Annotated in this window: 105 protein-coding genes, 3 tRNA genes and 2 pseudogenes (1 of these 110 cut by a window edge); 54 read left to right on the top strand and 56 right to left on the bottom strand. The window is 67.4% G+C overall.

Annotated features, from left to right (window positions below):
• From ACP2AH_RS08290 to ACP2AH_RS08280, 3 genes are all read left to right on the top strand, one after another.
• Positions 1-452: the 3' portion of an ABC transporter ATP-binding protein gene (locus ACP2AH_RS08290; RefSeq protein ID WP_425105351.1), read on the top strand. Its footprint begins 325 nt before the window's first position; only the last 452 of its 777 coding nucleotides appear in the window; its start codon lies beyond the left edge, outside the window; it ends in the stop codon at positions 450-452.
• A complete protein-coding gene (locus tag ACP2AH_RS08285) occupies positions 449-1,135 on the top strand; it encodes an ABC transporter ATP-binding protein (RefSeq protein WP_425105350.1) in 687 nt (228 codons plus the stop codon). Before ACP2AH_RS08290 ends, ACP2AH_RS08285 begins: the two co-directional genes overlap by 4 nt.
• Before the next feature lie 103 nt (positions 1,136-1,238).
• A complete protein-coding gene (locus tag ACP2AH_RS08280; RefSeq protein WP_425105349.1) occupies positions 1,239-1,700 on the top strand; it encodes a MarR family winged helix-turn-helix transcriptional regulator in 462 nt (153 codons plus the stop codon).
• Between the two features lie 15 nt (positions 1,701-1,715).
• On the opposite strand, the gene ACP2AH_RS08275 is transcribed toward ACP2AH_RS08280, so the two are convergent.
• From ACP2AH_RS08275 to ACP2AH_RS08255, 5 genes are all read right to left on the bottom strand, one after another.
• On the bottom strand, positions 1,716-2,432 hold the full coding sequence (locus ACP2AH_RS08275; RefSeq protein ID WP_425105348.1) for a glutathione S-transferase: 717 nt from the start codon (positions 2,430-2,432) through the stop codon (positions 1,716-1,718).
• A 174-nt stretch (positions 2,433-2,606) separates the two neighbouring features.
• A complete protein-coding gene (locus ACP2AH_RS08270) occupies positions 2,607-3,134 on the bottom strand; it encodes a Dps family protein (protein ID WP_425105347.1) in 528 nt (175 codons plus the stop codon).
• A 116-nt stretch (positions 3,135-3,250) separates the two neighbouring features.
• A complete protein-coding gene (locus ACP2AH_RS08265) occupies positions 3,251-3,634 on the bottom strand; it encodes a response regulator transcription factor (RefSeq protein ID WP_425105346.1) in 384 nt (127 codons plus the stop codon).
• A 98-nt stretch (positions 3,635-3,732) separates the two neighbouring features.
• Entirely contained in the window at positions 3,733-4,392 is a 660-nt protein-coding gene (locus ACP2AH_RS08260; protein WP_425105345.1) for a response regulator transcription factor, read from the bottom strand.
• Positions 4,389-5,816, bottom strand: coding sequence for a two-component system sensor histidine kinase NtrB (locus tag ACP2AH_RS08255; protein WP_425105344.1), 1,428 nt, complete (start codon positions 5,814-5,816; stop codon positions 4,389-4,391). The genes ACP2AH_RS08260 and ACP2AH_RS08255 overlap by 4 nt, the downstream gene beginning before the upstream one ends.
• A gap of 353 nt (positions 5,817-6,169) precedes the next feature.
• Here ACP2AH_RS08255 and ACP2AH_RS08250 point away from each other — a divergent pair, with 353 nt between their 5' ends.
• The 5 genes from ACP2AH_RS08250 (at position 6,170) to ACP2AH_RS08230 (ending at position 11,198) form a co-directional block, all read left to right on the top strand.
• Entirely contained in the window at positions 6,170-6,745 is a 576-nt protein-coding gene (locus ACP2AH_RS08250; protein ID WP_425105343.1) for a helix-turn-helix domain-containing protein, read from the top strand.
• 270 nt (positions 6,746-7,015) lie between these two features.
• Complete coding sequence (locus ACP2AH_RS08245; RefSeq protein ID WP_425105342.1) at positions 7,016-7,852, top strand: alpha/beta fold hydrolase; 837 nt, start codon at positions 7,016-7,018, stop codon at positions 7,850-7,852.
• Between the two features lie 183 nt (positions 7,853-8,035).
• Positions 8,036-10,072 carry an FUSC family protein gene (locus ACP2AH_RS08240; protein ID WP_425105341.1) on the top strand — a complete coding sequence of 679 codons (2,037 nt, stop codon included), beginning with the start codon at positions 8,036-8,038 and terminating at the stop codon, positions 10,070-10,072.
• Positions 10,073-10,086: 14 nt separating this feature from the next.
• Entirely contained in the window at positions 10,087-10,293 is a 207-nt protein-coding gene (locus tag ACP2AH_RS08235; RefSeq protein ID WP_421700006.1) for a DUF1656 domain-containing protein, read from the top strand.
• Positions 10,290-11,198: an efflux RND transporter periplasmic adaptor subunit gene (locus tag ACP2AH_RS08230; protein WP_425105340.1), complete on the top strand. Its 909-nt coding sequence runs from the start codon at positions 10,290-10,292 to the stop codon at positions 11,196-11,198. Before ACP2AH_RS08235 ends, ACP2AH_RS08230 begins: the two co-directional genes overlap by 4 nt.
• Before the next feature lie 18 nt (positions 11,199-11,216).
• On the opposite strand, the gene ACP2AH_RS08225 is transcribed toward ACP2AH_RS08230, so the two are convergent.
• The 5 genes from ACP2AH_RS08225 to ACP2AH_RS08205 all read right to left on the bottom strand — a co-directional run bounded on the left by ACP2AH_RS08225 (position 11,217) and on the right by ACP2AH_RS08205 (position 14,780).
• Positions 11,217-12,212, bottom strand: coding sequence for a nucleotidyltransferase family protein (locus ACP2AH_RS08225; protein ID WP_425105339.1), 996 nt, complete (start codon positions 12,210-12,212; stop codon positions 11,217-11,219).
• Positions 12,209-13,192 carry a hypothetical protein gene (locus ACP2AH_RS08220; protein ID WP_425105338.1) on the bottom strand — a complete coding sequence of 328 codons (984 nt, stop codon included), beginning with the start codon at positions 13,190-13,192 and terminating at the stop codon, positions 12,209-12,211. The genes ACP2AH_RS08225 and ACP2AH_RS08220 overlap by 4 nt, the downstream gene beginning before the upstream one ends.
• The gene (locus tag ACP2AH_RS08215) at positions 13,192-13,602 is read right to left on the bottom strand and encodes a lasso peptide biosynthesis B2 protein (protein WP_425105337.1); all 411 of its coding nucleotides are present in this window, start codon (positions 13,600-13,602) and stop codon (positions 13,192-13,194) included. Before ACP2AH_RS08215 ends, ACP2AH_RS08220 begins: the two co-directional genes overlap by 1 nt.
• Positions 13,599-13,883: a PqqD family protein gene (locus ACP2AH_RS08210; RefSeq protein WP_425105336.1), complete on the bottom strand. Its 285-nt coding sequence runs from the start codon at positions 13,881-13,883 to the stop codon at positions 13,599-13,601. Before ACP2AH_RS08210 ends, ACP2AH_RS08215 begins: the two co-directional genes overlap by 4 nt.
• A 624-nt stretch (positions 13,884-14,507) precedes the next feature.
• Positions 14,508-14,780 carry a hypothetical protein gene (locus tag ACP2AH_RS08205; RefSeq protein ID WP_425105335.1) on the bottom strand — a complete coding sequence of 91 codons (273 nt, stop codon included), beginning with the start codon at positions 14,778-14,780 and terminating at the stop codon, positions 14,508-14,510.
• A gap of 549 nt (positions 14,781-15,329) precedes the next feature.
• Here ACP2AH_RS08205 and ACP2AH_RS08200 point away from each other — a divergent pair.
• Complete coding sequence (locus ACP2AH_RS08200) at positions 15,330-16,397, top strand: DUF6065 family protein (RefSeq protein WP_425105334.1); 1,068 nt, start codon at positions 15,330-15,332, stop codon at positions 16,395-16,397.
• 244 nt (positions 16,398-16,641) lie between these two features.
• Positions 16,642-18,441: an ABC transporter ATP-binding protein gene (locus ACP2AH_RS08195; protein WP_425105333.1), complete on the top strand. Its 1,800-nt coding sequence runs from the start codon at positions 16,642-16,644 to the stop codon at positions 18,439-18,441.
• A 448-nt stretch (positions 18,442-18,889) separates the two neighbouring features.
• On the opposite strand, the gene ACP2AH_RS08190 is transcribed toward ACP2AH_RS08195, so the two are convergent.
• Both ACP2AH_RS08190 and ACP2AH_RS08185 read right to left on the bottom strand, forming a co-directional pair.
• A complete protein-coding gene (locus ACP2AH_RS08190) occupies positions 18,890-19,759 on the bottom strand; it encodes a prohibitin family protein (protein WP_425105332.1) in 870 nt (289 codons plus the stop codon).
• Positions 19,760-20,004: 245 nt separating this feature from the next.
• Positions 20,005-20,079, bottom strand: a tRNA-Gln gene (locus ACP2AH_RS08185).
• A 175-nt stretch (positions 20,080-20,254) separates the two neighbouring features.
• Between ACP2AH_RS08185 and ACP2AH_RS08180 the strand changes: the two genes are divergently transcribed.
• Positions 20,255-20,331, top strand: a tRNA-Pro gene (locus ACP2AH_RS08180).
• A 91-nt stretch (positions 20,332-20,422) separates the two neighbouring features.
• Here ACP2AH_RS08180 and ACP2AH_RS08175 read toward each other — a convergent pair.
• The 3 genes from ACP2AH_RS08175 to ACP2AH_RS08165 all read right to left on the bottom strand — a co-directional run bounded on the left by ACP2AH_RS08175 (position 20,423) and on the right by ACP2AH_RS08165 (position 22,581).
• Complete coding sequence (locus tag ACP2AH_RS08175; RefSeq protein WP_425105331.1) at positions 20,423-20,659, bottom strand: hypothetical protein; 237 nt, start codon at positions 20,657-20,659, stop codon at positions 20,423-20,425.
• 246 nt (positions 20,660-20,905) lie between these two features.
• A complete protein-coding gene (locus ACP2AH_RS08170; RefSeq protein WP_425105330.1) occupies positions 20,906-22,405 on the bottom strand; it encodes a methyl-accepting chemotaxis protein in 1,500 nt (499 codons plus the stop codon).
• Complete coding sequence (locus ACP2AH_RS08165; protein ID WP_425105329.1) at positions 22,369-22,581, bottom strand: CHASE3 domain-containing protein; 213 nt, start codon at positions 22,579-22,581, stop codon at positions 22,369-22,371. Before ACP2AH_RS08165 ends, ACP2AH_RS08170 begins: the two co-directional genes overlap by 37 nt.
• Positions 22,582-22,870: 289 nt before the next feature.
• On the opposite strand from ACP2AH_RS08165, the gene ACP2AH_RS08160 reads away from it, so the two are divergent.
• Entirely contained in the window at positions 22,871-23,767 is an 897-nt protein-coding gene (locus ACP2AH_RS08160; protein ID WP_425105328.1) for an amidoligase family protein, read from the top strand.
• Positions 23,768-23,786: 19 nt separating this feature from the next.
• On the opposite strand, the gene ACP2AH_RS08155 is transcribed toward ACP2AH_RS08160, so the two are convergent.
• The gene (locus ACP2AH_RS08155; protein ID WP_425105327.1) at positions 23,787-24,332 is read right to left on the bottom strand and encodes a ferritin-like domain-containing protein; all 546 of its coding nucleotides are present in this window, start codon (positions 24,330-24,332) and stop codon (positions 23,787-23,789) included.
• Between the two features lie 98 nt (positions 24,333-24,430).
• Positions 24,431-25,045, bottom strand: a complete 615-nt coding sequence (locus ACP2AH_RS08150) for a carbonic anhydrase (RefSeq protein WP_425105326.1) — start codon at positions 25,043-25,045, stop codon at positions 24,431-24,433.
• Between the two features lie 107 nt (positions 25,046-25,152).
• On the opposite strand from ACP2AH_RS08150, the gene ACP2AH_RS08145 reads away from it, so the two are divergent.
• Positions 25,153-26,064, top strand: coding sequence for an MBL fold metallo-hydrolase (locus ACP2AH_RS08145; protein ID WP_425105325.1), 912 nt, complete (start codon positions 25,153-25,155; stop codon positions 26,062-26,064).
• A gap of 12 nt (positions 26,065-26,076) precedes the next feature.
• Here ACP2AH_RS08145 and ACP2AH_RS08140 read toward each other — a convergent pair whose 3' ends face one another.
• Together ACP2AH_RS08140 and ACP2AH_RS08135 are read right to left on the bottom strand one after the other, a co-directional pair.
• The gene (locus tag ACP2AH_RS08140; protein WP_425105324.1) at positions 26,077-26,862 is read right to left on the bottom strand and encodes a DUF1499 domain-containing protein; all 786 of its coding nucleotides are present in this window, start codon (positions 26,860-26,862) and stop codon (positions 26,077-26,079) included.
• Positions 26,863-26,885: 23 nt separating this feature from the next.
• Positions 26,886-27,614, bottom strand: a complete 729-nt coding sequence (locus ACP2AH_RS08135; RefSeq protein ID WP_425105323.1) for an HAD family hydrolase — start codon at positions 27,612-27,614, stop codon at positions 26,886-26,888.
• Between the two features lie 731 nt (positions 27,615-28,345).
• Here ACP2AH_RS08135 and ACP2AH_RS08130 point away from each other — a divergent pair.
• On the top strand, positions 28,346-29,008 hold the full coding sequence (locus ACP2AH_RS08130) for an extensin family protein (RefSeq protein WP_425105322.1): 663 nt from the start codon (positions 28,346-28,348) through the stop codon (positions 29,006-29,008).
• A gap of 90 nt (positions 29,009-29,098) precedes the next feature.
• Entirely contained in the window at positions 29,099-30,481 is a 1,383-nt protein-coding gene (locus ACP2AH_RS08125; RefSeq protein ID WP_425105321.1) for an aminotransferase, read from the top strand.
• Positions 30,482-30,622: 141 nt separating this feature from the next.
• Here the strand turns inward: ACP2AH_RS08125 and ACP2AH_RS08120 are convergent, their stop codons facing one another.
• Positions 30,623-31,225, bottom strand: coding sequence for a L,D-transpeptidase (locus ACP2AH_RS08120; RefSeq protein WP_425105320.1), 603 nt, complete (start codon positions 31,223-31,225; stop codon positions 30,623-30,625).
• A 294-nt stretch (positions 31,226-31,519) separates the two neighbouring features.
• On the opposite strand from ACP2AH_RS08120, the gene ACP2AH_RS08115 reads away from it, so the two are divergent.
• Both ACP2AH_RS08115 and ACP2AH_RS08110 read left to right on the top strand, forming a co-directional pair.
• Complete coding sequence (locus ACP2AH_RS08115) at positions 31,520-31,768, top strand: hypothetical protein (protein ID WP_425105319.1); 249 nt, start codon at positions 31,520-31,522, stop codon at positions 31,766-31,768.
• 207 nt (positions 31,769-31,975) lie between these two features.
• Entirely contained in the window at positions 31,976-32,953 is a 978-nt protein-coding gene (locus tag ACP2AH_RS08110; protein WP_425105318.1) for a magnesium transporter CorA family protein, read from the top strand.
• A gap of 56 nt (positions 32,954-33,009) precedes the next feature.
• Here ACP2AH_RS08110 and ACP2AH_RS08105 read toward each other — a convergent pair whose 3' ends face one another.
• The gene (locus ACP2AH_RS08105; RefSeq protein WP_244375222.1) at positions 33,010-33,750 is read right to left on the bottom strand and encodes an SDR family NAD(P)-dependent oxidoreductase; all 741 of its coding nucleotides are present in this window, start codon (positions 33,748-33,750) and stop codon (positions 33,010-33,012) included.
• Between the two features lie 62 nt (positions 33,751-33,812).
• Positions 33,813-34,439 (bottom strand): pyridoxamine 5'-phosphate oxidase, encoded by a 627-nt coding sequence (gene pdxH / locus ACP2AH_RS08100; RefSeq protein ID WP_425105317.1) that lies wholly within the window; start codon positions 34,437-34,439, stop codon positions 33,813-33,815.
• Between the two features lie 132 nt (positions 34,440-34,571).
• Here pdxH and ACP2AH_RS08095 point away from each other — a divergent pair, with 132 nt between their 5' ends.
• From ACP2AH_RS08095 to ACP2AH_RS08060, 8 genes are all read left to right on the top strand, one after another.
• Complete coding sequence (locus ACP2AH_RS08095; RefSeq protein WP_425105316.1) at positions 34,572-34,964, top strand: RT0821/Lpp0805 family surface protein; 393 nt, start codon at positions 34,572-34,574, stop codon at positions 34,962-34,964.
• 109 nt (positions 34,965-35,073) lie between these two features.
• Positions 35,074-36,024 carry a DnaJ C-terminal domain-containing protein gene (locus ACP2AH_RS08090; protein WP_425105315.1) on the top strand — a complete coding sequence of 317 codons (951 nt, stop codon included), beginning with the start codon at positions 35,074-35,076 and terminating at the stop codon, positions 36,022-36,024.
• A 118-nt stretch (positions 36,025-36,142) separates the two neighbouring features.
• Entirely contained in the window at positions 36,143-36,958 is an 816-nt protein-coding gene (gene fabI, locus ACP2AH_RS08085) for an enoyl-ACP reductase FabI (RefSeq protein ID WP_425105376.1), read from the top strand.
• A 26-nt stretch (positions 36,959-36,984) separates the two neighbouring features.
• Positions 36,985-37,605: a hypothetical protein gene (locus ACP2AH_RS08080; protein WP_425105314.1), complete on the top strand. Its 621-nt coding sequence runs from the start codon at positions 36,985-36,987 to the stop codon at positions 37,603-37,605.
• On the top strand, positions 37,602-38,189 hold the full coding sequence (locus ACP2AH_RS08075) for a histidine phosphatase family protein (RefSeq protein ID WP_307021175.1): 588 nt from the start codon (positions 37,602-37,604) through the stop codon (positions 38,187-38,189). The genes ACP2AH_RS08080 and ACP2AH_RS08075 overlap by 4 nt, the downstream gene beginning before the upstream one ends.
• Before the next feature lie 23 nt (positions 38,190-38,212).
• On the top strand, positions 38,213-39,589 hold the full coding sequence (locus tag ACP2AH_RS08070) for a leucyl aminopeptidase family protein (RefSeq protein WP_425105313.1): 1,377 nt from the start codon (positions 38,213-38,215) through the stop codon (positions 39,587-39,589).
• A gap of 116 nt (positions 39,590-39,705) precedes the next feature.
• Positions 39,706-40,056 (top strand): MarR family transcriptional regulator, encoded by a 351-nt coding sequence (locus ACP2AH_RS08065; RefSeq protein ID WP_425105312.1) that lies wholly within the window; start codon positions 39,706-39,708, stop codon positions 40,054-40,056.
• Positions 40,057-40,086: 30 nt separating this feature from the next.
• Positions 40,087-40,935, top strand: a complete 849-nt coding sequence (locus ACP2AH_RS08060; RefSeq protein ID WP_425105311.1) for a C40 family peptidase — start codon at positions 40,087-40,089, stop codon at positions 40,933-40,935.
• Here ACP2AH_RS08060 and ACP2AH_RS08055 read toward each other — a convergent pair.
• From ACP2AH_RS08055 to ACP2AH_RS08025, 7 genes are all read right to left on the bottom strand, one after another.
• The gene (locus tag ACP2AH_RS08055) at positions 40,932-41,582 is read right to left on the bottom strand and encodes an NUDIX domain-containing protein (RefSeq protein ID WP_425105310.1); all 651 of its coding nucleotides are present in this window, start codon (positions 41,580-41,582) and stop codon (positions 40,932-40,934) included. The genes ACP2AH_RS08060 and ACP2AH_RS08055 overlap by 4 nt on opposite strands.
• Positions 41,579-43,210, bottom strand: a complete 1,632-nt coding sequence (locus ACP2AH_RS08050) for an ABC transporter ATP-binding protein (protein ID WP_425105309.1) — start codon at positions 43,208-43,210, stop codon at positions 41,579-41,581. The genes ACP2AH_RS08055 and ACP2AH_RS08050 overlap by 4 nt, the downstream gene beginning before the upstream one ends.
• On the bottom strand, positions 43,207-44,364 hold the full coding sequence (locus ACP2AH_RS08045) for an ABC transporter permease (RefSeq protein WP_425105308.1): 1,158 nt from the start codon (positions 44,362-44,364) through the stop codon (positions 43,207-43,209). The genes ACP2AH_RS08050 and ACP2AH_RS08045 overlap by 4 nt, the downstream gene beginning before the upstream one ends.
• A gap of 2 nt (positions 44,365-44,366) precedes the next feature.
• Complete coding sequence (locus tag ACP2AH_RS08040) at positions 44,367-45,473, bottom strand: microcin C ABC transporter permease YejB (protein ID WP_421699973.1); 1,107 nt, start codon at positions 45,471-45,473, stop codon at positions 44,367-44,369.
• Between the two features lie 97 nt (positions 45,474-45,570).
• Positions 45,571-47,484: an extracellular solute-binding protein gene (locus tag ACP2AH_RS08035; protein WP_425105307.1), complete on the bottom strand. Its 1,914-nt coding sequence runs from the start codon at positions 47,482-47,484 to the stop codon at positions 45,571-45,573.
• Entirely contained in the window at positions 47,481-49,421 is a 1,941-nt protein-coding gene (locus ACP2AH_RS08030; protein WP_425105306.1) for an extracellular solute-binding protein, read from the bottom strand. Before ACP2AH_RS08030 ends, ACP2AH_RS08035 begins: the two co-directional genes overlap by 4 nt.
• 173 nt (positions 49,422-49,594) lie before the next feature.
• Positions 49,595-50,392 (bottom strand): c-type cytochrome, encoded by a 798-nt coding sequence (locus tag ACP2AH_RS08025; protein ID WP_425105305.1) that lies wholly within the window; start codon positions 50,390-50,392, stop codon positions 49,595-49,597.
• Between the two features lie 217 nt (positions 50,393-50,609).
• Between ACP2AH_RS08025 and ACP2AH_RS08020 the strand changes: the two genes are divergently transcribed.
• The gene (locus tag ACP2AH_RS08020) at positions 50,610-51,356 is read left to right on the top strand and encodes a 3-deoxy-manno-octulosonate cytidylyltransferase (RefSeq protein WP_425105304.1); all 747 of its coding nucleotides are present in this window, start codon (positions 50,610-50,612) and stop codon (positions 51,354-51,356) included.
• Between the two features lie 11 nt (positions 51,357-51,367).
• Positions 51,368-52,219: a prephenate dehydratase gene (locus ACP2AH_RS08015; protein ID WP_425105303.1), complete on the top strand. Its 852-nt coding sequence runs from the start codon at positions 51,368-51,370 to the stop codon at positions 52,217-52,219.
• Positions 52,220-52,276: 57 nt separating this feature from the next.
• Here the strand turns inward: ACP2AH_RS08015 and fabI (ACP2AH_RS08010) are convergent, their stop codons facing one another.
• The 3 genes from fabI (ACP2AH_RS08010) to fabA all read right to left on the bottom strand — a co-directional run bounded on the left by fabI (ACP2AH_RS08010) (position 52,277) and on the right by fabA (position 54,982).
• Entirely contained in the window at positions 52,277-53,140 is an 864-nt protein-coding gene (gene fabI, locus ACP2AH_RS08010; protein WP_421699968.1) for an enoyl-ACP reductase FabI, read from the bottom strand.
• Positions 53,141-53,171: 31 nt separating this feature from the next.
• Positions 53,172-54,392: a beta-ketoacyl-ACP synthase I gene (gene fabB / locus ACP2AH_RS08005; RefSeq protein WP_425105302.1), complete on the bottom strand. Its 1,221-nt coding sequence runs from the start codon at positions 54,390-54,392 to the stop codon at positions 53,172-53,174.
• Positions 54,393-54,475: 83 nt separating this feature from the next.
• Positions 54,476-54,982, bottom strand: coding sequence for a 3-hydroxyacyl-[acyl-carrier-protein] dehydratase FabA (fabA, locus tag ACP2AH_RS08000; RefSeq protein WP_244450849.1), 507 nt, complete (start codon positions 54,980-54,982; stop codon positions 54,476-54,478).
• 459 nt (positions 54,983-55,441) lie between these two features.
• Between fabA and irrA the strand changes: the two genes are divergently transcribed.
• Entirely contained in the window at positions 55,442-55,966 is a 525-nt protein-coding gene (irrA, locus tag ACP2AH_RS07995) for an iron response transcriptional regulator IrrA (protein WP_279613732.1), read from the top strand.
• 73 nt (positions 55,967-56,039) lie between these two features.
• On the opposite strand, the gene ACP2AH_RS07990 is transcribed toward irrA, so the two are convergent.
• Positions 56,040-56,882 carry a LysR family transcriptional regulator gene (locus ACP2AH_RS07990; RefSeq protein ID WP_425105301.1) on the bottom strand — a complete coding sequence of 281 codons (843 nt, stop codon included), beginning with the start codon at positions 56,880-56,882 and terminating at the stop codon, positions 56,040-56,042.
• 95 nt (positions 56,883-56,977) lie between these two features.
• Here ACP2AH_RS07990 and ACP2AH_RS07985 point away from each other — a divergent pair, with 95 nt between their 5' ends.
• The gene (locus tag ACP2AH_RS07985; RefSeq protein ID WP_425105300.1) at positions 56,978-57,379 is read left to right on the top strand and encodes a tautomerase family protein; all 402 of its coding nucleotides are present in this window, start codon (positions 56,978-56,980) and stop codon (positions 57,377-57,379) included.
• A 61-nt stretch (positions 57,380-57,440) separates the two neighbouring features.
• Here the strand turns inward: ACP2AH_RS07985 and ACP2AH_RS07980 are convergent, their stop codons facing one another.
• Positions 57,441-58,466, bottom strand: coding sequence for an MBL fold metallo-hydrolase (locus tag ACP2AH_RS07980; protein ID WP_425105299.1), 1,026 nt, complete (start codon positions 58,464-58,466; stop codon positions 57,441-57,443).
• Between the two features lie 84 nt (positions 58,467-58,550).
• Here ACP2AH_RS07980 and ACP2AH_RS07975 point away from each other — a divergent pair, with 84 nt between their 5' ends.
• Positions 58,551-59,405 (top strand): helix-turn-helix domain-containing protein, encoded by an 855-nt coding sequence (locus ACP2AH_RS07975; RefSeq protein ID WP_425105298.1) that lies wholly within the window; start codon positions 58,551-58,553, stop codon positions 59,403-59,405.
• A 126-nt stretch (positions 59,406-59,531) separates the two neighbouring features.
• Here the strand turns inward: ACP2AH_RS07975 and ACP2AH_RS07970 are convergent, their stop codons facing one another.
• Positions 59,532-61,376, bottom strand: coding sequence for a M3 family oligoendopeptidase (locus tag ACP2AH_RS07970; protein ID WP_425105297.1), 1,845 nt, complete (start codon positions 61,374-61,376; stop codon positions 59,532-59,534).
• Between the two features lie 133 nt (positions 61,377-61,509).
• Here ACP2AH_RS07970 and ACP2AH_RS07965 point away from each other — a divergent pair, with 133 nt between their 5' ends.
• The gene (locus tag ACP2AH_RS07965) at positions 61,510-62,235 is read left to right on the top strand and encodes a histidine phosphatase family protein (protein ID WP_425105296.1); all 726 of its coding nucleotides are present in this window, start codon (positions 61,510-61,512) and stop codon (positions 62,233-62,235) included.
• 55 nt (positions 62,236-62,290) lie between these two features.
• Here the strand turns inward: ACP2AH_RS07965 and ACP2AH_RS07960 are convergent, their stop codons facing one another.
• Complete coding sequence (locus ACP2AH_RS07960; RefSeq protein WP_425105295.1) at positions 62,291-62,566, bottom strand: hypothetical protein; 276 nt, start codon at positions 62,564-62,566, stop codon at positions 62,291-62,293.
• Between the two features lie 172 nt (positions 62,567-62,738).
• Between ACP2AH_RS07960 and ACP2AH_RS07955 the strand changes: the two genes are divergently transcribed.
• Positions 62,739-62,993 carry a hypothetical protein gene (locus ACP2AH_RS07955; protein WP_425105294.1) on the top strand — a complete coding sequence of 85 codons (255 nt, stop codon included), beginning with the start codon at positions 62,739-62,741 and terminating at the stop codon, positions 62,991-62,993.
• A 97-nt stretch (positions 62,994-63,090) separates the two neighbouring features.
• On the opposite strand, the gene ACP2AH_RS07950 is transcribed toward ACP2AH_RS07955, so the two are convergent.
• The 3 genes from ACP2AH_RS07950 to cpdR form a co-directional block, all read right to left on the bottom strand.
• Positions 63,091-64,551, bottom strand: coding sequence for a hypothetical protein (locus tag ACP2AH_RS07950; protein ID WP_425105293.1), 1,461 nt, complete (start codon positions 64,549-64,551; stop codon positions 63,091-63,093).
• 435 nt (positions 64,552-64,986) lie between these two features.
• Positions 64,987-65,061 (bottom strand) — tRNA-Val (locus ACP2AH_RS07945).
• Between the two features lie 112 nt (positions 65,062-65,173).
• Positions 65,174-65,533, bottom strand: coding sequence for a cell cycle two-component system response regulator CpdR (cpdR, locus tag ACP2AH_RS07940; RefSeq protein ID WP_244450848.1), 360 nt, complete (start codon positions 65,531-65,533; stop codon positions 65,174-65,176).
• A gap of 254 nt (positions 65,534-65,787) precedes the next feature.
• On the opposite strand from cpdR, the gene ACP2AH_RS07935 reads away from it, so the two are divergent.
• Positions 65,788-66,669, top strand: coding sequence for an N-formylglutamate amidohydrolase (locus tag ACP2AH_RS07935; protein WP_425105292.1), 882 nt, complete (start codon positions 65,788-65,790; stop codon positions 66,667-66,669).
• Between the two features lie 1,685 nt (positions 66,670-68,354).
• Positions 68,355-69,140 carry a histidinol-phosphatase gene (gene hisN, locus ACP2AH_RS07930; protein WP_425105375.1) on the top strand — a complete coding sequence of 262 codons (786 nt, stop codon included), beginning with the start codon at positions 68,355-68,357 and terminating at the stop codon, positions 69,138-69,140.
• A gap of 17 nt (positions 69,141-69,157) precedes the next feature.
• On the opposite strand, the gene ACP2AH_RS07925 is transcribed toward hisN, so the two are convergent.
• Together ACP2AH_RS07925 and ACP2AH_RS07920 are read right to left on the bottom strand one after the other, a co-directional pair.
• Entirely contained in the window at positions 69,158-70,117 is a 960-nt protein-coding gene (locus tag ACP2AH_RS07925) for an alpha/beta fold hydrolase (protein ID WP_425105291.1), read from the bottom strand.
• Positions 70,118-70,231: 114 nt separating this feature from the next.
• Positions 70,232-70,615: a hypothetical protein gene (locus ACP2AH_RS07920; RefSeq protein ID WP_425105290.1), complete on the bottom strand. Its 384-nt coding sequence runs from the start codon at positions 70,613-70,615 to the stop codon at positions 70,232-70,234.
• 267 nt (positions 70,616-70,882) lie between these two features.
• Between ACP2AH_RS07920 and ACP2AH_RS07915 the strand changes: the two genes are divergently transcribed.
• Entirely contained in the window at positions 70,883-71,374 is a 492-nt protein-coding gene (locus tag ACP2AH_RS07915) for an Hsp20 family protein (protein ID WP_244375189.1), read from the top strand.
• Positions 71,375-71,526: 152 nt separating this feature from the next.
• On the opposite strand, the gene ACP2AH_RS07910 is transcribed toward ACP2AH_RS07915, so the two are convergent.
• Complete coding sequence (locus tag ACP2AH_RS07910; protein ID WP_425105289.1) at positions 71,527-72,453, bottom strand: hypothetical protein; 927 nt, start codon at positions 72,451-72,453, stop codon at positions 71,527-71,529.
• On the opposite strand from ACP2AH_RS07910, the gene ACP2AH_RS07905 reads away from it, so the two are divergent.
• The 3 genes and pseudogenes from ACP2AH_RS07905 (at position 72,452) to ACP2AH_RS07895 (ending at position 79,229) form a co-directional block, all read left to right on the top strand.
• Positions 72,452-72,799 (top strand): hypothetical protein, encoded by a 348-nt coding sequence (locus tag ACP2AH_RS07905; RefSeq protein WP_425105288.1) that lies wholly within the window; start codon positions 72,452-72,454, stop codon positions 72,797-72,799. The genes ACP2AH_RS07910 and ACP2AH_RS07905 overlap by 2 nt on opposite strands.
• Before the next feature lie 85 nt (positions 72,800-72,884).
• Positions 72,885-77,621, top strand: coding sequence for a glutamate synthase large subunit (gltB, locus tag ACP2AH_RS07900; RefSeq protein ID WP_425105287.1), 4,737 nt, complete (start codon positions 72,885-72,887; stop codon positions 77,619-77,621).
• A 172-nt stretch (positions 77,622-77,793) separates the two neighbouring features.
• A pseudogene (locus tag ACP2AH_RS07895) lies at positions 77,794-79,229 on the top strand (glutamate synthase subunit beta).
• 113 nt (positions 79,230-79,342) lie between these two features.
• Here ACP2AH_RS07895 and ACP2AH_RS07890 read toward each other — a convergent pair.
• Complete coding sequence (locus tag ACP2AH_RS07890; protein ID WP_425105286.1) at positions 79,343-80,704, bottom strand: GDSL-type esterase/lipase family protein; 1,362 nt, start codon at positions 80,702-80,704, stop codon at positions 79,343-79,345.
• A gap of 82 nt (positions 80,705-80,786) precedes the next feature.
• On the bottom strand, positions 80,787-82,169 hold the full coding sequence (locus ACP2AH_RS07885; protein WP_425105285.1) for a lytic murein transglycosylase: 1,383 nt from the start codon (positions 82,167-82,169) through the stop codon (positions 80,787-80,789).
• A gap of 245 nt (positions 82,170-82,414) precedes the next feature.
• Here ACP2AH_RS07885 and ACP2AH_RS07880 point away from each other — a divergent pair, with 245 nt between their 5' ends.
• Positions 82,415-83,305 carry a UTP--glucose-1-phosphate uridylyltransferase gene (locus tag ACP2AH_RS07880; protein ID WP_425105284.1) on the top strand — a complete coding sequence of 297 codons (891 nt, stop codon included), beginning with the start codon at positions 82,415-82,417 and terminating at the stop codon, positions 83,303-83,305.
• A gap of 90 nt (positions 83,306-83,395) precedes the next feature.
• Here the strand turns inward: ACP2AH_RS07880 and ACP2AH_RS07875 are convergent, their stop codons facing one another.
• From ACP2AH_RS07875 to ACP2AH_RS07865, 3 genes are all read right to left on the bottom strand, one after another.
• Positions 83,396-83,815: a DUF2267 domain-containing protein gene (locus tag ACP2AH_RS07875; RefSeq protein WP_425105283.1), complete on the bottom strand. Its 420-nt coding sequence runs from the start codon at positions 83,813-83,815 to the stop codon at positions 83,396-83,398.
• 83 nt (positions 83,816-83,898) lie between these two features.
• Positions 83,899-86,517, bottom strand: coding sequence for an ATP-dependent chaperone ClpB (clpB, locus tag ACP2AH_RS07870; RefSeq protein ID WP_425105282.1), 2,619 nt, complete (start codon positions 86,515-86,517; stop codon positions 83,899-83,901).
• A gap of 175 nt (positions 86,518-86,692) precedes the next feature.
• On the bottom strand, positions 86,693-87,955 hold the full coding sequence (locus ACP2AH_RS07865; protein WP_425105281.1) for an MFS transporter: 1,263 nt from the start codon (positions 87,953-87,955) through the stop codon (positions 86,693-86,695).
• A 167-nt stretch (positions 87,956-88,122) separates the two neighbouring features.
• Between ACP2AH_RS07865 and ACP2AH_RS07860 the strand changes: the two are divergent.
• Positions 88,123-88,811: pseudogene (locus tag ACP2AH_RS07860) on the top strand (IS5 family transposase); the annotation flags it as partial.
• Positions 88,812-88,888: 77 nt separating this feature from the next.
• Here the strand turns inward: ACP2AH_RS07860 and ubiG are convergent.
• Positions 88,889-89,638 carry a bifunctional 2-polyprenyl-6-hydroxyphenol methylase/3-demethylubiquinol 3-O-methyltransferase UbiG gene (gene ubiG, locus ACP2AH_RS07855; protein WP_425105280.1) on the bottom strand — a complete coding sequence of 250 codons (750 nt, stop codon included), beginning with the start codon at positions 89,636-89,638 and terminating at the stop codon, positions 88,889-88,891.
• Positions 89,639-89,797: 159 nt separating this feature from the next.
• Here ubiG and ACP2AH_RS07850 point away from each other — a divergent pair, with 159 nt between their 5' ends.
• The 5 genes from ACP2AH_RS07850 (at position 89,798) to ACP2AH_RS07830 (ending at position 97,063) form a co-directional block, all read left to right on the top strand.
• The gene (locus ACP2AH_RS07850) at positions 89,798-91,048 is read left to right on the top strand and encodes an aspartate kinase (protein WP_244375178.1); all 1,251 of its coding nucleotides are present in this window, start codon (positions 89,798-89,800) and stop codon (positions 91,046-91,048) included.
• A gap of 81 nt (positions 91,049-91,129) precedes the next feature.
• A complete protein-coding gene (gene ptsP / locus ACP2AH_RS07845; protein WP_425105279.1) occupies positions 91,130-93,397 on the top strand; it encodes a phosphoenolpyruvate--protein phosphotransferase in 2,268 nt (755 codons plus the stop codon).
• A 10-nt stretch (positions 93,398-93,407) separates the two neighbouring features.
• The gene (prfA, locus tag ACP2AH_RS07840) at positions 93,408-94,505 is read left to right on the top strand and encodes a peptide chain release factor 1 (protein ID WP_425105278.1); all 1,098 of its coding nucleotides are present in this window, start codon (positions 93,408-93,410) and stop codon (positions 94,503-94,505) included.
• The gene (gene prmC / locus ACP2AH_RS07835; RefSeq protein WP_425105277.1) at positions 94,502-95,353 is read left to right on the top strand and encodes a peptide chain release factor N(5)-glutamine methyltransferase; all 852 of its coding nucleotides are present in this window, start codon (positions 94,502-94,504) and stop codon (positions 95,351-95,353) included. Before prfA ends, prmC begins: the two co-directional genes overlap by 4 nt.
• A gap of 588 nt (positions 95,354-95,941) precedes the next feature.
• Positions 95,942-97,063 carry a DUF4167 domain-containing protein gene (locus tag ACP2AH_RS07830; RefSeq protein WP_425105276.1) on the top strand — a complete coding sequence of 374 codons (1,122 nt, stop codon included), beginning with the start codon at positions 95,942-95,944 and terminating at the stop codon, positions 97,061-97,063.
• A 79-nt stretch (positions 97,064-97,142) separates the two neighbouring features.
• On the opposite strand, the gene ACP2AH_RS07825 is transcribed toward ACP2AH_RS07830, so the two are convergent.
• Positions 97,143-97,976, bottom strand: a complete 834-nt coding sequence (locus ACP2AH_RS07825) for an MOSC domain-containing protein (RefSeq protein ID WP_425105275.1) — start codon at positions 97,974-97,976, stop codon at positions 97,143-97,145.
• A 152-nt stretch (positions 97,977-98,128) separates the two neighbouring features.
• Here ACP2AH_RS07825 and thpR point away from each other — a divergent pair, with 152 nt between their 5' ends.
• From thpR to ACP2AH_RS07800, 5 genes are all read left to right on the top strand, one after another.
• Complete coding sequence (gene thpR / locus ACP2AH_RS07820; protein WP_244375172.1) at positions 98,129-98,662, top strand: RNA 2',3'-cyclic phosphodiesterase; 534 nt, start codon at positions 98,129-98,131, stop codon at positions 98,660-98,662.
• Positions 98,663-98,741: 79 nt separating this feature from the next.
• On the top strand, positions 98,742-99,155 hold the full coding sequence (locus ACP2AH_RS07815; protein WP_425105274.1) for a YkvA family protein: 414 nt from the start codon (positions 98,742-98,744) through the stop codon (positions 99,153-99,155).
• A 215-nt stretch (positions 99,156-99,370) separates the two neighbouring features.
• Positions 99,371-99,889: an invasion associated locus B family protein gene (locus ACP2AH_RS07810; RefSeq protein ID WP_421699934.1), complete on the top strand. Its 519-nt coding sequence runs from the start codon at positions 99,371-99,373 to the stop codon at positions 99,887-99,889.
• Positions 99,890-99,968: 79 nt separating this feature from the next.
• Entirely contained in the window at positions 99,969-100,742 is a 774-nt protein-coding gene (gene gloB / locus ACP2AH_RS07805; RefSeq protein ID WP_425105273.1) for a hydroxyacylglutathione hydrolase, read from the top strand.
• Positions 100,743-100,745: 3 nt separating this feature from the next.
• Positions 100,746-101,186, top strand: coding sequence for a cupin domain-containing protein (locus ACP2AH_RS07800; protein ID WP_425105272.1), 441 nt, complete (start codon positions 100,746-100,748; stop codon positions 101,184-101,186).
• Positions 101,187-101,193: 7 nt separating this feature from the next.
• Here the strand turns inward: ACP2AH_RS07800 and ACP2AH_RS07795 are convergent, their stop codons facing one another.
• A complete protein-coding gene (locus tag ACP2AH_RS07795) occupies positions 101,194-102,096 on the bottom strand; it encodes a DMT family transporter (RefSeq protein WP_425105271.1) in 903 nt (300 codons plus the stop codon).
• Between ACP2AH_RS07795 and ACP2AH_RS07790 the strand changes: the two genes are divergently transcribed.
• Complete coding sequence (locus ACP2AH_RS07790; protein WP_425105270.1) at positions 102,095-102,514, top strand: PepSY domain-containing protein; 420 nt, start codon at positions 102,095-102,097, stop codon at positions 102,512-102,514. The two genes, ACP2AH_RS07795 and ACP2AH_RS07790, sit on opposite strands and share 2 nt — an antisense overlap.
• A 42-nt stretch (positions 102,515-102,556) precedes the next feature.
• Here ACP2AH_RS07790 and phbB read toward each other — a convergent pair whose 3' ends face one another.
• Together phbB and ACP2AH_RS07780 are read right to left on the bottom strand one after the other, a co-directional pair.
• Complete coding sequence (phbB, locus tag ACP2AH_RS07785; RefSeq protein WP_425105269.1) at positions 102,557-103,279, bottom strand: acetoacetyl-CoA reductase; 723 nt, start codon at positions 103,277-103,279, stop codon at positions 102,557-102,559.
• A 137-nt stretch (positions 103,280-103,416) separates the two neighbouring features.
• Positions 103,417-104,595, bottom strand: coding sequence for an acetyl-CoA C-acetyltransferase (locus ACP2AH_RS07780; protein ID WP_425105268.1), 1,179 nt, complete (start codon positions 104,593-104,595; stop codon positions 103,417-103,419).
• Between the two features lie 258 nt (positions 104,596-104,853).
• On the opposite strand from ACP2AH_RS07780, the gene phaR reads away from it, so the two are divergent.
• Entirely contained in the window at positions 104,854-105,450 is a 597-nt protein-coding gene (gene phaR, locus ACP2AH_RS07775; protein ID WP_425105374.1) for a polyhydroxyalkanoate synthesis repressor PhaR, read from the top strand.
• Positions 105,451-105,582: 132 nt separating this feature from the next.
• On the opposite strand, the gene ACP2AH_RS07770 is transcribed toward phaR, so the two are convergent.
• The 3 genes from ACP2AH_RS07770 to ACP2AH_RS07760 all read right to left on the bottom strand — a co-directional run bounded on the left by ACP2AH_RS07770 (position 105,583) and on the right by ACP2AH_RS07760 (position 108,005).
• Complete coding sequence (locus tag ACP2AH_RS07770; protein WP_425105267.1) at positions 105,583-106,809, bottom strand: alpha/beta hydrolase; 1,227 nt, start codon at positions 106,807-106,809, stop codon at positions 105,583-105,585.
• A gap of 194 nt (positions 106,810-107,003) precedes the next feature.
• Positions 107,004-107,189: a 50S ribosomal protein L32 gene (gene rpmF / locus ACP2AH_RS07765; RefSeq protein ID WP_018387408.1), complete on the bottom strand. Its 186-nt coding sequence runs from the start codon at positions 107,187-107,189 to the stop codon at positions 107,004-107,006.
• A gap of 147 nt (positions 107,190-107,336) precedes the next feature.
• Entirely contained in the window at positions 107,337-108,005 is a 669-nt protein-coding gene (locus ACP2AH_RS07760; RefSeq protein WP_425105266.1) for a biosynthetic peptidoglycan transglycosylase, read from the bottom strand.
• A gap of 140 nt (positions 108,006-108,145) precedes the next feature.
• Between ACP2AH_RS07760 and ACP2AH_RS07755 the strand changes: the two genes are divergently transcribed.
• Positions 108,146-109,084, top strand: a complete 939-nt coding sequence (locus tag ACP2AH_RS07755) for a polyprenyl synthetase family protein (RefSeq protein WP_425105265.1) — start codon at positions 108,146-108,148, stop codon at positions 109,082-109,084.
• A gap of 97 nt (positions 109,085-109,181) precedes the next feature.
• On the top strand, positions 109,182-109,457 hold the full coding sequence (locus ACP2AH_RS07750; RefSeq protein ID WP_244375160.1) for a hypothetical protein: 276 nt from the start codon (positions 109,182-109,184) through the stop codon (positions 109,455-109,457).
• 152 nt (positions 109,458-109,609) lie between these two features.
• Here the strand turns inward: ACP2AH_RS07750 and leuB are convergent, their stop codons facing one another.
• A complete protein-coding gene (leuB, locus tag ACP2AH_RS07745; RefSeq protein WP_425105264.1) occupies positions 109,610-110,719 on the bottom strand; it encodes a 3-isopropylmalate dehydrogenase in 1,110 nt (369 codons plus the stop codon).
• Between the last annotated feature and the right edge of the window lie 127 nt (positions 110,720-110,846).

The following is a 110,846-nucleotide window of genomic DNA, read 5'->3' as shown; positions in this document are numbered from 1 at the left end:
CCGCCCGCGGGCAGGTTTTTCGCCTGTGGGCGCCGGCGCATCGCATGGCACGCGAGGAAGCTCTGGCGCTGCTGGAACAGACCGGCATGGCCGCGCAGGCCGAACGCCCCGCCGCCACCCTCGCCTATGGCGATGTGAAGCGGCTCGAACTCGCCATGGCGCTGGCCGGGGCACCCGCCCTCTTGCTGATGGACGAGCCCACCGCCGGCATGTCGGGCGAGGAGCGGCAGGCGATGATCGCGCTGGTGCGCGACCTCACCCGAGCGCGGGACCTCGCCGTGCTGTTCACCGAGCACGCGATGGATGTGGTTTTCGGCCATGCCGACCGCGTGGTGGTGCTGGCGCGCGGGCGGATGATCGCCAATGGCGGGGTCGAAGAGGTGCGGAACGACCCGGCGGTGCGCGCCGCCTATCTCGGCGGTGTCACGCCCGCTTCAAGCGAGGCGCCATGAGCACGGCCGCGCCGCTTCTGGAGATCGAGGGCCTCGACGCCTGGTATGGCGAGGCGCAGATCCTGTTCGGCCTGTCCTTCCAGCTGGCTCCCGGCGAAGCCGTCGCGCTGGTCGGACGCAACGGCGCCGGCAAGTCGACCACGCTCAAGGCGATCATGGGCTTCGTGCGGCGGCGGGCACGGCGGCTGAGCTTCGGCGGCGCTGACCTTTCCGCACGGCCCACTCATGCCATCGCCCGCCTCGGCATCGGCTATGTGCCGGAGGATCGCCGCATCTTCACCGAGCTCACGGTGCGCGAGAATCTCGACCTCGGCCGCCGCCCGCCTCTGCCCGGCAGCCACAGCGCGGAGTGGACGCTGGAGGCCGTGTTCGAGCTGTTCCCTCAGCTCGGCGACATGCGCGAGCGGCGCGGCGGGCAGATGTCTGGCGGCGAACAGCAGATGCTGGCCGTGGCCCGCGCGCTGATCGGCAACCCGGCTCTGCTGCTGCTCGACGAGCCCTCGGAAGGCGTGGCGCCAATCGTGGTCGAGCAAATGGGGAAGGCGCTGGCACGGCTGAAGGCGGCGGGTCTGGCCCTGCTGCTTTGCGAGGAGAATTCGGACCTGTGCGCCGGACTCTGCGACCGGGTTCTGCGGATCGAGCAGGGCGAACTGCGCGGACTGCCGCCGGCGCCACCGCTCTAGGCCGCCCCACCGCCGCGCGAGTGCTTCTATACGCACAATTTTCTCTTGCACGATGGCCGGGCTGTGCTCTGATGCGATGACGGTATCAGAGGGGGGCATCGTCATGAATAGCGAGGGCGCGGACCAGTCGGACGGCGCCAGCGTCGGACCCGGCGCCGCCTATCAGGTCGACACACAGGTCGGCTTTCTTATCCGCGTCGCGAGCCAGCGCCACACCGCCCTGTTCGCGGCGCGCATGGTCGAAGGACTGACGCCGCCGCAATTCGCCGCCCTCGCCAAGCTGCGCGAGATCGGCCCGTGCTCGCAGAACCAGCTGGGGCGGCTGATTCATCTCGATGCCGCCACCATCAAGGGCGTTGTCGACCGGCTGCAGGCGCGTGCGCTGCTCGCCATAACCGACGATCCGCGCGACCGCCGCCGCCGCACTCTCGACCTCTCCGGGCGTGGCCGCGAGATCGCCGATGCCGCGATCCAGGTGGCTGAGGAAATCAGCGCCGCCACGCTTGAGCCGCTGACACCGAGCGAACGCGTGGAAGCACTGCGGCTGCTGCGCAAGCTCGGCTGATCCGCGCCCCCGCGGTCAGGAACCGCCAATGGGGATGCTCAGCACCTGCCGCAGCGATTTTTCGATCTCTCCGCCGCAATAGGCGTCGCCATAGAGCTGGCGCGAGCGCTCCCGCAGCGCGGCAAGGGCCGGAGTCGCCGCGACGCGCCGCGTCAGGCCAGCGAGTTGTGGCGCGTTCTCTTCCAGCAGCGCATCAATGGCTGGAAAGCGCTCGCCCATCGTGCACCACAGCGTGCTGGTGACGATGTCGGCGACGCCCGGCTCCGGGGTGCCGAGCAGCGTGCCGCGATCCGCCCTCAAGCCATGGCGCTGGCCTATCGTCTCGGCAATCCGCATCCAATGGACGAGCCGGGGAACGAACGCATCCCAGCGGGCTCGCGTCCACATCTGCCGACCGCCATCCAGCGTCACCTCGTCCAGCACGTCATTGGCATCGTTGACCACTTTCGCTGTGAGCGCCCGCCGGGCAGGATCGTCGGCGATCAGGCCGAGGCTCTCGCCGAGATAGATCGAGATGGCGGGCATCTGCGACAAAGCAAGGCCAGTGGCGCGCTCGATGAGCACTGGCGGCCCCATGAAGGCGATGGGCTGGTCGGTCGGATCACGCTGCATCAGCGCTTCGATCTCGCCCGCCCCGTGCTCGTCCCAGCTCTTCCCGGCATGGGCCAGAAGCGCCCGGATGAACTGGCCGCGAAACGGCAGCGGCCAGTAGTAGAAATCATAATCGCTCACGCCAACGCCTCCTTCTGCCGGCAATCTCCCGGCGGAAAACGGCTGCCGGCGATGTTGGTTCGATCCGGCCGGCGCCAGCACTGTTTGGCCCGGTGCCGACAAGAAGCGGCCGCCGCTGCGACACAGCGACGGCCAGGTGGGTCTTCGGGGAGGAAGCAGGTGGAGCGCGGCGGCTCAGCCCCGCGCCTCGTCGTGGCGGCCGGATTCGTAGAGGAACCAGGTTCGGCGCTCGGTCTCGTCGATCCAGTTCTCGATCAGGCTGGCGCTGGCGACATCGCCATGCTCGTCGCACAGCGTGTGGGTGGCGCGCAGGAAGCCGGCGAGCGCGATGTTGTCGCTGCACAGTTCGGCCAGCATGTCCTGGGCGGTGACGAAATCGGCGTCATTGTCGTCGAGCCGCGACAGCCGGGCGATGTGGCCGACCGAACGCAGCGTCACGCCGCCGAGCTTGCGCGCGCGCTCGGCGATGTCGTCGGTCATGGCGAAGAGCTGGTCGCCCTGCTCGTCGAGCATGAGATGGTAATCGCGGAAATGCGGGCCCGAGAGGTGCCAGTGGAAGTTCTTGGTCTTGATGTAGAGCGTGAACACGTCGGCCAGCAGCGTGGTCAGCGCGGCGGCGATGTCGGCGACAGCGTTGGACGGCAGCGCGGTGGGGGTCCCCAGCGGGGCGAGGCGGCGCTTCTTGGTAGCTTCGATATCCATAACAGGCTCCTGAGGCTCGGTGCGGGGGCACATGGGGTCGAAAACAGGACAAGCGTCAGCATGCGCCCCGAGGCGGCGCTCGTCTTGTCGGCTTGAACGGTGACGGTGGACCGGCTCTAGCGCGGGAGAGGCTGGCCCTTGAGGGCTTCGAACACGCAGCCCATGATGGTGTCGGCGTCAAAGGGCTTGGCGAGGAAGCCGGCGGCACCCGCCTCCTCCGCACGCCGCTTCACCCGCTCCTCCGGGAAGCTGGTGATGAAGATCACGGGAAGGCCGACCCCCCGCGCCCGCAAGGCCTCAAACAGTTCGATGCCGCTCATGGTCGGCATCTGCACATCGGTAACGAGGCAGGCGGTGCGCGGTATCGTCGGCGAGGCGAGAAAATCTTCCGCCGACGCGAACACCGTCGTCTTGAAGCCGAAGGACCGGACAAGGCTGGAGGTGGCCACGCGAACCGACTCATCATCATCGACGATGGCGATCATCGGAACTTCAGACACGGGGGCATTCCTTTCGCGGTCAAAGCGGCACGCCTTGGCGCGTTCCCTGAAGGATGGCGCGAAAGGTCCGGGATGCAAATCATACGGAGGTTTGCAATTTAAGCCTTTGTGATGCCCAGGCCGAGCGTTTCGGCCATCCGCACCAGATCCGCCAAAGACTTAGCGTTCATTTTGCGCATCACATGGCCGCGGTGGATCTTCACGGTGATCTCGGACAAATTGATCTGCGCCGCCACCTGCTTGTTCATCAGCCCGGAGGTGACGAGCGCCATCACCTCCTTCTCGCGGGCGGTGAGCGACTGGTAAAGGGCACGGATGTCGGTAGCCGCCTTGTCGGCCTCGCTCTGCCGGCGGTCATGCTCCAGCGCCGTCGCGACCGCGTCGAGCATGTCCTGGTCGCGGAACGGCTTGGTGAGAAAGTCCACCGCGCCCGCCTTCATCGCCCGAACGGTCATCGGGATATCGCCGTGACCGGTCATGAAGATGATCGGCATGTTCATAGGCGAAGCGGCGATCTGGGCCTGGAAGTCCAACCCGCTCACCCCTGGCAGGCGGATGTCGAGCACCAGGCAGCGCGGCGCGGCGGGCGGCTTGGCGGCGAGCAGTTCCGCCGCCGAACCATAGAGCTCGACCCGCAGCCCCACCGAGCGGAACAGGCTGCTCAGCGCCTCGCGCAACGCCTCGTCGTCATCGACGACGATCACGGTGGGCGCGGGCGCGGCGGCCGGAGTGCGACTGGACGAGGTATGGGAAATCACGGCGCCGGCTCCTTCAGTGCGGGCAGCTTGACGGTGAAATTCATCCCGTGATCGGGATTGGCGGCGAAGGCGATGCGCCCGCCATGAGCCTCGATGATCGAACGGCAGATCGACAGGCCCATGCCGAGCCCTTCCTTCTTCGTGCTGTAGAAGGCGGTGAAGAGGTGCTCCGCCCCCTGCGCATCGACGCCGACGCCAGTGTCGCGTACTTCCACCGTCACGCAGCCCGCCCCGCCGGTACCCCCCTCCTGTCGGGTGGTGACCGCGAGCCGCCGCGACCGGGCGGAGACGCCGGCCATGGCCTGTATGGCGTTCATCATCAGGTTGATGACCACTTGCTGCAACTGCACACGGTCGCCGGAGATATCCGGCAGCGCGCGCTGGAGGTCGAGCTGGACGGCGACATGGTGCGAATCCGCCTCCCGCTCCACCAGCGTCAGCGCGTCCTCGACGATGTCGTTGAGGTTGAGAGCGACATGATCGGGATCGTCGCGCCGGGCCAGCGCCCGCAGCCGGGCAATCACATTGCTGGCGCGCCGTCCGTTGCTGATCATGCGCTCCACCGAGGCACGCGCCTCACCAAGGTCCGGCACCTCGCGCCCCAGCCAGCGCAGGCACGCCTCGCCATTGGTGACGACGGCGGCAAGCGGCTGGTTCACCTCATGGGCAATGGAGGCGGTAAGTTCGCCCATGGTCGCCACGCGCGCGGCATGGGCAAGCTCGGTCTGGGCCTTTTGCAGCATGGCTTCGGAGCGTTTGCGTTCGGTGATGTCGTTATTGGTCTCCATAACAGCAACCGGGCGGCCGGATTTGTCGCGTTGCAACGACCATCGGCTGAGCACGGTGACCTGCGCACCATCGCGCTTGAAATGGGTCAGCTCGCCCGCCCATTGCGAGTCCGCCAGCAGCGCCGCGTGGATGCGCGCCGGCGTGTCGGGAAAGCGGGTGCGCAGCAGGCTGGCGGCCGTCTGGCCCAGCGCCTCCGCCCGGCTCCAGCCATAGAGCTCCTCCGCGCCATGGTTCCAGTAGGTGATCCTGTCGGCGAGATCGCGCACGAAAATGGCGTCGTGGGTGAGATTGAGGAGGTTGGCCTGCTCCCGCAGCGCCGAGGTCACCTGCTGGTTGCGCAAGGTGAGCAGGCTGGTGATGAGGATGGCGGACAGGCTGACGATCAGCCGCACCAGCGCCGAGCCCTCCCAATCGTCCTGGTGCACGATGACGAAACTGGTGAGCGTCAGCGCGATGCAGGTGCCCGAAACCGCGAGAACGCCGCGACGGCCGAGGAAATGCGCCGACGGCATGATGACGGCGACGTAGAGAACGGCGATGGCGGTATCGAGCGGCGTTAGCGTGTCGACGGCGAAGATCGGCGCCGCCATCACGGCGGCCAGAGCCGGAAAGAAATACGGTGATTTTCCCGTCATGCCGCCTCGTCCCTCCCGCCGCCCTGACGCTCCGTCAGACGGCGCATGACGGTTGAAGGTACTGATTAAAGCTATCCTGTTCGCACGGTCCAGCGCAGATGCGGCGCGTCCTCCCGCATCTTCGCGCGCGCAGCTCCCTGGTTCAGAGGTATTTTTATAGTCTATCCCTCACCGGCGCTGTTCCGTCTGGCCGATGCGCCCTTCGGTATATCCGGGTGGCTCGCCGTACATACCAAGGTATGAGAGCGGACACCCAAGAGCATACCGAACGAAACGCTGGTACGATTTTGTCTGGCGTCCAGCCGTCTACTCTCAACTCACCGAATTGCCTGCTGATGTTGAGAGGATTTCAGATGCATTCCCCCGCAGCGAACACCACCGACAGCGGCGTGTATTGCGAGAGCGCAGAACGCCTTCAGGAAGCAGACGGCGCGATCACCGCCATTGACCGAAATGCGCGGGTCAAATCGGCACTGCCGAAATGGCGCCTCAAGCGCGTCGTCGACTATGTGAAGATGAACATTGGCGAGCGCATCACCCTCGCCGACATGGCCGGCGCCGCCGGGCTGAGCCGGATGCATTTCGCCGCCCAGTTCCGTCTCGCCACCGGACTGCGCCCGCATGACTATCTGCTGCGCTGCCGGATCGAAGCCGCACAGGAGCTGCTGGCGGGCACCAACCAGCGGGTGATCGACATCGCCCTGGCAGTCGGCTTCCAGACGCAGGCGCATTTCACCACGGTGTTCAAACGTGTTGCGGGTGACACGCCGCGCCACTGGCGGGTGGCCGAAGCCCGACGGTTCAAGGCGCACAAGGCCGAAACCGCGACGCGCCGCGACCACGGGGCGAGCGCACCGCTCACGCTCATGGCAGCCGGCTGGCCGGGCCGCGCGGCGGCAACCGAGACGCGCGCCGCCATCGGCTTCTGACATACGCCGCGCGCACCCCCCTGCCGGTGCCCCTGACCGGCCGGCGGTTTCGCGAAAGCGCCCAGCATATCTGCCATGCACGACTGCACACAGGAAAAGGCGCCTGCGCCCGCATTTCGTGCTTTCACGAAAAAATATATCGCGCTATATATTATCGCGAAAGATGCAACGGCACGTCACGAATGCCGGCCGCGCATCACGGGTTTCCCGCGCCTTCCCCGGAAGCGCAGGAAGAGACTGGTTCCACCCCTCCATCAAAGGAATAGCGCTATGGGTTACGTCACGACCAAGGACGGCGTTGAGATCTTCTTCAAGGATTGGGGTCCGAAGGACGCCCAGCCCATCGTGTTTCATCATGGCTGGCCGCTGTCCTCCGACGATTGGGACGCGCAGATGCTGTATTTCCTCGGCAAGGGCTTCCGCGTCGTCGCCAGCGATCGCCGCGGCCATGGCCGCTCGGCCCAGGTCAGCGAAGGCCATGACATGGACCACTACGCCGCCGATGTCTCGGCCGTGGTGGAGCATCTCGACCTGAAGAACGCGGTGCATATCGGCCATTCCACCGGCGGCGGCCAGGTGGCGCGCTATGTCGCCAAGTTCGGCGAGCCGCAGGGCCGGGTGGCCAAGGCAGTGCTGGTCTCCGCCGTTCCCCCGATCATGGCCAAGACCGAAGCCTATCCCGGCGGCCTGCCGATCGAGGTGTTCGACGGCTTCCGCTCCGCGCTCGCCGCCAACCGCGCGCAGTTCTTCCTCGATGTCGCCTCCGGCCCCTTCTACGGCTTCAACCGCGAGGGTGCGCAGGTCTCGCAGGGCGCGATCAACAATTGGTGGCGCCAGGGCATGATGGGCAGCGCCAAGGCGCATTATGAAGGCATCAAGGCCTTTTCCGAGACCGACCAGACGGAAGATCTCAAGGCCATCAGCGTGCCGGTGCTGGTGATGCATGGCGAGGACGACCAGATCGTACCGATCGAAAACTCCGCCCATCTCGCGGTGAAGCTGGTGCAGAACGGCACGCTGAAGACCTATCCGGGCTTCCCGCACGGCATGCTCACCACCCATGCCGATGTCATCAATCCGGACCTGCTCGCCTTCATTCAGGCCTGAGCGGGCGGCGAACGAACCCTTCCAGACGGCGGCGATGCCCTTGCGGGCATCGCCGCTTTCGCGCGTTTGGTCAGCCGGAACTCCGGGCCATACCAAAGCGCTAGAGGCGGGAACGGGCGTATAATTTCCGCCGTCGACACACCGCCTATGCTGGGCTCATCCACTTTCCCGGCAGGCGACACGATGAGCGACGTTCAAAATGCACCGGCGCTGAATCTTGGCAGCCCGCAGCTCGCTCTGGCGGCGGCACTGTCGTTCTTCGCCCCGCTTCGGCCGCGCCTTCTCTTCGGGCTGCGCCTCGCCGCCTCGGTCAGCCTCGCGCTGTACATCACCTATTATCTCGAACTGCAGAATTCGTTCTGGGCGGCGACCACGGCGGCCATCGTCTGCCAGCCCAATCTCGGCGCCTCGCTGCAGAAGGGCCGCTTCCGCGCCATCGGCACCATTGTCGGCGGGCTGATGATGGTGGCGATGCTCGCCGTATTTCCACAGCAGCGCGACGCGCTGCTGTTCTGCCTCGCCCTCTGGTGCGGCCTGTGCGGAGTCGCGGTGGTGCTGCTACGCAATTTCGCCTCCTATGCGGCGGCGCTGTCCGGCATCACCGCGGTGATCATCTTCGCCGACACGCTGGCGAATCCGGACACGGCGTTCTTTCTCGCCGTCATCCGCGTCGGCGAGATTTGCATCGGCATCGCCTCGGCCGGCTTCGTGATGGTGCTGACCGATTTCGGCGCGGCGCGCCGGCAGCTGGCCGGCACACTGCGCGGCACGGCGGAGCAGCTCAGGGACGGTTTCCTCGCGACACTTCGGCAAGGCGGCGAGACCCCCGACCTCGTGGCCGCGCGCCGCGCGCTCACGCGCAGCCTCGGCGTGCTGCACACGCAGATCGACGCCGCCATCGGCGAATCCTCCTATCTGCGCTCGCGCACCGGCAATCTGCAGCGGATGATGGACGGGCTGGTTGGCGCGCTCGTCGGCTGGCGCAATGCCGGCGCGCATCTCACCCTTCACGGCGAGAGCCGCGCGCCGCTGCGCGACCATCTGGTCCCACTGCTGGAACGCCTCGCCACGGCACAGCTCGACCACGCCCCCCGGCAGCTGCGGCAGGCGGCCGAGGAGGTCGCGGCAGAGCTTGAAACGCTTCCGGCGCGCGACGGCGCCGGCCGCATCGCGCTCGATGCCACGCGCGAGGTCGTCGACGGCCTCGCCGGTCTCGCCGATGCCATCCTCCTGCTGGGGGAACGCAACAGCCCGCGCCTCCCGCCGCCACGCCGACCCTTCGTAATCGCCGACCCGCTGCCGGCGCTGCTGAACGGGCTGCGCGTCTTCCTCGCCGTGCTGCTCACCTCCGCCTTCTGGGTGGTGTCGGCCTGGCCGAACGGCGCCTTCGCCATCGTCTTCGCCGCCATCGGCACGCTGGTTTTCGGCTCCTTCGGCGACCAGGCGCGCGCCTTCGCCAAGGATTACGCAGTGGGAGCGGCAACGATGGTGGGGCTGGGTGGCGTGCTCTATTTCGCCGTGCTGCCCGGCCTCTCGACTTTCCCCGCCCTGCTCGCCCTGCTGTTCCTACTCTACGTTCCGCTCGGCGTGCTGCAGGCGGGCAGCTGGCACAACGTCGCCTTTCTCGGCATGTCCATCGCTGCGCTGCCGCTGCTCGGGGTGGGCAATCCGACAAGCTACGACGCCGCCGCCTATTTCAATCTCGCCCTGTCGATCGTCACCGGCACGGTCATCGGTACGCTGTTCTTCGCCCTCCTGCCGATGGTCCCGCCTGAGCTCCGCGCCCGCAGGCTCATCGACCTTTCGCTGCGCGACTTCCGCCGCCTCCCCCGCTCGCCCGGCGCGACCATCGCCCTGCGTTGGACCGCCCGGCTAACCCGGCGGACTGAGGCGCTGCCGGTGCAGGCAACGCCGGAGCAGGCCGGAAACCTTATGGCGCTGCTCGCCCTCGGGCAGGCCGTCCTGCATCTCCGGGCGCTGGCGACCGACATGCCCGCGGGCCACGCCCTGCAGGACGCCCTCGACGCGCTCGCTATTGGGCAGGTGGCCACCGCGCGCGACGCGCTGTCGAAGGCCGCTTTCGCGAGCACACTCACGGTCGACGCCCCCGCGCCGCAGCAACTGAAGGCGCGTGCCGCGATCGACGTGATCCTCGACACGCTCGACCTGCACGCCGAGCTGCTCAGCGCCGGGGCCGTTGCCCGGTTCCCGCTTCTTTGAAAGGGCCGAACGACATGTTCAGAGAGATCGACATTCTCGGGGTCTATGTCGCCCCCTTCGCCGTGATGATGCTGGCAGCCTGGGTGGCGACCTTTCCGCTCAGCCGGATCGCCAATCATTTCAGCCTGCCGCGCCGCGTCTGGCATCCCGGCCTGTTCAACCTCTGCATCTACATCATCCTGCTTTCGCTGATCGTCCTTTCTGTGGGGCCACGGCCATGACCATGCTCACCCCGGCCGCAGAGCGGCCGTCGACCTTTCGCGCCCTCTTGTCTGTGGGGCTCACTCTCTGCGCCCTCGCCGCCGCCGGCCTGCTCGGCTGGTGGACCTGGCGGAGCTATATGGATACCCCGTGGACGCGCGACGGCACGGTGCGCGCCTATGTGGTGACGGTGACCCCGCAGGTCTCCGGCCGCATCGTCGAGCTGCCGGTCAAGGACGACCAGTTCGTGCACAAGGGCGATGTTCTCATGGTCATCGAGCCCGACGACTACCAGATCGCGCTGGCCAATGCCGACGCGGCCGTGACCCGGGCCAAGGCCGATCTCGACAACAAGCAGGTGCAGGCGCAGCGGCGCGCCGATCTCGATGCCCTCGCGGTGTCCAAGGAGGAGCAGCAGACCTTCGCCGCCGCTGCCGAGATGGCGCAGGGTGCCTATCAGCAGGCGCTGGCCAATCGCGACCAGGCGCGGCTCAATCTCAGCCGCACGCGGATCGTCTCGCCGGTCAATGGCTACGTCACCAACCTCCTCGCCCAGCCCGGCGATTATGCCACCAGCGGCCAGCGCGCGCTGTCGGTGGTGGACAGCGACAGCTTCTGGGTCGACGCCTATTTCGAGGAATCGGTGCTCAGCGGCGTGCATGTCGGGGATACGGCGCGGGTGGCGCTGATGGCCTATCCCGGCACGTTGAGCGGCAAGGTCACGGGTGTCGGTCGCGGCATCGCGGTACCCAACGCGCAGCCCGACGGTTCCGGTCTCGCCACGGTGAATCCGGTCTTCACCTGGGTCCGCCTGGCCCAGCGCGTGCCTGTGCGCGTGGTGCTCGATCCTGTGCCGCCCGGCATCACCCTCGTCGCCGGGCTGACAGCGACCGTCTCCATCACCGGCGACGGGTCGGGCGACTGACCGGCCGAGCGCCCGCCGTCATCGCCGGCGCGCCGGCCGCACATGTTGCAGCCCGCGGACCAGGGTGCGGCGGAGACGGGAGGCGATGCCGTGCTGCGGGGCGTCGAGGATCGCGGTCTCCGACAGGAGACGGGCGGCAAGCACGCGCGCAGGCGTCGACGGCAGGAGGGCTGCGATAGAGGCGGCCCGCTCATCGCCATAAAGCCGCGCGGCAAGATCGAGCGCGATGCCGGCCTCGAGCGCCCAGCCCCGTCGCACGGCCGTTTCGGCAAAGGCCTGCGCCGTCTGCGCCTCCATCGCCCGCGCGGCCTGCAGCACGTCGACGATGAGCCGCAGCGCGTGAAATTTGTGGCCGGCGGCCGCATGAGCCACGGCGACAATGAGCCGGCCAGCTGGCGCCTCGGCACCGCCGAACGCATAAAGGTCATCCAGCGACAGGGACACGGTGCGGCGCAGCAGCGGATAATGCACGAGGTTCAGGTGAACCTCGACCAGCACATTCGGGGCCTGACGGGCGGTCCATTTGAATTCGCCATAGGCGGCCGAATGGTCGATGGTCTTACGCGGAGCCGGCACGAAATCCAGCGCTTCGAGCGTCGCCTCGACCATCGCCCGGTCCTCGGGCTGCACCAGCATATCGATGTCGGTGAAAGGTCGGTCGGAGGCATGCGGGTAGAGCGCCGCGAAGGCGCGGCCCTTGACGATGGCGAAGCGCACCTGCGCGGGCGCCAAGCCTGCGGCGATGCGGCCGGCATAATGGGTCAGCAGCAAGCCGTGGGCGGTGAGCAGTTCCAATTCCCGATGCGCCTTATCGAGCGCCACCGCAGTTTCCGCCGTCCGCATCTCGCGAAGGCGGCGCCACAGGACGGGCAGCACGAGGTGCGCCCGCGCTGCCGCCAGCAGTTCCGGAACGGCGGCGGGAGAAAGGTTCGACAGATCCGGCCCCGGCCCCTCGGGATCGGATAGGGCGAGCAGCCAGCGGGCGTGGGCGGGGGAGAGCGGAGTTCGGCTCATGCCTGTGCGAGCCCCTGCCGAAGCGCCTCGCCGACATCGGCGAGCTCGTCGCCGACCTGCAGCTCATAGGTGGGCGCGTGGCCGACCGCCCGGCTCATGGCCACGAATCGCCTCAGATGGTGCTGGGGAACGCCTGTCGTCCCGCGATTGAGATTGTCGGCCGCAAAGCCGGAGAGAAAAACGTCGCGCGCCATCGGCTCGCAGCGCGTGCCCCCCGCCCGGCGCCCACCCAGCCAGACAAGCGCTTCCAGCGGCAGCACGAGGCCGGGCGGCGCCACGCCGAGCCCGCTGATGCGCGCGAGGTCAAGCGGCTGCTCGCCGGCGGCGTCCCAGTCGCCGCCAAGGCCTGATGCGAGCGCGGGCAAAAGTGCGGCCGTCGCCCGGTGGACTTTGGGACGGCGGGGAAGGCCCCATATGCCCACGCCCCCGGCACCGGGACAAAGCACCGCGCCATCATCCGACATCAGGCCGAAGCCCTGCTGGGCGAGAGCGAGCGCCGTCGTGGTCTTGCCCGCCCCGCTCGGCGCCGCCAGCAGAATGGCCCCGGTCCCGCCGGGCCGTACCAGAGCGGCGGCATGGACGAGTTGCTGCCCCACGCTGTCGAGCGCAGCCGCCATCATGAAGACGCCAGCCTGGCCCATCAGCAGTCTCTCACTGCCAGGGGCGACGATCGCCCGCCCAGTGCCACCCGCGCGATCGGCCTCGATACGCAACTCGCTCCCGCAAAGCAGGACGAGCGCGTCGGCCGACTCAAACAGGCGAAAAAGGGAGCCGGTTTCCGTCTGCCCCTCGTGCAGCACGAGCCCCTGCGTTCCAGCGATGTCGGGCAGACCGTGTTCGAGGCGCCATGTCGGCGGCCCGGCCACGGCAGGGTCGCGTTCGAGCCCGCTTAGGAGGGCGCGCAGGGGTGGAAGCAGGCAGGCATCGGAACCTTCCACCACCCAGCTCTCCACGCCAAGGGCAAAGCAGAGGCTGTGCATCAACCCACGTCCGGCAAGGAATGAATGAAGACCGTCGTCATTCCCGGGTTGGGAGGGTTGAGAACGACCTCATCCCCGATCACGATCCAGCAATGCACCACGCCATCCGGGGCCTTCAGGCCTGCCGCATCGACGCCGAAATGCAGGGCAGGCCGGTAGCCGGCACTGCGAAGGGCGCGAAAGGCCAGAAGCCCCTGCCGCAGGCAACGCCGGTCGCGCATCATCCACGGCCGCCGGGTCGCCGCGACCACGGCGGCGACGATCTCCGTCACCGGCAGGCCCTGCGCATCAACGTTGCGGAGCGGACGGTTCGCGAGCGCCAGCAGACCGGCAAAGTCCCGCCCCAGGACCCGAAGCGGCAGAAAGCGCGCCTCCCACCACAGCCGCCGACGCAACCCCGCCTGCTTCATGACGCGGAGGGCACCTGCTCTACGATGCCGTCGTCCAGAAGCTGCCGGCTCAGGGCAAGCAGATCCCGCTCCAGAACATCGCGATCAACGTGGAAGTCGTCCAAGAGCAGGGACGTGATCTCCGCCAGGGTTCGCTCCCCATCCATGGCGGAGAGCAGTGCCTGCGCCGTGGTATTCGCCGAGTAGAGCTGGCCACTGTCGATTCGCAGCACCACGGCGCTGTCACCGAGGGGCTGGAAGCTGGCGAGCGGGGAAACGCGAAGCACACAGTCCAATTCCAATTCGTCCTCCCCGCCAGCGTGTGGCGACACGTTGAGCGGTCTCACATGCCACGCGCGGGCCACACGCACCAGAGGCTGCGTGGTGTCGACATGCAAATGCGAACGGGCCGCCGTGCCGGCCTCTCTGGAGCCGATTGACACCCTACCTGAGTAGTGATGTGAATCAACGTTGCGATTTAAGTCGAAACAGGGGGTTGGGAATGAAGAAGCCTTACGTGCCGCCAATGGTCACGCCGACGGTTCGGTTGACCGCCGCGTCGTATGCCGATCCGGTTGTCCCGGTGTCGGGCGCGCCAGTCTTACCGCCAGGCTGAGGATCCGAGCGCAGGCGCGCCGCGCCGCGCGTTTGCCGTTTCCGCCATCACGTACTCATCCCCGGCGCGTCAGGCGTCGGGGATTTTTCTTTCCCGAATGGCACGCAGCGCCGACCGCAGAACCAGCGCGGCGTTCGCAAGCGAATGCGTTGCTGCCGCCGCGCGCGATCCAGGGCACCGCCCTATCTCACACCGGCGGGTCGTATGGCTGTGTCGACAATGTGACGCGCGGTACCAAATTCGCGCCGCCCGCAGCTTCCTCTTTGGCCAGCGTTGACACCCCAATTGGGCGATGACATGTAAACGAATGTTACGATTTTACGTCGAAATATGGGGTTTGGGGAATGAAGAAGACATATGTGTCGCCGACGGTCACGAAGACGGTTCGTTTGACCTCCGCGTCGGAACCCGTACCGGTAGTGCCGGTGTCCGGGGCGCCGCTCGTGCCGCCGACCTGAGGGGTGTAGCGCGTGCGCTTCTGCGCCGCGCCTTGTCGTCCTGCTATCACATGGGCATCTCCGGCACGATAGTCGCCTGAGATGCCTTTTTTCTGATGAATTATTCGACCTCTGCGCCACAGCATGGGCGGGGTTTGCAAGGCGCGCAGTTGCGCGCCAGGGCACCGGCCCGAAGGCGCATGGCCTCCCTTTTTCGCACAGCAACGCGCACGGCTGTGTCAGCGAAACCACACCGAAGTACTGCTTAGCGTGCCATGCTGCATGCTTCCCCTTGGAGAGCGTTGACACCGCAATTGGGCAATGTGATGTGAATCAATGTTGCGATTTAAGTCGGAACATGGGGGAGTGAATGAAGAAACCATACGTGCCGCCAGCGGTCATGCAGACCGTTCGGCTGAGTTCAGCATCGGCGCCTGCGCCGGTTATCGCGGTGTCCGGAGTGCCGTTTGTGCCGCCCGCTCCGCCCCCGCCGCCTCCTCCCCCGCCGCCACCGCCTCCTCCGCCGCCACCGCCTCCTCCGCCGCCGTGAGGCTTGGCGCGTGGACGTGAGCGCCGCGCGACGTGGTATTTCAAACCTTGTAGGCCCATCCTTGTCGGGATGGGCCTTGTGTATGTGCGCATCATCTCACGGCGGCATGTACGTCTCGCGCGCCGGCTGACATGGGAACGCGGACATGGCTGGGCTGCGCCTCGACTGCTATCCCCTGTTCGCGGACCCGCCGCTCATCGTTCCCGGCGCCTCCGAGCGCGACTGGATGGACGGCACGCCGGACCGCTTCGCCTATCGCTGCACGCCGCTCTCCATCGCCAATGCCTCAGGGTGGGAGCTCATCAATCCCGTCGACCTGACCGCGAGTTGGAATGGCGGCGCCGGCCTGGAGGATATCGTCGTCCGTGCCGACGATGGCAGCGTGCCCGCCTATGCGTCGTCGCATTTCGGCTCCGGCATACTCACCTTCCAGACCGGCTATCTCTTCCGCACCGACCCGGACTGGGTGATCTGGTGCCGCGGATCGCCCAACCGCATGAAGGCCGGTATTGCGCCGCTCGACGGCATCGTCGAGACCAACTGGGCACCGTTCACCTTCACCATGAACTGGCGCTTCCTCCAGCCCGGCAGCGTGCGCTTCGCGGCCGGAGAGCCGTTCTGCTTCTTAAGCCTCTGGCCCAGCGTGGCGCTTGAGGATGTGACGCCGCGCCTGCGCCCGCTGGCGTCCGACCCCGATCTGGAACGGGAATATGCCAGCTGGCGGGACTCCCGCCTGACCTTCAACCGGAAACTGGCGCAGCAGGACCCGGAGGCGCAGGCGCAGAAATGGCAGCGCTTCTACCTGCAGGGCCAATCCCCCACCGGCCGACTGCGAGCGACGGACGACCACCGCATCAAGCGTCGTCTCGCAGCCCCCGAACGGGACGCCCGCTTCGGCGATCTGGCGCCGCAGGGCGTGAGCTATGTGCATGGGCAGGCGGGCGACCACGGCACGGCGCAGGCGGACGGCGTCGGCCTCGATGAGACCGCCGTGTTCAAAGCCGTTGCGGCGCAGACCGCCGGCGACGAGGCTACAGAGATGAACGAGACGGCGCAAAGCGCGGTCGCGCTGATGGACGGCACCCGTTCCATGGGCGACATCATCGACACGCTGCTCGACGAGTTCGACGTGGAGCGGGCGACTCTGGCGGCGGATCTGCTCCAGCTGGCGGCGGATCTGCTCGCCCGCCACGCTATTACCCGAGTCGGCTGAGAGCCCCCCTCCCCACGCGATTGTCCGCGCCGGCGGATCATGGTATCGGTGGGGACAGTGATATTGCGAACCAGGGAGGGGCGCGCATGACTATTCTGTTTCGTCGGCCCACCCCGGCTGTGATCCGGCACGGCTAGTTCGGCAGGCTGCGGAGCCGCGCTCCCCGGCCGCACCATCATCTATTTCCCGCTCTGAGCTGATTTTTGTTCGCAGGAGAGGCGCGCCTGTCGCGCCTGCGTTCCCCATGTCCTTCCCGTCCCAACGCGGCAGCGACGCGCTGCGCAATGTGCTCGCCTTCACCTTCCGCCACTGGGCGCGCCGCTGGCCTGTGGCGGCCGGCATTGGTGCGGCCATCGTGCTGGCAACGCTGACCGAGATTTTCGTGCCGCTCTATGCCGGCCGGCTGATCGACGCCCTCACCGCCGGCAAGAGCGAGGCGCCCGCCGCGCTGCATGCCTTTGTCATGATGGCGGGGCTCGGCCTCGTCATGGTGCTGCTGCGCCATCTCGCCTGGTGGGGCGTGGTGCCGCTGACGCTGGGCATCATGTCGGATGTGGTGCGCGAGGCCTTCCACCGCGTGCAGCGCTTTTCCAGCGACTGGCACGCCAACAGCTTCGCCGGCTCCACCGTGCGCAAGATCACTCGCGGCATGTGGGCGCTCGACGTCATGAACGATGTGCTGCTGCTCTCGCTGCTGCCCTCGCTGGTGGTGCTGGCCGGCACGGTTCTGCTTTTGATGCTGCACTGGCCGGTGATGGGGCTGGTGATGGCGGTCGGCGCGCTTGCCTATGGCGCACTCACCGTCACGCTCGCCACCCGCGTCGTCGCGCCGGCGGCCCGGCTCTCCAATGCGTGGGACACCCGCATCGGCGGCATCCTCTCCGACACGCTCGGCGCCAACCAGGTGGTGAAGGCCTTCGGCGCCGAGGCGCGGGAAGATGCCCGTCTCGAGGCGGTGGTGGTACGCTGGAGGCGTCGTGTCCAGCGGACCTGGATGCTTCACACCTGGAGCGCCAGTGGCGAGTTCGCCTTGCTCTGGGTGGTGCGTACCACCGTCACCGCCACCGCGTTGTGGCTGTGGTGGCAGGGCCGCGCCACGCCGGGAGATGTCACCTATGTGCTGACCACCTATTTCGTGCTGCATGGCTATCTCCGCGAGATCGGCCAGCATGTGCACAATCTTCAGCGGGCGGTGAACGACATGGAGGAGATGGTCGAGCTGCACGGCCTCACCGCCGGGGTCGCCGACCGCGATGCGGCGCAGCCTCTGGCGGTGCGCGGCGGCGAAGTGCGCTTCGAGCACGTCACCTTCCATTACGGCCAGCACGCCGCGCCGCTGTTCGAGCGCCTCGACGTGCGGATCCCGGCCGGGCAGCGCGTGGGCCTTGTCGGGCCGTCCGGCTCGGGCAAGACCACCTTCGTCAAGCTGCTGCAGCGGCTCTATGACGTCAGCGGCGGCCGGGTGCTGATCGATGGGCATGATGTGCGCGAGGTGGCCCAGGCCTCGCTACGCCAGCAGATCGCCATCGTGCAGCAGGAGCCGATCCTGTTCCACCGCACCTTGGCGGAAAACATCGCCTATGCTCGGCCCGACGCCAGCGCGGCCGACATCGAGCGCGCGGCACGGCTCGCCAATGCGCATCAGTTCATCGAGCGGCTGCCGAAGGGCTACCGCACGCTGGTCGGCGAGCGGGGCGTGAAGCTCTCCGGCGGGGAGCGCCAGCGCGTGGCCATCGCCCGGGCCTTCCTCGCCGATGCGCCGATCCTCATTCTGGACGAGGCGACCTCCAGCCTCGATTCGGAATCGGAGGCCGCGATCCAGCAGGCGATGGAACGGCTGATGCAGGGGCGCACGGCCATCGTCATCGCGCACCGGCTTTCCACGGTGCGGGCGATGGACCGCATCCTCGTTTTCGAGCATGGCCGCATTCTTGAGGATGGACGGCATGACGATCTGCTCGCGCGTCGAGGCGGTCGCTACCGGCGCCTTTTCGAACGGCAATCGGACGGAATGGCGCAGATCTCGCAAACGCAGGTGGGATGAGCGGCGGTTAGCGGAACAACCATGCCCCCCGCCGGCTCCGACTGGCGCCATTTCGCAGGCGAACAGGAGGGCCGGCGGGGACACGGGTGGCAGGCCTCCTGCTGTCCAGCCGGAGCCTGTTCCGGTTTCGCGGAGTAGCCTTTAGGGTCACCGCCGCTATGCGCCGTCTGAGTTCCGCGAGCCAGCGTCGGCCTGGCGGGACAACCAACGTCGAGCGGAGAGATGCCCTCGGCGCCGGCGGCCCAAGGCGAGCGCCCTCAACCGTGCGCCCTCGGCGACAGCGTCGGTGCGGAAGACTTCGGGGCGGGCGAGGCAGAGGTGCTTTTCACGGCTCGCAGTCGTCGAAAGGAACTTCGTCAATCGACGGCAGTCGAACCTCCGGGTTCGCCGGATCTGCCTGTGGCCCCGGCGGCCTGATACAGCGGGTTGTTGCGCTTGCGCGTCTCGATCATGGCTGCGCCTGAAGAGACAGGAAGGGCACAGTTGAGCCGGGCGGCATGGTGGCCGGCAGCTTTCCGTCCCACTTCTCCGCTGTGGTGAGCGGCACAAGGTGGGGGTTGTCGCGCACGGCCTCGCCCTTGGCACGGATGGCGAGCGCTTCGGCCTCGCCGCGAAGGCGTATGGCGTCAGCCTCCGCCTGGGCGGCGGCGCGAACGGCGTCGGCGGACGCGTGAGCCTGCGTCACGACGATCTCGGCCTGCACCTTCTCGCGCTCGGCATTCTGGCGGAGTTTCTGAACCTCGACTTCGGCGAGCATGCGTTGCTCGATCGACTTCTCGTAAGCGTCGCTGAAATCGATGTTTTCGATCTGGACCGCCTCGATGGTCACGGGCGCGTCGAGCGAGCGGATGCCTTCGTGCACGGCCGCCGCTATGTCGGCATTCAGACGGGTTCGCTCCTGAATGGCGGTCACGGCGTTGTAGCGGCCGAAGACGTTCTTGACCTGCTCTTTTACCTTGGGGGTGATGATGCGATCCGCGACACGCTGGGTGTCGCCGAAGCGGCTGTAGAGATCCGCCACCTCGGTCGATGGCACCCGATAGATGACCGACAGATCTATTTCGGCGGGCTGTTGATCCCGGGAATAGGCGGGCAACTGTTCGTATTTGATGACCTGCGTTTCGAGCGGCACCGTGACCACGCTGTCTATCAGCGGCAGTTTGAAATGCAGGCCGGGCTCGGCCTCGCCGATAAATGCGCCGTGGCGCAGGATGACGCCGCGCTCGCGCTGATCGATCGTGTACCAACCGCCCACCAATAGTGTGAGGCCGAGCAAGAGCGCGATGCCGCCTGTGAGGAGGGAGACGACGCGGGTCATTCGGTTTCTCCTTTACGCGTGGGGTCGAACCATGACGTAAGGCCACGGGCGGTCAGCAGGGCTACCACGATGGCGCCAATGAAGGTAAGGGCCGCCATCGTTAGACCCTCATTGGCATGAGCACGCAGAGGGCATCGGCGGCTTGAGCGCGGCAGGAGATGGTGGGAGAGCCGGGATCGGCGAGCTTTCTGATCGCGAATTTCGGTCGAGCCGAGAATACCGCGCCTTGATTTTAAGAAGATTTTTGGCTGGGGCGGGAGGATTCGAACCTCCGCATGGGGGAATCAAAATCCCCTGCCTTACCGCTTGGCGACGCCCCAATGGTCGCGCCGCAATCGGCGCGTTCCGTCGGGGCGGACATAGCCACAGCTTGACGCCGCTTTCAACCTCGACGCATTCGCCGGCCACAACAGGCTTATCCACTGCTCACTGCGCAAGTGGTGGTGGGGCCCTTGCCGGGCGGCTCATTGCCATGTTACAGGCTGCGCGCCGCGGCGGAGTGTAGCGCAGCCTGGTAGCGCACCTCGTTCGGGACGAGGGGGTCGCAGGTTCAAATCCTGCCACTCCGACCACGCGGACCCAAGACATCTCAAGGTCTTGGGACATGGGCACACCAGGGCCCCTGAGAGATGCCCTCCCAAGGGCGCAGAGAAATCTAAGCCCCTATTCGAGGTCGTCCGGCACATTGCCGTAACGCACGATCTCGACCGCTGGCTGAAAATCCCCGATGTTCGGGTCGCCCGTCCGTGAAAAAGCGACCACGCCCGCCTTCTGGCCCTTCAGCCCGCGCGCCATGGCTTCCGCCTGCCCCCGGCTCTGCGCCTCGCGCGGCTCTTCGGCGATGAGGTCACCTTCCTCATTGGCGACGAAGGACAGCACGACATAATAGGTGGTGGACATGGCCGGGACTCCTGGCAGCGGACCGGGCGCCGGTAGATCGGGCCGAGTGCGCCGCCGCCAGCGCGCCTGAAGTAGGCTCACCCATCGCGACACGCAGAAGGGGTCTGTAAAGACCCCTCCGCCTCACTACCCGCGCCTCTTCCGCCCTCGTGAACGCTCTGGCCGCGCGGGTCAAGCACATACGAGCCGTTAAGCTCCGCCTCGATCGGGGCCGCAGCATGTGCGGCCCCGCTTCCGGTCGAACGTTCAGCCCGCGCGCAGGTTCTGGACGAACTCGGCGACTTCGCGCTGTAGGTCGCCGGCGCGCGAGGACAGCGACGTCGACAGCGAGGAGAGCTGAGTCGACGCTGCGCCCGTCATCTCCGCCGAGCGACCGACGCCGGCCATGTTGTCGTTCACCGCGCCGGTACCGCTGGCCGCCATATGCGTGTTGCTGGCAATTTCGCGGGTGGCGGCGGCCTGCTCTTCCACCGCCGTGGCGATGGCGGTGGTGACATCGCGGATCTGGGTGATCGTGCCGACGATCCTCTCGATCGAGCCGACGGTGCGGCTGGTCGATTGCTGGATGCCCTGCACCTTCACGCCGATTTCCTGCGTCGCACGGGCAGTCTGCTCGGCGAGCTGCTTCACCTCCTGCGCCACCACGGCGAAGCCGCGGCCCGCCTCGCCCGCCCGCGCCGCCTCGATGGTGGCGTTGAGCGCGAGAAGGTTGGTCTGGGCAGCGATGTCGGTGATGAGATTGACGACTTCGCCGATCTTGCTGGCGGCGTCGGACAGCTCGCGGATCTCGCTGGCGGCGCGGGTGACTTCGTCCGAGCCGGAGGCGGCGAAGGCGGCGGCCTGTGTGACCTGCGAGCCGATTTCGCTGATGGACGAGCTCATCTCCTCCGTCGCGCTGGCCACCGTCTGCACATTGGTGGAGGCTTCCGCCGCCGCATTGGTCACCGCGACCGCCTGGCGCGAGGTTTCCTCGGCCGTGTCCGAGAGGTTGCGCGCCGCCACCGACACCTCGCTGGAGGAGGAGGCAACCTGGTTGACGATGCTTTCCATATTGGCGACGAAGGATTGCGCCAGCCGGTCGCGCCGGGCCATCGCCGCACGCTCGGCTTCGGCACGGGCGGTTGCCTCGCGGCGGGCGTCCTCGGCTTGGGCAAGGCTATCGCGGAAAGCGAGCAGCGCGTTGCTGATAGCGCCGATCTCGTCCTTGCGCTCCGTGTAATCGACGGGAGTAGCGAAGTCGCCGCCCCGGATGCGCTCCATGCCGGTCACCGTCGCACGGATCGGCAAGGCGATCAGCTTGTTCAAGGTGAAGGCCGCGCCGATACCGATGAGGACGATGACCAACACAGAGAACCCGACAGCGAACAGGATCATCCGTTCGGCCGCGCGCATGTCGTCCTGGCGGACGGTGAGCAGGGACGCTTCGGCCTGACCCAGCTCGGCGACGAGAGCACGGATCTTGTCGAAATAGGCCTTGCCCTTGCCGGCATATTCAACCTCACGGGCGGCCTCGGCTTGCCCCGCCTTCATGAGACCGATGGCATAGGCAGCCACATCGCGCTGCCAGGCTTCGACCTGCTGACGGACGGCATCGAGCCGCTGCTGCTGGACCGGATTATCGCTGGTCAGCGACTTCGCTTCCTTCCAGTTGGTGACGAAGGCGCTTTCACCGGCCCGGAGCGGATCCAGATTGCCGTCCTTGCCGGTGATCAGATAACCGCGAAGGCCGGTTTCCTGATCGACCATAGCGGCATCCGGTCGACACGGTCCAGCACCTCATAGGTGTGGACGGTCCAGCCCACATTCTGACTGACGGTGGACTGCGCGTTCAGGATGACCCCGCCGGTGACAAGGCTGGCAATGAGGACGAGCCCGAATGCCAGCATGATCTTTGTGCGGATCGCAAGATTCTTCACGTTCATTCGAGGTCTCCGGCGCTGCGGGCTAGGCCGCGCAGCCGCTGTTTGGCTGTATGAGGAGTGGGTTGACACTGATGCGGACGATGAGCGGCGAAACGAAGAGGCGGAGACGCAATGGCGCTCACGCTCCTCCCCTGCTCCAAGATCGGCGGCATGGCTTGCGCGAACCTGACGCGTATTGGGGGGCGTTTCCCATCGTCAGGCAGGCGCCTCTGGCGCAGCGATCACCATCTGGAAACGACGCGCTTCTTGCCCATATGCCGGTGATGAGCCAGCCGCCTTGGTGCCGCGCGTGAGCGCGCCTTCGCCGATTTTTCAGCCCCTGCCCGCGCCGCTGATCGGAGATGGTCGCGCGCGGCTGGTCGGTGTCGAGATTGAATTCACGCGCCTGTCCGAACGCGGGGCGGCAAAGTGCCTTAGTTCCATCATCGGCGGCAGGGTGGAGGAGGAAGACCCGCACGCCTTTCGGCTCACGGGTTCACGGCTCGGCGATCTCGGCATCGAACTCGACATGCGCCATGTCCATCCCGGACGCGAGGGCCCGGGCCGACGACTGGGGCCACTCGCGCTCTGGCTCGGCGCAGTGGTGAGCCCGCTCGTGCCGCGCGAACTCATCACTGGGCCCTTGCCGGTGGAGAGGCTCTGCGAACTGGATGGGGTGGTTCAGGCGCTGCGCGCGGCAGGAGCGGGGGGCGAAGGGGTGATACTCACCGATTCGCTCGGCCTGCATTTCAACGTCATGCCGGAAGCCACGGATGGCGGAACGCTGCTGCGGCTGCTGCAGGCCCATCTGGTGAGCGAGCCGGCCTTGCGCCAAGCGACACTGACGAGCCGGCTGATGCGCTTCCACGCGCCACCGCCCTACCCCGCTGACTATGTCAGGCGGGTCCTTTCAGCCGACTACCGGCCCGACCTCGCCACGCTCTGCGCCGACTATGTCGCGGCCAATCCAACACGCAAGCGCTCGCTCGATCTGCTGCCGCTGTTCCTGGAGCTGTTCCCGGCCATCGGGCACCGCATCAGCGGGAAGGTGAAGCCGCGCGCCGTGCTGCATTACCGGCTGCCTCTCGCCTATGTCGGCCGGCCGGGCTGGAGTCTGGCCGCCGACTGGAATCGCTGGGTGGCGGTTGAGGCTCTGGCCGCTAACCCCGGCCGGCTCGCCGAGGCGTGCCGGCAGGCCCTTGGATAGGCTGGCGACTCGCTGCCGTTCAGCTGGCGATCGCCACCGGGAGCTGTCCGCGAACGCCGCAGCCCAGCGCACGGGGATTGAGGCGCTTCTCGGCGAGCAGGCGCAGCATATCGGCGACGCGCTGATGATGGGCCAGCCCCGCCTGAAGCAGGCGGCAGCAATCCGTCCGGCCGACGCCCGCGAGGCTGGCGATAAGGCCGGCATAGCGCGCGGCGGTATAGGCCGCAGCTGCCTGCACCGCGCCAGCGATGGCGATGTCCAGCACATGATCGTCGTCAATCTCGCCGGCCAACTCCTCCGCGCTGATGAAGATGCCGTCAATCGCCGGCGATTCCGCGACATGCGGGCGGCAGTCGCGGCGGCGGCAGACTTCCTCGATCTGCACAATATTGCCGTTGCTCGCGGCAAGACCGTCTTCGAGATCGCGGCGCAGCGCCGGATCGGAAACCTTGCCGGCCAGGGCAGCGAGCGTCTTGGCAATCCGGCGCTCGGTGTAGAGAAGCTCGCCGAGCCCCTGGATCAGGAGATCGTCAAGCGACCTTATATCTTTTGAGAGCAGTCCCACGGCACATCCTCCCGCCTTTTGGCTGATGGACCAGCATCGCCAGTCGAGCGCCAAACGCGGATGCGGGGTGGAAGTTCCGGGCGTCTCAACCGAAAGTATCAGGCGGGGGCGAAGGTGCCGTCCGCACCCAGCCGCTCCAGAACGCCGGTGGCGACGGCGAAATAGGCGCCTTGCAGAGCCAGCCGGCCATCGTCGAGCCGCTCCCGCACCCAGGGGAAGGTCGCGAGATTGCGCAGGGACAGCTTGACGCACTGGTACTCGACAATGGTCCGCCGCTCGGCCGGATCGTCGCTGAGATTGAGGGCGATATCGCGCGCCGGCCCGCCGATGCGGATCCAATCAGGCAGGAAGTCCTGCGCCTGCGGCGGAGCACCGTCGATCAGTGCCCCGGCGCCGCCGCACAGCGCATGGCCCAGCACGACGATCTCCCGCACCTCAAGCACCCGCACGGCGAACTCAATGGCGGCGCTGGTGCCGTGGTGCTGGTGATCCGGCGTCGAATAGGCCGGAACCAGATTGGCCACATTGCGCACGACGAACAATTCGCCCGGCCCGGCGTCGAAGATCATGGACGGGTCGACGCGGCTGTCGGAACAGGCGATGACCAGTGTCTGTGGTTTCTGCCCCAGAGCCGCCAGCCGTTCAAAAAGCGCCTTGCGCTCCGGCCAGCCGGTGGCACGGAAGCGGTGATAGCCGTCGAGCAGTTTGTCCATCCCTCACCCTTGCGATAGGCAGTCCGCGCAGTAGCTGAATAGACGTGCCGGGGCCGGCGTGCAAACGCCATGCCCGGACCGCACGGACGCGCAAGCCGGAGGCACCGATGGCAGACGACATTCCCTTCGAGCGGCGCTTCACCGCCCTGCCGGGGGTTGTGGAAGAGGTGGCGCCGGGCGTGCGCCGTGTGCTCGCACCCAATCCCGGGCCGTTCACCTTCACCGGCACCTGCACCTATATCGTCGGGCGCGGCGAGGTGGCGGTCATCGACCCCGGCCCGGACGACGCCTCGCATGTCGCCGCCGTGCTGGCGGCGGTGGAGACGGAGACGGTGACGCATCTCTTCCTCACCCACACCCATCGCGACCACAGCGGCGCGCTGGCGGCGCTGCAGGCGGCGACGGGTGCGCCGACCTATGCCGAAGGCCCGCATCGCGCCGCCCGCCCGCTGCACGCGCAGGAGATCGGCACGCTCGACGCGGCCGGCGACCGGGGCTTTCTGCCCGATGTGGCGCTGGCCGACGGCGCCCGGGTGGAAGGCGCCGGCTGGACGCTCGCCGCACTGGCAACGCCCGGCCACACCGCCAACCACATGGCGTTCGTGCTGGAACAGGCCGGGGCGATCTTCGTCGGCGACCATGTGATGGGCTGGTCGACCACGGTGGTGGCGCCGCCGGACGGTTCGATGAACGAGTATATGCACTCGCTGCGGCGGCTCGGTGAGCGGCCGGAGACGCTCTATTTCCCAGGCCATGGCGGCGTGATCACCCAGGGGCCGGCCTTCGTCGAGCGCTTCCTGCGCCACCGGCTGGCGCGCGAAACCGCCATCCTGCGGGCGCTGGAGCGGGGGCCACGCACCATACCGGACATTGTACGGGCGATCTATTTCGGCCTCGATCCCCGCCTCACCGCCGCGGCGGGGCTCTCAACCCTGGCGCATCTCGAAGATCTCGTAGAGCGCGGCGACGTGCTCACCGACGGCCCGGCCGTGCTCGCCGGCCTCTACCGACTGCCCTGAGCCGCCAAGGCGTCAGCGGCGCAGCGGTCGGCCCTGCTGGTCGGCCAGCTCTGCGAAGAGCTGGGAAATGCGCCTTGCATTGGAACCGAAATCGGCGTCGCCGCTGCGCGCGGCGGAGCGGATATCGACCCGCGTGCCGGTGGCGATGGGCCGAACGCGGATGACGAGATCGTCGCGCAGGCCGAAGGGCAGGCTGCGCGCCACCGCTTCCAGCCGTCCGTCGCGCCCGTCGCGCGGCGGCACCGCCTCGACCACCAGCCATTTGTGCCGCTTCGCCAGCGCCAGCAGGCCGCGGTAGATTTCCTCCGGCGGCGCGTCGAAGCTCATCGGCTTGATGCCGGGATAAAGGTCCAGTTGCAGGGCCGCCATCCGGTCGCCGGGATAGGCGAGGCTGTTGGCGGCGCGCGAGCGCACCGTGCCGAGGGTGACGAAGGACGGCGGGTCCTCGGTGTCGGTGGTCACGTCCGGCAGGTTGCGCACACCCATGCCGAGCGCGGCCACGGTCGCTGTCGGCATGATCAGCACCAGCGCCAGCGCCGCCGCGCCGATCACCCGCCACAACCCTTTCAGCCCGTCGTTCCAGATCACCACGAAGCCCGCCAGCGCCAGGACCAGCGCGAGCACCGCCACCGCGACGCCGGCCAGCACGGTGTAGAGCGCGCTGCGGAAATCCAAGGTCTCGGTGGCGAACAGCGCGGCGCCGATGAAGGTGACGGGGAAGGCGAAGATGGCGGTGCGCAGGCTCCATACGGCGAGCCGCGACATGCGTTCCTCGATGTAGAGCCTCCGGCGGATCATCGCTGCCCCTCCCCCCGCCCGTCTCAGGCCACCGCCGGCCCGGCCGCGTGCGCACCGAGGAGCAGCGCGGCCAGTTCCTCCACCGAATCCACCACCAGATCGGCCTCATGCGCGAAGTCGTCCACCGGCGCTGGCCCGCAACGCACAAGGATCGCCATCGCGCCCGCCGCCCGCGCGGTCTCAAGATCGTGCCGGGTGTCGCCGACCAGCGCGATGGCGGAAGCCGGCAGGCCGGTGAGCGCGGCGAAGGCGTCGATCATCCCGGGGTTGGGCTTGGAGCCATAGCCCGAATCATGCCCGTACACCGCGCTGAGATAGGGTGAGAGACCGAGCCGGTCGGCCTGCAGCCGCGCATTGGGCTCCGCGTCATTGGTGGCGATGCCGAGCGGCAACCCAACTGCATGCAACCGCGCCAGCGTTTCGGCAGGACGGCCGATGGGGGTGAGGTAGCGCGAGCCTTCCTCGCAGAACAGGTGATCGACCTGTTCGTAGAAGTCTGCATCGGCTGCCCGCGCCAGGATGTCGGCCCAGAGCGGCCCATATTGGCGCGAGGACCCGGCGATGAGCGGCGAGGTCTGAAGGAAGCGCCGCTCATCGGCGACATAATGGCTCGCGTCAAACAGCCGTTCCAACGTCTGACCGTCCGCGCCAGCCAGACGCCGCATCACAGCACCGGCGGCCGGTCCCCAAGTGTGGTCGAAGTCGACAAGAGTACCATCCTTGTCGAACAGAATGCCGCGAGGAGCGTTCACAGTCTGTCGCAATCCAGTTCGTCCGGGCAGGCAAGCCGGCAATGGAGGCCTGATAGCATGGATTTTCCCCGGCTCCCATCCGCCCACCGCAGCGCCCTGTCCGGCATTGCGGGACTGGCGCTACTGGCTTCCGGCGCCGCGCCACTCGCCGCCGAGCCAGTGCAGGAAATCAAGCGCTCGATTGACGAGGCCGGCACAGCGGTGAACCGCCAATTGGGCGACTGGCTGGGGGTGGCGCCGGACCGGCCGGCCCGCGCGCGCAACGCGACGCGTGCCAAAGCAGCGGCCATTCCCCTGCCGCCGCCGCGCCCGCACGACATCGCCGCCGAGCCCCCGGCGACGTCGATGCCTGAGGCCAACCCGAAGGTTGCCGAGCCCGTGCCCCCGGTGGCGGTGGCGCCCGCCTCACCTCCGCGCGATCCCCGCCCAGGCCGAGGCGGCGCGCCGGCGGAGCCCGCAGCCACCGCTGAGCCAGCGACGGCGATACCCGCGCCGGCTGGGCCGCCCGCCCCAGAATCATCAGCTGCCGCCGCCGAGCCAACGGCGGAGAAGGCGGCGACGGACCAGGCGACGATAGGGACGGCTCCCGTTCCCCTGCCCCCGCCATCACCCGAGCCGCGCCTTGCCGCTCTGCCGCCGCCGGCTCCAGCCGCGCCGACGGCCGCCCCGAGCCGTCGGCAAGCGCGCCGGCGCCCACCATCTGCCCGGAACTCTCCAACGAATCGCTCGGCGTGTTCACGCCCGTAGCGGTGACCGCCACCAACACCGCCTGCACGGTGGACCGGGGCGTTTCCCTATCCGCCGTACGGATGAAGGACGGGCGGCTGGTGACGCTGGAGCCGGCGGCGACGCTGCGCTGCGAAATGGCTGCCGCTGTGGCGCGCTGGGTCCGCGAAGGGATCGAACCTGCGGTGGCAACGCTCGGCGCGCCGCTCGACACCGTACTCGTCGCCGGCTCGCAGCAATGCCGTCCGCGCAACCGCGTTGTCGGCGCCCGCACCAGCGAGCACGGGCGCGGCAATGCGATGGACACGCGGGGCTATGTGCTCAAGGACGGGCGGCGCTTCGTCATCGGCGCCCCCATGCCCGGCAGCGGCGACGCGGCCATGCCCGTGGCCTTCCAGGAACGGATCAAGGCCAGCGCCTGCGCCGACTTCACCACCATCCTCGGCCCCGGTTCGGACGGCTATCACGAGCAGCATCTGCACGTGGATCGGGCGGAGCGCCGCAGCGGGGCCGTGCTGTGCCAGTGGGCGGTGACCGAAGCGACGGCCAAGGTGCCGAGCCCGCCGCGTAAGCCGGACGCGCCCGCCGCGACAGACGCTGCGGAAGGGGCGGATGAGGAGGCGCCGCCCGCCGCCAACGGGCGCGAAAACCCCGGCACAAGTCAATAGTTCGGGGGTTCCGACCAAGGGCCGGCTTCCGGCGCGCGCGTCGCCGCTCTAGGGTGGGAACGGTTCCACCCGGCCGGCGGAGTAGCTGCCATGCTTACCAATCTTCAGGCTCGCGACGTCGAGACGCTGATTCATCCCTATACCAACCTTGTCGCCGTGCGCGAGACCGGGCCGCTGATCCTGGAGCGCGGCAAGGGCGTGTGGGTGCACGATGTCGACGGCAAGCCCTATCTTGAAGGCATGGCCGGCCTCTGGTGCACGGCGCTCGGCTACGGCAATGAAGAACTGGTCGAAGCGGCGGCGACGCAGATGCGCAAGCTGCCCTTCACCCACATTTTCGGTGGCAAGAGCCACGACCCCGCAATCGAACTGGCGGAAAAGCTGAAGGAGATCGCGCCCGTGCCGATCTCCAAGGTGTTCTTCACCTCGTCCGGCTCCGAGGCGAACGACACCCAGATGAAGCTGGTCTGGTACATGAACAATGCGCTCGGCCGGCCGAAGAAGAAGAAGATCATCGCCCGCATGCGCGGCTATCACGGCGTGACCATCGCCGCGGCCTCGCTGACCGGCCTCGCCGGCAACCATAATGACTTCGACCTGCCGATCGCGGGTATCCGCCACACGACTGCGCCGCATCACTATCGTCTGGCCGAGCCGGGCGAGAGCGAGGAAGATTTCGCCACCCGCCTCGCCGCCGATCTCGAAGCCCTCATCATCGCCGAGGGACCGGAGACGGTCGCCGCCTTCATAGCCGAGCCGGTCATGGGCGCGGGCGGGGTGATCGTGCCGCCGGCGACCTACTACCCGAAGATCCAGGCCGTGCTGAAAAAGTACGACGTGTTCTTCATCGGCGACGAGGTCATCACCGGCTTCGGGCGTCTCGGCACCGCCTTCGGCAGCGAAGCGATGGAGATGCGGCCCGATTCGATCTCGGTCGCCAAAGCTCTGTCCTCGGCCTACCAGCCGATCGGCGCGGTGATGGTGCCCGAACTGATGTATGAGGCGATGCTCACCGAGAGCAGCAAGCTCGGCAGCTTCGGCCATGGCTACACCTATTCCGGCCATCCCGTGGCCGCCGCCGTGGCGGTGAAGACGCTGGAAATCTACGAGCGCGAGAGCATTTTCGAGCGCGTGCGGGCGAAGATCCCGCAGTTCGACGCCCGCCGTGCCGCGCTGGAAGATCACCCGCTGGTGGGCGAGGCGCGCGGCAAGGGTCTGGTGGGCGCCGTCGAACTGGTGGCGGACAAGAAGACCAAGCGCCAGTTCGACCCCAAGCTGGGCATGGCGGCCAAATGCGTGGCCTTCTGCCAGCAGGAAGGGCTGATCCTGCGCAACGTGTTCGGCGACGCCGTCACCATCTGCCCGCCGCTGGTCATCTCCCCGGCGGAGATCGACGAATTGTTCGACCGCCTCACCCGCGCGCTCGACAAGACGCTGGACTACGCCGTGCGAGAGAACCTGCTGGCGGCCTGACGTAAAGGGGCCCCGGCCGCGCGCCGGGGCCCCGCCCTTCCGGATGCAATGGCGGGCGGCAAGCTCCTAAAGCACCGCACCGACAAACAAAAAGGGCGCTGCCAGCGGCAGCGCCCTTTTCATTTGAACCCGTCGCGTTCGTCAGAGAACGACGACGTTCGCGCCCTGCGGCACGCGGGTGTAGAGGTCGATCACGTCCTCGTTGAGCATGCGGATGCAGCCCGAGGAAATGGCCCAACCGATATATTCCGGCTGGTTGGTGCCGTGGATGCGGAACAGCGTGTCCTTGTTGCCCTGGTAGAGATAGAGGGCGCGGGCACCCATCGGATTGTGCGGGCCGGGGCCGACGAAGTTCGGAATGCCGGCAAGGCGCTGCTTGATTTCCGGGGTGGGGGTCCAGGTCGGCCATTCGGCCTTGCGGCCCACCTTGGCTTCACCCTTGAAGGCGAGGCCTTCTTCGCCGACGGTCACGCCGTAGCGGATCGCCTTGCCATTGTCCTCGACCAGATAGAGGAACTTCTTGTCGGTATCGACGACGATCGTGCCGGGCTTCTCAGTGCCGGCATAGTCGACGATCGAACGCTGGAACATCTCCGGCGGCTGAACCTTCTTGTAGGGTGCGTCCGCCAGCAGCTTCTTGTCCCGCGGCGTCAGCGACGCCTCGGGAGCCGGCTGGCGCTGCGCATTGCTGCACGCCGCCAGAAGAACCGCCAACAGGACCACCGCCGCCCCGCGCAAAACCATATCCAAAGCTCCGAATCCCGCCACGCGCCATGCGCGTCAAATCGCTCGCTGTTCGTCGATTAACCCATGTGGGACCCGCCTTGAAGGGGCCACATGACTGCCACCGGTTCGTCGCCATAAGTTGTTGCGAAAAAACATCACTTCCGTTGGAAGAGGTCCAAAATGCCGGGATGAAGCCGGCTAAGCGCCAAGAGGCCTTATCTCCGACCGCGACTTTGCATATTTTTGACGCAGTCGACGCCCACTTCGTCGGCAACCGCCCGCAAAGGCGGGGAGTTCAACCTGGAGAGTGTCATGTCTACCGACGAAGAAAGCCCGGCCCAACAGAGCCGCGCCCCCGAATCCCGACCGAGCGAACGCTGGGACCGCGCCGAACAGAGCGCGCATTGGCGCGAGATCGGCATTTCCGCGGTTGCCGCTGCGGCCCGCTACGCCTCCTCCAAGAAGACGGTATCCGATGCCCCCGTTTCGGGCGCGGCGCGGACCGATGATACGGAAGCCAAAATCGTCACGCTTCGCGACGTAGAATATTTCGCGGCCTGAGGCCGCCTCTTCCCCCAGAGACGCTGAACGACGAACCGCCCCCTCTCCGGGTGCTGCGCAGATGCGCGCCCGGACTGGACAAGGCTCGCCTGATTCGCGCCGCGATGACGGCTATGGTGCGGCCCTGCGCCTTTTGCGGAGGGCCGGCTGGCATGTGTCTGCGATCCAGAGCATGGTCGGCGCCGCCGCGACCCTGCCGGAGAAACCATGATCACTGCCTATTGCGTCCGCGACGGACTGCTCGCCCCTGTTTCCGTACGGACCGTGGACGACATGCCGGCGGACGCCGTCTGGGTCGACCTGTTCCGCCCCTGTGAGGGCGAGGACCGGATCATCGAGGCGGCTCTTGGCCTTTCCGTGCCGACACGGGAGGAAATGGTCGAGATCGAGCCGTCGAGCCGCCTGCGGGTGGAGAACGGCGCGCGCTACATGACTGGCTCCATCGTCTGCAACAGCGACGGCGAACGCCCTTCCCTGGCCGAAATCTCTTTCATCCTCGCCGGAAACCGGCTCACCACGGTACGCTATGACGAGCCGACGCCGTTCCGCCTCGTCGTGGCCAAGCTCGACCGTGCCTGCCCGCCCGGCACACGCGGCGACCGGCTGCTGCTGATCATGCTCGACACCATCATCGACCGCGCCGCCGACATCATCGAGCGGCTCTCGGGCGATATCGACGCCGTGTCGCGCCAGGTGTTCGAGGAGGCGACGGACCGGCCGAGCGACAGCCGGCGCTTCCGCACCATATTGAAACTGCTGGGACGGCGCGGCGATCTTGCCTCCAAGGTGCGCGAGAGCCTCGTGTCGATGGGCCGCCTCGTCACCTTCCTGTCCACCGAGAGCGAGGCGCAGCGGTTCGACAAGGAACAGCGCGCGCTGCTGAAGAGCATGCAGCGCGATGTCGGCTCGCTGAACGACCATGTTTCCTATCTCGGGAACAAGATCACCTTCCTGCTCGACGCCACGCTCGGCATGGTCGGCATCGAGCAGAACAACATCATCAAGATTTTCGCGGTGCTCTCGGTGGTGCTGATGCCGCCGACGCTTATCGCCTCGGTTTACGGCATGAATTTCCAGCACATGCCGGAGCTGGACGAGCGCTGGGGCTACCCGCTTGCGCTGGCGGGGATGCTGGCGGCGGCGGTTGTGCCGTATCTGTTCTTCAAGTGGAAGCGCTGGCTGTAGCGCCGTCATCCCGGACCGGCGGGCGCCTTCCGGGATGACGGGATGTCCGGCACGACTCAGACGTGCTGGCCGCCATTGATGTGGATTTCCGCCCCGTTCAGATAGGACGAGGTCTCGGTGCACAGCACATAGATGATCTTGGCCACCTCGTCGGGCGTGCCGAGCCGCTGCATGGGAATCTGCTCCACCAGCTTCTCCGTGCCGGGCGAGAGGATCGAGGTATCGATCTCGCCGGGGGCGATAGCGTTCACGCGCACGCCAAGCGGGCCGAAATCGGCCGCCATTTCGCGCGTCAGGCCGGCCAGCGCCGCCTTGGAGGTCGCATAGGCCGCCCCGGCGAAGGGATGCACCCGCGAGCCGGCGATGGACGTGACATTCACCACCGCGCCATGGGTGCGCTTCAGTTCTTCCAGCAGGCCGCGCGCCAGCAGGATGGGGGCGAAGAAATTCACCTGGAACACGCGCCGCCAATCTTCCTCCGGCGTGTTCAGCGTGCCGAGCCGCGCCCCGCCCGCGCCCTTGGGCGAGATGCCGGCATTGTTCACCAGCGCGTGGAGTTGGCCATCGGGCAGGCGATTCTTGATTTCCTCCACCGCCCGCAGCGTGTCGGCGGGGTCGGACAGGTCGACCTGGATGTGGTCTTCCGGCCCCATCTCCCAGGGACAGTTTTCCGGGAAGGCGTGGCGCGAACAGGTGATGACGCGCCATCCGGCAGCGGAGAACCGCTTGACGGTGGCGTGGCCGATGCCGCGGGAGGCGCCGGTGAGCAGGAGAGTGCGGCGAGGCTGGTTGTTCATGGGCGATGTCTAGCTCAGCGACGGGGCGGTGTCAGGGGACAAGGCCGCCAGGGAAAGGCCGATCAGGGGTAAAGTCGCGTTTTGGTCCATTCCGGCGCCTCGGCAGTCTCGCGCGCGAAGACGACGCGATCATGCAGGCGGAACGGCCGGTCATGCCAGAATTCGATTTGCAGGGGGCGGATGCGGAAGCCGGTCCAGTGCGGCGGGCGTGGCACCGTGCCGAGCGCGTATTGCGCTGTCACCTTCGCCACCGCCGTCTCCAGGGAAAAGCGCCCTTCCATCGGCCGCGACTGCTGGCTGGCCCAGGCGCCGATCTGCGACAGGCGCGGACGGGAGGCGAAATAGGCGTCGGCCTCCGCCTCGCTCACCTGCTCCACCGGGCCGCGCACGCGCACCTGGCGGCGTAGCGACTTCCAGTGAAACACCACCGCCGCCTTGGGCATGGCGGCAAGCTCACGGCCCTTGGCGCTGCCGGTATTGGTGAAGAACACGAAGCCGCGTGCGTCGCGCTGGTTCAGCAGCACCGTGCGCACATCCGGCAGGCCGTCGGCGTCCACGGTGGCGAGCGCCATGGCGTTGGGGTCGTTGGGTTCGCTCTCCTTCGCCTGCGCAAACCATTCCTCGAACAGCAGGAAAGGCTCGGTGGCAGCGGTGAAATCACCGGATGTTAACTGTTCGGACGCTTCCATAACGACAACTTCGGACGGTCGAGCACGGGACCCATGGCAACGTTCCACAGGTGGCGAGAGCAGGCGGCGCGCGAACGGGACAGCGCGCGTCCTCCATATACGCTTCCGGCATCATTCCGCACAGCACCCAGCATGCTGACTTTGGTCGGCGCGGCGCTTCTGGTCGCCGGCTGCGCCACCGGGCCAGACCTCGACACGCTGGCGACCGGCTCGGTGACGCCCAGCGCCTACGCCCGCGAGCCAGTACCGAAAGGCATTAACCCCGATGACTGGGCCGCCGCCCGCACCGCCCTCGCCGAGGCGCTGCGCGAGAAGCAGGCAGCCCCCAGCGTGCCCTGGGAGAACTATGCCAGCGCCACGCGCGGCACGGTGACGCCGCTCGGCGCAACGGGCGACGACGGCAAATGCCGTGAATTCCTCATGAGCTTCGTGCGCGAGAAACAGGAAGACTGGCTTCAGGGCGAGGCCTGCCGCGCGGGCAAAAGCGGTTGGAAGGTCGACCAGGCCCGCCTGCTCGACCGCTAAGCCTTTCGCGCGGCGATCTCTGCACCTGCGGGCCCGCGGAGCCGTTGCATCCCCGCAACACCCTCCCTACATGGAGGGAAGCCGGAACCGCCGGACGAGATTACCATTCATGCGCGATCCCTATGACATTCTCGGCGTGGCCCGTAACGCCGACCAGAACGAAATCAAGCGAGCCTTCCGCAAGCTCGCCAAGAAGCTGCATCCCGACGCCAACAAGGACAACCCGAAGGCGCAGGATCAATTCGCCGAGCTGAACGCCGCGCACGAAATCCTTTCCGATGTGGAGAAGCGTGGCCAGTTCGATCGTGGCGAGATCGACGCCGAAGGCAAGCCGCGCGGCTTCGAGGGCTTCCCCGGCGGCGGCTTCGGGCGCGGCTTCCGTCGCCCCCCGCCGGGCGATTCCGCGTATGAGAGCTTCTCGTTCGGCCCCGAGGGCGCCCGCCGCTCCGGCCATGGCCCGCATGACGCCGGCGGCTTCGACGACGTGATCGCCGATATTCTCGGCGGCCTTGGCGGGCGCGGCCGGGGACGCGGCGCAGGGGGAGAAACCCCGCGCGGCGGGGATGTCGACATCACCGTGCCGGTGGCGCTGGAGCGCATTGTCGAAGGCGGGTCGGTGAAGGTCCACCTGCCCAATGGCCGCGTGGTCGAGGTGAAGATTCCTGCCGGGGCCGTCGAAGGTCACCGCATGCGGTTGAAGGGACAGGGCGAGCCGAGTCCGTTCGGCGGCGCCCCGGGCGATGCCTATGTGGTGGTGGCCTATGCCCCGCACCGGCATTTCCGCATCGAGGGTACGGATTTGCGCACCGATGTGGCGCTGCCGCTCGCCGATGCGGTGCTGGGCGGCAAGGTACGGGTGCCCACGCTGGGCGGCGAGGTCTCGCTCAACGTGCCCGCGCATACCCAGTCGGGCCGCACCTTCCGCCTGCGCGGCAAGGGCCTGCCCAAGGCGGATGGCGGCTTTGGCGATCTGCTCGCCACCATGCGGATCATGCTGCCGGAGGCGCCGGACCCGCAGCTGGAAGAACTGATGCGCAAGCGGCGCGACGGCACGGGCTGAGCTCTGCCGCCTGCGCGTCCCCCTCGCGCGCGACCGCTCGCTTGAGCGGGTCTTGCTGCTGTGCGATAGGAACCTGCGCCCGGAAAGACGGGCAACGGTACGGAGCATCGTGACGAGCATGGCATCGGGCGGATTGATGAGCGGCAAGCGCGGCCTGGTGATGGGAGTGGCGAATAATCGCTCCATTGCCTGGGGCATTGCGAAGGCGGCCCACGCGCAGGGGGCGACACTCGCCCTCACCTATCAGGGCGAACCACTGCGCAAGCGTGTCGAGCCGCTCGCCGCCGAGCTCGACGCGACCATTGTCGGCCATTGCGACGTCACCGACCCCGCCACCATCGACGCGGTCTTCGCCGAGACGGAGCGTCAGCTCGGCGGGCTGGACTTCCTCGTCCATGCAATCGCCTTCTCGGACAAGAACGAGCTCGACGGCCGCTATGTCGACACCACGGCGGAGAATTTCAGCAAGACCATGCTGATCTCCTGCTACAGCTTCACCGCCGTCGCCCAGCGCGCGGAGAAGCTGATGACCAATGGCGGCTCCATGCTCACCCTCACTTATTACGGCGCCGAGAAGTGGATGCCGCATTACAATGTGATGGGCGTCGCCAAGGCGGCGCTGGAGGCGAGCGTGCGCTATCTCGCCGCCGATCTCGGCCCGAAGAACATTCGCGTCAACGCCATTTCCGCCGGACCCATCAAGACGCTGGCGGCCTCCGGCATCGGCGATTTCCGCTATATTCTGAAGTGGAACGAGCTCAACGCCCCGCTGCGCCGCACCGTCACCATCGACGAAGTGGGCGACACGGGGATGTATCTGCTCTCCGATCTCGGCCGCGCCGTCACCGGCGAGGTGCATCACGTCGATGCCGGCTATCATATCGTCGGCATGAAGAACCCGGACGCACCCGACCTCACCCTCGACCGGGACTGAGCCGACCCCCCAGCGGAGCACGCGCCATGATGAAGGCCCGCCTGATATCGCTCTTCCGCCACGCCCGGCCCGCGCTCGCGGCCGGGGCGCTGGTGTTTGCCCTCGCCAGCGCCCAGCCGGCAGCGGCGCAGTCCGGGCCGATCATCGTCAACCCGCCGCCGGGCTCGGGGCTCTCAAACCTGCCCTATGTTCCCCCGCCGGACGCGCAGGACAGCGGCGTGCCGCCGACCTTCCAGCAATATCCGCTGATCAACCGCATCTTCGGCTTCGGCGGCGCCATCTTCCCCGGCTATGTCAGCCCCAGCGACGGACGCGACGACCGGGATCGGCGCGGCTATCTCACCGGCGGGCGCCAGGGGCCGGTGCTGTTCGCGGCCGGCTCAGCCGATTCGCTGTGCCAGATGACTCAGGCCCCGCAGGTGAAAGTGCTTTCTGCACCGCCCGGCGTGAAGCTGAACTTCAGCATCGGCAAATTCACCGCCACCGGCGTCGATGGTGGCTCCCATCGCTGCGTGGGTCGCACCGTGGGCGGCGTGCTCGTCACGTCCAAGGGCCGCGCCCCCGCCGGCTCCACGGTGACGCTGCGGGTTTCCTACCCGTTCAAGCGGATCAGCTACACGCATGTCGTGAGCCTGCCTTCCAAATGACCCGACGCATCTTTCTCGTTCGGCATGGCGAGACCGACTGGAATCTCGCCGGCCGCCTTCAAGGCTCGCATGACATCCCGCTGAACGATCTTGGCCGCGAGCAGGCGGCGGAGACGGCGCGGGTGGTGGAACGTCTCAGCGGCGGCGCGCGCCATCTCGACTTCGTCGCGAGCCCGCTCAGCCGTGCCGCGCAAACCATGGCGATCCTGCGCGCCGAACTCGGCCTGCCGCCGGATGCCTTCCGCCGCGATGCCCGCCTGCGCGAAATCACCTTCGGCCGCTGGGAAGGCTCCACCTGGCCGGAACTGCGCCGCCGCGACCCGGTGAGCCTTGCCGCCCGCGATGCCGATCCGTGGAATTTCTCTCCCCCCGGTGGCGAGAGCTATGCCGAGCTTTCGACGCGTGTGCTGGAAGCCGTTGCCGAACTCACCGGCGATGCGGTGGTGGTGACCCATGGCGGCGTGGTGCGCGCCATGCTGCACGCCTTCGCCGGCATGCCGCCGGCCCAGGCGGTGGAGCTTCCGGTGCGCCAGGGGGCGGTCTATCTCATTGAAAACGGCGCGTTCGAACTCGCCGTCGCCTGACATTCTTGCGGAGAGCACAGCGAATGGGCGCCCAGTTGATCCGTGCCGATGAAGCGCGCACTCCCCGTCCGATCTGGTGCGTCACGCCGCAGAACTGGCGGGAGGTGGCGAGCGGCCTGCCGGCGCCGGCCCTCGCCTTCGGCGAGGCCACCGGCTTCAAGGCCGAGGCCGGATCGCTCTTGGTGCTGCCGGCGGCCGATGGCGCCATCGCTGGCGTCCTGTTCGGCTGCGACGGCGCCCCGCGCGACCCGTTCAGCTTCGGCAAGCTCGCCACCGCGCTGCCGGCCGGCGACTATGTCATCGCCCATGCCCCCGTCGATCCCCGGCTGGCAGCCCTCGGCTTCCTGCTCGGCGGCTATCGCTTCACCCGCTACGGCAAGCGTGCGGGCGCCGATGTGCGGCTCGTTGTGCCCGAAGGCACCGACGAGACGTATCTACGCCGCACCGCCGAGGCGGTGACGCTGACCCGCGACCTCGTCAACACCCCCGCCAACGACCTCGGCCCCGCCGAAATCGAGGCGGCGGTGCGCACCCTCGCCTCGCGCTTTGGCGGGCAGGTGAAGGTGACCACCGGCGACGATCTGCTGGCCGCCAATTTCCCACTGGTCCATGCCGTCGGCCGTGCCTCTCCGCGCGCGCCCCGCCTCATCGACCTTTCGTGGGGCGAGCCAAGCGCGCCCAAGGTGACGCTGGTCGGCAAGGGCGTCGCCTTCGACACGGGCGGGCTCGATATCAAGCCGTCGAGCGGCATGCTGCTGATGAAGAAGGACATGGGCGGTGCCGCCAACGCCATCGGCCTCGCGCAGATGATCATGGCGCGTGGGCTCAAGCTGCGTCTGCGGCTGATCGTGGCGGCGGTGGAGAACGCCATTGACGGTTCCGCCTTCCGCCCCGGCGACGTATTCCCCTCGCGCAAGGGCCTCACCGTCGAGATCGGCAACACCGACGCCGAAGGCCGCCTGATCCTCGCCGACGCGCTCAGCCTGGCCGATGAGGAAGCACCTGAACTGCTGATCGACTTCGCCACCCTCACCGGCGCCGCCCGCGTCGCGCTGGGGCCGCAGCTGCCGCCGGCCTATACCGATGACGAGCCGCTGGCCGCCGACCTTGCCCGCCATGGCGCGGCGGAGGCCGACCCGTCCTGGCGGATGCCGCTATGGCAGCCCTATGCCTCAATGCTTGACAGCAAGATCGCCGATCTGAACAACGCCCCCGGCAGCGGCTTCGCCGGCTCGATCACCGCCGCGCTGTTCCTGCAGCGTTTCGTCTCCCGCGCCGGGGCGTGGCTGCACCTCGACATCTTCGCCTGGAACCCCTCCTCCCGTCCCGGCCGACCGGAAGGCGGCGAGGCGCAGACCATCCGCGCCCTCGACGCCCTGCTGGCCGAGCGCTACGGCTGACGCTGCGGCAGAATCGGAACGCCGCTCGCGCGGGTGTTAATGGTTTCTTCGGCGCCGAACCGCCATAGTCCGGAACAATCCGCAGCCGTAACGATTGCGGATCCGGGGACAGGCCAATGGCGGTCGAGCTGCGTCCATCGCAGGCGTTGCGTCTCCTGCACGAGCTTTCCCTCGCGCAGGTGCACGACGACGCGCCCGATCTCAGCCAGCGCCAGCTCGCCATCCTGCTCAGTGTCTATCTGGAAGCGCCGCCGCATACGGTACGCGGTCTCGCCGCCCGGCTGGGCGTCACCAAGCCCGTCATTACCCGCGCGCTCGACACGATGGGCCAGCTGCGTCTTGTCTCCCGCCGGCGGGACGAGGCGGATCGACGTAATGTCATCATCCAGCGTACGGTGGAAGGCGCGCTCTATCTCGAACGGCTCGGCGATCTCGTCGTCGCCACCGCCCGTGCCCTGCCACGCTGAACCTCGCCTCACCTCGCGCAGGAGCGTCCTGTGACTTTCGACCCCCGCCTCACCCCCGCCCGGCCCGACCTCGCCGCGCGCCATCTCCAGGGCGTGGTGACGGCGGAGCGCTTTGTCGACGGCACTCGGCACCGCGTCAGCCGGCCGACCGCGCCGGTGCGCGCCACGCCCGACCCGCTGGCGCCCTTGACCACGGAAGCGCTCCATGGCGAGGCGGTGACGGTCTATGAGACCACCGGCGAGGGCTGGGCCTGGGGCCAGCTCGACGCGGATTCCTATGTCGGCTGGCTGCCGGCCGAGGCGCTCGCGCCGGCCGGTCCGGCGCCGACGCACAAGGTGAGCGCGCTGCGCACGCCGGTGTTCCCCGGCCCCTCGATTAAGCTACCTCCCGGCGAATTGCTCTCCTTCGGCAGCCGTCTCGTCGTCACGGGCGAACGAGGCCGTTTCGCGGTGACGGCCGAGGGCGGCTTCGTCGTCGCCGACCATCTCGCGCCTGTCGATGCCTTCGAGGCGGATGTTGTCGCCGTCGCCGCCCGCTATCTCGGCGCCGCCTATCTCTGGGGCGGGCGCTCCAGCCTGGGGCTGGACTGTTCCGGCCTGGTGCAGGCGGCGCTCACCGCCTGCGGCCATGCCTGCCCGCGCGACACCGACATGCAGGAAAAGGCGGTGGGGGTTGAAGTGGCGTTCTCCGGCGATCTCAGCGCGCTGCGGCGCGGCGATCTGCTCTACTGGCCCGGCCATGTCGGCCTTGTCGAGGATGGCGCGACTCTGCTGCACGCCACCGCGCATTTCATGTCCGTGGTGCGCGAACCGCTGGGACCGGCGCTTGCCCGCATCGAGGCCAGTGGCACACCGCTGCGCAACGTCCGCCGTCTCTAGAGCACGTTCGCCGCCACGAAGGCCTCCACCCGCGCCCGGTTCAACGCGAACCACTGCAGGGCGATCAGCACGAAGCCATTGGCGACGGGGGCGGGAGCCGGGGCGGAAAGCGCCGCCAGCGCCTCGTCCACCGGCACCAGAAACGGCAGGGTCAGTTCGGTCTCGCCCGGCTCGCCGGCGATGTCGGGCACATCAGCCGAATCGACCAGCCCGAGATAGATCGTGGCGTGCTCGTCCGTCACGCCGGGGCTGGGAAGGAAATGCGCCATCGGCAGCAGGGCGCGGGGGGCGACGCCGATCTCTTCCATGCACTCGCGCCGGGCCGCCGCTTCCGCATCCTCTCCGGGATCGATGAGGCCGGCGGCGATCTCGACCAACTCCCCCTGCCCGGTTGCTAGCTCCGCCCCGAGGCGGAACTGGCGGATCAGCACGAAGCACGCCGCCGCCGGATCATAGGCCAGCAGCCCGACCACCGGACCGACGCGCAGAATGTCCCTCCGTTGGCGCAGCGGCGTCCCACCCGCCCCGGCAAAGGTGGCGATGAAACGGTGATAGGGGCGGAAGCCCGTCCCCACACTCTCCGGCTCGGTCAGGTCGAGGGCGATGGACCGATCCGCGAGGTCACCGGCCTTGGCTTTCCCGCTCATAGCGGCGCCGTCTCCATGTCGAAGGCCGCGGCGAACAGGGCCCGCGTGTAAGCGGTCTTCGGCTGGGCGAAGAGGTCGGCCGCCGGCCCCTCCTCCACCACCACGCCACCCTTCATCACCATGACCCGCGAGGCCAGAGCCGCGACGACGCGCAGATCATGGCTGATGAACAGATAGGTCAGGCCCCGCCGCGTCTGCAGATCCCGCAGAAGGTCGACGATCTGCGCCTGGACGATCATGTCGAGCGCGCTGGTCGGCTCGTCCAGCACGACGAAGGAGGGCTCCAACACGATGGCGCGGGCAATGGCGATGCGCTGGCGCTGGCCGCCGGAGAATTCGTGGGGATAGCGGTGCCGCGCCTCGGGATCCAGGCCCACATCGGTGAGCGCGGCGACGACGCGGTCGTCGCGCTCGTCGGCAGACAGCTTCGGGTGGTGCACGCGCAGCCCCTCGCCGATGATGTCGGCCACCGACATGCGGGGGCTGAGCGAGCCGAACGGGTCCTGAAACACCACCTGCATCGCCTGCCTGCGCGCGCGCATCTGCTTGAAACCGAGCCGGTCGATGGGATCGCCCATGAACACGATCGGCCCCTCGCTGGAGATCAGCCGCAGCAAAGCGAGGCCGAGCGTGGTCTTGCCCGAGCCGCTCTCGCCCACCACGCCCAGCGTCTCGCCGCGCCGGATTTCAACCGAGATGCCATCCACCGCCTTGATGTGGCCGACGGTGCGGCGCATCACCCCGGCTTTGATCGGAAACCAGACCTTCAGGCCCGTGGTCTCCAGCACCACCGGCGCCTCGGGATGTGGCGAGGCGGGATTGCCGCGTGGCTGGGCGGCGATCAGCGCCTGCGTATAGGGATGGCGGGGATGGGCGAAGAGTTCGCCAACGAGCCCCTCCTCGACGATGCGGCCGTGATTCATCACGCAGACCCGGTCGGCGATCTTGCGCACGATGCCAAGATCATGGGTGATGAACAGCATCGCCATGCCGAGCCGCCGCTGCAGTTCCTTCAACAGCTTGAGGATCTGCGCCTGCACGGTCACGTCGAGCGCGGTGGTGGGCTCATCGGCGATGAGCAACTTGGGCTCATTGGCGAGCGCCATGGCGATCATCACACGCTGGCGCTGGCCGCCGGAGAGCTGGTGCGGATAGGAGCCGAGCCGGGTCTCGGGTTCGGGAATGCCGACCTCGGTGAGCAGTTCGATCACCCGCGCCCGCGCCGCCGGCCCGCGCATGCCGCGATGCAGGAACAGGATTTCGGCGATCTGCTGTTCCACCGTGTGCAGCGGGTTGAGCGAACTCATGGGTTCCTGGAACACCATGGTGATGTCGTTGCCGCGCACCCTGCGAATCTCGCGCTCCTCCATGGCGAGCAGATTCTCGCCCTGGAACAGCACCTCGCCGGAGGGGTGGCTGGCAGCGGGATATTGCAGCAGCTTGAGGATGGAGAGCGCGGTGACCGACTTGCCCGACCCGCTCTCGCCCACCAGAGCCACCGTCTCGCCGCGGCGGACATCGAAAGACACGCGATCCACCGCCAGCGTCGACCGCCCGGCCTGGGCGAAGGCAACGGAGAGATCGCGGACGGAGAGGAGGGGGGCGTCGTTCAACGGCGTTTCGCTCACTGGAAGGTCTTCCGCGGGTCGAAGGCGTCGCGCACGGCTTCGCCGATGAAGATGAGCAGACTCAGCATGATGGCGAGGGTGAAGAAGCCGGTGAGGCCAAGCCAGGGCGCCTGCACATTGGCCTTGCCCTGCGCCAGCAACTCTCCGAGCGAAGGCGAGCCGGGCGGCAGGCCGAAGCCGAGAAAGTCCAGCGCGGTGAGCGTCATCACCGAGGAGGAGACGATGAAGGGCAGCATGGTCAGCGTCGCCACCATCGCGTTGGGCAGCATGTGCCGCCACATCAGCACCGCGTTGGAAACGCCAAGCGCCCGCGCCGCCTGCACATATTCGAAGTTGCGCGCGCGCAGGAACTCCGCCCGCACCAGCCCCACCAGCGCCACCCAGGAGAACAGCAGCAGAATGCCGAGCAGCACCCAGAAGCCGGGGGCGAGGATGGAGGAGATGATGAGCAGAAGATAGAGCGCCGGAATGGCGGTCCATATCTCGATGAACCGCTGGAAGATCAGGTCGGTCCATCCGCCGAAATAGCCCTGCACCGCGCCGGCCGCCACGCCGACGACGGACGAGATCAGCGTGAGGATCAGGCCGAACAGCACCGACAGGCGGAAACCGTAGATCAGCCGGGCCAGCACGTCGCGGCCTTGATCGTCCGTACCGAGCCAGTTCCACTCCAGCGCGTTGCAGCCGCCGGTGCGGCCGAGCTTCTCCACGACGGGCGCGCATTGCGCCTCGGTCAGCATCCAGGTCGGGGGCGAAGGGGCCGGCGTCGGCAGGTCGAGATTATGGGTGGAGTAGGAGTAGCGGATCGGCGGCCACACCATCCAGCCGCCCTTCTCACGGATCAGGTTCTGCAGATAGGGGTCGCGGTAGTCCGCCTCGGTTTCGAAATCGCCGCCGAAGGTGGTCTCCGGATACGCGACGAGGCCGGGGAAATAATAGCCGCCGTCATATTCCACGAGAAACGGCTTGTCGTTGGCGATGAACTCCGCGCCGAGGCTGAGGATGAACAGCACGGAGAAGATCCAGAAACTCCACCAGCCGCGCCGGTTGCGCTTGAAATTGGCGAGGCGGCGCTGGTTCAGCGGCGACAGCCACGGGCGGCGCGGCACGGTGGGGGCGGCGGTCTCGGTCGGCACGGCGGCGTTGGCGTCCATGTTCAGACGTCCCGCGTGTCGAAGTCGATGCGCGGATCGACCCATGTATAGGTGAGGTCGGAAATGAGGTTCACCACCAGCCCCACCAGCGAGAAGATGTAGAGATTGGCGAACACCACGGGATAGTCGCGGTTGAGCACGCTCTCGAAACCGAGAAGGCCGAGACCGTCGAGGGAGAAGATGGTCTCGATCAGCAGCGAGCCGGTGAAGAAGGCCCCGACGAAGGCGCCGGGAAAGCCGGCGATGACGATCAGCATCGCGTTACGGAAGACGTGGCCGTAAAGCACGCGCCGTTCGGAGAGCCCCTTCATCCGCGCGGTAACGACATATTGCTTCCTGATCTCGTCGAGGAAGGAATTCTTGGTCAGCAAGGCGGTGGTCGCGAAGGCCCCGAGCACCATGGCGGTGATGGGCAAAGCCAAGTGCCAGAAATAATCGAGGATCTTTCCGGTCAGCGAAAGCTGCTCCCAATTGTCGGAGGTCAGCCCGCGCAACGGGAACCAGGAGAAGAACGAGCCACCGGCGAACAGGATGACCAGCAGGATGGCGAAGAGGAAGCCCGGTATCGCATAGCCCACGACGATGACCGCCGAGGTCCACATGTCGAAGCGCGAGCCGTCGCGCACGGCTTTGGCTATGCCCAGCGGGATGGAGATTCCGTAGCTGATCAGCATCATCCACAAGCCGAGCGAAATGGACACCGGCATTTTCTCGATGACGAGGTCGACCACCGAGACATCGCGGAAATAGGACCGGCCGAAATCGAAGCGGGCATAGTCCCACATCATCTTGAAGAAGCGCTCATGCGCCGGCTTGTCGAAACCGAATTGCCGCTCCAGTTCCTTGATGAAAGCGGGGTCCAGCCCCTGCGCGCCGCGATATTTCGAGGAGACGGGATCCCCACCCGGCGCACTCTGCGGCATGCCGCCAAAATCGCCGCCGCTGCCGGAGATGCGGGCGGTGGCCGAACTCCCCTGCCCCGTCAGCTCGGCGATCATCCGCTCCACCGGCCCGCCGGGCGCAAATTGCACCACGACGAAGGAAATCAGCATGATGCCGATCACGGTCGGCACCATCAGCGCGATGCGTCGGACGATATAGGCGAGCATTCGGTCGGGTTTCTCCGCGAGGCGGGTCCAAGGTGGCGGGCGGCCGGGGCCGCGTCAACTTAACGTCCGTTCATGCGCGACCATGGGTCTGGCAGGCTCACCCGGCCGACCGCATCCGCGGCGACCAGATGTCCGGTATGGCGCGGGAATAGGTCGGGCGCGGGGCGCTCGGCCAGCCGAACTCGTCCCAGAAGGCGATGCGGAACTCGGCCGAGTACCATTGCGGCACCCAGTAGCGCCCGGCCCGCAGGCGCCGGTCGAGCACGCGGCAGGCGGTGCGCAGTTGATCGCGCGTCGGCGCCGCGATCACTTCTTCAATCAGCAGATCGACCACCGGATCGGCGATGCCGGAGAGGTTGTTGGAGCCCGGAATGGAGGCTGCCGCCGAGCCGAAATAATTGCGCAGCGATTCGCCCGGCACGGTGGAGACGGAGAAGCGCCGCACCGTGGTGTCGAAGTCGAAATCGTTGAGCCGGCGCTGATATTGCGGCGAATCGACCAGGCGGAAATGCGCTTCGATGCCGAGCAGCTTGAGATTCTTGATGAAGGGCGCGGTGTGGCGTTCCAGCCCGTTCTCGTCGTCGAGAAATTCGATGGAAAGCCCGTTGCCCTGGCCGTCCACCAGCCGCCCGCCCTGGATGCTCCAGCCGGCCTCGCGCAGCAGCTGCGTGCCCTTGCGCAGCAAAGCGCGGTCCTGGCCGGAGCCGTCAGAGACCGGCGGGCTCCAGGGCGGGGCCTTGAGCACGGCGATGTCCTCGGGCGTCAGCCGGTCGGCGATGCGCTCGATCAGCGCCACTTCGTCCGGCCCGGCCGGGCCTTCCGCCTCCAGGTCGGAATTCTCGAAGAAGGATGTCGTGCGCTTATACGCATCGAACATCAGGTTCTTGTTGGTCCACTCGAAATCGAACGCGTAGGATAGCGCCTCGCGCACGCGCGGATCGGCGAATTTCGGCCGGCGCAGGTTGAGGAACCAGCCCTGCGCCCCGGAGGGCGTGCGATCGGGCAGGATCTCGCGCTTCACCTTGCCCTCGTTCAGCGCCGGGAAATTATAGCCCGTGGCCCAGCTGCGCGCGGTGAATTCCTGCCGGAACAGATAGGCCCGCGCCTTGAACGCCTCGAAGCCGACCTCACGGTCGCGAAAATACTCGTAACGGAGCACGTCGAAATTGTTCACGCCGACATTCACCGGCAGCTCGTTGCCCCAATAGGCGGGGTCGCGGCGATACTCGATGTAACGGCCGACCTCGAACGGGCCGACACGGTAGGGGCCGGAACCGAGCGGCACGTCCAGCGTGCTCGCGTCGAAGGGATGGGCGCTGTAATAGGCCTTGGAGAAGATCGGCAGCGAAGCGGCGAACAGCGGCACATCGCGCGCCCGCGTCTGCGCGAAGCGCAGCACCGCGACCTCCTCGCCCTCCGCTTGCGCGCTCACGAGATCGCGCAGATTCTGCGCGATGATGGGATGGCCCTTTTCCTTCAGCAGGATGAGCGAGAAGGCGACATCCTCGGCGGTGAGCTTCGAGCCGTCATGGAAACGCGCCTGCGGGCGCAGGCGGAAGCGGTAGAGCGTGCCGTCCTCCGACACGGCGACGCTCTGCGCCACCAGCCCGTAGAGCGCGTCCGGCTCGTCATAGGCGCGCGCCATCAGCGTGTCGAAGAGCAGCGCGACGCCCTGCGCCGCATCGCCCTTGAGGATGTAGCCATTCAGCGTGTTGAAGGTCTGGAACGACTGGTTGAAGGCGATGGTGGGGCCGATCTGCGAGAACGTGCCGCCCTTGGGCGCGGCGGGGTCGACATAGTCGAAATGGGCGAAATCGGCGGGGTATTTCAGATCGCCGAAGATGGAGAGGCCGTGGCGCTCCGGCCCGAGAGCCGCGGCCGGCGCGGCACTGGGCGCGCCGGGCGCCGGCTGTGCCACCACCCGATGACCGAGCCAGGGCAGCATCACCGCGCCGGCGCCCAGGGCCAGCACGGCACGGCGGGAGAGTGAGGCCGACAGCGGTCCGCTCATCGTGCCGCCCCGGTCTTGGCCGCCTTCTCCGCGTCCCACCACCAGATGGTGGGAAAGCCGAATGAGTACTTCGGGAGGGTCTCAGGGTGACTGAAGCGGTTCCAGCGCGCGGTGCGGGTGTTGGGATAATGCCAAGCGGGAACCACATAATCATGCGCCAGCAGCACACGGTCGAGGGCCTTTGTGGCGGCGACCAGCTCCTCGCGGTTCTTGGCGTAGATCACCTTCTCGATCAGCGCGTCGATGCCGGGATCCTTGATGCCGGCATGGTTGCCCGATCCATCGCGATCAGCGGCGGCAGAGCCCCAGAAGTCGCGCTGCTCGTTGCCGGGCGACAGCGACTGGCCCCAGCTCGAGATGATCATGTCGTAGTCGCGGGCGCGCAGCCGATTGATATACTGCGACGCATCGACCTGTCGGACGTTCACGGTGATGCCGAGGCGCTCCAGGCTCGGCTTGTAGAACAGCGCGACACGCTCGAAGGCGGGATCGGCGATCAGGATTTCCATCGTGAAGGGCTCGCCCTTGGCGTTCACCAGCTTGCCGTCCTTCACCTCATAGCCCGCCTGCTTAAGCAGGTTCGTCGCCTCACGCAGATTGCCGCGCCGCAGCCCCTCGCTCCAGCCTTCCGGGTTGGTGTAGGGCGTGGTGAAGACGCTGGCGGGAATCTTGTCCTGCACGCTCTCCAGAAGCTCCAGTTCCAGCCCCTGCGGCAGGCCGGAGGAGGCTAGCTCGGTGTTCTGGAAATAGCTCGAGGTGCGCTTGTACTGGCCGAAGAACAGGGTGCGGTTCATGCCGTCGAAGTCGAGCGCGAGATTGAGCGCGCGGCGCACCCGCTGGTCCTGGAACTTCTCGCGCCGCAGATTGGGAATGAAGGCCTGCATAAGGCCGAAGGCTCGATCGGGGAATTCCTCCAGCACGACCTTGCCTTCCTTCACCGCCGGAAAATTATAGGCGGTGGCCCAGTCCTTGGCCGAGGATTCCACGCGGAAATCATACTGGTCGCCCTTGAAGGCCTCGAGCCTCACCGTTGAATCACGGAAATACTCGTAGCGCAGCTCGGCGAAATTATCGGTGCCGATGTTCACCGGCAGGTCCTTGGCCCAATAATCCGGCACCCGCTCATAGGTGATGGAGCGACCGGGCTGAACCTGCTTGATCTTGTACGGGCCGGAGCCGAGCGGCACTTCCAGCGTGCCCTGGCTGATGTCGCGAGCCTTGCCGTTGGCGTCCGTGCCGGTCCACCAGTGCTTGGGCATGACCCGCATCTCGCCGACGATCTGCGGCAGTTCGCGGTTCCCCGCCTGGTCGAAGGTGAAGGTCACCTCGCGCTCGCCGGAGACGGCGGCGCCCTTCACATGGCTGTAATAGTACGCCCGGGAGGGATCATTCTTTACCAGTTGCTCGAAAGACCACACCACGTCCTCGGCGGTGATAGGCTGGCCGTCATGCCATCTCGCCTCCGGCCGCAGCCGGTAGGTGACGGAAGAGTAATCGGCGGGATAGCGCACGCCTTCCGCGATCAGGCCGTACTGGGTGGCCACCTCGTCGAAGGACGAGGTCATGAGCGTGTCGTAGATCTGCGTAAGCCCAGCCGCGTCCAGCCCCCGCGGCGGAATGTCGTTCAACGAATCGAAGGTGCCGTCGATCGCGAGCCGCAGCAGGCCGGTCTTCGGCGCGTCGGGGTTCACATAGTCGAAATGCTTGAAGCCGGCCGGATACTTCGGCTCGCCCATCAACGAGAGGCCGTGCTTCCACTCGCCGGCACTTGCCGTCGATGCGGAGGGAGCGGCAGGAGCCGCCTCCTGCGCCAGTACCGGACCGGCAAGGCCGATGCCGAGCAAAGCAACGGCGAGCGACCGCGCCAGCGTGCCGTTCCATGCCGGAGGACGCCGGCCGGAGGCGGCGGGGCGGTCGGGGCGGCGGAGACGGATCATGCGCTTTCATCCCTCTGGCACGTCGGAAGGCGGGACCGTTCGGGTCCTCGCGACGGATTATGAACAGTGGCGTCGAATAAGAAGAGGTCAGTCCGGAAAAGAATAAGGCCGGCGACGCAAAGCGCCGCCGGCCTGACGTGATCGTGAAAGCCGCGCCCCGTGGGGCGCGCATCTCAGGGCGTGGCCGGCGCCGCCGGAGCGGGCTGGGCCGGAGCCGGTTCTGCCGGAGCGGGAGCTGCCGGAGCCGCTTCGGGCGCAGGGGCAGCCGGGGCCGGAGCGGCCGGAGCCGGGGTCGCCTCAGGCGCCGGAGCGGCGGGCGCGGGAGCCGGAACGGTGGTGGCGGGCGCGGCGGAGCCAGCCGGCGGCGGAACATTGCCGCCCGTCTCGCCGGACGCCGGCTGGGTGGCGGCGGGCTCGGCAGCGGCGGGCGTCGCCTCCGGCGAGGGCAGCGGCAGCGGGCTATGCGAGAGCGTGTTGAGATAGGCGATCAGGTCGGCGCGGTCGGTGTCCTTGGCGATACCGGCAAAGCCCATCGCCGTGCCGGGAATGTCGGCCTTCGGATTCTTGATGAAGTCGCTGAGGTCCTGGAACGTCCAGGTGCCACCATGGGCCTTCATCGCCGCGGAATAGGCGAAGCCCTCGGCGCTCGCCACGGGGCGGCCGACAATGCCATAGAGGTCCGGACCGACCTTGGCGCCGGCGCCTTCCACGAAATTGTGGCAGGCGGCGCACTTCTTGGCCTGGGCCTCGCCCTTCTCCGGGCTGGCGGCGGCGAGCAGCTGCGCGAGCGGAACCGCGGCCGGCGCGGCCTGTGCCTCACCGGTCATTTCCTCCTGCACGGCGATCTCGTAGCCGGCCTTCTCAGGTCCGTGGCTGGAGAACAGAATGTCGGCGAACACATTCAGACCGAGCGTGAACGTGAGCACGCCCAGGACCGCACCAGCAACCTTGTTCAGCTCGAAGCTGTCCATCGAAATATTCGCTCCCTCACCCGGCACCGCGACCATCCGGCTGGTCCGCCGATACCCCGCGCGCAATGTATCAGCGCTCGCTTATGACCGCCAATGGCGCGCGGGAACTAATCATTTTGACGGTTGACGTGCAACCCGTATAAGCGCGCTGCGGTGCTACGTTTCGCCACTCTGACAGGCGCGCCGGCACCTTCTAGCACGATGACGGGGCTCCCGAATGTCCTCGCAGGACACAGTTATTCTTATTCCAGCCCGCATGGCTTCGACCCGGCTGCCGGGAAAGCCGCTCGCCGATCTCGGAGGCCGCCCGATGATCGTCGAGGTGGCGCGGCGTTCCGCCGCGGCGCAGATCGGCCGCGTGGTGGTGGCGACCGACGATGAGGGCGTACGCGCCGCCGTGGAAAAGGCCGGCTTCGAGGTGGCGATGACCCGCGCCGACCATGCCAGTGGCTCGGACCGAATCTTCGAGGCGCTCGGGCGCATCGACCCGGAAGGCCGGGTGGCCCACATCGTCAATGTGCAGGGCGACCTTCCGACCATCGACCCCGCCCTCATCCGGGCCGCGCTCGATCTGCTCGACGATCCGGCTGTGGATATCGGCACGCTGGCCGCCGAGATCACCGAGGCGGGCGAGCGCACCAACCCGAATGTGGTGAAGGCAGTGGGCAGCCCGCTCAGCGCCACGCGGCTGCGCGCGCTCTATTTCACCCGCGCCACCGCGCCCTATGGCGAGGGGCCGCTGTTCCACCATATCGGCCTCTATGCCTATCGGCGCCGGGCGCTGGAACGCTTTGTCGCCCTGCCGCCCTCCCCGCTGGAGAGCCGCGAGAAGCTGGAGCAACTGCGCGCGCTGGAAGCCGGCATGCGGATCGATGTCGCTATCGTCGACACGGTGCCGCTCGGTGTCGACACGCCGGACGATCTCGAAAAGGCGCGCCTCATGCTCGCGCGCGAATCAACGTGAAGGACGCTGCCATGACGACCCGCCGCACCATCGTCTTCCAGGGCGAGCCGGGCGCGAACTCGCATATCGCCTGCCGCGAGGTCTATCCCACCCACGAGGCCGTGCCCTGCGCCACCTTCGAGGACGCGTTCGCCGCGCTGCAGAATGGCGAGGCCGATCTCGGCATGATCCCGATCGAAAACTCGGTCGCCGGCCGGGTGGCGGATATTCACCACCTGATGCCGACGTCCGGCCTCACCATCATCGGCGAGTTCTTCCTGCCGCTCTCCCATCAGCTGATGGCCATTCCCGGTGCCACGCTGGCGACGGTCAAGTCGGCGGAAAGCCACGTGATGGCGCTCGGCCAGTGCCGCAACATCATCCGCAAGCTCGGGCTCAAGGCCATTGTCGGCGCCGACACCGCCGGCTCGGCCCGGCTTGTGGCGGAAGCGCAGGACCCGAGCCGCGCCGCCATCGCCTCCCGCCTCGCGGCCGAGATTTACGGGCTGGATATCATCGCCGAGAACATCGAGGACGAGGCGCACAACACCACGCGCTTCGTCATCCTCGCCAAGGACGGCGACTGGGCGCCGGCGAATAACGGACCGACCGTCACCACCTTCGTGTTCCGGGTGCGCAACGTGCCGGCGGCGCTGTACAAGGCGATGGGCGGCTTCGCCACCAATGGCGTGAACATGACCAAGCTGGAATCCTACCAGCTCGACGGCGAATTCTTCGCCACCCAGTTCTATGCCGATGTCGATGGCCACCCCGAGGACGCCAACCTCAAGCTGGCGCTGGAAGAACTGTCGTTTTTCTCCAAGGAAGTGCTGATTCTCGGCGTCTATCCCGCCCACCCCTACCGGGTGGCGCTGCGGGCCTGAAAAAGCAAAGGCCCGGCGCAGGACCGGGCCTCTTCTCATCAAGAGCGGTGCGTGCGCCTACTCGGCGGCCTCGCCGGTCGCACGCTCGACCGCGTCCTCAATGGTCTTCAGCGCGTCCGGGTGCGGCATCGAAATGATGTTGTAGCCGGAATCGACGAAATGCACTTCGCCGGTCACGCCGGTTGAAAGGTCCGAGAGCAGGTACAAGGCTGCGCCACCCACCTCATCGATCGACACCGTGCGGCGCAGCGGGGCATGGCGCTTCTGGTAGTTGAACATCAGCCGCGCATCGGCGATGCCGGCGCCCGCCAAGGTGCGGATCGGCCCGGCGGAAATCGCGTTCACCCGCACGCCCTGCGGCCCGTAATCGGCGGCGAGGTAGCGCACGCTCGCCTCCAGCGCCGCTTTGGCCACGCCCATCACATTGTAATTCGGCATCACCCGCGTCGAGCCGCCATAGGTGAGCGTGACCAGCGAGCCGCCTTCCGTCATCAGCGGGGCGGCGCGCTTGGCGATTTCGGTGAAGGAGAAGCAGGAAATCACCATAGTGCGGGTGAAATTCGCCCGGGTGGTGTCGGCGTAGAGGCCCTTCAGCTCGTTCTTGTCGGAAAAGCCGATGGCGTGGACGAGGAAGTCGAGCTTCCCCCACTTCTCCTTCAGCGCCGCGAACAGCGCGTCGACCGAGGCCAGATCCTCGACATCACAGGCCAGCAGCGTGTCGCTGCCAAGGCTCTCGGCCAGCGGCTTCACGCGGCGGCCAAGCGCCTCGCCCTGATAGGTAAAGGCGAGTTCCGCCCCCTGCGCCGCCAGCGTCCGGGCGATGCCCCAGGCGATGGAATGATCATTGGCGACACCCATGATGAGGCCGCGTTTGCCCTGCATCAGGTTGCCCTGAGGGGAAGTGCCCTGCGTCAGGCTCATGCTTGTGGTTCCTTCCGCCCCGCCGCCTCGATCACGCCTCGGGATGCTGGAACACCAGCACCGCATTGGCCCCGCCGAAGCCGAAGCCGTTGGAAAGCACCCGCTCCAGCCGCGCATTGTCGACGCGCTCGCGCACGATCGGCATGTCGGCGAAGGCCGGGTCGATTTCGTCAATATGGGCGCTCGCCGAGATGAAGCCGTTCTGCATCATCAGGATGGAGTAGATCGCCTCATGCACGCCGGTCGCGCCCTGCGAATGGCCGGTGAGCGACTTGGTGGCCGAGATCGGCGGCGCCTTGTCGCCGAACACGGCGCGGATCGCCTCGATCTCCTTGAGATCGCCGATCGGGGTCGAGGTGGCGTGCGGGTTGATGTAGTCGATCCCCCCCTTCACGCCGGAGAGGGCCAGCTTCATCGCGCGGGCCGCGCCCTCGCCGGAGGGTGCCACCATGTCGGCGCCGTCGGAGGTGGCGCCATAGCCGACGATCTCGGCATAGATACGCGCGCCGCGCGCCTTGGCGTGCTCCAGCTCTTCCAGCACCAGCACGCCGGCGCCGCCGGAAATGACGAAGCCGTCGCGATTCTTGTCATAGGGGCGCGAGGCGACAGCCGGGCGGTCATTATAGTCCGACGACATGGCGCCCATGGCGTCGAACAGGCAGGAGAGCGTCCAGTCGAGATCCTCGCAGCCGCCGGCGAACATGATGTCCTGCTTGCCGTACTGGATCATCTCAGCGGCGTTGCCGATGCAGATATTGGTGGTCGCGCAGGCGGCCGAGATCGAATAGCTCAACCCTTTGATCTTGAACCAGGTCGAGAGCGTGGCCGACGCCGTGGAACCCATCGCCTTCGGCACGGCGAAGGGGCCGACGCGCTTCGGGCTGTTGTTCTTGCGCGTGATGTCCGCAGCCTCGACGATGGTGCGGGTGGACGACCCGCCCGAGCCCATAATGAGCCCGGTGCGCTCGTTGGAAATCTCGTGCTCTTCCAGGCCCGCATCGCGGATCGCCTGATCCATGGCGACATGGTTCCACGCCGTGCCGCCGCCGTGGAAGCGCATGGCCCGGCGGTCGACCACCTCGCTGGCGTCGAGCTGGGGCGCGCCATGCACCTGGCTGCGGAAGCCGAGCTCGGCATAGGCGTCGGCCCGGCGGATGCCGCTCTTGCCCTCGCGAAGGGAGGCCAGCACCTCCTGGGTGGAGTTGCCTATGGACGAGACGATGCCCATTCCGGTTACGACAACACGGCGCATAGGCTTCCTTTCCTTCAAAGCACGCGAGAAGATCGAGACAGGCGAGATGGCCCCGCCCGGATGGCGCCGCAAGGGCGCCCGGGTCAGGACTGGAACAGGCCGACCTTCAGGTCGCTCGCGCGATAGATCACTTCGCCATCGGCTTCCAACCAGCCATCGGCAATGCCGAGCACCAGCTTGGAACGCATCACGCGCTTGAAGTCGATGCCGTACACGACCTTCTTCACCGTGGGCAGCACCTGACCGGAGAACTTGATCTCGCCAGCGCCGAGCGCCCGCCCGCGGCCGGGAGAACCGAGCCAGCCGAGATGGAAGCCGACGAGCTGCCACAGCGCATCAAGGCCGAGGCAGCCGGGCATGACCGGATCGCCGATGAAGTGGCAGCCGAAGAACCAGAGGTCCGGCTTGATGTCGAGTTCAGCCCGCACATGCCCCTTGCCGTTGGGGCCGCCATCCTCGGAAATCTCGGTGATGCGGTCGAACATCAGCATGGGCGGAGCGGGAAGCTGCGCGTTGCCCGGCCCGAAAAGCTCTCCGCGCCCGCACGCGAGCAGTTCCTCGTAAGTGAAGCTCGTCTGCCGCTCGACCATCGTCTCGGTATTACCCACGCTTGCTGTTTCCATGCCTTGAGCGGCCCGCAGCCGCCGGTTTTGTGCGGCGCGCGCGGGCACTCTCCGGCCCGGCCACCTGACGCAGCGCGCTTCCTATCACAGCGCCCCGCGCGCTCAAAGCCGGCCGGGCGCCTGCGGAGATGCCGAAAATGTCATCCCTATGACAATACCCGTGCACCGCCGCGCCGGAAAGTGGCAGAGGGTCGCCTTCGGCGCGGGCACGTGGGGAGCTGCGCCGTACCCGCCGCAGATTGGAACTGTTACGATTATTCCGCCCGATATTGCCCCGGCGGTCACCGTACCGATATAATGCCAAGTGAAAAATGTGCCCTGTGCCCGCTTCCGGCCTTGCAGGAAGCGTGTGGCGGGGCCGGAGTTGCGGATCGACCTTGTCTCTCCCTTTGGGGGAAAGGCGGTAACGATGGTTCGGAAGACGAGATGAGCGAAGTTTTTCGCCCCCAGAACGTAGCCTTCTCCCGCATGGTGGTGGAAGAGGACGGTCCTGTGCTGCCGGTCGCCAAGCTGCGTGACGGCGCGGGCCGCACCGGTTGCCCGTTCCACGATGTGCGCCACATGCTGCGCGATGTCGGCCTGCGCCCCACCCGCCAGCGCCTCGCGCTCGGCTGGCTGCTCTTCGCCAAGGGCGACCGCCACGTCTCGGCGGAAATCCTGCATGAAGAGGCGATCAAGGCCCGCTTCCCCGTGTCGCTGGCCACCGTCTACAACACGCTGCACCAGTTCACCGAGGTGGGCCTGCTGCGCGAGCTGGCGGTGGACGGCTCGAAAACCTATTTCGACACCAACCCGTCGGACCACCATCACTTCTTCCTCGAAGGCGAGAACAATCTCGTCGACATTCCCAGCGCCTCGGTCGAGGTGGAGCGGATTCCCGAGCCGCCGGAAGGCTATGAGGTCGCGCGTGTGGACGTGGTGGTGCGCCTGCGCCCCAAGCGGCGCTCCTGATCCACGCCATCCCGCGAAATGTTCAAGGCCGGTCGCTCGACCGGCCTTTTTCGTTTTTGGCGGCGACGCCGGCTCATGCCCGCAGGAAAGCAGCGAGTTCGCGCAGCGCGGTTTTCGCAGGTGCATCGCCAGCGCGGGCGACCAGCATGACGGTCGCCGTCGGCAGAACGGGCAGATTCAACGCCGGGCCGACCTCGACGCTGCCCGCTGGTGCGAGATGGGCCGCCATGGGCGCGACGGCGAGCCTCGCCGCCACCGCCGCGCCGACCGATGACACACTGCCGCCCGTGAAGGCTTCGCGCCAGCCGATCGCCGCCGAATCGAGCGCAGCGATGGCGGCCGCGCGCACGCCGCAGGGCGCCGCCAGCAAGGCGAGCGGCAGGTGGCCGTTATCGGCGTGCCAGCCGGGGCCGGCAAACCAGCCATAGCGGTCCTGCCGTAGCATCTGACCATCGCGCCGGTCGCCCTCACGACGTACCACGACGGCGTCGAGATCGCCGGCGTCGAAGGCATCCAGCAGGAGCCGCGAAAAGCCCATGCGGATGTCGAAGACAAGGCCGGGGCTCGCGGCGGCCAGCCGCCGCAACAGGCCGGGCAGCGTGTCGCCGGTGACATGATCGCTGATGCCAAGTCGTAGACGCCGCGGCGGCGCCGCGTCCCACAGCCGCGCTTCGCGATCCGCCGCCAGCAGGCGGCGCGCACGCTCCAGGAAGGCCGATCCATCTGCGGTGAGTCGGACCAGACGCGGCGTGCGTTCCAGCAGGGTGCGGCCGAGCCGGTCTTCCAGCTTGCGCAGCTTCAGACTTACCCCGGCCTGCGTGCCACCCAGCGCCTCCGCCGCGCGGGTGAAGCTGGACAGTTCCGCCACATGGACGAAGGCGCGAACCAGTTCGAGGTCGAGGGGCCGTTCAGTCATGATGATATGTTATCACTGATATATTCAATGATAGCATTTTATCATGTATCTCGACGCGCTACGAGTCTCCGCACAATGTTGCAAGGAGACGCGCCATGCCGATGATCCAGATAAAATACGCCACCGCCGCTGCCGCCGCCGGGCTGGATGCTGCTCTCGCCGCCCGCGCGTCGCATCTCGCGCAGCAGCGGCTCGGCAAGGACCCGGCACTCACCGCGGTGCTGGTGGAGCGCGCCGACCCGGCGCACTGGTTCTGTGCGGGGCGCAGCCTCGCCGAAGCCGGTCTCTCCGGCTTCTGGCTCGATATCCGCGTGACCGAGGGGACAAACACCAAGGACGAGAAGGCGGCCTTCATCGCCGAGACCTTCGCCGCCTTCGGCGACATACTCGGCCCCCTTCACGCGGAAAGCTATGTGCATGTGGTCGAAGCGCGCGGCGACGCCTATGGCTATGCCGGCCTCACTCAGGAGCGGCGCTACATCGCCGCCCGGCCGTAAGGCCAAGACCGAGTACCTTTCCGGTGAACCCCTGTTCACCGGAAAGCCCCCCTGCGCACACTCACTCGGCCAACTGATAGGTGAGCGGCAGCCAGCGATACCCCTCGCCCCGCCGCTCGACATAGCCGAGCGAGGGGAAGGAGGTGTGATAGGCGGCCACCAGCACTTGGTCCGTCGCCGCCATGTCGTAGATTTTTCGCCGCGTGGCGGCGCCCGCTTCCTTGTCCTGGTCGAACAGCGCGTGCCAGTCCGGCCGCGCCAGCGAGGCCACCTCATGGTGGGCGCAGTCGCCCCACACCAGCAGGCGCTTGCCTCCGCTTTCGACATGGAAGGCCAGATGCCCCGGCGTGTGCCCATGCGCCGCCACCGCGCGAATGCCGGGCAGCACCTCACCATCCGCCGCGAGGAAACTCGTCTTGTCGGCCAGCGGCAGAACATGCGAGCGAAACACGACGGCGGAGCCGTATTCGTTGCTCTCCTTCGGCGCCGCCAGCGGCCTGTCGCTCTTCCAGAAATCGAATTCGGTGGCGCCGATGACGTAGCGGGCGTTCGGGAGGGTCGGCTTGCCCTCGTTCATCAACCCGCCGACATGGTCGGGATGGGCATGGGTGATCACCACCACGTCCACCTGCTCCGGAGCATAGCCTGCCGCGACAAGCGACTTCACCAGCTGACCGCCCGCAGGTGGCGGGACGAAGCCATTGGCGCCATTGCCGGCGTCGAACAGCACCAGTTCGCGGCCAGTGTTGACCAGCGTGGGGGAGAAGCCGGGCCGGAAGCGTTTTTCGGGCAGCAGGTTCGCCGTCATCAGCGATTCGACCTCTCCCGCCAGCCGGTCCTCGCCGACGATGGGCCATGGCCCGTCGATCATGACGCTGGCGTCGAGCAGGCTGGTCACCTCGAAACGACCGAGTCGGAACCGCTGGAAGCTGGGTGTCGAGGGTCCAAGGTCCGGCGCGGCGGCGCGCGCCGGCTCGGCCCGCAGCAGCGCTGGGGCGGCAACGAGCCCGAGGGCGGCGGCGAGCGTCTGGCGACGCGAAAGGGCGGGCCGCAGGCGATGGCCGGGCGGCGAGAGAGGGGCGGGCATGGGCGTCCTCCGGGCCGGCTTCGCGGCGGGCCGTTTTGATGTTCAAATGGCCGCGTCGGGCGCGCAGCGTCGAGGAGGCTACCCATGGCCCCGCCGGATCGCTTGTATGAACGTGCGCCGCCCGCCCCTGCCCGGCTGGCGGCCGGACCGCTCTGGCATCTCGACGCGACGCGCACCTGCTTCATCGGGCCGCTCACCTACAACGCCCCGCACCAGCATGGCGCGCCGGTGTTTCTCGCCGGCATCTATGGCGATTTCCGCCTGCGGCTCGCGGGCGGCGATTGGCGGCGGGCACGCACGGCGATGATCCCGGCCGGGATAGAGCATGAACTTGACGTCGGCGGGCAGCCAATCGGCGTGCTGTACATCGAGCCTTCGCTGGGGGGGCCGGCCTGCCTGGCGGCGCTGACCAGCGACGCGGAAGAAAGCGGCGGCGCCCTTCTCGGAGCGGCCGGCGAATTCGCGCCGCTACGCGCGCTCTGGGAGGATGCCGGCAGCGCCGACTGGGCCGGCGAGGCGCTGGACGATTTTCTAGGCTTCGGCGCGCGACGGGCGCGGCGCCCGCTCGACCCGCGCATCGCGCGCATCATTGCCTCGCTCGACGAAGCCGATGACTGGCCCGGCGTCGCCGATGCCTGTGCACGGGTGGGCCTTTCCGCGCATCATTTCCAGCATCTGTTCACGCGGGAAGTCGGCGTGCCCTATCGCCGCTACCGGGCATGGCGGCGTCTGCGGCTGGCGATCGGCGCCGTGGCGAGCGGCAGCCACCTGACCGCCGCCGCGCATGAGGCCGGCTTCTGCGATCAGGCCCATTTCACCCGCACGTTCCGCCGCACCTTCGGCGCGCCGCCCTCATGGAGTCTGAGCGGCGTGCGGATGTCGGGCGATCCGGCGCGGCAGCGCACCGCCGCGCCGATGTCGGAACCGCCGGCGCGTTGATCCGCAGCGCCGGCTAGAGCGTTTTCGAGCGAAGTGGATACCGGTTCGCGTGAAGAAAACGCGACAAAACAAAGAGTTAGATCATTTCACTGTTTCCGTGAAACGGTGAAATGATCTAAGGCGCGCTCACGCCTCTTCCATCGCTTCCAGCTCGCCGATCATGCGCTCGATGAGGCCGAGACCGGTCTGCCAGAAGGCGGGGTCGCGGGCATCGAGGCCAAAGGGCTTGAGCAGTTCCGAGTGATGCTTGGTGCCACCCGCCGCCAGCATGGCGAGATAGCGCTCGGCGAAGCCCTCCTGGGCGTTCTCATAGACCGCATAGAGCGAGTTTACCAGGCAGTCGCCGAACGCATAGGCGTAGACATAGAAGGGAGAATGGATGAAGTGGCCAATATAGACCCAGTAATTCTCATAGCCGGGCCCGAGATGGATGGCATCGCCCAGGCTCTCCGACTGAACTTCCATCCAGATGGCGCAGATGCGCTCGGCGGTGAGTTCGCCATTCTTGCGCTCGGTGTGGATACGGCGCTCGAAGGTGTAGAAGGCGATCTGCCGCACCACCGTGTTGATCATGTCCTCCACCTTCGAGGCCAGCATCGCCTTGCGGGCGCGTGCGTCTGGCGCCGCCGCCAGCAGCCGGCGGAAGGTGAGCATTTCGCCGAACACCGAGGCGGTCTCCGCCAGGGTGAGCGGGGTCGGCGCCATCAGCGCACCGTTCGGCGCCGCCAGCACCTGGTGCACGCCATGGCCGAGTTCATGGGCGAGCGTCATCACGTCGCGCGGCTTGCCCATATAGTTGAGCAGCACATAGGGGTGGGCGGAGGGCACGGTGGGGTGGGCGAAGGCGCCCGTCGCCTTGCCCGGGCGCACCCCGGCGTCGATCCAGCTCTTGTCGAAGAAGTCGCGGGCGATGTCGGCCATGCGCGGGGAGAAGGTGGAATAGGCGCCGAGCACGGTATCGCGCGCCTCGTCCCAGCCGATAGGGCGCGTCTCCACCTTGGGCAGCGGCGCGTTGCGGTCCCAATATTCCAGCTTCTCCTTGCCGAACCACTTGGCCTTCAGCTTGTAATAGCGATGGGCCAGGCGCGGATAGGCGGCGTGGACGGAGGACACCAGCGCGTCGACCACTTCGCGCTCGACGCGGTTGGCGAGATGGCGGGAATCCGCGATGTCCTCGAAGCCGCGCCAGCGGTCGGAGATTTCCTTGTCCTTGGCCAGCGTGTTGGTGATGAGGGTGAACAGGCGCAGATTATCGCCGAACACCTTGGCCAGCGCCTCGGCGCCCATGCGGCGCTTTTCCTCTTCCGGCTCGGCGAGGAAGTTCAGCGTCTGCTCCAGCGGCAGGCTCTCGCCGCCGACCTCGAAGCGCAGCCCGGCGATGGTCTCGTCGAACAGCCGGTTCCAGGCGCCGCGGCCGGTGACGCCCTTTTCATGGAACAGATGCTCGATGCGGTCTTCCAGCTGGTAGGGCTTCTCCGCCCGCACATCGTCGATCCACGGCCGGTACTTGGCGAAGGCGGGATCGGCGAGCGCCGATTCCATCTTGGCATCGTCGAGCCGGTTCAGTTCCAGCGTGAAGAACAGCAGATGCGTCGAGGCGTCGGTGAGCTTTTCCTGCACGTCGCCATAGAATTTGGCCCGCACGGGATCGGTCGTGTCGCCGGAATAGATGAGGCCGGCATAGGAATAGAGCCGGCCGAGCCGGTCCTCGATTTTCTCGTAGCGGGCGATGATCAGCGCCATCTGTCCGCCGGCATCCACGCCGTCGAGCACCTCAGCCAGCTTGCCCTTGTAGGCTTCCTCGAAACCCGCCGACTCGGTGGCGACCGCGGCGAGGTCGGCCGTGAGCTCGGGCGAATCCATCGCCGGATAGAGGTCCGACAGGTCCCATTGCGGGAGGGAGCCAAGGGCGGCGGCGGACGCCTCCGGCGAGCGGGGCGCGAAGGCGAAGGAATCGAAACGGCGCTGCATGGTCACTCCGGCGGGTAAGGCGAGGTGGCAGTGATATCGTGTGCCTTGGCGGGCTATCAACCATCCCGTTGCGAATTGGCAGCGTCGCCAAGGCGCGGCATTCTCGCCTGAACCTGCGCGCCCCGAGGAAGAAATGCGACCGCTGCTCCGAATTCTCGCCTGCTCGACCCTGCTCGCCACTCTCGGCACCGCGCTGGCCGAGGCGGCGCCCCGCCGGATCGTGATCGTGCGGCATGGCGAGAAACACACAGCGCTGACCCTCTGCGGCCTCGGGAAGGAACGCGCACAGGCGCTGGCGGCGCAATATCTCAGCCCGACCAGCCCGATGAGCCTGATCCGGAACGACCCGCCCGCCGCCATCCTCGCCATGACGCTGCACACGGTGGAGACCGCCCGGCCCATCGCCCGCGCCTGGGACATGCCCCTCACCGCGCCGCCGATCGGCTATGTGCCGATCCGCAACAACCGCTATTTCAATTCGAAGCTGAACGTCGTCAATCGCGACGTGGCGCGCGATCTCCTGGAGAATCCGCGCTGGCACGGCAAGACGGTGGTGATGGTGTGGGAGCATTTCCACATCGCCAGCGCGGCGCTGGAGGCGGAATTCCCCGGCGAGGAGGTGACGCTGCGCCAATTGCTGCATCTCGACCAGGTGAAGGGGGTCAAGGGCGGCGTGCCGAAGACCTGGCCGGATAGCAATTACAATTTCTTCTGGATCCTCACCTATGATCGGCCGGAAGATACCGTGCCCAGCCGGTTCGAGGTGGTGCGGCAGTATTTCGCCGAGCCCTATGCCAATTTGCCTTCCAATGACTGGGGCGCGCCGGAGCCCCGGCCGGCAAACAGCGGCTGCTCCTGACAAAAAAAGAGCGCCACGGGGGCGCTCAGTTTAGGTCCATTTGGGATCGGCACGGTCAGTCGAAAGTGCGTTTCATCTTCTGCCAGGGCGAATTCCTGCCCTCGTAGAGCGGGCCGAAGAAGGCACGCGTCTTTGACTGGCCTTCCGTTTGGCGCACCTGCTGTTTGCGCACCCGCTCATGCTCGCGCACCTGGGCGCGGTCGGGATTGTCGCCGAACCGCGCCGTATCGCGGGGACCGACCGACGTTGCGCCGGCCGGAGCCGCCGCGAAAACAAGGCCAGCAGCCACCAGAGCGGCAACGCCGACCGAACTCATCCGAGTTTTCGTCATGTTGACCTCCTCAAGAAACAATCGTCTGGCCGGACAACACACGGCACGGAAAATAGTTTCCAATAGAGGCGACGATCGACAAAATAACCGCTCTTGTCGCACGCCCCGCGCCCATACGCGCGGAACCTGTCCCGCGTCGCACCGTTAATTGCCGACACCACGGGGGGACGCCATGACACTCGCTTCTTCTACCACCGCCGCCTTTACCCCGCCGCTGCGCCTCAAGGGCGAGGCCGAGGCGGTGGTGATCCGCACGCTCGATGAGGCGCTGGTCTTCGCCGAGCGCAACCCGCATCCCGAAGGCGACTATGAAGGGATGATCCGCCGCCTGCAGGGCGCCCATCGCGAGGAAGACTTGATCGAGGCCGCGAACGCCTTCCGCTGGTGGTGCGAGGCCAATGGATTGCTGGACGAAAGCGTCGGTTGAGCGGCCTGCGCAAGCCATAAAATGACAGCGCCCCGGCGCTCCATGACGGAGGCCGGGGCGCGTGTTTGCCGGGACGCACGGTTCTAAGTCGCTGGCCCTACTGGCCGAGCAACCGCACCACGGCAATGTTCTTGCTGCCATCCTTGGCGGTGGTGACGCCGCCGACGACGATGAGCGCATCGCCCTGCATCACCACACCGCTCGCAATGTCGTCGCCATCGCCGAGCGAGAGGTTGACGATGCCGTTCGGCGTGCCGTCATTGGCGGTGCCGAAGGCCTCGTCCAGTTCGCCCTTCGGATTGTAGCGCAGCACCGCGATGTTGGTGCTGTTGCCCTCCTGGTGATAGCCGGCGACGACGATGTTGCCGTTCTTGTCCATCGTCACATCGGTCGCGTAGTCATTGCCAGCGCCGAGCGAGGTCGACACGAAGCCGTTGGGCGTACCGTCCTCGGACACGCCGAAGGCCTCGTCCAGCGAACCGTCGGCATTCAGGCGGGCAACGATGACATTGGTGCTGCCGTCCTTAGAGACGGAGTCGCCGGCGACGACGATCTTGCCGTCGGCGCTGAGCGCCACCGCGTTCGCCTCGTCCGAGCCTTCGCCCAGCGAGAAGCTGGCGACGCCGTCCGGCGTGCCGTCATTGGCCTTGCCGAAGGTGGGGTCCAGCGTGCCATCGGCCGTGAAGCGCAGCACCGCGATGTTGGTGTTGCCCTTCGGCCCATGAGTGCCGACGACGACGATCTTGCCGTCCTGAGCCACGGCCAGGTCTTCACCGACATCATTGCCGTCGCTGAGCGATACGGCGGTGAAGCCGTCCGGGGTGCCGTCGCTGCCATCGACGCCGAATTTGGCGTCCGCCGTGCCGTCCGTGTTCAGGCGGCCGACGACGATGTTGGACGTGCCGTCCTTGGCAACCGTGGTGCCGGCGATAACGACCTTGCCGTCGGCGGTCAGGCCCACCGCGTTGGCAATGTCATTGCCGTCGCCCAGCGAGATGTTCACCACACCGTCCGGCGTGCCGTCATTGGCCTTGCCGAAGCTGGAGTCGAGCGTGCCGTCGGTGTTCAGCCGCAGCACGGCGATGTTGGTGCTGGCGCCTTCCTGATGATAGCCCGCCACCACGATCTTGCCGTCGCCCTGCACCGCCACGTCGGTAGCGAAGTCGTCGCCCTCGCCGAGCGAGATGTTGACCACGCCGTCCGGCGTGCCGTCATTGGCCTTGCCGAAGCTGGCGTCCAGCGTGCCGTCCTTGGCGTAGCGTAGCACGACGATGTCGTTGCTCTTGCCATTGTTGCGGTTGCCGACGACGACAACCTTGCCGTCCGGCGTGGTGGCGATGCCGTTGGCGATATCGTCCCCGTCACCCAGCGACGTGCTGGCGACGCCGTCCGGCGTGCCATCGGCCGTGCCGGCACCGAAGCTCTTGTCCAGCGAACCCGGCCCGGTCGCATCGGCCGCGATGGCGCCGCCGAAGCCCGCCGAACCGCACGCCAGCGCCACCGCAATCGCCAGCGCCGCGCAGCCGCCGCGCACGTTGGTCCAATTTAGATGAGTCATGTTGCTTTCTCTGCCCCCAATGTCGGGAAACTTACTATAATACCGCTTACGCACTAGGAATAGCCTTATCTCGGGCCCTTGACAGGCACGGCGCAGACCAGAGGCGGCTTATGATGCGCATGGGCTCGGACAGGGCGATGACACCGCTCGCCCCACCGGCCGAGGCGCCGGCATCGCTGGCGCCCGACGGTTCTTTAGTACTCCCGAGAATGAAAAGGCGACAATCCCTGCAGGGGCGCGGCTGTCGGAAGCTGTTCCAAAATGGAGCGAATAAAGCACCCAGAATGGAAGCAATTTCGGTGTTGAGCGACTTGGGTGGCGCACGCGAATGGGTTGCCCCGCAGAGCGACCGGCGCGGCAAGGATTAAGCAAGCGGCGGCACGGAGGCAGGGTCATGCCCTGCGACGATCGGCCTGCGATGTGTGTGGTGTGGAATGGTGGGCGCGACAGGGATTGAACCTGTGACCCCCTCGATGTCAACGAGGTGCTCTCCCGCTGAGCTACGCGCCCATTCCGTGGTCTCTTGCGAGCGGGGCTCCCCTATAACCAGAAGCCCGGCTTGGTGCAAGCGGGGAATGGCGGCTGTGGATGACGCCGCCCTTCCCCGCCGATCGGGCGAGCGTCAGGCCGCCAGCATCTTGCCGACTTCGTTGACGAGATCGCGCAGATGGAAGGGCTTGGAAAGCACCTTCGCATCCTTCGGTGCCTGACTGTCGGCATTGAGCGCGACGGCGGCGAATCCGGTGATGAACATCACCTTGATATCCGGGTCGAGATCGGTGGCGCGGCGGGCGAGTTCGATTCCGTCCATCTCCGGCATGACGATGTCGGTGAGGAGAAGCTCGAACGGCTCCTCGCGCAGCCGGTCATAGGCGGAGCGGCCATTGTCGAAGTCGGCGACCTCATAGCCGGCATTCTGCAGCGCCTTCACCAGAAAGCGGCGCATGTCATTATCGTCTTCGGCGAGCAGGATCTTGAGCATCCCGGGCATCCTGATTGTCCTGAGGCGGCCATGGCGGGCATCGGGCGAACCGACACGCGCACCGCGCCGCGTACACGTTCTCCTTGGGTACCCCAGCGCCCCTTAGCACATCGTGAACGTGCACCCCTTTCCCTCGCGCGGACGTGTGCGCAAAAACCGGCGCGCCCGCGCGCGGGCGCATTCCGCCCCGCCATGCGCCATGTTAGAGACGGAGGCTAGGCCCGCGCGCGGTGGGGCCGGAAGCGGATTGAGGAATGATGGCCGTCATTGCCGAGACGATCGACCCCGCCTTCGAGATCGTCCAGCCGGCCGCGCTTCGTGCCCCGTTCCTGTTCAATTCGCCCCATAGCGGCATCGTCTATCCCCGCGCCTTCGTCAGCCAGTCGCGGCTCGATCTGCCGGTGCTGCGCCGCTCCGAGGACAGCTTCGTCGACGAGCTGTTCGCGCAGGTGACGCGATTCGGCATGGGATTCATGCGCGCGCATTTCCCGCGCTGCTATCTCGACGTGAATCGCGAGCCCTATGAGCTGGACCCCCGCATGTTCGAGGGCCGGCTGCCTGCTTACGCCAATACGCGCTCCATGCGGGTGGCCGGCGGGCTCGGCACCATCGCCCGCATCGTCGGCGAGGCGCAGGAAATCTATGGCCGGCGCATTCCGGTGGATGAGGCGATCGCCCGCATCGAATCGCTCTACAAGCCCTATCACCGCTCGCTGCGGCAATTGATGGCGCAGATGCAGCGCAGCTTCGGCGTCGCCGTTCTGGTGGATTGCCACTCCATGCCGTCCGGCTGCCAGCGGGACGGGCGCATCGACATCGTGCTCGGCGACCGCTACGGCACGAGCTGCGCCGGCATCATTCCCGACACGATCGAAGCCGAGCTGCGCCGACGCGGCTACAGCGTTGTGCGCAACAAGCCATATGCCGGTGGCTTCATCACCGAGCATTACGGCAACCCCGCCTCCGGGATGCATGCGGTGCAGATCGAGATCAACCGCGCGCTCTATATGCGCGAGGCGACCTACGAACCCTCCGAGAATTTCGAGATCGTGCAGAACGATCTGCTCGAAGTCGCGCTCGCGCTGACCGAGATACCGCATCTCGATCTCGCACCGCTACGCACCGCGGCGGAATAACCCTTATTTTTCAATTCACTGACGAGACGTTTCAAATTTTTGATGGGGCGACGTAAAAAACCTCATCGCAGAGCCTTGCATTTTAAACATGCGAGCTATACCAATTCTGCACGCTCGGTTCCGGGCTGAAATCCACCACCGATTGTTCGGTCAAAGCCGCTCAAAAAGCGGGGGGAAAGGTCGGTCCGAAAGGACGGACGGGCTCTCTTGAAGAGACCACGGAACCGCGACGGGACGACCGGCAAGATGGCAGAGCCACGGCAGGCGTTTCGTCCGGCGCAAAAGAAAGAGGCCGCTTACGCAGCGCGCAAGCGGCCCAAGTCTAGGGAGGAAACGCCCAAGGAGGGCTGCACGGAGCGACGCCAATCGCTGCGTGCGAGTGCAAGATGTAGGTGCATTGCGGAATAATCAAGGCAATCACCGCCAGTTTCTGGCATACCAAATACGGTGGCGCGAGCGGTGTGACATTAATACCGCAATTTGCCGTATTGAATTACCTTTCAGGAGCGCTTGGCGCCCTACCGGGCGCTGACGGAGCCGACCGGGGGGTCGCGGCACGTCAGCGCCCGCTTCCGTTTGGGGGCCCGGCGCATTGCTGGTGACGCGGAGTGCCGGAATCAGGGCACCGCGCCGTCTCTCCCCGACACCACTTGGAGCGCAACCGCCGACAAAGCGGCGGCCCTGTCCCATCGCCCCCTCCCCGGCCTTGACCTGCTCGACGGACGTTTCGCGGAGCAGTCGCCACGCTGCGCGTGACCGGCGGAGACCTGGGCGCCCGATCCTATCGAGCATTGGGGGCAAACTGGGTGTGCGACGGGGAGAGGGTTGCTCTTATCGGGCCCCGCGCGGCGTTGCGGTTCCACTGCCATCAAGAGAGACGTTGAGGCCAGGACCTCGGCCGTGCGTCAACCGGTATGAAGGTGAGCCCCATCGCGCACCCGCCGACCCCGTTCACCACAGCGGGACTGCGCGGGCGCTGAAAAGAAAGAGGCCGCTTACGCAGCGCGCAAGCGGCCCAAGTCTAGGGAGGAAACGCCCAAGGAGGGCGGCGGCAGCGTGACGCCAATCACGCCGCCGCAACGCAATAAACATAGACCTGCGACGCCGCCGTGACAACGGCGAAACGAAAGAAACGAAACTGGCAATTGGTCGCAGGCGCTCAAATGATGACAATCGCGCACTCAGCGCGCGTGGCGCCGAAATCGGCACGCGATGCTTTTGAGCGCCGCCTGCCATCGCCCCGAACACGGCCTCGGACGCGAGGGCCCACCCCATGCGGAGCCGCATGGCGCGCCTAGCCGCCGAAAATGTCATTTAATTTCAAATGGATGGCGGAAAAGAAAGGGGCCGCTCACGTTGCCGGAGCGGCCCAAGTCTAGGGAGGAAACGCCCAAGGAGGGCGGCGGTAAGGCGACGCCAATCGCTCTACCGCGCTGCAATAATATGGCAGGTTCGTTTCTCCGGCGCAACGCCGGAATTGCCCATTTCTTGACCCTGCCGGAATGGCAGCCATGCGCTTGGCGCGGGGCAAAGATGAGGAACGCCCCTCAGCTCGCGCAGGGGTCGCGGCGTCCTCCGGCCCCGTACCACACATAGGGGCAATTGCCGTTCCCCGCGCTGCCCGGTAGGAAGTGAGGAACGCCGGATGGAACGGGCCGGCAGGGCAGCAGCAGGGGCAGGACCAGATGGGCGCGGTGGACTTCGAGAGCTTCGTCGACGAACTCGCCACCGTGTCCGGGCAGGTCATACTGCCTTTCTTCCGCACCGCCCTGGGTGTTGAGGACAAGAGCCGCGGCGCGGTGTTCGATCCCGTCACCGCCGCCGACCGGGCCGCCGAGCAGGCGATGCGGGCGCTGATCCGCCGCACCTTCCCCAGCCATGGCGTGCGCGGCGAGGAGTTTCCCGATGAGGGCCTCGATGCCGATTATGTCTGGGTGCTCGACCCCATCGACGGCACAAAGTCCTTCATCAGCGGCATGCCGGCCTGGGGCACGCTGATCGGCCTGTGCCGGCAGGGCGAGCCGGTCTTCGGCATGATGCACCAGCCCTTCATCCGCGAGCGCTTCACCGGCGACGGCGCGCAGGCGCGCTATCGCGGCCCGGCCGGCGACCGCCGGCTCACCGTCCGCCCCTGCGCCTCCCTGGGCGAAGCTGTGATGATGACCACCAGCCCGCTGCTGATGGAGGAAGGCAACCGCGCCCTCTACACGGAAGTCGAGAAGCGGGTGCGGCTGCCGCGCTATGGCGGCGATTGCTATGCCTATTGCATGCTGGCCGCCGGCCATGTCGATCTCGTCATCGAGACCAATCTGAACGATTTTGACATTCTGCCGCTCACCCCCATCGTTCAGGGCGCGGGCGGCATCGTTACCAATTGGGAGGGCGGCTCCGACCTCTCCGGCGGGCGCGTCGTCGCCTCAGGCGACCGCCGCCTGCATGACGAGGCGCTGAGCGTGCTCAACCGCGGCTGAGCTTCCCCTCTACGAACTCAGGCGGCCGCGCTGCCGGGAATGAAGGCGTCGAAGGCGGCGAGCAACGGCTCGCGGAACAGGTCGCGCTCCTGCAGCAATTCGTGTCGCGCACCAGGAATGATGATGTGAGCCCCGGCGATCAGCCGGGTTCCGAGATGCTCGATGCTCGGCGTGGAAACGATCTTGTCCGCGCCGGCGCCCACCATCAGCAGCGGCTGCCGGATTGCCCGCGCCGAGGCCGGGTCGGCCAGCGTCTCCATCAGGTCGAAGGCGGCCTTCACCCAGCCGATGGTCGGGGGTCCGACTTCCAGCTGCGGGTGTTCCATGGATATGGTGAGGTTGCGGGCGAAGCGCGTGGCGTCGGAGGTGAGGCGGTTGCCCTCGAAATGGACCTCGTGCAGCGGCCGTACCTTGCGGGTCGGCACATAGGCGCGCGAGAGGCCGAGGCGCGACAGGGTGCGGGCGATGCGCCGCGCCGCGACATCGTGCTTCAGCAGCGAGAGGTCGAGCATGGGCGCGACGAGGAACATCCGCTCGAAGGACTGCCCGCCCCGGCGTGCGTGATCGAGCAGGATCGCCGCGCCCATGGAATGGGCAAGGGCGAAACAGGGGCCCGGCATATCCGGCAGCACCACCTCGCGCAGCAGCGCCTCAATGTCGAGCTGGTAATCCGCGAAGTCCTTGATATGGCCCTTCATCGGGTTGGACAGCAGCCGCTGTGAACCGCCCTGCCCGCGCCAGTCGAGCGCGGCCACAGCGAAGCCCCGGCGCAGCAGGTCGCGTACGGTCTCGAAATATTTCTCGATCTTCTCAGTGCGGCCGGGAAAGACGCAGACCGTGCCGTGACAGAGCGCGCGCTCTGGCATCCAGCGGGCGAAGCGCAGCCGAATGCCGTCCGTGGCGGTGACCGCGCCGCACAGGGCACCTTCCGGCACCGGATTATCCCGGGTCGAATAGAGAACGGGTTTGAAGGTCATGTCGCCGCGCGCTGGTTTTTGCCCCTGCGGCTTATAGCGAAGCCCCGGCATCGGGCAAAGGAGCAAAAGCGCGCAAAGCGCCGCAACGTCAGCCCGGCCGGGCGGTGGCGCCTCTCAGTAGCGCTTGTCGCCGAAGCCGATCACCTTCATGCCGCTGATGGCGCCGGACGCGCCGTCCACCACCACCTGCACGCGCTCGCCGCGCGGGCCGTTGGCTTCCAGAAGAATGGTGGCCCCGCGCCGGCGGATCACGGAAATGTTGGAAAAGCCGCGCGCGCTCAGCATCCGCACCGCCGCGTCGGCATCGACCGGCCCGCCCCCCCGTCCACCCGGCGGCGCGTCATAGGGCGCGTAGGGGCCCGGTCCCGGCGCATAGGGCCCGGGCGGCGGACGATAATTCTGGGCGAACGCGGTCATGCTCCCCGGCAGCAGCGGGGGAAGCATCCCGACCAGCAGTCCCACGGCGACGGCCAGCGCCACCGGTGCCCGCGTCCTCACTCCACACCACCCCTCGATCGGATTTGTACCGACCTTCGATCCCTTAACCCGTCGGCACTGAATAGGGTCCGTGCCCCTCGTTCATCCCTCGTTCAGGTGCAACGCGCACCGGCCGCGACCGGCGCGCCGTCGATTTCGCCGCAAGGCTCTTGCGCGCCGCAAAGCCCTTCCTATCTCGCTGTTGTACCGGCCAGAAGGCGGTACGTGAACCGGGTTCGGCTCAATTGAGAGGACCCTTCTGCATGTCGCTTAACGTGAGGATATGCCATGCGTACGTTTGACCTTACCCCCCTGCACCGTTCGACCGTCGGCTTTGATCGCCTGTTCTCGCTGCTCGACCAGGTGAACAGCGTCGACACCGCCCCCACCTATCCGCCCTACAATATCGAGCGCACCGGCGAGAATGCCTATCGCATCACCGTCGCCGTCGCCGGCTTCACCGCGGACGACCTGTCCATCGAGGTGAAGGAGAATGGCCTGTCCATTCGCGGCGATCGCAAGGTCGAGGCCGGCAAGCCGGCCGACGTGCTCTATCAGGGCATCGCCGCCCGCGCCTTCGAGCGCCGCTTCCAGCTCGCCGACCATGTGGAAGTGCGCGGCGCCAGCCTCGCCAACGGCCTGCTGCATGTGGAGCTGGTGCGCGAGATTCCCGAGGCGATGAAGCCCCGCACCATTCCCATCGCCACCGGCGCCAGCGCGCCGCGCGTGATCGAGGCCAAGACCAGCGAGGCGAAAGCGAGCGAGGCTCAGGCCGCGTGAGGTGGACGCCGCGTGAGGCGGACGCCGCGCTAGCGAAGCCGACGGCCTGCTGCGGGTGAGGACCGTCCCCGCAGCGGCGACCCGGCTCTCCATCTGACAGAAAGGGCGCCCCGGCGGACCACCGGGGCGCCCTTTGCGTTGCGGGCGGAAGGTCAGTCCTCCGTCGGCGCCGGCTTGCCCGCGGCGCCGCGCGCATAGACCGAAGCGGTACCGGCCGGCACGGTGCTGCCGGTCCCGACGCCGGTTCCCGTGCCGCTGCCGGCGGGGGGAACGGAGGGCGTTGCGGCGGCAGCCTTGGCCGGTTCGGCGGGCGGCGCGGCCGCGGGAGGCGCAGTCGAAGCCGCTGCGGGGGGCATGGCGCTCGGCGGGACGGCGGTTCCCGGGATGATCCGCACCGGGCTGGCAGCGCCCGGCGCCGGCTCGCTCGCCCCCGTCGCAGCGGAGGGTGACGCGGGCGTCGTCGCATTGGCTGCCGGCTCCGGCGAGGCCGGGGCGGGCGGCGGCGCGGAATCCGGCGCGGCGGCGGGCGGCACGTCGGCCGAAGGCTCCGGCGCCGGGATGGCGGCAAGTTCCGGCGGCCGTGCGGGCGGCAGCGGCGCCACCGTCGGCAGCGCCTGACGAACAGGTGCCGACGGCGCGCTGCCCACCGGTCCCTGCCCGATCGGGTGCATGGCGATCACCTCGCCGCTATAGGCATCGATACGCACGCGCATGCGCGCCCCCGAGCGCGCGGTGGCATCGACGAGATAGGTGTTGCCGTCGACGCGCGGGCGGCCGATGGCGCTCATGCCCATGGAGCGCAGCATCGGGGCGACATCGGCGAAGGGAAAGCGACCCGGCGCCTGATAAACCGGCGGTGGGGCCGGATAGGCGGCAGGCGGGGGATAATAGACCGGGGGCGGCGGGTAATAGGCCGGCGGTGGACCGTAGTAGCGGTCCACATAGACCCCGCCATAGGGCCGGACATACATCTGTGCCTGCGCCGGCAGGCTGATGAGGGTGCACAGGCCGGCCAGCACCGGCAGGGCCGCCGCGAGGCGCCGGGGCAAGCGGGCGGTCGGCGCGCAGGGCATCGGCATGGACATCTCCGAAGCGGAAGGGCGAGCGGGCAGCGAAGCCGCAAAATGCGGCATCGGCAAGACCTTGGCGCATGTCTCCTCCCCTGCCGAGCTCGCGACCAAGCCGGCGGCAAGGGCGGCCTTCGGGCGCAATGGCGTTGCGCGCAAAGGCCAGGCGCCTTACCGTTCGTTTCGCCCGGCGCGCACGCTTCGCAAGAAGAGTGAAAAAACGCGCCGGCCAAGACGCGCGCGGCGCTTGTGCGCGCGCGTCAATTCTGGCATCTTCGCGGTTGATAGGGCAGGTATGCTGTCCTATAATTCGCGGCCCAGCCCTTCTGAGGGCGTGGCACGGCGGATGCTAGCGTAGTTCGGCGAGCGGGAACGCCTTGCGGGAGAGCGCCCCGCGGGAACAGTCCGTTTCGGCGCCGGACATCAAAGCGACCCTTGAGGGAGTGACGGGAATGAATGAGGAATGGGGCGGCTCCGCCGCGCACGTTGTCCACGAGGCTCCGGTTCGTCCGGCCGCGGCGGATCGTGCCACCAAATCCATTTCCCACATCGACCCGGGCCTCCCCGCGGCGCAAGGGCTCTATGACCCGCGCAACGAGAAGGATTCCTGCGGCGTCGGCTTCATCGCCGACATCAAGGGCCGCAAGTCGCACCAGATCGTCCAGGACGGGCTGAAGATCCTGCTCAACCTCGAACACCGCGGCGCGGTGGGCGCGGACCCGCGCGCCGGTGACGGCGCCGGCATGCTGGTGCAGCTGCCGCACCGCTTCTTCGCCAAGGAGGCGGAGAAGCTCGGCTTCACGCTGCCTGCGCCCGGCCATTACGCGGTCGGCCACATCTTCATGCCGCAGGACGCCGAGGGGCGGGAGATCATCCGCACCACCATGGAGCGCGTGGTGGCGGAAGAGGGCCAGATCCTGCTCGGCTGGCGCGACGTGCCGACCGACAATTCCTCGCTCGGCCACACTGTCCTCCCGACCGAACCGCGTCATGTGCAGGTGTTCATCGGCCGCGCCGAGGCGATCGCCAGCGAGGACGACTTCGAGCGCCGGCTGTTCATCCTGCGCAAGGTGATTTCCAACGCGGTCTACGACGCCAAGGACCCGCGCACAGCCGGCTATTACGTCGTGTCGCTGTCCTGCCGCACCATCGTCTATAAGGGCATGTTCAATGCCGACCAGCTCGGCGCCTATTATGCCGACCTGCACGACCCGGAGTTCGAGAGCGCGGTCGCTCTCGTGCATCAGCGTTTCTCGACCAACACCTTCCCCGCCTGGTCGCTCGCCCATCCCTACCGGATGGTCGCGCATAATGGCGAGATCAACACGCTGCGCGGCAATGTGAACTGGATGGCGGCCCGCCAGGCTTCCGTCGACAGCGAGCTGTTCGGCAACGACATCTCGAAGCTCTGGCCGATCTCCTATGAGGGACAGTCGGACACGGCGTGCTTCGACAACGCGCTCGAATTCCTCATTCAGGGCGGCTACGAGCTGCCGCATGCGGCCATGATGCTGGTGCCCGAAGCCTGGGCCGGCAACCCGCTGATGAATGAGGAACGCCGCGCCTTCTACGAATACCACGCCGCCATGATGGAGCCGTGGGACGGGCCCGCCGCCATTGTCGCCACCGACGGGCGCCAGATCGTCGCCACGCTGGACCGCAACGGCCTGCGCCCCGCGCGCTATCTCGTCACCAAGGACGACAAGATCGTGCTCGCCTCGGAAATGGGCGTGCTCACCTTCCCCGAAAGCGAGATCGTCACCAAGTGGCGCCTGCAGCCGGGCCGGATGCTCCTGGTCGACCTGGAAGAAGGCCGCCTCGTCCCCGACGAGGAGGTGAAGACCACGCTTGCCAAGGCGCACCCCTATAAGGAGTGGCTGCAGCGCACCCAGCTGGTGCTGGAGGAGCTGCGCTCGGTGGAAGCGCGCGAGGTGCGCACCGACGTGTCGCTGCTCGATCGTCAGCAGGCCTTCGGCTACACCCAGGAAGACCTCAAGCTGCTGATGGCGCCGATGGCGACCACCGGCCAGGAAGCGGTCGGCTCCATGGGTACCGACACGCCGATCTCGCCGCTGTCGAAGAAGTCGAAGTCGCTGTTTACCTATTTCAAGCAGAACTTCGCCCAGGTCACCAACCCGCCGATCGACCCGATCCGCGAAGAGCTGGTGATGAGCCTCGTCTCTTTCATCGGGCCGCGGCCGAACATCTTCGACCTGGAAGGCAATTCCCGCCGCAAGCGGCTGGAAGTGCGCCAGCCGATCCTGACCAATGAGGACCTGGAGAAGATCCGCTCCATCGGCTTCATGGAGGAGCGCTTCGACACCCGCACGCTCGACATCACCTACCCCTCCGACAAGGGCGCGGCGGGTATGGGCGATGCGGTGGAGCGGCTGTGCGAGCGCGCCGAGGCGGCGGTGCATGGTGGCTACAACATCATCATCCTCTCCGACCGTCTCGTCGGGCCGGACCGCATCCCGATTCCCTCGCTGCTGGCGACGGCGGCGGTGCATCATCACCTGATCCGCAAGGGCCTGCGCACCTCGGTCGGTCTCGTCGTCGAGACGGGTGAGGCGCGTGAGGTGCACCATTTCGCCTGTCTCGCCGGCTATGGCGCCGAGGCGATCAATCCCTATCTCGCCTTCGAGACCATGATCGACATGCGCGTCGACATCCCCGAGGAGGTCGACGAGTACGAAATCGTCAAGCGCTACATCAAGTCGATCGACAAGGGTCTGCTCAAGGTCATGTCCAAGATGGGCATCTCGACCTACCAGTCCTATTGCGGCGCGCAGATCTTCGACGCCGTCGGCCTCAACCAGGAGGTTGTCGACCGCTACTTCTTCGGCACCGCCTCCTCGGTCGGCGGCATCGGTCTTGCCGAGATCGCCGAAGAGACCGCCATGCGCCACCGCGACGCCTTCAGCGACGCGCCGGTCTACCGCACCTCGCTCGATGTCGGCGGCGACTACGCCTTCCGCCTGCGCGGCGAAGAGCACGCCTGGGACCCCGAGACCGTCGCAGTGCTGCAGCATGCGGTGCGCGGCAATGCGCAGGACAAGTACCGCCATTTCGCCCAGCTGGTGAACGAGGCCGGCGCCAAGACGCTGAACATCCGCTCGCTGTTCCGCATCCGCGAGGCCGGCGAACTCGGCCGCGCGCCAATCGCGCTCGACGAGGTCGAGCCGGTGGCCGAGATCGTCAAGCGCTTCGTCACCGGGGCGATGTCGTTCGGCTCCATCTCGCGCGAGGCGCACACGACGCTCGCCATCGCCATGAACCGCATCGGCGGCAAGTCGAACACCGGCGAGGGTGGCGAGGAGGCGACGCGCTTCAAGCCGCTGCCGAACGGCGATTCGATGCGCTCGGCGATCAAGCAGGTGGCGTCGGGCCGCTTCGGCGTCACGGCGGACTACCTCGTCAACGCCGACATGATCCAGATCAAGATGGCGCAGGGTGCCAAGCCCGGCGAAGGCGGCCAGTTGCCCGGCCACAAGGTGGATGCGGTCATCGCCAAGGTGCGCCACTCCACACCGGGCGTCGGCCTTATCTCGCCGCCGCCGCACCATGACATCTATTCGATCGAGGATCTGGCGCAGCTCATCTACGACCTGAAGAACGTCAACCCGGAGGCCGACATCTCGGTGAAGCTGGTGTCCGAGGTGGGCGTCGGCACGGTCGCGGCTGGCGTCGCCAAGGCGCGCGCCGACCACATCACCGTCTCCGGTTTCGAGGGCGGCACGGGCGCCTCCCCGCTCACCGCCATCAAGCATGCCGGCTCGCCCTGGGAGATGGGCCTCGCGGAGGCGCACCAGACGCTGGTGCTGAACAATCTGCGCGGACGCATCGCTCTTCAGGTCGATGGCGGCCTGCGTACGGGTCGCGACGTGGTGATCGGCGCTATGCTGGGGGCGGATGATTTCGCCTTCTCCACCGCGCCGCTGATCGCGGCCGGCTGCATCATGATGCGCAAGTGCCATCTCAACACCTGCCCGGTCGGCGTCGCCACCCAGGACCCGGTGCTGCGCAAGCGCTTCAAGGGCACTCCCGAGCACGTCATCAACTACTTCTTCTTCGTCGCCGAGGAAGTGCGCGAGTTCATGGCGGCCCTCGGCGTGCGGACCTTCAACGAACTGATCGGCCGCTCCGACTGGCTCGACCAGCGCGAGGCGATCGAGCACTGGAAGGCCAAGGGTCTCGACTTCAGCCGCATCTTCGCCAAGCCGCAGGTCGGCCCCGACGTCGCGATCTACCACACCGAGCGCCAGAACCACCCGATCCAGCATGTGCTCGACCGCACGCTGATCCACCAGGCCATGCCGGCGCTGGAGAGCGGCGAGAAGGTGGTGATCCACAGCGAGATCAAGAGCATCAACCGCTCGGTCGGCGCCATGCTCTCGGGCGAGGTGGCCAAGCGCTATGGCGACGCCGGCCTGCCGGACGACACGATCAACATCCATCTGACCGGCACCGCCGGCCAGGCCTTCGGCGCCTTCCTCGCCACCGGCGTCGCCATGACGCTGGTCGGCGAAGCCAATGACTATGTCGGCAAGGGCCTCTCGGGCGGGCGGATCGTGGTGATGCCGGCGGCGGACAGCGCCATCGTGCCGGAACAGTCGATCATCGTCGGCAATACGGTGCTCTATGGCGCCACCTCCGGCGAGGTCTATTTCCGCGGCGTCGCCGGCGAGCGCTTCGCCGTGCGCAATTCGGGCGCCATCGCGGTGGTCGAAGGCACGGGCGACCATGGGTGCGAATACATGACCGGCGGCGTGGTCGTCGTCATCGGCCAGACCGGGCGCAACTTCGCGGCCGGCATGTCCGGCGGCGTCGCCTATGTGCTGGACGAGGACGGCACCTTCAAGAAGCGCTGCAACCTCTCCATGGTCGATCTCGAGCCGGTGGAAGAGGAAGAGGACCTGCTGGAGCGCCTGCACCACCATGGTGGCGACCTGGAATTCAAGGGCCGCATCGACATCATGGCGGATATGGGCCACCACGACGAGGAGCGACTGCATCAGCTGATCGCCAAGCACCTGCACTATACGGGCTCGGCGCGGGCGCAGGCGATCCTCGACAACTGGGCCGATTATCGCGGCAAGTTCGTCAAGGTGATGCCCGTCGAATACCAGCGGGCGCTGCGCGAAATGGAGAAAATGCGCGGCCTGCAGGCAGCCGAATAGGTCTGCCCGCACCCGCCGGGCTCCCGGCGGGACCGGCCCTTCGGGAGGGCCGCGGCTCGGTCGCGGCGCGGTACGGTGCCGCGCCGCCATTTTCCAACTGGCATGTTTGATGTATCTGCACCGGGGGGTGGAATGCCTCCAAGGTGGCGGTGCTCCGCGAAAGAGGGGCGCAATGGGCAAGGTTACCGGCTTTCTCGAAATCGATCGGCGCGAGGCGAAGTATCAGCCGGCCTCCGACCGGATCCGCCATTTCCGCGAGTTCACCCTGCCGCTGCCGGACGCCGAGGTCGCCAACCAGGCGGCGCGCTGCATGGATTGCGGCATCCCGTATCTGCCACGGGCCGAATGGCTGCCCGGTGCACAACCAGATCCCGGACTGGAACGACCTCGTCTACCACGGCAATTGGCAGGAGGCGGCGCGCAACCTCCACTCGACCAACAACTTCCCGGAGTTCACCGGCCGCGTCTGCCCCGCCCCCTGCGAGGAAGCCTGCACGCTGAATCTCGAGGACGTGCCGGTCACCATCAAGACCGTCGAGCAGGCGATCGCCGACAAGGCGTGGAAGGCGGGCTGGATCAAGCCCGAGCCGGCCGCGCACAAGACCGGCAAGAAGGTCGCCGTGATCGGCTCCGGCCCGGCCGGCCTCGCCGCCGCGCAACAGCTCGCCCGCGCTGGCCATGAGGTGCATGTCTATGAGCGCGAGCCCAAGGCCGGCGGCCTGCTGCGCTACGGCATTCCCGACTTCAAGATGGAGAAGCACTATATCGACCGCCGCGTCGCCCAGATGCAGGGCGAAGGCGTGACCTTCCATTACAACGTCAATGTCGGCGTCACCACGCCGCTCGAAGAGTTGCTGGAAGGGCATGATGCGGTGCTGATGTGCGGCGGCTCGGAAGCCCCGCGCAACCCGGCTCTGCCCGGCCAGGAGCTCGAAGGCGTGCATTACGCCATGCCCTATCCTGGTGCAGCAGAACCGCCGCGTCGGCCATGAGGATGTGTCGCGCAATGCAGGAGCCGATCCTCGCCGCCGGCAAGCATGTCGTCGTCATCGGCGGCGGCGACACGGCCTCGGACTGCGTCGGCACCGCCTTCCGCCAGGGCGCGCTGTCGGTACACCCAGCTCGACATTCGCCCGGTGCCGCCGCTGAAGGAAGACAAGCTGGCGGTGTGGCCGTATTGGCCGACCAAGTTCCGCACCTCTTCCTCGCAGGCCGAAGGCGCCGAGCGCGAATTCGCCGCTGCGACCCTCGGCATCGAGGGCAAGAACGGCAAGGTCACCGCCGTGAAGTGCGCCCGCGTCGACGCCAAGCGCCAGCCGATCGCCGGCACCGAGTTCCTGATCAAGGCCGATCTCGTCTTCATCGCTCTCGGCTTCGTTCATCCGGTGCATGACGAAGGCATGCTGGAGCAGGAGGGGCTCGCAATCGACAAGCGCGGCAATGTGGCGGCGACCGATCTCGACTACGCCACCAGCGTGTCGAAAGGTCTTCGCGGCCGGCGACATGCGCCGCGGCCAGTCTCTCGTGGTGTGGGCGATCCGCGAGGGCCGTCAGGCGGCGCAGTCGATCGACACTTTCCTGATGGGCAGCTCCGTCCTGCCGCGCTGAGAGCCGTCCTACCTGAACGCAAAGCCGGGCCTCGCGCCCGGCTTTTTCGTGTCCGGACGGGCTAGAGCACGTTCCGATCTGATTGCACCGCAATCAGATCGGTGAATCAGTCTCTAAGGCGACGGGGCCGTTCCCGGCAGCGGGGCCTGCGGCATGGCGGGAACCAGCGGTTCCACCGGCTGGCCCGGCGGCCAGCGGAAATCGTCCGTGCGGCCAGCCACCGCTGGCGGAGCCGTGCCCTCGACCAGAGCACTGGCCGGCTCCGGCCTGGCCTCCTCCGCCATGGCGGCGCGGCGGACATCGTTGCCTGCGGCCAGCGCCGGCGCCCCGGCGAGGCTGCGCGCATTGCCGGCCGGTGGGCCTCCGGTCAGCATGATGATGGAAGGCCGCGTCTCCGCCGGGTCGGCTGCGGCGGCGGGAACATCCTGCCCGGAGAGCAGATCGTCGAGCTTCTGGTCGACGAAGAAGGCCAGCTTGCGCGCCCCCGCGCGTGTGAAGCCGACCCCGTCGGCGGTACGCAGTCGGCGGCGCTGACCGTCCACAGCCGGACCGGACATCATGAACTTGCCGTTCTCGTCAACGAAGCCGTCGGTGGCGTCGACAAAGATGAAGCCGTTGCGCTCCACCATCTCCTTCAGCAGCGCGTTGTAGCGGGCGATCTGCTCGCTGCGCACGCTGTCTTCCACCGGCGGCAGACCGACCACGACCACGTTGCGGCGCTGCAGCTTGAGTGCCAGCAGGAAATCCTCGACGCGGCGGGAATAGAGCTCGCGCCAGCGCTCGTCGAACAGTTCGGCCCTCACCCCCGCCGCATCGGTGATCGGCTCCAGATCGTTGGCGCCAGCCAGGACAACGATGGCGTCGGCCTGGTCATTGCCCGTGGGCAATTGCCGCGCGGCGGCGAGAAGGTCCACCGTGCGGGCCGGGGCGAAGCCGGCGCCGGCTTCCGTGCGGCCGACGACCGCCGCGCTCTCGCGGTCGGCAGCGAAGGCGTCCGCCAGCCCCTGCGCCAGCGTGCCGGCCTGCTCGTCGCCGAACACCAGCACCACTTCCTTCACCTTGTCGGACGCTGCCCGCGCCTCGCCGGCGGTGGCGTAGACCTTGCCGCGCGGCTCCGCCGGCGGCTGCGCCACCACAGGCGGGGGCGGCGCCAACTGGGGTTCCATCGGCATCATCCGCCGGGGGCGGGCGTCATTGCCGCCGAACAGATTGATCAACGGCTGGAAGGGCGACCAGGAACGACTCGGGGCGGCGGCTTGCGGCGGTGCGCCGCGCTGCTGCGGGCGCGCCTGCTGCTGCTGTTGCGGACGGGCCCGCTGCTGTTGTTGCTGCGAGGGCCGGGCCGAAGGCTGGCCGACATCGGCCGGCGGGCGGAACCAGTCGCTCTGCGCGTGGGCCAGAGCGCAGCCGGCCAGAAGCAGGCCGGCCGCCGCCAGCGCCTTCGCTCCGATCCGATAGCCGAGCCTGCGGCCCATGCGCCGATTTCCCAATGGTGACACCCAGAACGGGTGGCCCATTATCGCGGCTGATTCAAGACCCTCCGGCCCGGTTCCGGTATCAGGAGCCGCCGCGCAGGCTATCGAGCACCTCGCCGCTGGGCATTCCGTCCGGCGGCAGGCCGACCGCGACCTGATACTCGCGCACCGCCGCCCGCGTCTGCGCGCCGATCGCACCGTCCGGCGTGCCGACATTGTAGCCGCGCGAGGCGAGGCGCTGCTGCAGCTCCGAACGCTCATTGCGCGAGAGCGCGCGCTGCTCCGGCCACGGCTGGACGAAGGGCCCACCGCCGCGCAGCCGGTCCGCGAGATGGCCGATGGCGAGCGCATAGGCATCCGCCGGGTTGTAGCTGAGGATCGCCTTGAAATTGTCGGTCATCAGGAAGGCCGGGCCCTTGGCCCCCGCGGGCAGCAGCAGATAGGCCATCTCATCGCCCGGCGGCATCGCCCGCCCGTCTGGGCGGTGAATGCCGAGCGCCGCCCATTCCCGCATCGGCTTGCGGATGTTCTTGTCGGCCAGCAGATAATCGAAGCGGCGCGGCAGCACGACCTCATAGCCCCAGCTGCGGCCCGCCTGCCAGCCACCACGCTTCAGCTTGTTGGCGGTAGAGCCCATGGCGTCGGCGACGGAGTCGACCACGTTGCGGTGCCCGTCGCCGTCGAAGTCCACCGCATCGCGCTGGAAGGCGGTCGGCATGAACTGGGTGAGGCCGAACGCGCCGGCCCAGGAGCCGCGCAAATGGCTCTCCGGGATGTCGCCGCGATCGACGATGCGAAGGGCGGCGACAAATTCGTCGCGGAAATAAGCCTTACGCCGGCCAACGCAGGCGAGCGTACCGGTGGCCTGAAGCACGGGGTAGGAGCCACGCGCGCTGCCGTAATTGGTCTCGATGCCCCAGATGGCGGCGACGACATAGCGGTCGACGCCATAGCGGCGCTCAACCTCGGCGAACACCGCCGCATTCTGCGCCATCGCCTCGCGGCCTTTGCGGATGCGGGTCTCGGAGACCAGCATGTCGACATAGTCGCCAGCGGTGCGGCTGAATTCGGGCTGGGTCTGCAGCTTCTCCATGATGCCCATGTCGGGCTTCAGCCCCGCCGTATAGCGGCGGAACCCGGCGGCGGAGACGCCGGCGGCGCGCGCCTTCGGTTCCAGCGCGGCGATGCAGCGGCTGAAATTCGCCTCGTCGCGCGCTAGCGCGGCCGGGGTCATGTCGGGATGGCTGGCGGTGGCGGCCGGCGCGGCGGGAGCCGCCTCCGCCTGCACCTGCGGGCGCGAGGGCGCCGGGCGGGCGGGCGCCGCACTGGCATAGGCGGCCGGCGGCGCGGACAGCGCGCCGGTAATGTCGTCGCCGCCGGCGCAGCCGGCGAGGCCGAAACAGACGATGGCGACGCCAGCCGCGCGGCCGGCATACCCCCGGTCGGAGGCCGTGCGATGAACCATGACGCTACCCTAACGCGGAAACCGGCGATGATTAGGCCAGCCGCATGGTTTCGGTGATGTTAACGCCGCGTCACTTTCCGTTGCGGCATCCCGGCTCTTTCGCGGAAGTGACCACTGCGGAACCTATTCCGCCACCTCCGCGTTAACCCGCCGGTGCATTGACAGGAGCGAAGCGTTAAGTTCGTTGCGCTACGAGTTCGCCCGTCTGCCTGAACCTGCGTCATCAAGAGCGGCATATTCCCCCGATGGTAAAACCTATTCGCAAAGCGATCCTCCCCGTCGCCGGCCTCGGCACGCGCTTTCTGCCCGCCACCAAGGCGGTGCCGAAAGAAATGCTCACGGTGGTGGACCGGCCCGTCGTGCAGCATGTGGTGGACGAGGCGCGCGCAGCCGGCATCGAGCACATCGTCTTCGTCACCGGCCGCAACAAGGGCGTGATCGAGGACCATTTCGACCGGCAGTACGAGCTGGAAGACACGCTGCAGGAGCGCGGCAAGCTGAAGATGCTGGAATTGCTGCGCGAGGAGACCATGGGTCCCGGCGCCACCAGCTTCACCCGCCAGCAGCTCCCGCTCGGCCTCGGTCACGCGGTGTGGTGTGCCCGCGACATCATCGGCAACGAGCCATTCGCCCTGCTGTTGCCGGACATGCTGCACAAACCGTCCAACGGCAAGGGTTGCCTCGGCCAAATGGCCGAAGCCTACAAGCGCACCGGCGGCGGCAACCACATCGCGGTCTATGAGGTGCCGCCGGAGCAGACGGACCAATACGGCATTGTCGGCCTCGGCGAGGAGATGGCCGACGGCGTGCACAAGATCGCCCGGATGGTGGAGAAGCCGAAGAAGGAGGTCGCTCCCTCCAACCTCGCCATTTCCGGCCGTTACATCCTGCAGCCGGAAATCTTCGACCTGCTCGCCACCCAGGAGCGCGGCGCCGGCAACGAGATCCAGCTCACCGATTCCATGCTGAAACTGGCACAGACGCAGGATTTCTACAGCGTCACCTTCGACGGCGCGATCTATGATTGCGGCTCGAAGCTCGGCTTCCTCATGGCCAATGTCGCCTACGCGCTCGACAACCCGGAAATCTCCGGCGCTTTCCGCCCCGAGCTCGACGCGCTGCTGGGACGGGGGTGAGCCCCCGTCCTCCCGCTGCAATCTTATAAAAAAGGGCGCCCGACGGCGCCCTTTTGCTTGGCCGGCCTAGCTTGGCCGGCTCACCTCGCCTTACGCCTGCCAATAATCCGCCGCGCCCTCCGGCAACGTGGCCACTACCCGGTCGAACGCTTCTCTGTCGACATGACGGCGCAGCGCCCGGGCGACATCGGACAGGCAGCTGTCGGGTGCGAAATTATGGTGCTGCCGCAGAGCCTGCACCTCGCGTGTGAGCGTCGCCCGGTCGGCGAAGGGCCGCACCGGCTCCGCGACATCCCAACGCGAGACGAACATCGCGCGCAGGAGCGGCGGCAGGACATCGGCGAAATCGAGCGCCTGCTGCACCTCCAGCCGGCGGCGGAAGGTCAGCAGCACGCCTTCAACCATGGTGTAGGTCTGGTTGCGGGTGGCAAGCCCCGAGAAATCGCGGGCATCGGCGAGGAAACGCTCGAAATCGTCGGATGCGTGCTGCAGTTCCATCGGTATCGGCATCGCGAACCTCCGCGCATGAAAGAAGGGCCCCCGCGAGAGGGCCCTTCGATATCACGACCTTATGGTAAACGCTGCGGGCCTGGTCAGGCCGCTTCGTCCACATTGCGCGGGCGAGTGTCGAACAGAAGTTCGTTCGCCCCGCGCTCGACCCGGACGACATCGCCATCCTTCACCGTGCCGGCAAGGATGCGGCCGGCCAGCGGATCCTGCAGCAGCTTCTGCATGACGCGCTTGAGCGGGCGCGCGCCATAGGCCGGGTCGTAGCCCTTATCGGCGAGGAAGTCCCGCGCCTCGGGGGTGATCTCCAGCGCGATCTTGCGCTCCTCCAGCAGCTTCTCCAGCCGCTTGGCCTGGATATCGACGATGGCGCCCATCTGCTCGCGGCGGAGCCGGTGGAACAGGACGATCTCGTCGACACGGTTGAGGAATTCCGGGCGGAAATGCGCACGCACCACCGCCATCACTTCCTCGCGCACCGCCTCGCTGTCCTGCCCGTCAGGCTGGTTCACCAGATATTCGGCCCCGAGATTCGAGGTCATGATGATCAGCGTGTTGCGGAAGTCGACCGTGCGGCCCTGCCCATCCGTCAGCCGCCCGTCATCGAGCACCTGCAGGAGCACGTTGAACACGTCCGGATGCGCCTTCTCGATCTCGTCGAACAGCACAACCTGATAGGGCCGGCGCCGCACCGCCTCGGTGAGCGCGCCGCCCTCCTCATAGCCGACATAGCCGGGAGGCGCGCCGATGAGGCGGGCAACCGAGTGCTTCTCCATGTATTCCGACATGTCGAGGCGCACCATCGCCGTGTCGTCGTCGAACAGGAACGACGCCAGCGCCTTGGTCAGCTCGGTCTTGCCGACGCCGGTGGGGCCGAGGAAGATGAAGGAGCCGATCGGCCGGTGCGGGTCCTGAAGCCCCGCCCGCGCGCGACGGACCGCGGTCGAGACGGCTTCCACCGCCTCCTTCTGGCCGACCACGCGCTTGGAGAGCATGTCCTCCATGCGCAGCAGCTTCTCCTTCTCACCTTCCAGCATCTTGTCGACGGGAACGCCGGTCCAGCGCGAGACGACGCCGGCGATGTGATCGGGCGTGACCGCCTCTTCCATCATCGTGCCGGCCTGCACCTCGCCGGCCGCGTCCTTCGCCTCAATGGCGGCGAGCTTCTTCTCCAGCGCCGGAATGGTGCCATAGGCGAGCTCGCCCGCCTTCTGGTACTCGCCCGAGCGCTGGGCGATAGCGAGATCGGCGCGGGCCTTTTCCAGCTCGCTCTTGATCTTCTGCGCGTCGCCGAGCTTCTCCTTCTCCGCCTTCCAGCGCGAGGTGATGGACGCCGACTGCTCCTCCAGATTGGCGAGCTCCTTCTCCAGCTTCTTCAGCCGGTCCTTGGAAGCGGCGTCGCTCTCCTTCTTCAGCGCCTCCTGCTCGATGCGCAGGCGCACGATTTCGCGGTCGATATTGTCGAGTTCCTCGGGCTTGGAATCGACCTGCATGCGCAGGCGCGACGCCGCCTCGTCGACAAGATCGATCGCCTTGTCGGGCAGGAAACGGTCGGTGATGTAGCGATTGGACAGCGTCGCCGCCGCCACCAGCGCGGAATCGGTAATGCGCACGCCATGGTGCAGCTCGTACTTCTCCTTGATGCCGCGCAGGATGGACACCGTGTCCTCCACCGTCGGCTCGGAGACGAAGACGGGCTGGAAGCGACGGGCCAGCGCCGCATCCTTCTCCACATGCTTGCGGTACTCGTCGAGCGTGGTGGCGCCAACGCAGTGCAGCTCGCCGCGCGCCAGCGCGGGCTTGAGCAGGTTCGACGCATCCATGGCGCCGTCGGTCTTGCCGGCGCCGACCAGCGTGTGCATCTCGTCGATGAACAGGATGATGCCGCCCTCGGCCGCCTCGACCTCGGAGAGCACACTCTTCAGCCGCTCCTCGAACTCGCCGCGATACTTCGCGCCGGCGATGAGCGAGCCCATGTCGAGCGCAAGCAGCTGCTTGTCCTTCAGGCTCTCCGGCACGTCGCCATCGACGATGCGCAGGGCGAGGCCTTCGACGATGGCGGTCTTGCCGACGCCGGGCTCGCCGATCAGCACCGGGTTGTTCTTGGTGCGGCGGGAGAGAACCTGAATGGTGCGGCGGATTTCCTCGTCGCGGCCGATCACCGGGTCAAGCTTGCCCTCGCGCGCCGCCTCGGTCAGGTCGCGGGCATACTTCTTCAGCGCGTCATAGGCGTTCTCCGCCGTGGCGCTGTCGGCGGTGCGGCCCTTGCGCAGCGCCTCAATGGCAGTGTTGATCTTCTGCGGCGTGGCGCCAGCCTTGGCGAGAATCTTGCCCGCCTCGCTGTCCTTTTCCAGTGCCAGCGCGAGGAGCAGGCGCTCGACGGTGACATAGCCGTCGCCGGCCTTCTTCGCCGCCTGCTCGGCTGCCTCGAACACTCGCGCCATGGCGGGCGCGAGATAGACTTGGCCCGCGCCTGAGCCCTGCACTTTGGGCAGCTTCTTCAGCGCCGCCTCGGTGTGGGCCAGCACGATGCGCGGATCGCCGCCGCTGCGGGTAATCAGCCCGGCGCAGAGACCTTCCGGATCGTCGAGCAGAACCTTCAGCAGGTGCTCGGGGGTGAATTGCTGGTTGCCCTCACGCAGGGCAAGCGACTGGGCGGACTGGACGAATCCGCGCGCGCGCTCGGTGTAAATTTCGAAATTCATTTCGCGTTGCCTCCTGGCCCCCCGTTCGCCCTGACGGCACGAACGGTCACTCGGGACGACGGCGCCCGTATCCCGGCCGCCGTAACGGACCCCGTTGCGGCAATCCGTCCGTCCTCATGTAGTGTGGCGAAACGGCAACGGAAGGGCGTTGCGCCGGATCAAACGCGGATTTTGCTCAGGCCGCCGCCGCCGCTGCGCCGGGCCCTGCGACGGGACGCCTGGGCGCGGTGCCGCCGGGGCAGCCACCGATCAGATAAGCACCCGCCGCCAGCACTGCCACGCCGCCCAAGGCGAGGAAGGCGGCGGGGTAGCCGAGCCGCTGCGCCACCACTCCGCCGAGCAGGGTCGAGAGCGAGGCGCCGATGCCCTGTGCCGTCATCGCGAAGCCGAGGCCGAGATTGAACCGCCCCGATCCCGCGAGGATGCGGGCGACGAGGCCGGGCGTCGCCACGCCCAGCAGGCCGGCGCCGACACCGTCCAGCATCTGCACCGGGATCAACGCCCACGCAGCCCCGTAATGCACCGCCGCCGCCGCGATGACACCACGGATCGGCAGCGCCGCCAGGGCGAGCAGCAGCACCAGCCGATAGCCACTGCGCTGGCCTAGCCACGCCGCGACCAGCGCCATCGGGATCATCGTGCCCTGCGCCACCACCACGGTCGCGGCCGTGAGGCCGCTCGGGTCGGCGCCTGCGGTCGCCACCATGGCCTGCCCGAACAGCGGCAGCATCGCCGCATTGCCGAGATGGAACAGGCCAAAGGTGATGGCCGCCGTCACCAACGCAGGTTCTCGCAACAGCTTGCCGACACTCTCATGCCCCTCCCCCACCGCCGCGCCGCTGCCGCCGCGCGCCGCCTCGTGGTCGATGGCGGCCGCCGGGATCGCCAGAGCCGACAGCGCACCAAGCAGCGCCATCGCGCCCAGCAGCGCGAACACCGCCGGCAGGCCGAACCACCAGCCGAGCACGCCCGCCAGCACGGCGGCGAGGATGTTGCCGGCATGGTTGAACGCCTCGTTGCGGCCGAGCTGGCGGTCGAAGCCCGCCGGGCCGACGAGACCGAGGGTGAGGCCGGCAATGGCCGGAAGCAGCGCGGCGGCGGCGACGCCGTTCACGGCCTGCGCCGCCGCCACCGCCGCGAATTGGGGAATGGCGAGGATGGTCACCGACGCCGCGAGGATGGCCGCCGAGCCGATGACGATGATCGCCCGCTTGGCGCGGCTGGCATCAACGAGGGCCCCCATCGGCATGGTCGCAGCCATGCCGACAAGGCCGCCCAGCGTCATCACCAGCCCGATCTCCGCCGGTCCCCAGCCCTTTTCCTGCAGGAACACGCCAAGAAACGGGCCAAGCCCGTCGCGCACATCGGCGAGGAACAGGTTCAGCGCGGCGAGCGCCGCGAGCGGGGAGAGCAGCACGGCGGAGGTGGAGGTGCGCATGGGGATTTTACCGGCGGTGGCATCGCACCGGAAACGACCGGCCGTCGGAACGGTTCCGACGACGCGACACGATCTTTGCCGGTAAGCGGGTCTAGGTCACATACCCATAAACGGGATTCCCTGCGGGCTGGTGTTCTGATTCACTTATCTCAGCCTTGGAGGTTGAGATGGCCCGCTTTGATCTGACGGATTTCGAGTGGTCGGTGATCGAGCCGCTTCTGCCGACGAAGGTGCGTGGGGTCGCGCGGGTAGATGACCGGCGCGTTCTGAATGGCATTTTCTGGCGCCTGCGCACTGGGGCGCCTTGGGCCGATATCCCGGCGCGCTATGGCCCGCATACGACGTGCGTCAACCGCTTCAACCGATGGCGCAAGGCGGGCCATTGGGCGCGCATTCTGCAAGCCGTCTCAGCCGCTTACGATGGCGATATCCAGATGATCGACGCCTCGTCGATCCGCGTTCACCAGCATGCCGCCAACGGCCAAAAAAAGATGGGCGATCCCGTTGCATGGGTCGCTCGCGTGGCGGCCTGACCACCAAGATCCACGCCCTTGTCGATGCTGAAGGCCGACCGATCCGCCTCAAGCTGACCGAAGGCCAGGCTCACGACGGGCGCTCGGCCGCCGACATGCTGGGCACGCTCGAGCCGGGAAACATCCTTCTCGCCGATAGGGCTTACGACAGCGACGCCTTGCGCAAAGAGATGAACCGGCGCGGAGCATGGGCCAATGTCCGCGCCATGCCCAACAGGGTCAAAACCTTCGCCTTCAGCGCCTGGGTCTACCGCCAACGCAACGCCGTCGAGCGGTTCTTCAACAAACTCAAACATTTCAGGGCCGTCGCCACCCGCTACGACAAGCGAGATGACAACTTTCTCGCGTCAGTCCAACTCGCTTCAATCCGCATATGGCTGCGAAGTTATGAGTCGGTCACCTAGGACGCGGCGGGGCGCTCCGCCAGCATCATGTAGTTGACGGAAAGATCGCCGGACCGGCGCCACTCATCCGCCAGGGGGTTGAACACAACGCCCTCGCGCTCGAGCACCCGCAGGCCGCCCGCTTCTAGCGACGCCTGCAATTCCTCCGGCGTGACGAAGCGCTGCCAGTCATGGGTGCCCTTGGGAAGCCAGCCCAGCACATATTCGGCGCCGACAATGGCGAGGGCGAAGGCGCGCTTGGTGCGGTTCAGCGTCGCCGCGACCATGAGCCCGCCCGGCTTTACCATCTCGCTTGCGCGGGCGAGGAACAGGTCGACATCGGCGACATGCTCCACCACCTCCATCGCCATCACCACGTCGAATCGCTCGCCCGCATCGGCGAGCGCCTCGGCCGTGGTGGCGCGGTAATCGACGGGAACGCCGCTTTCCTCCGCATGCAGCGCGGCGATGCGGACATTGCGCTCAGCGGGATCGATGCCGGTGACATCGGCGCCCATGCGCGCCAGCGGCTCGCTCAGCAGCCCGCCACCGCAGCCGATATCGAGCAGGCGCAGCCCTTCCAGCGGGCGGATGGCGCGCGGATCGCGGCCGAAATGCGCGGTGATCGTCTCGCGCAAATAGGCGAGCCGGACGGGATTGAACTTGTGCAGCACCCGCATCTTGCCGCGCGGATTCCACCATTCGGCGGCCAGCGCGGCGAAGCGCTCGACTTCACGGGGATCGACGGTGGTGGCGGTTGCGGTCATCGGCGCCTCATCTTCGCCCGGCCGTGCCGAGAGGGATTCCAAGCTCGCGCGCTGCCGTTGCGGGCGCGGCGCGAGGTGGATATGTATACGCGCCTTTTGGGCCGGGAGCCCACCTCCTCCCGCCCGGCCCCACAGAAGAACACGGTACGGTTTCCCGCAATGGCACGTCTGGTGATGAAGTTCGGCGGCACCTCGGTCGCCAACATTGAGCGCATTCGCATCGTTGCGCGGCACGTCAAACGGGAAGTGGAGGCCGGCCATCAGGTTGCCGTCGTCGTCTCGGCCATGTCCGGCAAGACCAATGAGCTGGTCGCCTGGTGCCGCGAGGCCGCCGTGCTGCACGACGCGCGCGAATATGACGCCATCGTCGCCTCGGGCGAACAGGTGACCTCCGGCCTGCTGGCCATCGTGCTGCAGGACATGGGCATTCCGGCCCGCTCCTGGCTCGGCTGGCAACTGCCCATCTCGACCGACGACGCCCATGGCGCCGCCCGCATCCTCGACGTGAACGGCGAGGAGATCATCAACCGCTTCGCGCAGGGTGAGGTCGCGGTCATCGCCGGCTTCCAGGGCATCCACCTGCCGACCGGTCGCCTCACCACGCTCGGGCGCGGCGGCTCGGACACCAGCGCCGTGGCGGTCGCCGCCGGCATCAAGGCCGACCGCTGCGATATCTACACGGACGTCGACGGCGTCTACACCACCGATCCGCGCATCGTGCCGAAGGCGCGGCGGCTGGAGAAGGTGGCCTTCGAGGAAATGCTGGAAATGGCGTCGCTCGGCGCCAAGGTGCTTCAGGTGCGCTCGGTCGAGCTCGCCATGGTACACAAGGTGCGCACCTTCGTGCGCTCCAGCTTCACCGATCCGGACGCCCCGGAACTCAAGACCGCCGGCGACCCGCCCGGCACCCTGATTTGCGACGAGGAGGAAATCGTGGAGAGTGAAGTCGTCACCGGCATCGCCTTCGCCCGGGACGAAGCCCAGGTCAGCATTCGCCATGTGCCGGACCAGCCCGGCATCGCGGCCAATGTGTTCGTGCCGCTCGCGGACGCGAACATCAATGTCGACATGATCGTCCAGAACATCTCGGCCGAGGGCTTCACCGACATCACCTTCACCGTGCCGAGCACCGACTTTGAGCGCGCCAAGGCGGCCCTTGCCGTGGTGCGCGACCAGATCGGCTTCCAGAGCATCGAGGGCGCCACCGACGTGGTGAAGGTCTCGATCATCGGTATCGGCATGCGCAGCCATGCGGGCGTCGCGGCACGGGCCTTCAAGGCGCTTTCCGAGCGCGGAATCAACATCCGCGCCATCTCCACCTCCGAGATCAAGATCTCGGTGCTGATCGACGCCGCCTATACCGAGCTTGCCGTGCGAACGCTGCATTCGGTATACGGGCTAGACGCCTGAAGTCAGGCAACGGCGCGGCGCGAGTCGCGCCGTCTTAAGTGACGCTCCGGGATAGCGGCTCCCGGAAACCGAGGACGGCCCATGCGTGGCGCGCTCGGCGGCCCGCGCGTGCTTTTGAGGCGTCTCCGCGAGGTCATGGCGGAGCCGGTGAGCGCGCAGGACCGCCTCGACAAGATCGTGGTACTGATCGCGGCCAACATGGTGGCCGAGGTGTGCTCGGTCTATGTGCTGCGCGTCGACGGCACGCTCGAACTCTACGCCACCGAAGGCCTCAACCGCACCGCCGTGCATCTCACGGTGATGCGGATCGACGAGGGCCTCGTCGGCACGGTGGCCCGCGAGGCCGAGCCGATCAGCCTTTCCAATGCCCAGGCCCACCCGGCCTTCTCCTACCGGCCGGAAACGGGCGAAGAAATCTACCACTCCTTCCTTGGCGTGCCGATCCTGCGCGCCGGCAACACGCTCGGCGTGCTGGTGGTGCAGAACCGTGCCCACCGCTCCTACACCGAGGAGGAGATCGAGGCGCTGCAGACCACGGCCATGGTGCTGGCCGAGATCATCGCCTCGGGCGAGCTCACCGCCATGGCGCTGCCCGGCGCCGAACCGGCGGCCCGCCGGCCGCTGCACCTCAAAGGCCTCGCCCTGTCGGAAGGCATCGGCCTCGGCCATGTGGTGCTGCACGAGCCGCGCATCGAGGTCACCAAAGTCATCGCCGACGACCTGCCCGGCGAATTGAAGCGGCTCGACGGCGCGGTCGAGACACTGCGCGCCTCCATCGACACCATGCTGGAGGATGAGGGCGTCGCCCGCGTTGGCGAGCACCGTGAAATCCTCGAAGCCTACCGCATGTTCGCCCATGACCGCGGCTGGATCGGCCGCATGCGTGAAGCGGTCATGACCGGCCTCACCGCCGAGGGCGCGGTGGAGCGCGTGCAGTCCGACACCCGCGCCCGCATGCTGCGCATGACGGACCCCTATCTGCGCGAGCGGATGCACGATCTCGACGATCTCGCCAATCGGCTGCTGCGCCAGCTCACCGGCCGGGCGGCGGGTTCCGAGCACACCAAGCTGCCGGACAATGCCGTCATCGTCGCCCGCAATATGAGCCCGGCGGCGCTGCTCGACTATGACCGCACGCGCATTCGCGGCCTGGTGCTGGAAGAAGGCGCGGCGACCAGCCACCTCACCATCGTGGCGCGGGCGCTCGGCATCGCCGCCGTCGGCCATATGGAGAACGTCGTCGGGCAGGTCGATGCCGGCGACGCGGTGATCGTCGACGGCGTCTCGGGCGAGGTACATATCCGTCCGCCTGCCGATGTCGAGAACGCCTACGTCGACAAGGTGCGCTTCCGGGCCAAGCGGCTGGAGCGCTACGCCGCCCTGCGCGACGTGCCGACCGTCACCAAGGACGGCACGCCGATCGAACTGCACCTCAATGCCGGCCTGCTGGTCGACCTGCCGCACATCGCCGAGACCGGCGCCACCGGCATCGGCCTGTTCCGCACCGAACTGCAGTTCATGATCGCCTCGGCCTTTCCGCGCACCAATGAGCAGCTGAAGCTCTACCGCTCGGTGCTGGACGCGGCGGGAGAACGGCCCGTGGTGTTCCGCACCCTCGACATCGGCGGCGACAAGGTGCTGCCCTATATGCGGGCCATCGAGGAAGAGAACCCGGCGCTGGGCTGGCGGGCGATCCGCCTCGGCCTCGACCGGCCCGGCCTGCTCCGCAGCCAGATCCGTGCGCTATTGCGTGCCGCCACGGGGCGCGAGCTGCGCCTCATCTTCCCCATGGTGTCGGCGGTGGAGGAATATGACCGCGCCCACCACATCGTCGAGCGCGAACTCACCCATCTGCGCCGGCACGGCCACGGCCTGCCCGAGCGGGTGCTGGTGGGGGTGATGCTGGAAGTGCCGGCGCTGCTGTTCCAGCTCGACCAGCTGTTCAGCCGGGTGGACTTCGCCTCGGTGGGCTCCAACGACCTCGTGCAGTTCCTCTATGCCGCCGATCGCGGCAATGCCCGCGTCGCCGATCGCTTCGACCCGCTCGCCCCCTCGGCATTGCGGGCGCTCAAGCTGATCATCGACAAGGCGGCGGAATACGGCAAGCCGGTCACGCTGTGCGGCGAATTGGCCTCGCGCCCGCTGGAGGCGCTGGCGCTCGCCGCCATTGGCTACCGCAAACTGTCTGTTTCCCCGGCCTCCTATGGCCCGGTCAAGGCGATGCTGCTCGAACTCGACCTGCCCGCCGCCTCCGCCTTTGTCGAACCGCTGCTCGGCACGCGCGGCGAGGTAGCGTCGCTGCGCCCGCAGCTCGCCGCCTTCGCCGAGAAGGCCGGCCTGCCGCTGTGAGTGCCGCCGCGTGACCGCCCTGCCCGATGCCCGCCTCGACCAGCTCCTCGCGCGCCACGCCGAGATCGAGCACGCCCTCTCCGCCAGCCCGGAGGCGGAAACCTATGTGCGCCTCTCACGCGAATTCGCCGACCTCTCGCCGCTGGTCGAGAGCGTGAAGGCGCTGCGCCGCGCCGAGCGTCAGCTCATCGAGGCGCGCAGCCTCGCCACTGAGGCGGCGGGCGACCGCGAGATGGCGGCGATGGCGCAGGAAGAAGCGGAAGCGCTGGAGGAGGAGGTCGAGACCCTCTCCCACGCGGTGCGTCTCGCTCTGCTGCCCAAGGACGCGATGGACGAGCGCGGCGTCATTCTGGAAGTGCGCGCCGGCACCGGCGGCGACGAGGCCGCGCTGTTCGCCGGCGACCTTTTTCGCATGTATGAGCGCTTCGCCGGCCTCAATGGCTGGTCGGTCGAGGTGCTGTCGATGACCGAGGGCACGGCCGGCGGCTTCAAGGAAATCGTCGCCGGCCTGCACGGCTCCGGCGCCTATGCCAAGCTGAAATTCGAATCGGGCGTCCACCGCGTGCAGCGCGTGCCGGACACCGAGGCCTCCGGGCGCATCCACACCTCCGCCGCCACCGTCGCGGTGCTGCCGGAAGTGGAGGATGTCGATATCGAGATCAACGAATCCGACCTGCGCATCGATGTGTTCCGCGCTTCCGGTGCCGGCGGCCAGCACGTCAACAAGACCGAGAGCGCGGTGCGCATCACCCACATTCCCACCGGCACCGTCGTCGCGGTGCAGGACGAGCGCTCGCAGCACAAGAACAAGGCGCGCGCCATGGGCATGCTGCGGGCGAGGATCTATGAGGCGGAGCGCGAGAAGCGCGACAGCGCCCGCGCCAGCGAGCGCAAGGTGCAGGTCGGCTCCGGCGACCGCTCCGAGCGTATCCGCACCTATAATTTCCCGCAGGGGCGCGTCACCGATCACCGCATCGGCCTCACCCTCCACAAGCTGCCGGAAATCCTCGCCGGCGACGCGCTGGGCGAACTCGTCGACGCGCTGACGACCGAATATCAGGCCGCTCTGCTGGCGGAAGCCGAAAGCGCCGGCTGGGGCGATCGGTGACCACGCGCACGGCCCTTCTGCGCGCCTTTGCCGCAGCCTTCGCCGAATGCGGCATGGAGGCGCCCGAGCGCGAGGCCCGCGCCCTGCTGCGTGGCGGCCTCGGCCTCAGCGATCTCGACCTCGTGACACGGGGGGAACAGGAAGTCGCGCAAGAGGATGCGACCCGTCTTCGCGCTCTCGCGGAACGCCGCGCTCGGGGCGAACCGCTGGCCCGGCTGACCGGACGGCGCGAGTTCTGGAGCCTCGACTTCGCCCTCAGCCCTGAAACGCTGGTACCGCGCCCGGAGACGGAAACGCTGGTGGAGGCGGCGCTGTCGCTGTTTCCAGACCGTTCCGCCCCGCTGCGCCTTCTCGATCTCGGCACGGGCACCGGCGCCCTGATCGCCGCACTGCTGAGCGAGTATCCCGCCGCTTTCGGCGTGGGCGTCGACCTCGCGCCGGGCGCCGCCCGGCAGACGCGCGCAAACCTTGCGACGCTTGGATTTGCCACGCGCGCGGCGGTGCTGGTGGGGCACTGGGGGGAGGCGCTCACCGGCGGCTTCGATCTCGTGGTCTCCAATCCGCCATACATTCCCAGCACCGATATTCCGGCGCTGCAGCGGGAGGTTCGGGCGCACGACCCGCTTCTCGCGCTCGATGGCGGGCCGCAGGGGCTTGATGCCTACCGCGCCCTCGCAGAGGCGCTGCCCGGCCTCCTCGTGGCGGGCGGCTACGCGGTGCTGGAACTGGGCATCGGGCAGGAGCGCCAGGTGGCAGGGCTGCTGACCGCCGCCGGCCTCAGCGTCGAGGGCCCGGCACGCGCCGATCTCGCCGGAATCGCCCGCGCGATGATCGCCCGAAAGGCTTGATCGCGTGGAAGCGCCACAAAAAAGGGCTTGGAACACGATACCGAACCGATTAGTGTCTTCCGCAGGAATCGTCCTGAGACATCAACTGCCTCTTGGTGACTGGAACGCCGGCCGCTCATTTGTTCGGGTAGCTGTGCTCGTCGCTGGCAGTGGCGTTCAGCGCTTTGCGAAGAGCCTGGATGCGACCTGTTTCATTAAGGGGCGAACGCTCCAAGAGTTTATCGGCGTGGCTTCGGTTGCGCGATGAAACATGGGGTCGGCCGCAGCGCATCCGTGCGCGCGCCGGGTCTGGGCCGGAGAAATGCGGTTCGGACGGAGCGTTGTCGGCATGGCCGGCGACGATGCATCGTCGAGATGCGCTCCCATGGAAGAAGCCCGATGGTCGAGGTCGACCTGCGGCATGACTGGAGCCCCGCTGGGGTCCCGGCCTGCGGCAGCTTTTCCCCGGCTGACGGCGAGATTTGCCGCCGTGCCGTGACGATGGTTGAAGCCGAAGCAACGGCACAGCGGACACCGTGTGATTGACCCGCCCGTGTGGCACCGAACGGCACTGCCGTCCGGCTTTGTGGGGCACCAGAGACCAGCTCGATGCGAAATAACAATCAGCAGAAGCGTACGCGCGGCCGCAACAACGGCAATCGGCGCAGCCAGAATCCGCTTACCCGCGTTTATGAGTCGAACGGCCCGGACGTGAAGGTGCGCGGCACGGCCCAGCACGTCGTCGAGAAGTACCAGCAGCTCGCCCGCGACGCACAGGCCTCCGGCGATCACGTGGCGGCCGAGAATTATCTGCAGCACGCCGAGCACTATTACCGCATCATCGCCGCCGCACAGGCGCAGTTCGGGGTGCAGGGCCAGCCCTATCAGCGCAACGACGACGACGATTTCGACGACGAGTTGGACGAGGGCGGCGCGGAGCCGCCGCAGGCCTATCAGGTTCGCGAGCCGCAGGCGCCGCGCGAGAACGGCTACCGCGAGAATGGGAACCGCGAAGGCGGCCCGCGTGAGGGCCAGCGCGATTTCCCGCGTGACCGCGACAATCGGCGCGACAATCGCGAGCGCGGCGCCGACCGCTATCAGGACCGGAACCAGGATCGCAATCAGGACCGCGGCCAGGATCGGAACCAGGACCGGAACCAGGAACGCCACGCCGAGCGCGGGCAGGATCGCGACCGGGGCGACCGGCCGGAGCGCAATGAGGGCCGCGAGGGCCGCTGGTCGCGCGACAACCGCCCCTACCGCGACAACCGCGCGCCCCGCGAGGGTGGCGAAGGCGGCTATCGCGACCCCGCCCAGCAGCCGCAGCCGCGCCTCGGGCCGGATGTGGAAGCCGAGATCGGCCTGCCGGCCTTCATCACCCAGAGCGGCGGCGCCGCCCCGGTGACCCCAGCCGCACCGCGCCGGAACGAGGCGCCAGCGGAAGCAACGGAGGCCAAGGCCACCGAAGCCCCGATCCCGGCCGCCGTGCCCGTTTCTCAGCCGGCGGCAGAGCCTGCGCCCGCAGAGGCGGCTGCCCCGGCGGTCCCCGCTCCGAAGGCGCCCGGCCGCAGCCGCGCCGCCAAGGCGGCCGCCGTGCCGACGCCCGAGGAAGCCCCAGCGGAGGATGGCGAGGCCCGTGCGCCGCGCACCCGCCGCCGCCGCTACCGCCGGGCCGATGCGGAGGGTGAAGGCGAAGGCGCCGAGACCGCCCCGGCGGAAGTCGCCGAGTGAGTTGACCGACATGAAAAGGCCCGGCATGCGCCGGGCCTTTTTCGTTGTGGGAGGTGGTTTTTGCGGCGCCGAGAGGCGTTCAGACGGTGATCCGGACGGAATCGCCCTCGGCGATGAGCCCACCCTGCTTGATCTCGGCGAAGATGCCGCAATCGGTATGGCCAAAGGTCCTCATCAGCGTTCCCGGCACGTCCATGTCGCGCTTGGCCGTCGCCGGGTCGACATTGGTCGCGGCGCAGCGGAAAATGCGCTGGGTGATCTTGAGCCGCACCTGGCTGCCGACTTCGATGGTGTGGCCGACGAGGTCAAACTCCTCCCACGGCTCCATGCCGTCGAGATAGAGATTGCCGCGGAAGCGGAGCGGGTCCACCGGCCGGCCGATGATCTCGCCCAGCGCCCGGCAGCTCGCCAGATTGATCAGCGAGACATAGCCCTCGGTCGTGTCGACGAAGCGGAAGGCCGGCGGCGCCGCCAGCACGCGCGGCGCCCCGCGCAACTCGTAGCGCGAATAGCGCTGGAAGAACGCCTCTATCGCCTCCCGCCCTTCCGCCGTGTCGAGCCGGCCGCGCACCACCTCGTCGCCGTCGAGGCGGATGACCAGTTCCGCCGCCGCGTCGTCATAGCGGGCCTCGAGCGCGGCGAGCCGCTCATTGCGCATGAGCATCAGGAACTTGATCTTGGGCTGAAAGGCCGGCGCCTCCGGGATGAAGCCGGAAGGGCCGTTCTCGATGGCGTAGAGCCGATCGCCGGGAAAGTACCCGCCCGCCTCAAGCTCGACCAGGTCGAGCCGCTCCGGCGTCAGCCCCTTCACGGGGTAACGGTAGAGCGACTGGATGCTGGCGAAGCTGAGAGACTTCGGCGCCTCATCAGCCGCAGTGAAAAGGTCGGCGTCGTCGGTCGATTCGCTCATCATGCCTCACCATATCGGCTCCGGGCGCCCACGTCAGCCGCAGCGGGCGACTCCGGCGGCCCGTGTTTTGCCTGTCGCAATTTTAGCTTTTCCTCGGGTTACGAATCCGTCTCAATGGATGGCGGGTTCCCTGCCGAAACCACCAGGAGGGGGTCATGCCGCGGCTCTTCACCGCCCTCGAAATTCCGGCCGACATCGCCGAACACCTGTCGATGCTGCGCGGCGGTCTTCCCGGCGCACGTTGGATCAGCCCGGAATATTACCACGTCACGCTGCGCTTCATCGGCGATGTCGACCATGTGGTCGCCCGCGATGCCGCCGCCGCGCTGGATGAGATCGAACGCTTCGGCTTCGATCTCACTTTGTCGGGCGTCGACCAGTTCGGCAATCACAAGCCCCACTCGATCTTCGCCGGCGTGCAGGCCAACCCGGCGCTGAACGAGCTTCAGGCCGAGCACGAGCGGGCGATGAAGCGCATCGGCCTGCCGCCGGAAGGGCGCAATTTCCGCCCGCATGTCACCCTCGCCCGGCTGCGTGACGCCGCGCCCCGGCAGGTGGCGGATTATCTCGCCTTGCGCGGCTATTTCCGCAGCAGCACCTTCGAGGTCTCGCGCTTCGTGCTCTATTCCTCGCGCGATTCCGTCGGCGGCGGACCCTATCGGGTCGAAGCCGCCTATCCGCTGATGTGACGGCGCGCCCGTTGCGAAAGGCAAAGCCGGCAACCATGTCTTGGTTGCTGGCCCAGCCATGGGTCGTCCGGAGACCGAGATGAGCCAAAGAGCCGACCCTGCCCTTGACGCCGACCTTCTCGATGCCGATCCGCTAGGCACCGAACGCGAGGGACTTGCCGGCGCCAGCGCGGCGGACGAGGCCCGGGTGCGCGCGGGCTTCTGGCCGAAGCTCGCGGGCGCGCTTTCGCGCATCCCCTTCGCCGAGGACGCAGCCGCCGCTTATTATTGCGCCTTGGACACTCAGACGCCGACGCGAGTGCGAGCACTGCTGTTCGGCGCGCTCGCCTATTTCCTGCTCCCGACCGATGCGGTGCCGGATGTGTTTGTCGGCCTCGGTTTCACCGACGACGCGGCGGTGCTGGCGACCGCGCTCAATCTGCTCGCCAGCCATATCGGCGCCGATCACCGTGCGGCGGCCAAGAGCGCCCTGGCACGGCTGCGCGCCCGTTGAGGCCTGCCGCGACGCGGCCGGCAGCTATCTTTGCCGCGGGCGCCGCTCCTGCCATCAATTCGCCGCCGCCCTTTCGCCAATTGATCAGCAAAGCCGTCCGATCGGGGTTCCAAGGGTTCACAGCCGCCAACAGCGCGGATATCCCTGAGCCGCTGAGACGGAGAATCACGCGGAGCCGCCGCTGGCGGCCTTTTAGGATACGGAGGATGCAGACCATGGCACGACGCACCGTGCGCGCCGCACTCGCCGGCCTGGCAATGGCATTGATCGGCATCGGCGGCGCCAGTGCCCAGGGTGCGCCAAAGCTCGTCACCCAGTCCGGGGATTGGGGCGTCTATCTCGACACCAGCGGCAGCGGCAAGATCTGCTACGCGCTCTCCCAGCCCAAGACCCGCATGCCGGCGGGGCTGAAGCGCGATCCCGCCTATTTCTTCATCTCCACCCGCACCGCCGAGAATGTGAAGGGCGAGGTCAGCGTGGTCATGGGCTTCGCGCTCAAGGAAGGCACCGACGCCACACTGACCATCGGCACCAATAATTTCGACCTCTACACCCGCGGCACCGGCGCCTGGGTGCGCAACGTCGCGGAAGAGGCGCGGTTGGTGGATGCACTGCGCAAGGGCAAGGACGTGGTGGTGAAGAGCACATCGGTGCGCGGCAACGTCACCACCGACACCTATTCGCTCAGCGGCATCTCGGCGGCCATCGACCGCGCCGCCCAGGAATGCCGCTGACGCGCCATCTGCGCCTGCTAGACTGCCGGCGGCGGCTTCGCGCCCCGCCATTCCCCGAGCGCCCATCTTCGAGGTGATCATGCCTGCCGAACTGCGGCTCATCCCCTGCCTCGCCGACAATTACGCGGTGCTGCTGCGCGACCCCGTGACCGAAGCCACCGCCGTCATCGACGTGCCGGAGGTGGCTCCCGTGCTGGCCGCGCTGGAACGCGAGGACTGGACGCTCACCCATATTCTCGTCACCCACCACCACACCGATCACATCGCCGGCGTCGAGGCGCTGAAAGAGCGCTTCGGCGCGACGGTGATCGGCCCGCGCAAAGAGCGCGATGCGATTCCCGGCCTCGACTTCGCCGTGGTCGACGGCGATCCCGTCGCCGTCGGCGGGCTGGTCGGACGGGTGATGGAGACGCCGGGCCACACCAAGGGGCACATCGTCTTCCTGTTCGAGGAGGAGCGCCTGCTGTTCTCCGGCGACACGCTGTTCGTCATGGGCTGCGGCCGCCCGTTTGAGTGCGATCCGCCGGTGTTGTGGGAATCGCTCGCCCGGCTGCGCACCCTGCCGGACGACATCGCGGTCTATTGTGGGCATGAATACACCCTCGCCAATGCCCGCTTCGCGCTGAGCGTCGACCCCGGCAACGCCGCCATCGCCGCGCGGCTCAAGGAAATCGAGGCGCAGCGCGCCGCCGGCACGCCGACCCTGCCGACCAGCATCGGCGCGGAGAAGGCGACCAATCCCTTCATGCGCGCCGACGATCCCGAACTCGCCGCTCGCATCGGCCTGCCCGGCGCCGAGCCGGGGGCGGTGTTCACCGAGCTGCGCAGCCTGAAGAACAGCTTCCGGGGCTGAGCGATGCGGCTGAACGGGCTTTCCGCCGCCGACATTGTCGCCCATCTCGGCCTTGTCCCCCACCCGGAGGGCGGGCATTACCGCGAGACCTTCCGCGATCCCCAGCTGACGCCGGACGGGCGTTCGGCCTCCACCGCCATCTATTTCCTGCTGGCGGCCGGTGAAGTGTCGCACTGGCACCGGGTGGATGCGGTGGAGGTATGGCACTGGCATGCCGGCGCGGCGCTGGAACTCTCCATCGCGCCGGGCGATGCCGGGCCAGTGGTGCCGCATCGGCTCGGCCCGGGCATTGATGCGGGCGAGGAGCCGCAGCGCATCGTCCCACGCGCCGCCTGGCAATCCGCCCGCAGCCTCGGCGACTGGACGCTGGTTGGCTGCACCGTGGCGCCTGGCTTCCATTTCGCCGGCTTCGAACTGGCCGCGCCCGGCTGGTCGCCGGGCTGAGCCGGGATCAGCGCCGCGCCAGCAGCGTCGCCACCGCCGCGCCGCCGACGATGAGCGCGCAGGCCACGCCCAGCGACCAGCTCAGCGCGGCAAAGCCCGCCAGCACCAGCAGCAGGGTGGAGAGCACCGGCGCCGCATAGGACATGACGCCGAGAAGGCGTATGTCGCCGCGCTTCATGCCGATGTCCCAGGTGTAGAAGGCGATCCCGACCGGGCCGATGCCGAGCGCCACCACCGCCAGCCACTCCCCTGCCCCCGCCGGCCAGACGGACGGCTCGAACAGCGCATGGCAGAGCGCAGAGAGCGCGGCGGTGGCGAGGCAGAACCCGGCCACCACCTCGGTCGGCACGCTGGCGAAGCGGCGCGAGGCGACGGAATAGACCGACCAGATCACCGCGCACAGCGCGGCGGCGAGATAGCCCGGCACATATTCCGGCGCGAAGCCGAAGCCGCCCGCCCGGGCGCCGAGCAGCACCACCGTGCCGGCCAGCCCCATCAACGCGCCGATAATGTGCGCCGGCCGCAGCCTCTCCCCCGGCAGGAAGGCGGACATCAACACGATGAGCAACGGCCAGAGATAGGCGATGAGCCCCGCCTCGGCCGGCGGCGCCAGCTTTAACGCCGAGAAATAGAAGAAATGATAGCCGAACAGGCCACCCACGCCGTGCAGCCACACCGGCCAGGGTTGGCGCAGCACGCCGAGGCCGACGCCGCGCGCCACCGCCGTGACCAGACCGACCATCCCGCCAATGGCGAAAGTGAGGGCGGTCAGCAGGAAGGGCGGCACCGCACCGGTGGACGAGGTCGTCAGCGCCAGCGTCGACCACAAGAGAATGGCGCTGAAGCCAATCAGTGTGGCCATCTGGCGGGAGAGAGGGCGGGCGGGAGCGGAGGGAGCAGAAGAGGGCATGGAAACACCTGTACGGGTGTTCCTTATGACCGGCGCGGCCGCGCACGCCAAGGGGCGTTTTCGGCCTGCCGCCGACCGGGAATCGCGCCGCGCACGGGAACCTGCGGCCCGGGGCCCGATTACCAAACGTCACCTATGTTCCGAGGAGTTCCCCCTGATGATCGTTGGTCGTTCCCTTCTCCCTGCCCTCACCCTTGCCGCGCTCTTCGCCGTGCCGGCGTTTGCCCAGACGCCGGCTCCGACCACCGGCATCGAGGAGGCCCTGCGTATCGCCCGCGACAATGGCGTGGCGCACGTCACCAAGATCGAGCTGGATGATGGCAAGTGGGAAGTGGAAGGGATGAACGCTGCCCAGCGCAAGATCGAGATCGACATCGATCCCGCGACGGGCAAGGTGCTCAAGACCGAAACCCGCTAAAGGGCCTTATGCCGCCCGCCGTCACGGCGGGCGGCATTCGGTTCAGCTGAGCAGTTGCCCGCCATTGGCGGAGAGGGTCGAGCCGGTGATGAAGCCCGCCTCGTCGGCGGCGAGGAACACCACGCAGCGGGCGATTTCCTCCGCCTGGCCGAGCCGGCCGACAGGAATGTTGGCGACGACCTTCGCCAGCACGTCCGGGGGCATGGCGCTTACCATCTCGGTGGCGATATAGCCGGGGCAGATGGCGTTCACAGTGATGCCCTTGCGCGCGACTTCCTGCGCCAGCGCCTTGGTAAAGCCGATTTCGCCGGCCTTGGCGGCGGAATAATTGGTCTGGCCCATCTGGCCCTTCTGGCCGTTGATGGAGGAGATGTTGACGATGCGGCCGAAACCGCGCTCGCGCATGTCCTCGATCACGTTGCGGCACATGTTGAACACAGAGGTCAGATTGGTGTTGAGCACCGCGTGCCAGTTCTCCGGCGACATCTTGTGCAGCATGCCGTCGCGGGTGATGCCGGCATTGTTCACCAGCACCTCGACCGGACCCAGCTTCTCCGCCACCTCGGCAATGCCCGCCTTGCAGGCCTCGAAGTCGGACACGTCCCACTTGAAGGTCGCAATGCCGGTTTCTGCCGTAAACGCTGCCGCCGCTGCGTCATTGCCGGCATAATTGGCAGCGACCGTATAGCCCGCCGCCTTGAGGGCCTTGCCGATGGCCGCGCCGATTCCGCGCGTTCCGCCTGTGACCAATGCAACTCGCGCCATGTCTCCCCCCTCTGGCGTCCCTTTCCCAAGGGAACTCGCGACGGTTGTACGTCGATTTGTGACGGCGGCAAGGCGTTACCTGCCCTGCCGCCGGTTTCGGTTGGAGTCACGGCCGATGCCCGCCGCGACCGTCCGCCTCAGTCGCGCTCAAGGCACATGGCGATGCCCATGCCGCCGCCGATGCACAGCGTGGCGAGTGCCTTCTTGGCGTCGCGCTTCTCCATCTCATAGAGCAGCGTGGTGAGGATGCGGGCGCCCGAGGCGCCGATCGGGTGGCCGATGGCGATGGCGCCGCCATTGACGTTCACCTTGTCGGTGTCCCAGCCGAGGTCCTTGTTCACCGCGCAAGCCTGCGCCGCGAAAGCCTCATTGGCCTCGATCAGGTCGAGATCGGCGGCGCTCCAGCCGGCCTTTTCCAGCGCGCGGCGGGAGGCGGGAATGGGGCCCGACCCCATGATGGCGGGATCGACGCCAGCCTGCGCCCAGGAGACGATGCGCGCCAGCGGCTTCTTGCCCGCGCTCGCGGCCCGGGCGGCGGACATCAGCACCACGGCGGCGGCGCCGTCATTGATACCGGAGGCATTGCCGGCGGTGACCGTGCCATCCTTGGAGAAGGCGGGGCGCAGCTTGGCCATCGTCTCGATGGTAGCGCCATGGCGCGGGTATTCGTCATCGGCGACGACGATATCGCCCTTGCGCGAGGCAATGGTCACCGGGACGATTTCGTCCTTGAACCGGCCCGCCTTCTGCGCCGCCTCAGCCTTGTTCTGCGAACGGACGGCGAAGCTGTCCTGCTCGTCGCGGGTGATCTGCCATTGGCGGGCGACGTTCTCGGCGGTGGTGCCCATGTGGTAGCCGTTGAAGGCGTCCCACAGGCCGTCCTTGATCATGGTGTCCACCATCTCAAGGCTGCCCATCTTGGTGCCGTTGCGCAGATGCGCGCAGTGCGGCGCCTGGCTCATCGATTCCTGACCACCGGCGACGACGATGTCGCTGTCGCCATTGAGGATCGCCTGATAGCCGAGGGCAACGGCACGCAGGCCCGAGCCGCAGAGCTGGTTGACGCCCCAGGCCGGGCTTTCCACCGGGATGCCCGCCGCCACCGAGGCCTGGCGCGCCGGGTTCTGGCCCGCGCCGGCGGTGAGGATCTGGCCCATGATGGTCTCGCTCACCTCGCCCGGCGCGACGCCCGCGCGCTCCAGCGCGGCCGCGATGGCGATCTTGCCCAGCTCATGGGCGGGCAGCGACGAGAGCGCGCCGTTGAACGCGCCTACCGCCGTGCGCGCGGCGCCGACAATGACGATGCCGTCTTTCATGAATGACGTCCTCCGGTACCGTTCCTGGATGCGGGCTCGGCCTCCCGGCCGGCGCCTCACCTTGTTATTTAGGTGTGACAGCATCGTGGTGGCCACCTGTGATCCATGTCAATGGCAGGCGGATATTCTTGACGTGAGGTCAGGCGTGCGCTGCACCCTGCCTTCGCGCGCGCCACAGGGCGCCACAATTCCTGTAGCCGGGCGACGGGAAACGTCCTAGAGTTTTCAATGGGAAACGATCAAGGCGACTGGATCACAATGGCAAAATCCACCGAACCCGTCACCATCAAGAAATACGCGAACCGCCGCCTCTACAATACCGGCACGAGCACCTATGTAACGCTCGAAGACCTCGCGCAGATGGTCAAGAACGGCGAAGACTTCGTCGTCTACGACGCCAAGACTTCCGACGACATCACCCATTCCGTGCTGACCCAGATCATCTTCGAGCAGGAAGGCAAAGGCCAGAACCTGCTGCCGATCAATTTCCTTCGCCAGATCATCCGCTTCTATGGCGACAGCATGCAGATGCTGGTGCCGCGCTATCTCGACATGTCGATCGAGAATTTCAGCAAGGAACAGAACAACCTGCGGGAACACTTCACCAAGACGCTCGGCATTGGCGGCATGGGAGGTATAGGCGGCTTCGGCATGCTGGAAGATCAGGTGCGACGCAACATGGAAATGTTCGACCGCACCTTCAAGATGTTCCTGCCCAACGGGCGCGACGAGGCGCCCACCGCGCCCGCAGCGCCTGCCGCTCCGCAGGCGGGTGATTTCGAAGAGCTGCGCCGCCAGGTGGCGGATATGCAGAAGCGGCTCGACAAGCTCGGCGACGGCGGCAAGAAGGACTGATCCGCCGGGGAAACGGCCGAGCCGGTTCTCGGCCGGCCCGGCGGCGCTGGCGCGGTGCCGCCTCACGTCACGCGCGAGGCCTCCCGCACCACCGACAGTGGCAAACCTGGATGCGGCGCCAGCGCCTGTGGGTCAGGGCTGCGCCACGGAATTGGCAGTGACGACGGCGGCATCGCCCGTGACCGCCCCATTCGCCGGCACCTGCACCACGGGCAGCCCCGAGGTCACCTGCGCCGCGCGGACACGGTCCAGCCCGACGAAGCGGATTCCCTCGACTTCGAGATTGGACGGTGGCGTCGCTTGTCCCTGCGCGGCGCGCGCGATCAGGCCGCGCAGTTCCGGCGCCATCTCCGCCAGCTGGGCGAACTTGGCGTGGTTATAACCGTCGACCGACTTCACCTTCGACATGTCGACGACGACGGCGCCCAGCTCGACCAGTTCGGTATCCTGGGTGTAGGCACCGAGACGGGGCTTGTCGCCAGCGATGAAGTTGGAGAAGGCCAGCGCCTTGTCGTCGCTCGACACGATGACGATGAACGGCTTGGGCGGCTTGCCAAAGCGCTTGAGCTGGCTCTTGAACACGTCGACATCGATGTCCGGCGCGGCCAGCACAATGTTGCCAATCTTCTCCACCGGCAGGCGCTTGCCGGAAATTTGGATCTGCCGCAGCGCCTCCACCGTCACCCAATTGCCCATGGAGTGCGCGACGATACTCACCTGATCGGCGCCGCTGTCGAAGACGAGGCGGATCGTCTCTTCCAGCCGGTCGCGGGCCGCCGTGGCGCTGTTATTGTCATAGACATAGTCGGCGACTTCGCCGCGCGACGCCCAGGTGAACAGCACCGGAACGCCCGTGGCCTTGGAATCCTCGGCCATCTGGGTGAGGCGATAGAGCGCCTCGGAGAACAGCGTGTTGTAGCCGTGGACGAAGATCACCGCCTGCCGCTTGCCGGCCGGGTATTTCGCCAGTTCGCTCTTGAGATCGGCGGTGAATTCCTTCGGCGTCTCGCGATAGACCGCCTCCCGCACCACCATGTCGGTGGCGGGATTAGGCGGCGATTTGGTCGGCGCCTCCACCATGCCTGGCTTGTGGGTGGGCGGCACGCTGACCTGGACCTTGGCGAAACTCAGCTCCGGGGTGCGCTCGCCGCTGTAGAACACGCCGGGCCGCGCGTCGCGCGCACGGGCCGAGGCCACCAGCAGCGTGTGGGTGCTGATGCTGACATCCTCATCGGCGATGACGGAGAGCGCGTCCGGCCCCGGGCGCGCGGCACAGCCGGCCAGAACAGGCGCGATCAGCGCCAGCGCCACGATCCAAACGAAGCCGCTGCGCGATCCGCGACTAGACTTACGCGACACGACTGGCTCTCCGTTCGATGCGCCCGATGCTCACCCCTTTACGGGGGCGGCCGGCACGATAGCAGTGGCGACCCTACAAGGATACGGCACCAACGCTTCTGGATCGTTACCGCCACGCGGGGCAAATGCCGGCCGAACACGCGAAAGCCGGCCCGAGGGCCGGCTTCAGACAGATCGGCACGGGTCCGGGGCGATCAGGCCTCAGCCTTGACCTTCAGAACCTGACGGCCCTTGTACATGCCGGTCTTCAGGTCGAGGTGGTGCGGACGGCGCAGCTCGCCCGAATCCTTGTCCTCAATATAGGTCGGCTTGGCGAGAGCATCGGCGGAACGGCGCATGCCGCGACGCGACGGGCTGGTTTTCTTCTTCGGAACTGCCATGGTCTTCTCCTGTCCCGGCCTGGCTCACGCCCAGTCGGAAGGGCCGCGCCGGATGGTGCGTAATTCGAGTGGCGGCTTATACAGACTCATGGGCGCGAGCGAAAGGGGCTGACGCAATTCTGTCGCACGCTTCCCGCGCGGTGCGTCTCACAGGCAGGAGGTCAGTTCCGGCCCCTCGCGCGGGATGCGCGCCTGCAGGTTTCCCGCCAGCCGGTTCAGCCCTCGTCCCGGCTTGCCGGCGTTGCGATTGTGCGGATTGGGCAGCATGACCGCGAGCAGCGCCGCCTGCCGTACGGTCAGATCGCGGGCGGAGCGACCGAAGGCCCGCTGCGCGCCGGCCTCGACGCCGAACTCCCCATCCGGCCCCCATTCGGCGATGTTGAGGTAGATCTCCAGCTGGCGATGCTTGGTCATCACCGCGTTCAGATAAAGCGCTAGCGGCAGCTCCAACCCCTTGCGGATGACACTGCGGCCGTTCCACAGGAACAGGTTCTTGGCGAGCTGCATGGTGATGGTGGAAGCCCCGCGCGGCGCGTTGAGCCCGTCCGATTCGTCGATCACCCCCTGCAATTCCACCATGTCGATGCCGGAATGGGAGCAGAAGCGCGCATCCTCCGAGGCCAGCACGGAACGGATGAGCGTCGGCGAAATGTCGTCGAGAGGCAGCCACACCCGTTCCACACGCTGGCCGGTGACCCAGCGGCCGAGCATCAGCGTGGAGGGCGCGGGCAGCACATTATAGAGAAGACCAAGCACGAGCGGGGTCGCCACCACCACGAGTGCGATCTTCCAGACCCAGCTCCACACCCGACCCATGCGTTCTCCCCGCCCCGGGCACTGTAGCCGCCCCGCTTCCGCCGGTCGACCGGGACGGGCTGCGGCAATCGCCTCGCTTGACCCCACCGCCCGCCTCGGGCACGCAACGCATTACCCCTCTTGAACGATCCCTCGGTCCGATGCCCGCCAGCGAAAACCGCCCGTCCCTCGCCGTGGCACTCGCCACCACCGCCGATTCCGTCGCGGCCTGGCTCGACGGCGCCATCGCCTGCAGCGGAGCGCCGGGCGCGCGTCTGTCGGCGGCGATGCGGCACGCCACCCTCGCTGGCGGCAAGAGGCTGCGCCCCTTCCTGGTGATCGAATCGGCAGCTCTGTTCGGTGTCCCCTCGCATGCGGCGATGCCGGCTGCGGCGGCGCTGGAGTGCATCCACTGCTACTCGCTGGTCCATGACGACCTGCCCGCCATGGACAATGACGATATGCGGCGCGGCCGGCCGACCGTTCACCGCGCCTATGACGAGGCCACCGCGATTCTGGCGGGCGACGGGTTGCTGACCCTCGCCTTCGAGATCCTCGCGGATGACGCGACCGACGCTGATCCGGCGGTGCGTCTCGCCCTCGTCGCCAGCCTGGCCCGCGCGGCGGGAGTGGCAGGGATGATCGGCGGGCAGATGCTCGACCTCGCCGCCGAAGGCCGGTTCGCGGAAGGCGCGGCGCACGGCGTTCCGCTCGATCTGCCGGCGGATTCCATCATCGAGCTGCAGGCGATGAAGACCGGCGCGCTGCTGCGCCACGCCTGCGAAGCGGGGGCGCTGCTGGGGCGGGCCAGCCCGCCTGAGCGCGCCAGCCTCGACCGCTACGCCCGCGCGGTCGGCCGCGCCTTCCAGATCGCCGACGACCTGCTCGATGTCGAGGGCGAGGCGGGGCTGGTGGGCAAGGCCGTGGGCAAGGATGCCGCCGCCGGCAAGGCCACATTGGTCGGAAAGCTGGGCATTGAGGGCGCGCGGGCAGAGCTGGCGCGGTTGGTTAGCGAGGCGGAAGCGGCCCTTGCCGACTTTGGCAGCGCGGCCACACTTCTCGTGGAAGCGGCATATTTCATCGCCGATCGGCGCAATTAGGACTTTCATCATCTCGACGGAACGATAAGTTCCGGGCAATGTTGTACCGAACGAGACCGTCCGCGCCGCGCGACGCGACCGTTTCCTGGAGGTTGAGATGCGTGTCGCCCTTTTCGCCCTTGCCGCTCTTGTCGCCGGCTCCGCCGTCGTCGCCACGGCCCCTGCCCAGGCGCAGGACAGCAACCGCATCATCATCCGCAAGCTGCCGCCGCGCTCCTATCTCGATCCCGGCCCGGTGGTGAAGCCCGGCACGGCGCGCGACCTCAACTACATCTACGTCGCCCAGTCGGTGTACCCGCAGTATGGCAATGATGGTGGCATCACCGGCATTCGCTGGCCGCTGCCGAGCCGCTTCGATCTGCCGGGCTACTGATTCGCCCCGTTTTTTCGGCGCCGCTGCCTGACGACACCAAAGCCCGGCTCGCGCCGGGCTTTTTCATGGGCCGAGCCGCGACACAAAAGCCCGGACAGCAAAAAGCCCGGCACAGGCCGGGCTTTTCATAAGGTCGGAGCGGGTCCGGCGGCTCAGTTGGCCTTGTCGAGCTCGGCGAGGATGGCATCGCCCATGCCTGACGTGCCGACCCGGGTCTTGCCCTCGGAATAGATGTCGGCCGTGCGAACGCCGCCCGCCAGCACGCCGGCGATCGCCGCTTCGATGCGGTCGGCGGCTTCCAGTTCGCCGAAGGAATAGCGCAGCGCCATGGCGAGCGAGCCGATCATGGCGATCGGATTGGCAAGCCCCTTGCCAGCGATATCAGGCGCGGCGCCGTGCACGGGCTCATAAAGCGCGCGGCGACGGCCGGAGACCTCCTCGACGCCGCCCAGCGAGGCGGAGGGCAGCATGCCGAGCGAACCGGTGAGCATCGCCGCCACGTCGGAGAGAATGTCGCCGAACAGATTGTCGGTAACGATCACGTCGAACTGCTTGGGGGCGCGCACCAGCTGCATGCCGCAGGAATCCGCCAGCTGATGCTCCAGCTCGACATCCTCATAAGCCGAGCCGTGAACCTCGCTCACCACCTGCTTCCACAGCAGGCCGGTCTTCATCACATTGTGCTTCTCGGTGGAGACCACCTTGTTGCGACGGGTGCGGGCGAGCTCGAAGGCGACGCGGGCGATGCGCTCGATCTCGTAGGATTCATAGACCTGAGTGTCGACGGCGCGCTTCTGGCCATCGCTGAGGTCGGTAATGGTCTTGGGCTCGCCGAAATAGACGCCGCCGGTCAATTCGCGCACGATGAGCACGTCGAGACCCTCGATCAGCTCACGCTTGAGGCTGGAGGCGTCGGCGAGCGCGGGGTAGCAGACGGCGGGGCGCAGATTGGCGAAAAGCTGCAGGTCCTTGCGCAGGCGCAGCAGGCCCGCCTCCGGCCGGTCCTCATAGGGCACATTCGCCCATTTGGTGCCGCCCACGGCGCCGAGCAGGATCGCGTCCGCCGCGAAGGCCTTGGCCATCGCCTCCTCGGAAATCGGCTGGCCGCAGCAATCATAGGCGGCCCCGCCGACGAGGTCTTCCTCGATGGCGAAAGAGGCGACGCCGCGCCGGTCGAGCCAGTCAATGACCCGCTTCACCTCGGCCATCACTTCGACGCCGATACCGTCGCCGGGAAGAAGCAGGAGCTTGTGGGTCGCCATGGTTTCCTCGCATTCGCCTGTGGCCCGAGCCTCTGTCTCAGGCGAAGCGTTGCTAATCGCTAAGCCTGACGCTGGCAAGACATTGGCCGCCGCGGCGCCGGCGAGCGCACCCTGGCGCGGAAGAAAA

The sequence above is a fragment of the Ancylobacter sp. genome (assembly GCF_965249975.1).
GTDB lineage: Bacteria > Pseudomonadota > Alphaproteobacteria > Rhizobiales > Xanthobacteraceae > Ancylobacter.
This window is presented reverse-complemented; position numbering and strand designations above follow the sequence as displayed.

Bases quoted from the DNA above. Each gene is read 5' to 3' on its own strand.
- ACP2AH_RS08285 (WP_425105350.1), top strand. From the start codon at position 449: ATGAGCACGGCCGCGCCGCTTCTGGAGATCGAGGGCCTCGACGCCTGG.
- ACP2AH_RS08280 (WP_425105349.1), top strand. From the start codon at position 1,239: ATGAATAGCGAGGGCGCGGACCAGTCGGACGGCGCCAGCGTCGGACCC.
- ACP2AH_RS08270 (WP_425105347.1), bottom strand. From the start codon at position 3,134: ATGGATATCGAAGCTACCAAGAAGCGCCGCCTCGCCCCGCTGGGGACC.
- ACP2AH_RS08255 (WP_425105344.1), bottom strand. From the start codon at position 5,816: ATGACGGGAAAATCACCGTATTTCTTTCCGGCTCTGGCCGCCGTGATG.
- ACP2AH_RS08250 (WP_425105343.1), top strand. From the start codon at position 6,170: ATGCATTCCCCCGCAGCGAACACCACCGACAGCGGCGTGTATTGCGAG.
- ACP2AH_RS08245 (WP_425105342.1), top strand. From the start codon at position 7,016: ATGGGTTACGTCACGACCAAGGACGGCGTTGAGATCTTCTTCAAGGAT.
- ACP2AH_RS08240 (WP_425105341.1), top strand. From the start codon at position 8,036: ATGAGCGACGTTCAAAATGCACCGGCGCTGAATCTTGGCAGCCCGCAG.
- ACP2AH_RS08235 (WP_421700006.1), top strand. From the start codon at position 10,087: ATGTTCAGAGAGATCGACATTCTCGGGGTCTATGTCGCCCCCTTCGCC.
- ACP2AH_RS08230 (WP_425105340.1), top strand. From the start codon at position 10,290: ATGACCATGCTCACCCCGGCCGCAGAGCGGCCGTCGACCTTTCGCGCC.
- ACP2AH_RS08225 (WP_425105339.1), bottom strand. From the start codon at position 12,212: ATGAGCCGAACTCCGCTCTCCCCCGCCCACGCCCGCTGGCTGCTCGCC.
- ACP2AH_RS08220 (WP_425105338.1), bottom strand. From the start codon at position 13,192: ATGCACAGCCTCTGCTTTGCCCTTGGCGTGGAGAGCTGGGTGGTGGAA.
- ACP2AH_RS08215 (WP_425105337.1), bottom strand. From the start codon at position 13,602: ATGAAGCAGGCGGGGTTGCGTCGGCGGCTGTGGTGGGAGGCGCGCTTT.
- ACP2AH_RS08205 (WP_425105335.1), bottom strand. From the start codon at position 14,780: ATGCTGTGGCGCAGAGGTCGAATAATTCATCAGAAAAAAGGCATCTCA.
- ACP2AH_RS08200 (WP_425105334.1), top strand. From the start codon at position 15,330: ATGGCTGGGCTGCGCCTCGACTGCTATCCCCTGTTCGCGGACCCGCCG.
- ACP2AH_RS08195 (WP_425105333.1), top strand. From the start codon at position 16,642: ATGTCCTTCCCGTCCCAACGCGGCAGCGACGCGCTGCGCAATGTGCTC.
- ACP2AH_RS08190 (WP_425105332.1), bottom strand. From the start codon at position 19,759: ATGACCCGCGTCGTCTCCCTCCTCACAGGCGGCATCGCGCTCTTGCTC.
- ACP2AH_RS08175 (WP_425105331.1), bottom strand. From the start codon at position 20,659: ATGTCCACCACCTATTATGTCGTGCTGTCCTTCGTCGCCAATGAGGAA.
- ACP2AH_RS08170 (WP_425105330.1), bottom strand. From the start codon at position 22,405: ATGGTCGATCAGGAAACCGGCCTTCGCGGTTATCTGATCACCGGCAAG.
- ACP2AH_RS08165 (WP_425105329.1), bottom strand. From the start codon at position 22,581: ATGAACGTGAAGAATCTTGCGATCCGCACAAAGATCATGCTGGCATTC.
- ACP2AH_RS08150 (WP_425105326.1), bottom strand. From the start codon at position 25,045: ATGGACAAACTGCTCGACGGCTATCACCGCTTCCGTGCCACCGGCTGG.
- ACP2AH_RS08145 (WP_425105325.1), top strand. From the start codon at position 25,153: ATGGCAGACGACATTCCCTTCGAGCGGCGCTTCACCGCCCTGCCGGGG.
- ACP2AH_RS08140 (WP_425105324.1), bottom strand. From the start codon at position 26,862: ATGATCCGCCGGAGGCTCTACATCGAGGAACGCATGTCGCGGCTCGCC.
- ACP2AH_RS08125 (WP_425105321.1), top strand. From the start codon at position 29,099: ATGCTTACCAATCTTCAGGCTCGCGACGTCGAGACGCTGATTCATCCC.
- ACP2AH_RS08120 (WP_425105320.1), bottom strand. From the start codon at position 31,225: ATGGTTTTGCGCGGGGCGGCGGTGGTCCTGTTGGCGGTTCTTCTGGCG.
- ACP2AH_RS08115 (WP_425105319.1), top strand. From the start codon at position 31,520: ATGTCTACCGACGAAGAAAGCCCGGCCCAACAGAGCCGCGCCCCCGAA.
- ACP2AH_RS08110 (WP_425105318.1), top strand. From the start codon at position 31,976: ATGATCACTGCCTATTGCGTCCGCGACGGACTGCTCGCCCCTGTTTCC.
- ACP2AH_RS08105 (WP_244375222.1), bottom strand. From the start codon at position 33,750: ATGAACAACCAGCCTCGCCGCACTCTCCTGCTCACCGGCGCCTCCCGC.
- pdxH (WP_425105317.1), bottom strand. From the start codon at position 34,439: ATGGAAGCGTCCGAACAGTTAACATCCGGTGATTTCACCGCTGCCACC.
- ACP2AH_RS08095 (WP_425105316.1), top strand. From the start codon at position 34,572: ATGCTGACTTTGGTCGGCGCGGCGCTTCTGGTCGCCGGCTGCGCCACC.
- ACP2AH_RS08090 (WP_425105315.1), top strand. From the start codon at position 35,074: ATGCGCGATCCCTATGACATTCTCGGCGTGGCCCGTAACGCCGACCAG.
- fabI (WP_425105376.1), top strand. From the start codon at position 36,143: ATGGCATCGGGCGGATTGATGAGCGGCAAGCGCGGCCTGGTGATGGGA.
- ACP2AH_RS08080 (WP_425105314.1), top strand. From the start codon at position 36,985: ATGATGAAGGCCCGCCTGATATCGCTCTTCCGCCACGCCCGGCCCGCG.
- ACP2AH_RS08075 (WP_307021175.1), top strand. From the start codon at position 37,602: ATGACCCGACGCATCTTTCTCGTTCGGCATGGCGAGACCGACTGGAAT.
- ACP2AH_RS08070 (WP_425105313.1), top strand. From the start codon at position 38,213: ATGGGCGCCCAGTTGATCCGTGCCGATGAAGCGCGCACTCCCCGTCCG.
- ACP2AH_RS08065 (WP_425105312.1), top strand. From the start codon at position 39,706: ATGGCGGTCGAGCTGCGTCCATCGCAGGCGTTGCGTCTCCTGCACGAG.
- ACP2AH_RS08055 (WP_425105310.1), bottom strand. From the start codon at position 41,582: ATGAGCGGGAAAGCCAAGGCCGGTGACCTCGCGGATCGGTCCATCGCC.
- ACP2AH_RS08045 (WP_425105308.1), bottom strand. From the start codon at position 44,364: ATGGACGCCAACGCCGCCGTGCCGACCGAGACCGCCGCCCCCACCGTG.
- ACP2AH_RS08040 (WP_421699973.1), bottom strand. From the start codon at position 45,473: ATGCTCGCCTATATCGTCCGACGCATCGCGCTGATGGTGCCGACCGTG.
- ACP2AH_RS08035 (WP_425105307.1), bottom strand. From the start codon at position 47,484: ATGAGCGGACCGCTGTCGGCCTCACTCTCCCGCCGTGCCGTGCTGGCC.
- ACP2AH_RS08030 (WP_425105306.1), bottom strand. From the start codon at position 49,421: ATGATCCGTCTCCGCCGCCCCGACCGCCCCGCCGCCTCCGGCCGGCGT.
- ACP2AH_RS08025 (WP_425105305.1), bottom strand. From the start codon at position 50,392: ATGGACAGCTTCGAGCTGAACAAGGTTGCTGGTGCGGTCCTGGGCGTG.
- ACP2AH_RS08020 (WP_425105304.1), top strand. From the start codon at position 50,610: ATGTCCTCGCAGGACACAGTTATTCTTATTCCAGCCCGCATGGCTTCG.
- ACP2AH_RS08015 (WP_425105303.1), top strand. From the start codon at position 51,368: ATGACGACCCGCCGCACCATCGTCTTCCAGGGCGAGCCGGGCGCGAAC.
- fabI (WP_421699968.1), bottom strand. From the start codon at position 53,140: ATGAGCCTGACGCAGGGCACTTCCCCTCAGGGCAACCTGATGCAGGGC.
- fabB (WP_425105302.1), bottom strand. From the start codon at position 54,392: ATGCGCCGTGTTGTCGTAACCGGAATGGGCATCGTCTCGTCCATAGGC.
- fabA (WP_244450849.1), bottom strand. From the start codon at position 54,982: ATGGTCGAGCGGCAGACGAGCTTCACTTACGAGGAACTGCTCGCGTGC.
- irrA (WP_279613732.1), top strand. From the start codon at position 55,442: ATGAGCGAAGTTTTTCGCCCCCAGAACGTAGCCTTCTCCCGCATGGTG.
- ACP2AH_RS07990 (WP_425105301.1), bottom strand. From the start codon at position 56,882: ATGACTGAACGGCCCCTCGACCTCGAACTGGTTCGCGCCTTCGTCCAT.
- ACP2AH_RS07985 (WP_425105300.1), top strand. From the start codon at position 56,978: ATGCCGATGATCCAGATAAAATACGCCACCGCCGCTGCCGCCGCCGGG.
- ACP2AH_RS07980 (WP_425105299.1), bottom strand. From the start codon at position 58,466: ATGCCCGCCCCTCTCTCGCCGCCCGGCCATCGCCTGCGGCCCGCCCTT.
- ACP2AH_RS07975 (WP_425105298.1), top strand. From the start codon at position 58,551: ATGGCCCCGCCGGATCGCTTGTATGAACGTGCGCCGCCCGCCCCTGCC.
- ACP2AH_RS07970 (WP_425105297.1), bottom strand. From the start codon at position 61,376: ATGCAGCGCCGTTTCGATTCCTTCGCCTTCGCGCCCCGCTCGCCGGAG.
- ACP2AH_RS07965 (WP_425105296.1), top strand. From the start codon at position 61,510: ATGCGACCGCTGCTCCGAATTCTCGCCTGCTCGACCCTGCTCGCCACT.
- ACP2AH_RS07960 (WP_425105295.1), bottom strand. From the start codon at position 62,566: ATGACGAAAACTCGGATGAGTTCGGTCGGCGTTGCCGCTCTGGTGGCT.
- ACP2AH_RS07955 (WP_425105294.1), top strand. From the start codon at position 62,739: ATGACACTCGCTTCTTCTACCACCGCCGCCTTTACCCCGCCGCTGCGC.
- ACP2AH_RS07950 (WP_425105293.1), bottom strand. From the start codon at position 64,551: ATGACTCATCTAAATTGGACCAACGTGCGCGGCGGCTGCGCGGCGCTG.
- cpdR (WP_244450848.1), bottom strand. From the start codon at position 65,533: ATGCTCAAGATCCTGCTCGCCGAAGACGATAATGACATGCGCCGCTTT.
- ACP2AH_RS07935 (WP_425105292.1), top strand. From the start codon at position 65,788: ATGATGGCCGTCATTGCCGAGACGATCGACCCCGCCTTCGAGATCGTC.
- hisN (WP_425105375.1), top strand. From the start codon at position 68,355: ATGGGCGCGGTGGACTTCGAGAGCTTCGTCGACGAACTCGCCACCGTG.
- ACP2AH_RS07925 (WP_425105291.1), bottom strand. From the start codon at position 70,117: ATGACCTTCAAACCCGTTCTCTATTCGACCCGGGATAATCCGGTGCCG.
- ACP2AH_RS07915 (WP_244375189.1), top strand. From the start codon at position 70,883: ATGCGTACGTTTGACCTTACCCCCCTGCACCGTTCGACCGTCGGCTTT.
- ACP2AH_RS07905 (WP_425105288.1), top strand. From the start codon at position 72,452: ATGGACATCTCCGAAGCGGAAGGGCGAGCGGGCAGCGAAGCCGCAAAA.
- ACP2AH_RS07910 (WP_425105289.1), bottom strand. From the start codon at position 72,453: ATGCCGATGCCCTGCGCGCCGACCGCCCGCTTGCCCCGGCGCCTCGCG.
- ACP2AH_RS07890 (WP_425105286.1), bottom strand. From the start codon at position 80,704: ATGGGCCGCAGGCTCGGCTATCGGATCGGAGCGAAGGCGCTGGCGGCG.
- ACP2AH_RS07885 (WP_425105285.1), bottom strand. From the start codon at position 82,169: ATGGTTCATCGCACGGCCTCCGACCGGGGGTATGCCGGCCGCGCGGCT.
- ACP2AH_RS07880 (WP_425105284.1), top strand. From the start codon at position 82,415: ATGGTAAAACCTATTCGCAAAGCGATCCTCCCCGTCGCCGGCCTCGGC.
- ACP2AH_RS07875 (WP_425105283.1), bottom strand. From the start codon at position 83,815: ATGCCGATACCGATGGAACTGCAGCACGCATCCGACGATTTCGAGCGT.
- clpB (WP_425105282.1), bottom strand. From the start codon at position 86,517: ATGAATTTCGAAATTTACACCGAGCGCGCGCGCGGATTCGTCCAGTCC.
- ACP2AH_RS07865 (WP_425105281.1), bottom strand. From the start codon at position 87,955: ATGCGCACCTCCACCTCCGCCGTGCTGCTCTCCCCGCTCGCGGCGCTC.
- ubiG (WP_425105280.1), bottom strand. From the start codon at position 89,638: ATGACCGCAACCGCCACCACCGTCGATCCCCGTGAAGTCGAGCGCTTC.
- ACP2AH_RS07850 (WP_244375178.1), top strand. From the start codon at position 89,798: ATGGCACGTCTGGTGATGAAGTTCGGCGGCACCTCGGTCGCCAACATT.
- ptsP (WP_425105279.1), top strand. From the start codon at position 91,130: ATGCGTGGCGCGCTCGGCGGCCCGCGCGTGCTTTTGAGGCGTCTCCGC.
- ACP2AH_RS07830 (WP_425105276.1), top strand. From the start codon at position 95,942: ATGCGAAATAACAATCAGCAGAAGCGTACGCGCGGCCGCAACAACGGC.
- ACP2AH_RS07825 (WP_425105275.1), bottom strand. From the start codon at position 97,976: ATGATGAGCGAATCGACCGACGACGCCGACCTTTTCACTGCGGCTGAT.
- thpR (WP_244375172.1), top strand. From the start codon at position 98,129: ATGCCGCGGCTCTTCACCGCCCTCGAAATTCCGGCCGACATCGCCGAA.
- ACP2AH_RS07815 (WP_425105274.1), top strand. From the start codon at position 98,742: ATGAGCCAAAGAGCCGACCCTGCCCTTGACGCCGACCTTCTCGATGCC.
- ACP2AH_RS07810 (WP_421699934.1), top strand. From the start codon at position 99,371: ATGGCACGACGCACCGTGCGCGCCGCACTCGCCGGCCTGGCAATGGCA.
- gloB (WP_425105273.1), top strand. From the start codon at position 99,969: ATGCCTGCCGAACTGCGGCTCATCCCCTGCCTCGCCGACAATTACGCG.
- ACP2AH_RS07800 (WP_425105272.1), top strand. From the start codon at position 100,746: ATGCGGCTGAACGGGCTTTCCGCCGCCGACATTGTCGCCCATCTCGGC.
- ACP2AH_RS07790 (WP_425105270.1), top strand. From the start codon at position 102,095: ATGGAAACACCTGTACGGGTGTTCCTTATGACCGGCGCGGCCGCGCAC.
- ACP2AH_RS07795 (WP_425105271.1), bottom strand. From the start codon at position 102,096: ATGCCCTCTTCTGCTCCCTCCGCTCCCGCCCGCCCTCTCTCCCGCCAG.
- phbB (WP_425105269.1), bottom strand. From the start codon at position 103,279: ATGGCGCGAGTTGCATTGGTCACAGGCGGAACGCGCGGAATCGGCGCG.
- ACP2AH_RS07780 (WP_425105268.1), bottom strand. From the start codon at position 104,595: ATGAAAGACGGCATCGTCATTGTCGGCGCCGCGCGCACGGCGGTAGGC.
- phaR (WP_425105374.1), top strand. From the start codon at position 104,854: ATGGCAAAATCCACCGAACCCGTCACCATCAAGAAATACGCGAACCGC.
- rpmF (WP_018387408.1), bottom strand. From the start codon at position 107,189: ATGGCAGTTCCGAAGAAGAAAACCAGCCCGTCGCGTCGCGGCATGCGC.
- ACP2AH_RS07760 (WP_425105266.1), bottom strand. From the start codon at position 108,005: ATGGGTCGGGTGTGGAGCTGGGTCTGGAAGATCGCACTCGTGGTGGTG.
- ACP2AH_RS07755 (WP_425105265.1), top strand. From the start codon at position 108,146: ATGCCCGCCAGCGAAAACCGCCCGTCCCTCGCCGTGGCACTCGCCACC.
- ACP2AH_RS07750 (WP_244375160.1), top strand. From the start codon at position 109,182: ATGCGTGTCGCCCTTTTCGCCCTTGCCGCTCTTGTCGCCGGCTCCGCC.
- leuB (WP_425105264.1), bottom strand. From the start codon at position 110,719: ATGGCGACCCACAAGCTCCTGCTTCTTCCCGGCGACGGTATCGGCGTC.